This window comes from Enterobacter sp. AG326 (assembly GCF_004362415.1).
GTDB classification, from domain to species: Bacteria; Pseudomonadota; Gammaproteobacteria; order Enterobacterales; family Enterobacteriaceae; genus Enterobacter; species Enterobacter asburiae.
This window is the reverse complement of the sequence record NZ_SNXG01000001.1, coordinates 755872-871214: the sequence shown is the minus strand read 5'-3', so window position 1 is coordinate 871214 and position 115343 is coordinate 755872. Positions and strand designations below refer to the sequence as shown.

General features: G+C 55.5%; 111 protein-coding genes, 1 pseudogene and 1 riboswitch (2 of these 113 only partly in view). Of the genes and pseudogenes, 68 read left to right on the top strand and 44 right to left on the bottom strand.

Features of this window, described 5'->3' with window-relative positions; genetic code table 11:
* Positions 1-466, top strand: the 3' portion of a protein-coding gene (locus DFO52_RS04130; RefSeq protein ID WP_023336148.1) for a YecA family protein. Its footprint begins 203 nt before the window's first position; 466 of the gene's 669 nt are visible here — the last part of the coding sequence; the start codon falls outside the window, past its left edge; it ends in the stop codon at positions 464-466.
* 33 nt (positions 467-499) lie between these two features.
* Here the strand turns inward: DFO52_RS04130 and tyrP are convergent, their stop codons facing one another.
* Positions 500-1711 (bottom strand): tyrosine transporter TyrP, encoded by a 1212-nt coding sequence (gene tyrP, locus DFO52_RS04125; protein WP_133549425.1) that lies wholly within the window; start codon positions 1709-1711, stop codon positions 500-502.
* Between the two features lie 228 nt (positions 1712-1939).
* Here tyrP and DFO52_RS04120 point away from each other — a divergent pair, with 228 nt between their 5' ends.
* A complete protein-coding gene (locus DFO52_RS04120; RefSeq protein WP_133549423.1) occupies positions 1940-2281 on the top strand; it encodes a hypothetical protein in 342 nt (113 codons plus the stop codon).
* 36 nt (positions 2282-2317) lie between these two features.
* On the opposite strand, the gene ftnA is transcribed toward DFO52_RS04120, so the two are convergent.
* Both ftnA and yecR read right to left on the bottom strand, forming a co-directional pair.
* Positions 2318-2815: a non-heme ferritin gene (gene ftnA, locus DFO52_RS04115; RefSeq protein WP_014884366.1), complete on the bottom strand. Its 498-nt coding sequence runs from the start codon at positions 2813-2815 to the stop codon at positions 2318-2320.
* 204 nt (positions 2816-3019) lie between these two features.
* Positions 3020-3358 carry a YecR family lipoprotein gene (gene yecR / locus DFO52_RS04110; RefSeq protein WP_029741937.1) on the bottom strand — a complete coding sequence of 113 codons (339 nt, stop codon included), beginning with the start codon at positions 3356-3358 and terminating at the stop codon, positions 3020-3022.
* Positions 3359-3592: 234 nt separating this feature from the next.
* On the opposite strand from yecR, the gene azuC reads away from it, so the two are divergent.
* Complete coding sequence (azuC, locus tag DFO52_RS04105; protein ID WP_014884364.1) at positions 3593-3676, top strand: stress response protein AzuC; 84 nt, start codon at positions 3593-3595, stop codon at positions 3674-3676.
* 107 nt (positions 3677-3783) lie between these two features.
* Positions 3784-4035, top strand: coding sequence for a DUF2766 family protein (locus DFO52_RS04100; RefSeq protein WP_008500405.1), 252 nt, complete (start codon positions 3784-3786; stop codon positions 4033-4035).
* A 42-nt stretch (positions 4036-4077) separates the two neighbouring features.
* Here the strand turns inward: DFO52_RS04100 and DFO52_RS04095 are convergent, their stop codons facing one another.
* Both DFO52_RS04095 and DFO52_RS04090 read right to left on the bottom strand, forming a co-directional pair.
* The gene (locus tag DFO52_RS04095; protein WP_023312271.1) at positions 4078-5421 is read right to left on the bottom strand and encodes an anaerobic C4-dicarboxylate transporter; all 1344 of its coding nucleotides are present in this window, start codon (positions 5419-5421) and stop codon (positions 4078-4080) included.
* A gap of 591 nt (positions 5422-6012) precedes the next feature.
* The gene (locus tag DFO52_RS04090; protein ID WP_023312270.1) at positions 6013-6516 is read right to left on the bottom strand and encodes a non-heme ferritin-like protein; all 504 of its coding nucleotides are present in this window, start codon (positions 6514-6516) and stop codon (positions 6013-6015) included.
* Between the two features lie 787 nt (positions 6517-7303).
* Between DFO52_RS04090 and araF the strand changes: the two genes are divergently transcribed.
* The 5 genes from araF (at position 7304) to otsA (ending at position 13259) form a co-directional block, all read left to right on the top strand.
* Positions 7304-8293: an arabinose ABC transporter substrate-binding protein AraF gene (araF, locus tag DFO52_RS04085; protein WP_003859687.1), complete on the top strand. Its 990-nt coding sequence runs from the start codon at positions 7304-7306 to the stop codon at positions 8291-8293.
* A gap of 71 nt (positions 8294-8364) precedes the next feature.
* Complete coding sequence (araG, locus tag DFO52_RS04080) at positions 8365-9879, top strand: L-arabinose ABC transporter ATP-binding protein AraG (RefSeq protein WP_133549421.1); 1515 nt, start codon at positions 8365-8367, stop codon at positions 9877-9879.
* Positions 9880-9893: 14 nt separating this feature from the next.
* Positions 9894-10880, top strand: a complete 987-nt coding sequence (araH, locus tag DFO52_RS04075; RefSeq protein ID WP_029742191.1) for an L-arabinose ABC transporter permease AraH — start codon at positions 9894-9896, stop codon at positions 10878-10880.
* A 176-nt stretch (positions 10881-11056) separates the two neighbouring features.
* Positions 11057-11860 carry a trehalose-phosphatase gene (gene otsB / locus DFO52_RS04070; protein ID WP_133549419.1) on the top strand — a complete coding sequence of 268 codons (804 nt, stop codon included), beginning with the start codon at positions 11057-11059 and terminating at the stop codon, positions 11858-11860.
* Positions 11835-13259, top strand: a complete 1425-nt coding sequence (gene otsA, locus DFO52_RS04065; protein ID WP_029741334.1) for an alpha,alpha-trehalose-phosphate synthase — start codon at positions 11835-11837, stop codon at positions 13257-13259. The genes otsB and otsA overlap by 26 nt, the downstream gene beginning before the upstream one ends.
* A gap of 15 nt (positions 13260-13274) precedes the next feature.
* Here otsA and uspC read toward each other — a convergent pair whose 3' ends face one another.
* On the bottom strand, positions 13275-13703 hold the full coding sequence (gene uspC / locus DFO52_RS04060; protein ID WP_023312265.1) for a universal stress protein UspC: 429 nt from the start codon (positions 13701-13703) through the stop codon (positions 13275-13277).
* Positions 13704-14497: 794 nt separating this feature from the next.
* Here uspC and flhD point away from each other — a divergent pair.
* From flhD to cheW, 6 genes are all read left to right on the top strand, one after another.
* A complete protein-coding gene (gene flhD, locus DFO52_RS04055; protein WP_023336137.1) occupies positions 14498-14848 on the top strand; it encodes a flagellar transcriptional regulator FlhD in 351 nt (116 codons plus the stop codon).
* A 2-nt stretch (positions 14849-14850) separates the two neighbouring features.
* The gene (flhC, locus tag DFO52_RS04050) at positions 14851-15429 is read left to right on the top strand and encodes a flagellar transcriptional regulator FlhC (RefSeq protein WP_013096051.1); all 579 of its coding nucleotides are present in this window, start codon (positions 14851-14853) and stop codon (positions 15427-15429) included.
* A gap of 123 nt (positions 15430-15552) precedes the next feature.
* Positions 15553-16440 (top strand): flagellar motor stator protein MotA, encoded by an 888-nt coding sequence (gene motA / locus DFO52_RS04045; protein WP_008500417.1) that lies wholly within the window; start codon positions 15553-15555, stop codon positions 16438-16440.
* The gene (motB, locus tag DFO52_RS04040; protein WP_029741333.1) at positions 16437-17366 is read left to right on the top strand and encodes a flagellar motor protein MotB; all 930 of its coding nucleotides are present in this window, start codon (positions 16437-16439) and stop codon (positions 17364-17366) included. The genes motA and motB overlap by 4 nt, the downstream gene beginning before the upstream one ends.
* Positions 17367-17370: 4 nt before the next feature.
* A complete protein-coding gene (cheA, locus tag DFO52_RS04035) occupies positions 17371-19419 on the top strand; it encodes a chemotaxis protein CheA (RefSeq protein ID WP_133549417.1) in 2049 nt (682 codons plus the stop codon).
* A 19-nt stretch (positions 19420-19438) separates the two neighbouring features.
* Positions 19439-19942: a chemotaxis protein CheW gene (cheW, locus tag DFO52_RS04030; RefSeq protein WP_023312262.1), complete on the top strand. Its 504-nt coding sequence runs from the start codon at positions 19439-19441 to the stop codon at positions 19940-19942.
* 104 nt (positions 19943-20046) lie between these two features.
* Here cheW and DFO52_RS04025 read toward each other — a convergent pair whose 3' ends face one another.
* Positions 20047-21312: a dicarboxylate/amino acid:cation symporter gene (locus tag DFO52_RS04025; protein ID WP_133549415.1), complete on the bottom strand. Its 1266-nt coding sequence runs from the start codon at positions 21310-21312 to the stop codon at positions 20047-20049.
* Between the two features lie 429 nt (positions 21313-21741).
* Between DFO52_RS04025 and DFO52_RS04020 the strand changes: the two genes are divergently transcribed.
* The 11 genes from DFO52_RS04020 to cheZ all read left to right on the top strand — a co-directional run bounded on the left by DFO52_RS04020 (position 21742) and on the right by cheZ (position 33358).
* A complete protein-coding gene (locus DFO52_RS04020) occupies positions 21742-22314 on the top strand; it encodes a spore coat protein U domain-containing protein (RefSeq protein WP_029741330.1) in 573 nt (190 codons plus the stop codon).
* Between the two features lie 12 nt (positions 22315-22326).
* The gene (locus DFO52_RS04015) at positions 22327-22875 is read left to right on the top strand and encodes a spore coat U domain-containing protein (RefSeq protein WP_133549413.1); all 549 of its coding nucleotides are present in this window, start codon (positions 22327-22329) and stop codon (positions 22873-22875) included.
* A gap of 16 nt (positions 22876-22891) precedes the next feature.
* A complete protein-coding gene (locus DFO52_RS04010) occupies positions 22892-23647 on the top strand; it encodes a molecular chaperone (RefSeq protein WP_133549411.1) in 756 nt (251 codons plus the stop codon).
* The gene (locus tag DFO52_RS04005) at positions 23623-26007 is read left to right on the top strand and encodes a fimbria/pilus outer membrane usher protein (RefSeq protein WP_133549409.1); all 2385 of its coding nucleotides are present in this window, start codon (positions 23623-23625) and stop codon (positions 26005-26007) included. The genes DFO52_RS04010 and DFO52_RS04005 overlap by 25 nt, the downstream gene beginning before the upstream one ends.
* Positions 26004-26966 carry a spore coat U domain-containing protein gene (locus DFO52_RS04000; protein WP_029741326.1) on the top strand — a complete coding sequence of 321 codons (963 nt, stop codon included), beginning with the start codon at positions 26004-26006 and terminating at the stop codon, positions 26964-26966. Before DFO52_RS04005 ends, DFO52_RS04000 begins: the two co-directional genes overlap by 4 nt.
* Positions 26967-27050: 84 nt before the next feature.
* Positions 27051-28718 (top strand): methyl-accepting chemotaxis protein II, encoded by a 1668-nt coding sequence (tar, locus tag DFO52_RS03995; RefSeq protein ID WP_133549407.1) that lies wholly within the window; start codon positions 27051-27053, stop codon positions 28716-28718.
* A 44-nt stretch (positions 28719-28762) separates the two neighbouring features.
* Entirely contained in the window at positions 28763-30364 is a 1602-nt protein-coding gene (gene tap, locus DFO52_RS03990; protein ID WP_133549406.1) for a methyl-accepting chemotaxis protein IV, read from the top strand.
* 19 nt (positions 30365-30383) lie between these two features.
* Positions 30384-31250, top strand: a complete 867-nt coding sequence (cheR, locus tag DFO52_RS03985; RefSeq protein WP_023312253.1) for a protein-glutamate O-methyltransferase CheR — start codon at positions 30384-30386, stop codon at positions 31248-31250.
* Positions 31247-32296, top strand: coding sequence for a chemotaxis response regulator protein-glutamate methylesterase (locus DFO52_RS03980; RefSeq protein ID WP_029741783.1), 1050 nt, complete (start codon positions 31247-31249; stop codon positions 32294-32296). Before cheR ends, DFO52_RS03980 begins: the two co-directional genes overlap by 4 nt.
* 17 nt (positions 32297-32313) lie before the next feature.
* Entirely contained in the window at positions 32314-32703 is a 390-nt protein-coding gene (cheY, locus tag DFO52_RS03975; RefSeq protein ID WP_008500431.1) for a chemotaxis response regulator CheY, read from the top strand.
* A gap of 10 nt (positions 32704-32713) precedes the next feature.
* Complete coding sequence (cheZ, locus tag DFO52_RS03970; protein WP_023312251.1) at positions 32714-33358, top strand: protein phosphatase CheZ; 645 nt, start codon at positions 32714-32716, stop codon at positions 33356-33358.
* Positions 33359-33406: 48 nt separating this feature from the next.
* Here the strand turns inward: cheZ and DFO52_RS03965 are convergent, their stop codons facing one another.
* The 4 genes from DFO52_RS03965 to DFO52_RS03950 all read right to left on the bottom strand — a co-directional run bounded on the left by DFO52_RS03965 (position 33407) and on the right by DFO52_RS03950 (position 38531).
* The gene (locus DFO52_RS03965) at positions 33407-34573 is read right to left on the bottom strand and encodes a fimbrial protein (RefSeq protein ID WP_133549405.1); all 1167 of its coding nucleotides are present in this window, start codon (positions 34571-34573) and stop codon (positions 33407-33409) included.
* A 4-nt stretch (positions 34574-34577) separates the two neighbouring features.
* Positions 34578-37034 (bottom strand): fimbria/pilus outer membrane usher protein, encoded by a 2457-nt coding sequence (locus DFO52_RS03960; RefSeq protein ID WP_243737936.1) that lies wholly within the window; start codon positions 37032-37034, stop codon positions 34578-34580.
* Between the two features lie 93 nt (positions 37035-37127).
* A complete protein-coding gene (locus DFO52_RS03955) occupies positions 37128-37820 on the bottom strand; it encodes a molecular chaperone (protein ID WP_133549403.1) in 693 nt (230 codons plus the stop codon).
* A gap of 135 nt (positions 37821-37955) precedes the next feature.
* Positions 37956-38531, bottom strand: coding sequence for a fimbrial protein (locus DFO52_RS03950; RefSeq protein ID WP_029741779.1), 576 nt, complete (start codon positions 38529-38531; stop codon positions 37956-37958).
* Between the two features lie 508 nt (positions 38532-39039).
* On the opposite strand from DFO52_RS03950, the gene flhB reads away from it, so the two are divergent.
* Genes flhB through DFO52_RS03935 form a run of 3 tightly spaced genes read left to right on the top strand, consistent with a single transcriptional unit; the run spans position 39040 to position 42651 of the window.
* Entirely contained in the window at positions 39040-40188 is a 1149-nt protein-coding gene (gene flhB / locus DFO52_RS03945) for a flagellar biosynthesis protein FlhB (RefSeq protein WP_133549401.1), read from the top strand.
* Positions 40181-42259, top strand: a complete 2079-nt coding sequence (gene flhA, locus DFO52_RS03940) for a flagellar biosynthesis protein FlhA (RefSeq protein WP_133549398.1) — start codon at positions 40181-40183, stop codon at positions 42257-42259. The genes flhB and flhA overlap by 8 nt, the downstream gene beginning before the upstream one ends.
* On the top strand, positions 42259-42651 hold the full coding sequence (locus DFO52_RS03935) for a flagellar protein FlhE (protein ID WP_047647441.1): 393 nt from the start codon (positions 42259-42261) through the stop codon (positions 42649-42651). Before flhA ends, DFO52_RS03935 begins: the two co-directional genes overlap by 1 nt.
* Before the next feature lie 58 nt (positions 42652-42709).
* Here the strand turns inward: DFO52_RS03935 and argS are convergent, their stop codons facing one another.
* On the bottom strand, positions 42710-44443 hold the full coding sequence (gene argS / locus DFO52_RS03930; RefSeq protein WP_047647442.1) for an arginine--tRNA ligase: 1734 nt from the start codon (positions 44441-44443) through the stop codon (positions 42710-42712).
* Positions 44444-44682: 239 nt separating this feature from the next.
* Here argS and DFO52_RS03925 point away from each other — a divergent pair, with 239 nt between their 5' ends.
* Together DFO52_RS03925 and cutC are read left to right on the top strand one after the other, a co-directional pair.
* Positions 44683-45243, top strand: coding sequence for a VOC family protein (locus tag DFO52_RS03925; RefSeq protein ID WP_133549396.1), 561 nt, complete (start codon positions 44683-44685; stop codon positions 45241-45243).
* A 78-nt stretch (positions 45244-45321) separates the two neighbouring features.
* Positions 45322-46065 (top strand): copper homeostasis protein CutC, encoded by a 744-nt coding sequence (gene cutC, locus DFO52_RS03920; RefSeq protein ID WP_133549394.1) that lies wholly within the window; start codon positions 45322-45324, stop codon positions 46063-46065.
* 144 nt (positions 46066-46209) lie between these two features.
* Here the strand turns inward: cutC and cmoB are convergent, their stop codons facing one another.
* From cmoB to DFO52_RS03895, 5 genes are read right to left on the bottom strand one after another with little or no spacing between them, the layout of a single operon-like run.
* Positions 46210-47181, bottom strand: a complete 972-nt coding sequence (cmoB, locus tag DFO52_RS03915) for a tRNA 5-methoxyuridine(34)/uridine 5-oxyacetic acid(34) synthase CmoB (RefSeq protein ID WP_133549392.1) — start codon at positions 47179-47181, stop codon at positions 46210-46212.
* Positions 47178-47921 carry a carboxy-S-adenosyl-L-methionine synthase CmoA gene (gene cmoA, locus DFO52_RS03910; RefSeq protein WP_029741772.1) on the bottom strand — a complete coding sequence of 248 codons (744 nt, stop codon included), beginning with the start codon at positions 47919-47921 and terminating at the stop codon, positions 47178-47180. The genes cmoB and cmoA overlap by 4 nt, the downstream gene beginning before the upstream one ends.
* Before the next feature lie 40 nt (positions 47922-47961).
* A complete protein-coding gene (locus tag DFO52_RS03905) occupies positions 47962-48357 on the bottom strand; it encodes an MAPEG family protein (protein WP_021240443.1) in 396 nt (131 codons plus the stop codon).
* Between the two features lie 51 nt (positions 48358-48408).
* Positions 48409-49227 carry a DUF72 domain-containing protein gene (locus DFO52_RS03900; RefSeq protein WP_133549390.1) on the bottom strand — a complete coding sequence of 273 codons (819 nt, stop codon included), beginning with the start codon at positions 49225-49227 and terminating at the stop codon, positions 48409-48411.
* On the bottom strand, positions 49224-49790 hold the full coding sequence (locus tag DFO52_RS03895; RefSeq protein ID WP_029741770.1) for a hydrolase: 567 nt from the start codon (positions 49788-49790) through the stop codon (positions 49224-49226). Before DFO52_RS03895 ends, DFO52_RS03900 begins: the two co-directional genes overlap by 4 nt.
* 263 nt (positions 49791-50053) lie before the next feature.
* Here DFO52_RS03895 and aspS point away from each other — a divergent pair, with 263 nt between their 5' ends.
* From aspS to ruvB, 6 genes are all read left to right on the top strand, one after another.
* Positions 50054-51826 (top strand): aspartate--tRNA ligase, encoded by a 1773-nt coding sequence (gene aspS, locus DFO52_RS03890; protein ID WP_133549388.1) that lies wholly within the window; start codon positions 50054-50056, stop codon positions 51824-51826.
* A gap of 1 nt (position 51827) precedes the next feature.
* The gene (nudB, locus tag DFO52_RS03885; protein WP_023312237.1) at positions 51828-52271 is read left to right on the top strand and encodes a dihydroneopterin triphosphate diphosphatase; all 444 of its coding nucleotides are present in this window, start codon (positions 51828-51830) and stop codon (positions 52269-52271) included.
* A 27-nt stretch (positions 52272-52298) separates the two neighbouring features.
* Positions 52299-53039 (top strand): YebC/PmpR family DNA-binding transcriptional regulator, encoded by a 741-nt coding sequence (locus DFO52_RS03880; protein ID WP_008500447.1) that lies wholly within the window; start codon positions 52299-52301, stop codon positions 53037-53039.
* Between the two features lie 34 nt (positions 53040-53073).
* Complete coding sequence (gene ruvC / locus DFO52_RS03875) at positions 53074-53595, top strand: crossover junction endodeoxyribonuclease RuvC (RefSeq protein ID WP_003859749.1); 522 nt, start codon at positions 53074-53076, stop codon at positions 53593-53595.
* Positions 53596-53675: 80 nt separating this feature from the next.
* The gene (gene ruvA / locus DFO52_RS03870; protein ID WP_023312236.1) at positions 53676-54290 is read left to right on the top strand and encodes a Holliday junction branch migration protein RuvA; all 615 of its coding nucleotides are present in this window, start codon (positions 53676-53678) and stop codon (positions 54288-54290) included.
* 8 nt (positions 54291-54298) lie between these two features.
* Positions 54299-55309, top strand: coding sequence for a Holliday junction branch migration DNA helicase RuvB (ruvB, locus tag DFO52_RS03865; protein ID WP_029741769.1), 1011 nt, complete (start codon positions 54299-54301; stop codon positions 55307-55309).
* Positions 55310-55368: 59 nt separating this feature from the next.
* On the opposite strand, the gene znuB is transcribed toward ruvB, so the two are convergent.
* Together znuB and znuC are read right to left on the bottom strand one after the other, a co-directional pair.
* On the bottom strand, positions 55369-56154 hold the full coding sequence (gene znuB / locus DFO52_RS03860) for a zinc ABC transporter permease subunit ZnuB (RefSeq protein WP_133549386.1): 786 nt from the start codon (positions 56152-56154) through the stop codon (positions 55369-55371).
* Positions 56151-56906 (bottom strand): zinc ABC transporter ATP-binding protein ZnuC, encoded by a 756-nt coding sequence (gene znuC / locus DFO52_RS03855; protein ID WP_133549384.1) that lies wholly within the window; start codon positions 56904-56906, stop codon positions 56151-56153. The genes znuB and znuC overlap by 4 nt, the downstream gene beginning before the upstream one ends.
* Positions 56907-56983: 77 nt before the next feature.
* On the opposite strand from znuC, the gene znuA reads away from it, so the two are divergent.
* From znuA to lpxM, 3 genes are all read left to right on the top strand, one after another.
* On the top strand, positions 56984-57928 hold the full coding sequence (znuA, locus tag DFO52_RS03850; protein WP_047648691.1) for a zinc ABC transporter substrate-binding protein ZnuA: 945 nt from the start codon (positions 56984-56986) through the stop codon (positions 57926-57928).
* 15 nt (positions 57929-57943) lie between these two features.
* The gene (gene mepM, locus DFO52_RS03845) at positions 57944-59263 is read left to right on the top strand and encodes a murein DD-endopeptidase MepM (protein ID WP_023312231.1); all 1320 of its coding nucleotides are present in this window, start codon (positions 57944-57946) and stop codon (positions 59261-59263) included.
* 121 nt (positions 59264-59384) lie between these two features.
* Positions 59385-60356, top strand: coding sequence for a lauroyl-Kdo(2)-lipid IV(A) myristoyltransferase (gene lpxM, locus DFO52_RS03840; protein WP_029741765.1), 972 nt, complete (start codon positions 59385-59387; stop codon positions 60354-60356).
* A gap of 45 nt (positions 60357-60401) precedes the next feature.
* Here lpxM and pyk read toward each other — a convergent pair whose 3' ends face one another.
* Together pyk and DFO52_RS03830 are read right to left on the bottom strand one after the other, a co-directional pair.
* Positions 60402-61844, bottom strand: a complete 1443-nt coding sequence (gene pyk / locus DFO52_RS03835) for a pyruvate kinase (RefSeq protein WP_008500455.1) — start codon at positions 61842-61844, stop codon at positions 60402-60404.
* Between the two features lie 140 nt (positions 61845-61984).
* Entirely contained in the window at positions 61985-62854 is an 870-nt protein-coding gene (locus DFO52_RS03830; RefSeq protein WP_023312229.1) for a MurR/RpiR family transcriptional regulator, read from the bottom strand.
* 356 nt (positions 62855-63210) lie between these two features.
* Between DFO52_RS03830 and zwf the strand changes: the two genes are divergently transcribed.
* The 3 genes from zwf (at position 63211) to kdgA (ending at position 67411) form a co-directional block, all read left to right on the top strand.
* Complete coding sequence (gene zwf / locus DFO52_RS03825; protein ID WP_023312228.1) at positions 63211-64686, top strand: glucose-6-phosphate dehydrogenase; 1476 nt, start codon at positions 63211-63213, stop codon at positions 64684-64686.
* A 232-nt stretch (positions 64687-64918) separates the two neighbouring features.
* Positions 64919-66730 (top strand): phosphogluconate dehydratase, encoded by a 1812-nt coding sequence (gene edd, locus DFO52_RS03820; protein ID WP_133549382.1) that lies wholly within the window; start codon positions 64919-64921, stop codon positions 66728-66730.
* Between the two features lie 39 nt (positions 66731-66769).
* A complete protein-coding gene (gene kdgA / locus DFO52_RS03815) occupies positions 66770-67411 on the top strand; it encodes a bifunctional 4-hydroxy-2-oxoglutarate aldolase/2-dehydro-3-deoxy-phosphogluconate aldolase (protein WP_014884307.1) in 642 nt (213 codons plus the stop codon).
* Positions 67412-67454: 43 nt separating this feature from the next.
* Here the strand turns inward: kdgA and purT are convergent, their stop codons facing one another.
* Entirely contained in the window at positions 67455-68633 is a 1179-nt protein-coding gene (purT, locus tag DFO52_RS03810) for a formate-dependent phosphoribosylglycinamide formyltransferase (protein ID WP_133549380.1), read from the bottom strand.
* Between the two features lie 170 nt (positions 68634-68803).
* On the opposite strand from purT, the gene DFO52_RS03805 reads away from it, so the two are divergent.
* Positions 68804-69451: a DUF533 domain-containing protein gene (locus DFO52_RS03805; protein WP_133549378.1), complete on the top strand. Its 648-nt coding sequence runs from the start codon at positions 68804-68806 to the stop codon at positions 69449-69451.
* Positions 69452-69536: 85 nt separating this feature from the next.
* A complete protein-coding gene (ptrB, locus tag DFO52_RS03800; RefSeq protein WP_133549376.1) occupies positions 69537-71540 on the top strand; it encodes an oligopeptidase B in 2004 nt (667 codons plus the stop codon).
* A gap of 53 nt (positions 71541-71593) precedes the next feature.
* Here the strand turns inward: ptrB and exoX are convergent, their stop codons facing one another.
* From exoX to DFO52_RS03785, 3 genes are all read right to left on the bottom strand, one after another.
* Entirely contained in the window at positions 71594-72256 is a 663-nt protein-coding gene (gene exoX / locus DFO52_RS03795; protein ID WP_010432611.1) for an exodeoxyribonuclease X, read from the bottom strand.
* Between the two features lie 24 nt (positions 72257-72280).
* Entirely contained in the window at positions 72281-72931 is a 651-nt protein-coding gene (locus tag DFO52_RS03790) for a carbon-nitrogen hydrolase family protein (RefSeq protein WP_133549374.1), read from the bottom strand.
* Positions 72932-73041: 110 nt separating this feature from the next.
* A complete protein-coding gene (locus DFO52_RS03785) occupies positions 73042-73272 on the bottom strand; it encodes a DNA polymerase III subunit theta (protein WP_013096102.1) in 231 nt (76 codons plus the stop codon).
* A 136-nt stretch (positions 73273-73408) separates the two neighbouring features.
* Between DFO52_RS03785 and yobA the strand changes: the two genes are divergently transcribed.
* The 3 genes from yobA to DFO52_RS03770 are packed head-to-tail and all read left to right on the top strand — an operon-like array spanning position 73409 to position 75006.
* On the top strand, positions 73409-73780 hold the full coding sequence (gene yobA, locus DFO52_RS03780) for a CopC domain-containing protein YobA (RefSeq protein WP_133549372.1): 372 nt from the start codon (positions 73409-73411) through the stop codon (positions 73778-73780).
* A 1-nt stretch (position 73781) separates the two neighbouring features.
* Entirely contained in the window at positions 73782-74651 is an 870-nt protein-coding gene (gene copD, locus DFO52_RS03775; RefSeq protein ID WP_133549370.1) for a copper homeostasis membrane protein CopD, read from the top strand.
* Between the two features lie 16 nt (positions 74652-74667).
* The gene (locus DFO52_RS03770; protein WP_045404471.1) at positions 74668-75006 is read left to right on the top strand and encodes a YebY family protein; all 339 of its coding nucleotides are present in this window, start codon (positions 74668-74670) and stop codon (positions 75004-75006) included.
* 440 nt (positions 75007-75446) lie between these two features.
* On the opposite strand, the gene DFO52_RS03765 is transcribed toward DFO52_RS03770, so the two are convergent.
* Together DFO52_RS03765 and DFO52_RS03760 are read right to left on the bottom strand one after the other, a co-directional pair.
* The gene (locus DFO52_RS03765) at positions 75447-76343 is read right to left on the bottom strand and encodes a benzoate transporter (protein WP_133549368.1); all 897 of its coding nucleotides are present in this window, start codon (positions 76341-76343) and stop codon (positions 75447-75449) included.
* Positions 76344-76516: 173 nt separating this feature from the next.
* Positions 76517-77458 (bottom strand): VirK/YbjX family protein, encoded by a 942-nt coding sequence (locus DFO52_RS03760; RefSeq protein WP_133549366.1) that lies wholly within the window; start codon positions 77456-77458, stop codon positions 76517-76519.
* A gap of 166 nt (positions 77459-77624) precedes the next feature.
* On the opposite strand from DFO52_RS03760, the gene pphA reads away from it, so the two are divergent.
* The gene (pphA, locus tag DFO52_RS03755; protein ID WP_033145837.1) at positions 77625-78269 is read left to right on the top strand and encodes a protein-serine/threonine phosphatase; all 645 of its coding nucleotides are present in this window, start codon (positions 77625-77627) and stop codon (positions 78267-78269) included.
* 34 nt (positions 78270-78303) lie between these two features.
* On the opposite strand, the gene DFO52_RS03750 is transcribed toward pphA, so the two are convergent.
* The 4 genes from DFO52_RS03750 to yebS all read right to left on the bottom strand — a co-directional run bounded on the left by DFO52_RS03750 (position 78304) and on the right by yebS (position 84055).
* Entirely contained in the window at positions 78304-78543 is a 240-nt protein-coding gene (locus DFO52_RS03750) for a YebV family protein (RefSeq protein WP_008500472.1), read from the bottom strand.
* A 106-nt stretch (positions 78544-78649) separates the two neighbouring features.
* Complete coding sequence (gene rsmF, locus DFO52_RS03745; RefSeq protein ID WP_208110465.1) at positions 78650-80098, bottom strand: 16S rRNA (cytosine(1407)-C(5))-methyltransferase RsmF; 1449 nt, start codon at positions 80096-80098, stop codon at positions 78650-78652.
* 71 nt (positions 80099-80169) lie between these two features.
* Positions 80170-82803, bottom strand: a complete 2634-nt coding sequence (locus DFO52_RS03740; RefSeq protein WP_047647457.1) for a PqiB family protein — start codon at positions 82801-82803, stop codon at positions 80170-80172.
* Positions 82772-84055, bottom strand: a complete 1284-nt coding sequence (yebS, locus tag DFO52_RS03735) for a membrane integrity lipid transport subunit YebS (protein ID WP_133549362.1) — start codon at positions 84053-84055, stop codon at positions 82772-82774. Before yebS ends, DFO52_RS03740 begins: the two co-directional genes overlap by 32 nt.
* Positions 84056-84187: 132 nt before the next feature.
* Here yebS and DFO52_RS03730 point away from each other — a divergent pair, with 132 nt between their 5' ends.
* The 4 genes from DFO52_RS03730 to htpX all read left to right on the top strand — a co-directional run bounded on the left by DFO52_RS03730 (position 84188) and on the right by htpX (position 88611).
* Positions 84188-84685 carry a GAF domain-containing protein gene (locus DFO52_RS03730; protein ID WP_008500476.1) on the top strand — a complete coding sequence of 166 codons (498 nt, stop codon included), beginning with the start codon at positions 84188-84190 and terminating at the stop codon, positions 84683-84685.
* A 96-nt stretch (positions 84686-84781) separates the two neighbouring features.
* A complete protein-coding gene (proQ, locus tag DFO52_RS03725) occupies positions 84782-85468 on the top strand; it encodes an RNA chaperone ProQ (protein WP_023336085.1) in 687 nt (228 codons plus the stop codon).
* A gap of 19 nt (positions 85469-85487) precedes the next feature.
* Positions 85488-87536: a carboxy terminal-processing peptidase gene (gene prc, locus DFO52_RS03720; RefSeq protein ID WP_133549360.1), complete on the top strand. Its 2049-nt coding sequence runs from the start codon at positions 85488-85490 to the stop codon at positions 87534-87536.
* Positions 87537-87729: 193 nt separating this feature from the next.
* Complete coding sequence (htpX, locus tag DFO52_RS03715) at positions 87730-88611, top strand: protease HtpX (RefSeq protein ID WP_014884290.1); 882 nt, start codon at positions 87730-87732, stop codon at positions 88609-88611.
* Positions 88612-88661: 50 nt separating this feature from the next.
* Here the strand turns inward: htpX and DFO52_RS03710 are convergent, their stop codons facing one another.
* Complete coding sequence (locus tag DFO52_RS03710) at positions 88662-90035, bottom strand: MFS transporter (protein WP_045355987.1); 1374 nt, start codon at positions 90033-90035, stop codon at positions 88662-88664.
* Between the two features lie 179 nt (positions 90036-90214).
* Between DFO52_RS03710 and kdgR the strand changes: the two genes are divergently transcribed.
* A complete protein-coding gene (kdgR, locus tag DFO52_RS03705; RefSeq protein ID WP_023312208.1) occupies positions 90215-91006 on the top strand; it encodes a DNA-binding transcriptional regulator KdgR in 792 nt (263 codons plus the stop codon).
* Positions 91007-91074: 68 nt separating this feature from the next.
* Here the strand turns inward: kdgR and DFO52_RS03700 are convergent, their stop codons facing one another.
* Positions 91075-91314, bottom strand: coding sequence for a YobH family protein (locus DFO52_RS03700; protein ID WP_029741993.1), 240 nt, complete (start codon positions 91312-91314; stop codon positions 91075-91077).
* 161 nt (positions 91315-91475) lie between these two features.
* Here DFO52_RS03700 and mgrB point away from each other — a divergent pair, with 161 nt between their 5' ends.
* The 7 genes and pseudogenes from mgrB (at position 91476) to rlmA (ending at position 96709) form a co-directional block, all read left to right on the top strand.
* Positions 91476-91619, top strand: coding sequence for a PhoP/PhoQ regulator MgrB (gene mgrB / locus DFO52_RS03695; protein WP_006175995.1), 144 nt, complete (start codon positions 91476-91478; stop codon positions 91617-91619).
* 74 nt (positions 91620-91693) lie between these two features.
* Entirely contained in the window at positions 91694-91984 is a 291-nt protein-coding gene (locus DFO52_RS03690; protein WP_008500484.1) for a YebO family protein, read from the top strand.
* A gap of 23 nt (positions 91985-92007) precedes the next feature.
* On the top strand, positions 92008-92997 hold the full coding sequence (locus tag DFO52_RS03685) for an MBL fold metallo-hydrolase (RefSeq protein WP_133549358.1): 990 nt from the start codon (positions 92008-92010) through the stop codon (positions 92995-92997).
* A 525-nt stretch (positions 92998-93522) separates the two neighbouring features.
* Positions 93523-93667 (top strand): annotated as a pseudogene (locus DFO52_RS03680) (DUF2627 domain-containing protein).
* Positions 93668-93680: 13 nt separating this feature from the next.
* Positions 93681-93890 (top strand): transcription antiterminator/RNA stability regulator CspE, encoded by a 210-nt coding sequence (gene cspE, locus DFO52_RS03675; RefSeq protein WP_001062678.1) that lies wholly within the window; start codon positions 93681-93683, stop codon positions 93888-93890.
* A gap of 219 nt (positions 93891-94109) precedes the next feature.
* Positions 94110-95828, top strand: a complete 1719-nt coding sequence (ftsI, locus tag DFO52_RS03670; RefSeq protein ID WP_133549356.1) for a peptidoglycan glycosyltransferase FtsI — start codon at positions 94110-94112, stop codon at positions 95826-95828.
* 65 nt (positions 95829-95893) lie between these two features.
* Positions 95894-96709: a 23S rRNA (guanine(745)-N(1))-methyltransferase gene (gene rlmA, locus DFO52_RS03665; protein WP_133549354.1), complete on the top strand. Its 816-nt coding sequence runs from the start codon at positions 95894-95896 to the stop codon at positions 96707-96709.
* On the opposite strand, the gene mntP is transcribed toward rlmA, so the two are convergent.
* The 5 genes from mntP to manX form a co-directional block, all read right to left on the bottom strand.
* Complete coding sequence (gene mntP / locus DFO52_RS03660) at positions 96706-97272, bottom strand: manganese efflux pump MntP (protein WP_029741998.1); 567 nt, start codon at positions 97270-97272, stop codon at positions 96706-96708. The genes rlmA and mntP overlap by 4 nt on opposite strands.
* A 10-nt stretch (positions 97273-97282) precedes the next feature.
* Positions 97283-97472, bottom strand: a riboswitch (yybP-ykoY riboswitch).
* A 198-nt stretch (positions 97473-97670) separates the two neighbouring features.
* Positions 97671-98129, bottom strand: a complete 459-nt coding sequence (locus DFO52_RS03655; protein WP_133549352.1) for a DUF986 family protein — start codon at positions 98127-98129, stop codon at positions 97671-97673.
* Positions 98130-98184: 55 nt separating this feature from the next.
* Positions 98185-99036 carry a PTS mannose transporter subunit IID gene (locus tag DFO52_RS03650; protein ID WP_006810994.1) on the bottom strand — a complete coding sequence of 284 codons (852 nt, stop codon included), beginning with the start codon at positions 99034-99036 and terminating at the stop codon, positions 98185-98187.
* A 12-nt stretch (positions 99037-99048) separates the two neighbouring features.
* The gene (gene manY, locus DFO52_RS03645) at positions 99049-99849 is read right to left on the bottom strand and encodes a PTS mannose transporter subunit IIC (protein WP_008500490.1); all 801 of its coding nucleotides are present in this window, start codon (positions 99847-99849) and stop codon (positions 99049-99051) included.
* Between the two features lie 46 nt (positions 99850-99895).
* Positions 99896-100861: a PTS mannose transporter subunit IIAB gene (manX, locus tag DFO52_RS03640; RefSeq protein WP_032658500.1), complete on the bottom strand. Its 966-nt coding sequence runs from the start codon at positions 100859-100861 to the stop codon at positions 99896-99898.
* A 463-nt stretch (positions 100862-101324) separates the two neighbouring features.
* Here manX and yoaE point away from each other — a divergent pair, with 463 nt between their 5' ends.
* Complete coding sequence (gene yoaE, locus DFO52_RS03635; RefSeq protein ID WP_133549350.1) at positions 101325-102884, top strand: CNNM family cation transport protein YoaE; 1560 nt, start codon at positions 101325-101327, stop codon at positions 102882-102884.
* A 6-nt stretch (positions 102885-102890) separates the two neighbouring features.
* Here yoaE and DFO52_RS03630 read toward each other — a convergent pair whose 3' ends face one another.
* The 4 genes from DFO52_RS03630 to pabB all read right to left on the bottom strand — a co-directional run bounded on the left by DFO52_RS03630 (position 102891) and on the right by pabB (position 108079).
* Positions 102891-104489 carry a cyclic diguanylate phosphodiesterase gene (locus tag DFO52_RS03630; protein WP_029742002.1) on the bottom strand — a complete coding sequence of 533 codons (1599 nt, stop codon included), beginning with the start codon at positions 104487-104489 and terminating at the stop codon, positions 102891-102893.
* A 130-nt stretch (positions 104490-104619) separates the two neighbouring features.
* On the bottom strand, positions 104620-105984 hold the full coding sequence (sdaA, locus tag DFO52_RS03620; protein WP_023312197.1) for an L-serine ammonia-lyase: 1365 nt from the start codon (positions 105982-105984) through the stop codon (positions 104620-104622).
* A gap of 184 nt (positions 105985-106168) precedes the next feature.
* On the bottom strand, positions 106169-106747 hold the full coding sequence (locus tag DFO52_RS03615; RefSeq protein ID WP_023312196.1) for a CoA pyrophosphatase: 579 nt from the start codon (positions 106745-106747) through the stop codon (positions 106169-106171).
* Positions 106748-106753: 6 nt separating this feature from the next.
* A complete protein-coding gene (pabB, locus tag DFO52_RS03610; RefSeq protein ID WP_133549849.1) occupies positions 106754-108079 on the bottom strand; it encodes an aminodeoxychorismate synthase component 1 in 1326 nt (441 codons plus the stop codon).
* 61 nt (positions 108080-108140) lie between these two features.
* Between pabB and DFO52_RS03605 the strand changes: the two genes are divergently transcribed.
* Positions 108141-108332: a YoaH family protein gene (locus tag DFO52_RS03605; RefSeq protein WP_023336068.1), complete on the top strand. Its 192-nt coding sequence runs from the start codon at positions 108141-108143 to the stop codon at positions 108330-108332.
* A gap of 6 nt (positions 108333-108338) precedes the next feature.
* Here the strand turns inward: DFO52_RS03605 and DFO52_RS03600 are convergent, their stop codons facing one another.
* The gene (locus tag DFO52_RS03600; RefSeq protein WP_029742004.1) at positions 108339-108683 is read right to left on the bottom strand and encodes a RidA family protein; all 345 of its coding nucleotides are present in this window, start codon (positions 108681-108683) and stop codon (positions 108339-108341) included.
* A 133-nt stretch (positions 108684-108816) separates the two neighbouring features.
* Between DFO52_RS03600 and DFO52_RS03595 the strand changes: the two genes are divergently transcribed.
* From DFO52_RS03595 to rnd, 5 genes are all read left to right on the top strand, one after another.
* Positions 108817-110727 (top strand): ATP-dependent DNA helicase, encoded by a 1911-nt coding sequence (locus tag DFO52_RS03595; protein ID WP_109845086.1) that lies wholly within the window; start codon positions 108817-108819, stop codon positions 110725-110727.
* A 66-nt stretch (positions 110728-110793) separates the two neighbouring features.
* On the top strand, positions 110794-111489 hold the full coding sequence (gene tsaB / locus DFO52_RS03590) for a tRNA (adenosine(37)-N6)-threonylcarbamoyltransferase complex dimerization subunit type 1 TsaB (protein WP_038417432.1): 696 nt from the start codon (positions 110794-110796) through the stop codon (positions 111487-111489).
* A gap of 37 nt (positions 111490-111526) precedes the next feature.
* Positions 111527-112108: a Slp family lipoprotein gene (locus DFO52_RS03585; RefSeq protein ID WP_133549348.1), complete on the top strand. Its 582-nt coding sequence runs from the start codon at positions 111527-111529 to the stop codon at positions 112106-112108.
* Positions 112109-112311: 203 nt separating this feature from the next.
* Complete coding sequence (fadD, locus tag DFO52_RS03580) at positions 112312-113997, top strand: long-chain-fatty-acid--CoA ligase FadD (RefSeq protein WP_133549346.1); 1686 nt, start codon at positions 112312-112314, stop codon at positions 113995-113997.
* A 71-nt stretch (positions 113998-114068) separates the two neighbouring features.
* Positions 114069-115196 carry a ribonuclease D gene (gene rnd, locus DFO52_RS03575; RefSeq protein WP_115504063.1) on the top strand — a complete coding sequence of 376 codons (1128 nt, stop codon included), beginning with the start codon at positions 114069-114071 and terminating at the stop codon, positions 115194-115196.
* Positions 115197-115272: 76 nt separating this feature from the next.
* Here rnd and minE read toward each other — a convergent pair whose 3' ends face one another.
* Positions 115273-115343: the 3' portion of a cell division topological specificity factor MinE gene (gene minE, locus DFO52_RS03570; protein ID WP_008500504.1), read on the bottom strand. Its footprint extends 199 nt past the window's final position; only the last 71 of its 270 coding nucleotides appear in the window; the start codon falls outside the window, past its right edge; its stop codon occupies positions 115273-115275.

Sequence of the window (115343 nt, the reverse complement as noted above, 5' to 3'; positions counted from 1 at the left end):
AAACGATCGTGAGATGAACCGTTTTATCGATCTCTGCTTTAAGCATATGAACGATATTGCCGAGCGCCTGAGCGAGTACCCGGATCAGTTTGAACCGATGTTCGGTTATAACGACGTTGACGGTGAGAGCTATACCGTGGTGGAAGAGTGGTGCTATGGCTATATGCGCGGCGTGGCGCTGACGGACTGGTCAGCCTTGCCGGAAGCCCTGAAGGCCGATCTTGAGGTAATTGCCCTGCACGGGACGGAAGAGAACAGCGAAAAGCTGGATGAACTGTCCGAAGAGGAGTATATCGCCAGCATCGAAAGCATCCAGCCTGCGGCACTGCGTTTATATCAATACTGGGTTAACAACCCGCAGCAGCCTGAAGTGAAGAAGCCGACGGTGAACGGCACGAAGGTCGGGCGTAACGATCCGTGTCCTTGCGGCAGCGGGAAGAAGTTTAAGAGCTGCTGTTTGCACTGATAAAAAAGGGGCTGATGATAGCCCCTTTTTTATTTAACCCACTTCCGGCAGCATCCCGGCTGCAATCAGCGCCTGCACCAGAATAATCACCACCCCACAGCCAAACACAACGCACAGCAGCGGTTTTCCTCCCGCCACGCGATATCCTTGCTGAGGATGCTGCTGGCGGCTTTTCCACGCCAGCAGGGAAGGGAGCAGCAGGGCGAGGATAGAGAGCGCCACCCCCGCATAGCCCAGCGCCATCACAAACCCGCGTGGGTAAAACAGCGCGAATGCCAGCGGCGGCAGGAAGGTGATGGCCCCCGTCTGCAACCGTCCAGCCGCGCTATTGCGACGCTGGAACAGATCGGCCAGGTAATCAAACAGGCCGAGCGCCACGCCCAGGAACGAGGTTGCCAGCGCCAGGTCGGCAAACAGGTGTACCGCCAGCTCCACGTGCGGGGAGGTAACAACCTCGCGCAGTGCCAGCAGAAAACCGTTCAGGCCAGCGTGTTGCGCCATCAGCCCAATAAAGGTTGAGGAGTCAATGCTGCCCAGCGTCACCAGCTGCCAGAAAATATAGGCGATCAGCGGGATCGCGCTGCCGATTACAAAGACGCGGCGCAGCTTGCGGATATCGCCGTTCATATAGCTGACGATACTTGGCACGCTGCCGTGGAAGCCAAACGAGGTGAAAATGACCGGGATCGCGGAAAGCGCCAGCCCTTTTTCCAGCGGCAGCGTCAGCAGGTTGACCTTGTGCACGTGCGGCGCCAGCAGCACCAGCATGATAATCAGGAAGAGAATTTTGGCGCTGAACAGAAAGCGGTTAAACAGATCGACCAGCGATGTCCCCACACAGACCACGCCGCCGCCGATGAGCGCAAAGAAGATAGCCCCCGTCGCCGGGGTAATGTCAGAGCCAAACCAGTCGTTGACGCTGGAGGCGATGAGTTCCCCGGCGCCGCTGATATAGGCGGCGGTCAGGGCGTACATCAGGAACATCATGCTAAAGCCGGTTATCCACTGGCCGTAGCGTCCCAGATAGCGCGCCGCAAGCGAACCCAGACCGGTGTCGGCGGGCACGTGCTGGTAAACCTCAAGCAGCAGCAGGGCGGTGTAGCACATCAGCGCCCAGAGCGTACCCAGCAGCAGCAGGGTCATGCCAAACCCCACGCCCGCGGCTGCCAGGGGCATTGCCAGCATTCCTGCGCCAATCGTCGTTCCGGCGACGATAAAAATACTTCCCAGGGTTCTGTTTTTCACGCTTTCCTCTACAACGATGCTTAACCGCGACAAAATCTGCGGCGCAGAGTAAGGGAAAAGCCGTAATTCGTCAAATCACCGTTACAAGTTGTGTAATGAATAATTTACGGATTATTGTCACTCTGATCCTTTTTAGGCGGATGCCTACTTCATAAGGGCAATGTTGCTGGGCGACATTCCGGCGTAACGTAAACAATAAATATAAATTATCAAATTAAGTGAGAGTTTATGGCTGGGGAGAATCCCTTCACCGCGGCATGGAGCCGGGGAGGTAACCTGTTGTGCCATGGCCACTGGATAATCAGCTGGCAGAACCACCCCGTGATACTTCCCGAGTCCCGTCGCGAAAAGGATATGGGCACCTGGGCAATCTATTCGGTTATCGATCCTGAAGATGAAACCTTTGCACAAGGCTTACAGGAAGATGAGTGGATCGTTGAGAATGTCGACTGGTTAACGGATATGTTCTTCGAGGTGGGTATTCCGCTGGAGACGTCCAGCTACCGCTATTTTTACCAGGCGGTGAATCCTCATGACTGGCGCTGCACCAGCTGTGCGGGGTGTATGTAAATTAACGCGGTGCCGGAAACCGGCACCGCGCTGAAATTAATTCTGCGTATCGAGAGTGGAAAGTTCTTTATCAATAAAGTAAAGACCTTCGCCGGATTTACCCACCAGAGATAATTTATCCAGTACGGATTTAAACAGCTTCTCTTCTTCGTGTTGCTCAGCGACGTACCACTGCAGGAAATTAAAGGTTGGATAATCCTGGCTGGTCATCGCGGCATGGACCAGTTCGTTAATTTTCTGCGTGATCAGCTGCTCGTGCTCGTAGGTGGCGCGGAACAGTTCATCGAGAGAATTATACTCAGCGAAAGGTGAAGCCACGGTTTCAATGCGCGGCAGGCTGCCCGTATCCGTAAGATAATCAAACAGACGCTGCATGTGTGTCATCTCTTCCTGAGCGTGACGACGCAGAAACGCGGCCGCACCTTCGAAGCTGTGGTAGCTGCACCAGGCGCTCATCTGCTGGTAGAGCAGGGATGAAAAAAGCTCAAGGTTCATTTGCGCGTTGAGCTTGTCGATCATTTCAGTTTTCAGCATGGTGACGCTCCGGATTATTATTTCTGGTTCACAATGAGCGACACTATAATTTGTTATTTAATTATTTGCAAAACGTAAAATTTTTATTTTATTTATTTAAAATACGAATGGGAATAAAACGCATTGGCGATTTTTATAACTTATTAATGAGAATTATTTTTGTTCGTAATGAAATAAACTGCCAGCAAACGCTGGCAGCGTTGATTAATACCACGGATTATTTGACTTAGGATTAACGGCGTAACCCATACATTTATACTGGATAGTCACGCTCTCGTTCAGGCACAAAGAGCCGCTCGTCAGGGTGCAGGTTTTAATGGGCTGACCATAGGCTGAGGCAGTGGCATACCCCATGCTCTGACACGCTTTTGCCGCCGTGCCGTTATTTACATACTCATCGGAATACGCATTTTGCAGCGCTGCCTGGCCGTAGTCGAGGCGGACGATGCCGTTCGGCGCGTCGCGGCTGCTGACTTCAGCCTGGCGGTTGATACTACACCCCGCGAGCAGCAGGATTGTGCCGGCTACAATGACTCTTTTCATGGTTCGCTCTGAGTGGATGGAAATACCTTATCGTACCCGCAGATGCCCGCTGCAATGCCTGGAATAGCCGGACAATCTGCCCTCACTCTTCGCAACGGGTCAGAGGGGAGCGCTATCAGGCCAAACCCTGATAAAAATGTGATGAGTATCACAAAAGGATTGATTTTTGTGATGATGGTCATATTATAAGCACGTTGACAATAAAGTTGTATAACAAGTTAATGGAGCATCGTCGTGAAACTGCGCAAAATCCTGAAAAGTATGTGGGCCAATTACTGCCGCACGTTCAAAGACGTGCCGCCGGGCGCCATGTTCTGATATAAAAACCTGCTTCGGCGGGTTTTTTTATACCTGCTGACGATGAAGGGAAGATGTCAGGGGGCGTGTTTTGCTACTATGGCGGCCTTTAAATAAGGAGAAAACCCATGTCACAAAACCTGAGCGCCGATCAGGAACTGGTCTCTGACGTTGTCGCCTGTCAGCTGGTTATCAAACAAATCCTTGATGTTCTGGACGTGATTGCGCCGGTTGAAGTGCGCGAGAAGATGTCTACGCAGCTGAAGAACATCGATTTTGCCAGCCATCCTGCTGCCGCTGACCCGGTTACGCTTCGTGCGATCCAGAAAGCCATCGCGCTGATTGAACTGCGATTCACGCCGCAGGGTGAGTCCCACTAAAGCAGGGAAAGGGGCGACAGCATATGTCGCCCTTTGATGCGGTTAAAAGAACGTCTGGACCAGCAGGTAGCTCGCCGCGCACGCGCAGCTTACCCCAATCAGCCCTGGCAGAATAAAGCTGTGGTTGATGATAAATTTGCCGATGCGGGTGGTGCCTGAACGGTCAAAGCCGATGCAGGCCAAATCACTGGGATAGGTCGGCAGGACAAAATAGCCGTATGACGCCGGGAAAAAGGCGATCAGCATTTTCGGGTCGATGCCGAGCATCAGGCCCATTGGCGCAACGGCCGTCAGCGCAGCCGCCTGGCTGTTCACCAGTTTTGACACCAGAAACAGCACAATGGCATACGTCCACGGGTGGCTCTTCACCACGCCTTCCAGCGCCAGCTTTAACTCATCGAGATGCGCCTGGAAAAAGGTATCGCTCATCCATGCCACGCCGAACACCGAGAAGATCGCGACCATACCGGCCTTGAACACCGCGCCGTTGGAAATGGCCGACGCATTGACCTTACAGGCCATCAGCATCACGGCGCCCGCAATTAGCATCATCATCTGAATGACAAGGTTCATCGACAGCGCCGTCATTTTGCCTTTTACCTCAAAGGCGGGGCGCAGTTCAGGGAATGCCCCCAGCAAAACGACCACGGCAATACCGGCAAAGAAAATCCACGTGGACCAGTAGGCCTGTTTAGGGAAACGCTGATTCATTAACGTCTCCGTTCCGCCATAGATAAACTCGCGCTGCTTAGGATCTTTCAGCTTTTCCTGAAACTCTATGTCGTCAGCCAGATCTTTCCCACGGCGTAAACTCCACAGGGCCGCAATGGCCACGCCGAAAAGCGAAGCGGGAACCGACACGGCGAGAATTTCCAGGATCCCCCACGCGTGGCCGATCCCATGCTGGGCCGCCAGGATGGACACCAGTGACACCACGGCAACGGAAACGGGGGATGCCGTGATTGCCATCTGCGACGCGACCGAGGCCACGGCCATGGGGCGCTCCGGGCGGATCCCTTTTTTCAGGGCGATATCCGCAATGATGGGGAACATGGTGTAGACCACATGCCCGGTGCCGCACAGAAAGGTCAGCATCCAGGTGGTGAAAGGGGCGAGCAGGGTGATGTGCTGCGGGTGTTTGCGCAGCAGGCGTTCAGCAAACTGCATCATGACGTTGAGGCCGCCCGCAGTCTGCAGCGTAGCCGCACAGCCTATCACCGCAAGGATGGTCAGCATAACGTCAACCGGCGGTTTACCCGGTTGCAGTCCAAAGACAAAACATAAAATAAAAAGACCAATACCGCTAATTAACCCAAGCCCCATACCGCCGAAACGCGTACCCGTCAGCAGGCAGAGGAGAATGACAACAAACTCAATGGTGATCATGATGCTCCCTCGTCAATGATTATGTAACTAAATAAATCATCACACGTTGTGTGGTTAATCATTGGGAGCCAGATCTGATTTGTTAAATTTCAGGAAAAGCAGAAGGTTGGAGAGGGGGAAAAGGAATCCTGCCTCAGGTGGGTTGAGGGATCCCCACAAAACAATGCCTGCACGGACGACTCCCTCTCCCTTGAGGGAGAGGGGTGGGGTGAGGGGGAACATACGGCTGTGGTGGTCATTCCGTTCACTTCATGTTGCTTGCTACTCTGTAACGACATGACCGGTGAACGTGCCAGGGCGGCTCAATCGCCGCCGCCCTGGCGACCCGGGCTCCCGGCGGTAAATCGCCGCTTCGCGGTTCCCTCAGCTTATTCCTTCAGGCTATCGGGTCGGGCATGAGCCTGCATCCCTGCAGGCCACGCCCTCTCGGCGCATCCCTGCGCCTCGCCCCGGCCTTACGGAAACGCTTCGGCGATTTACAGCCGGACCAGGACATCGCTGTAAGTTATTCGCTTGCCTGATACAAAATTCATCGCTTCAGGTTAATAAATTCCCGGGAAACCCTCAGCCCTGTTGGAGCAAATTAAAAACTCAGTGGTGCTGCACCGCCACAATGTCGAGCAGATGACGGTCGGTTTGCTCAGGACATAAACCCGCCTGCTGCGCATTATGGATCTCATCCGCCAGCGTCTTTAGCAGCATGCCATCCTGCTGCTGTTCTTTGTCCATATCACGTAAGAATTTGAGCGTCGTAATGTCCTGCTGCGCTTTGGCTTCATCGGCCAGTTTGCTGAGCGTGCTGCAGCGTTGCTCGTACTCTTCAAGCGTTTTTTGAAACAGTTCTTCCAGACAAGAATAGTTTTCATTGATCCCATCAAGGGCTTTAACGACAGGATTTGCCCCTGCGGCTTTCAGAAAGTTAAAGACACGCATCATATGGGTGACGTTACTTTGCGCCTGCGAGCGAAAGAATGTGGCAGACCCCGTGAGGCTATTCTCGGCACACCACGCGCTTAAGTGAAGGTGCAGATTCGAGGCGTAGAACTCAAGGTTCATCTGCGCGTTAAGTTTTTGCATCATCGTTTGGGTAGCCATACTCATATCCTTATTGACTGTGGGACGTGATGTCCGTTGCTTACCTGAGCGCCAGGCAAATACGAAGAAAAGAGCAGAAATAGACATTCTGCCGCGACCGAAGTCGACCGAAATTCACTTCCTGTGTTCGATATAAATAAGCATACCCTTGTATTGGGTCTAAGAAAACTCTTAATCAGGCTGTATTTACCATACATTACAAAGTTTAATATAGTTCAGAAATATAATTAGCTCGCCATGAATTGGGTGTGACTTAATGGGCTAATAATTAAGGGTTTTTATTGTTAAGGTACACTGTTGCTCTTTCGAAAATATTAAGTTGGAATATTACTCTGAGAAAAGGAGAAATACGGTTTAATCGTTTCGAATATATGATGTGCTAATAAAATTGCGCTAAATCAATTTCTGCGGAATAACGTTTTTTCAGGTGCGTTGTACATTCTTGATGAAAAACATGTTGACCCCCTTTAACGCCAGGTGCGTTTTTGCCCGCTGAGGGGCATCAGGGATATCTTAGCTAATCTTATGGATAATTCTGCTTAACCTCTTTCTATTTGTCTGACAAATCCTGCCTTTTTTATGTCATTTTTCGCTGAATTTATGTACGCAATTACTGTAATTCTGCGGTGTGATGGGGCTCTCTTATGGATGATTAATTTCCCGCTAAAACTATCACCAGCAATAACGCTTATGACGAGGTAAGCGCTAATGCCTTGTTTTAAGTCCGATTAAATAAGAAGCACGCACTTATTCCCTACAGAAAAGAATGCTAAAGCTGGAGTTTACCATGCACAAATTTACTAAAGCGCTGGCGGCCATCGGTCTGGCTGCCGTTATGTCACAATCCGCTATCGCTGAGAATTTAAAACTCGGTTTTTTGGTAAAACAGCCCGAAGAGCCCTGGTTCCAGACTGAGTGGAAATTCGCAGATAAAGCCGGGAAAGATTTAGGTTTTGAAGTCATTAAAATCGCCGTTCCTGACGGCGAAAAAACCCTGAACGCCATCGACAGCCTGGCGGCCAGCGGTGCAAAAGGTTTCGTTATCTGTACCCCGGATCCAAAGCTGGGATCGGCAATCGCGGCGAAAGCGCGCGGTTACGATATGAAGGTCATCGCGGTTGACGATCAGTTCGTTAACGCCAAAGGCAAGCCGATGGACACCGTCCCGCTGGTCATGATGGCGGCGACCAAAATCGGCGAGCGCCAGGGCCAGGAACTCTATAAAGAGATGCAAAAGCGCGGCTGGGATGTCAAAGAGACCGCGGTAATGGCTATCACGGCTGACGAGCTGGACACCGCCCGTCGTCGTACTACCGGTTCAATGGACGCGCTGAAAGCAGCCGGCTTCCCGGAAAAACAGATCTATAAAGTCCCAACCAAATCCAACGATATCCCGGGTGCTTTCGACGCCGCGAACTCTATGCTGGTCCAGCATCCGGAGGTCAAACACTGGCTGGTGGTCGGCATGAACGACAACACCGTGCTGGGTGGGGTACGCGCGACGGAAGGCCAGGGCTTCAAAGCGCCTGACGTGATCGGGATTGGCATCAACGGCGTTGACGCCGTCAGCGAGCTGTCCAAAGCGCAGGCTACCGGCTTCTACGGTTCTCTGTTGCCGAGCCCGGACGTTCACGGCTACAAATCCAGTGAGATGCTCTACAACTGGGTAACCAAAGGGGCCGAACCGCCGAAATTTACCGAAGTGACCGACGTGGTACTGATTACCCGCGACAACTTCAAAGAGGAGCTGGCGAAAAAAGGGCTGGGCGGTAAGTAATACGCTGTGATTGTGCCCCTCATGCATCGTGAGGGGCCAGACGTACACACTACAGGAATCACGGAGACGTTATGCGACAGTCTGATCCGTATCTCTCTTTCCGCGGCATCGGGAAAACTTTTCCCGGTGTTAACGCGCTGACCGATATCAGCTTCGACTGCTATGCCGGCCAGGTTCACGCCCTGATGGGGGAAAACGGTGCGGGGAAATCCACGCTGTTGAAGATCCTCAGCGGCAACTATGCGCCTACAACCGGCACGCTGGCCATTCGCGGCGAAGAGGTGGCGTTTGCCGATACCACGGCGGCGCTCAATGCCGGGGTTGCGATCATCTACCAGGAGCTGCACCTCATTCCTGAGATGACCGTGGCGGAAAACATCTATTTAGGACAGCTCCCGCACAAAGGCGGCGTGGTAAATCGTTCGCTACTTAATTATGAAGCGGGGCTGCAGCTTAAACACCTGGGTCTGGACGTCGATCCCCAGACGCCGCTGAAATATCTCTCCATCGGCCAGTGGCAGATGGTTGAAATTGCCAAGGCGCTGGCGCGTAACGCCAGAATTATTGCCTTCGATGAGCCCACCAGTTCGCTCTCTGCGCGTGAAATTGAAAATCTGTTCCGCGTGATCCGCGAATTGCGTCAGGAAGGGCGTACGATTTTGTATGTCTCGCACCGCATGGAAGAGATATTTGCCCTGAGCGACGCCATCACCGTCTTTAAAGATGGGCGCTATGTGCGCACCTTTACCGACATGCAGCAGGTTAACCATGATCAGCTTGTTCAGGCGATGGTCGGACGCGAGCTGGGTGACATTTATCACTGGCAGCCGCGTCAGTACGGCCCTGAACGCCTGCGCCTGGACAGCGTCAAAGCGCCGGGCGTGCGCACGCCGATTTCGTTATCCGTTCGCAGCGGCGAAATTGTCGGCCTGTTTGGTCTGGTGGGGGCGGGGCGCAGTGAATTAATGAAAGGCCTGTTCGGCGGAACCCGTATTACCGAAGGGCTGGTCTCTATTGACGGTGAACGGGTCGATATCCAGAAACCGGCCCACGCGATCAGGGCGGGCATGATGCTCTGCCCGGAAGACCGTAAAGCAGAGGGGATTATTCCGGTGCATTCGGTACGCGACAACATCAATATTTCCGCTCGCCGCAAGTTTATTCGCGCAGGCTGCCTGATAAACGATGGCTGGGAGTCGAGCAATGCCGACCACCATATTCGCTCGCTGAATATTAAAACGCCGGGTCCGGAACAGCTGATCATGAATCTGTCAGGCGGAAACCAGCAGAAGGCGATTTTAGGCCGCTGGCTGTCGGAAGATATGAAGGTCATTTTGCTCGACGAGCCGACGCGCGGTATCGATGTGGGGGCAAAACACGAGATTTATAACGTGATCTATGAGCTGGCAAAACGCGGCGTGGCGGTGCTCTTTGCCTCCAGCGATCTGCCGGAGGTGCTTGGCGTGGCCGACCGCATTGTGGTGATGCGTGAAGGCGAAATTGCCGGTGAATTACTTCATGAACAGGCGAATGAACAACAGGCGTTGAACCTCGCCATGCCTAAAGTCAGCCAGGCTGTCGCCTGAGTAAGGAGTTAATGATGTCCTCTGTTACTACATCCGGAGCACCGAAGTCGAAGTCGGCGCTGAGTTTTGGACGTATCTGGGATCAGTACGGCATGCTGGTGGTCTTTGCCGCACTGTTCCTCGCCTGCGCGATCTTTGTTCCTAACTTTGCCACCTTCATTAATATGAAGGGGCTGGGGCTGGCCATTTCCATGTCCGGGATGGTGGCCTGCGGGATGCTGTTCTGTCTGGCCTCCGGCGATTTTGACCTGTCGGTGGCGTCGGTGATTGCCTGCGCGGGCGTCACGACGGCAGTGGTGATCAACATGACGGAAAGCCTGTGGATTGGCGTTCTGGCCGGTCTGCTACTCGGCGTCATCAGCGGTCTGGTGAACGGTTTTGTTATCGCACGCCTGAAGATTAACGCTCTGATCACCACGCTTGCGACGATGCAAATTGTCCGCGGGCTGGCCTATATCATCTCCGACGGTAAAGCGGTGGGGATTGAAGACGAGCGCTTCTTTACCCTGGGTTACGCCAACTGGCTGGGTCTGCCTGCGCCAATCTGGCTGACCGTGGCCTGCCTGATCCTGTTCGGCTTCCTGCTCAACCGGACTACCTTTGGCCGCAATACGCTGGCGATTGGCGGTAACGAAGAGGCCGCTCGTCTGGCCGGGGTACCGGTGGTGCGAACCAAGATTATTATCTTTGTGCTCTCGGGGCTGGTTTCTGCCGCCGCGGGGATTATTCTTGCGTCGCGCATGACCAGCGGCCAGCCGATGACCTCTATTGGTTATGAGCTGATCGTCATTTCGGCCTGCGTTTTAGGGGGCGTTTCCCTCAAGGGTGGCATCGGAAAAATCTCATATGTGGTGGCCGGTATCCTGATTTTGGGCACCGTAGAGAACGCCATGAACCTGCTGAATATTTCGCCGTTCTCGCAGTACGTCGTGCGTGGCCTGATCCTGCTGGCAGCCGTGATTTTCGACCGTTACAAGCAAAAAGCGAAGCGTACCCTGTAACCCTTTTTCCCGTCTTTTATTGCTCAACTTATAACCATAGTTGACCCCTTAACCGCCCCGCCAGTAAAACTGGCGGGGCGGTTGTCAAATGGCGAGCGACGTCACACTGTCTATACTTACATGGCTATGAAAGAGGTAAAGGCGTTTACCTCTCGTAAACCGTAAGGAGGAAAAGGGTGGCTGACATGTTAACCGCACCGCCTGTACTGCCCGGACACTATGCTTTCTTTTTCGATCTCGACGGCACGCTCGCCGGGATAAAACCGCACCCTGACCAGGTGTCTATTCCGGATGCGGTGTTACAGGATTTGCATCAGCTCTCGCTCATGAATGAGGGAGCACTGGCATTGATATCAGGGCGCTCAATGGCCGAGCTGGATACGCTCGCCAGTCCTTACCACTTTCCGCTGGCCGGTGTACACGGAGCGGAGCGCCGCGACATCCATGATCACACGCATATCGTTTCACTCCCTGACGCACTCACGCAAACGCTCCAGAAGCAGCTTTCTGCTGCGCTGGAAGCGCTGCCTGGCACCGAACTGGAAGCCAAAGGCATGGCCTTTGCCCTGCATTATCGTCAGGCGCCGCAGCATGAGGAGGCCGTGCTTGCGCTGGCTCAGACGGTTGCGGATGCCCATCCACAGCTGGCGTTGCAGCCCGGCAAATGCGTAGTGGAGTTAAAACCGAAAGGGATTAATAAAGGCGCGGCCATCGCCGCGTTTATGGCGTCGCCGCCTTTCAAAGGGCGAACGCCCGTTTTCATTGGGGATGACCTGACCGACGAGGCCGGGTTTCGCGTGGTGAATCAGGCCGGAGGGATCACCGTCAAGGTGGGGCCTGGTGACACGGTTGCCGAATGGCGGCTGGCGGATGTCGCCAGCGTCTGGCAGTGGATATCTGACATCGCTAACCAGCAACAACAACAAATAGCGCAAAGCAAAGGGGGAAACCATTATGGGTCGCTTAGTCGTCGTCTCTAACCGAATCGCACCGCCTGACGATAAAAAAGCCAGTGCAGGTGGCCTGGCGGTAGGGGTGTTAGGTGCCTTAAAAGCCGCTGGCGGGCTGTGGTTTGGCTGGAGTGGAGAAATCAGTGAAGAAGAGAAACCGCTCAAAAAGGTGACGCGCGGAAACATTACGTGGGCTTCATTTGCATTGAAAGAGAAAGACTATGACGAGTATTACTCGCAGTTCTCAAATGCCGTCCTGTGGCCTGCGTTCCACTATCGTCTTGACCTGGTCAAATTCCAGCGTGAATCCTTCGAAGGCTACTCGCGCGTGAATGCGCTTCTGGCGGATAAACTGCTGCCATTAATCGAAGAAGACGATATTTTATGGATCCACGATTATCACCTGTTGCCCTTCGCGCGCGAGCTGCGAAAAAGAGGGGTAAATAACCGCATTGGCTTCTTCCTGCACATCCCGTTCCCGACGCCGGAAATTTTTACCGCGCTGCCGCCGCATGAAGAATTGCTGGAGGCGCTGTGTGATTACGATTTGCTGGGCTTCCAGACCGAAAATGACCGCCTCGCGTTCCTTGACTCCGTGTCAGGTAAGGCGCGTCTGGTGACCAAAGGCGGGAAAACCCATACGGCGTGGGGGAAAACCTTCCACACCGAGGTCTATCCAATAGGGATTGAACCTGACGAAATCGCGGAGCAGGCTTCCGGCCCGCTGCCGCCGAAGCTGGCGCAGCTTAAGAATGAACTCAAGCACGTAAAAAATATCTTCTCGGTTGAGCGTCTTGATTATTCCAAAGGGCTGCCGGAACGCTTCCTGGCGTATGAAACGCTGCTGGATAAATACCCGCAGCATCACGGGAAAATTCGCTATACCCAAATTGCGCCGACGTCGCGCGGTGAGGTTCAGGCCTATCAGGATATTCGCCATCAGCTGGAGACAGAAGCAGGGCGCATTAATGGCCGCTACGGCCAGCTGGGCTGGACGCCGCTGTTTTACCTGAATCAGCACTTTGACCGTAAGATCCTGATGAAGGTCTTCCGCTATGCGGACGTTGGGCTGGTCACGCCGCTGCGCGACGGGATGAACCTGGTGGCGAAAGAGTATGTGGCGGCCCAGGATCCTGCCGACCCGGGTGTTCTGGTGCTTTCCCAGTTTGCCGGGGCCGCAAATGAGCTCACGTCGGCGCTCATCGTTAACCCTTACGACAGGGATGACGTGGCTAACGCGCTGAATCGCGCCCTGACAATGCCGCTCACGGAACGTATTTCCCGCCATGCTGACATGATGGAAACAATCCGGAAGAACGATATTAACCACTGGCAGGCGCGTTTTATTCAGGATCTACGGGATATCGCTCCGCAAAGTCATGAAGGCGATCTGCAAAAAAAGATCGCGACCTTCCCTAAACTCGCCTGATTTACTGCTGGGGGGCTAATGCCCCCCAAGCGGCACTAACAGCACATCGACCTGGCTTGACGCGACAATAGATTTCGCCGCGCAGGCTGCCCGCGATAAAAAGCTGTGGTTATGGTTCCCGCAAATCACTAAATCAATATTTTGTTTACGACACATATCGAGAATATGGGCGTTTAGTTCCCCGGTCGCAATAACGGTCTCATAAACAGGATATTGTGCCTTTTCCACTAATTCGCGCAGAAATTGCTGCGTTTCTTCCTGCAGAACCTCGCGAATATCCTCCAGCATGGGCGCGGCCAGCTGATTATACATCTCTGGCTCTGCGGCGAGCGTGATGAGGCTGATGCGGGCATTGTGGGGTCTGGCAATGGAAACTGCCCGGGCGACGAGCTGATGGCTTTCGGGGGAAACTGCAACGGAAACAAGAAGATGGGAGTAACTCATGGCGCACTCCTTAGATGTCTGAAAGACAGCGTTTAACCACCTTTACCGCGAAATCCCTGGTTCTGCAAGAGCAGATTACGACATTAGTGTGAAGCTTATCATAATTATTCATTAATTATTCTTATAAGAAGAATAACTGAAAAATGCGCCTAAATGAAAAAAATTAACAACTTAACGTAAATCACACAAATCCACGCTTTGACTGTTAAATCGTTTTGATACGTTACAAACTCATTTCGAATGATCACGTCCTGAAACATCTTTTTTGTGCTACCTGCATAACTATATGTTTTTTCACGGTAAGAAAAATGTTTCCAGGAGAGGGATCTGATGTAAATGTTTCCGCGCGGCGCTTACGGTAGGAAAAGCACGTTGCATGCCAGTTTGGATCACCCTTCTGCATGAGTATTCGTCAATTAAGAATACAAAACAGTACCGATTGGCTAAATTTTGAACAAATTACAAGTCATACTGATGGATTTATGGGTCATATTCACTTAAATTGTGTGACGTGGATCACATTTTTTTTAAATTTGAGGGTGGCTGGATTGTATGTGACAAAACTGACGAGTAGAGTTTGCGTCGAATTAGGAAAAATCTTAGTTATTTGTAAGAAATGATAAATCATGTAAGAGACGCATTCGCGGTTTCTCTCTTACGGTTTTAGTGAATACAAACCTAAATTCAACTATGCATTTAGCCTTTTCTTTTTTATACCGGGTGATTTCCCGGCGACATCACGGGGTGCGGTCTTTCCGCATAAAAATAATAGTTGGTTATTCGGGATGGGAACAATGCATACATCCGAGTTGCTAAAACATATCTATGACATCAATTTGTCGTATTTACTGCTCGCGCAGCGTTTGATTAGTCAGGACAAGGCGTCCGCGATGTTTCGTCTGGGTATTAACGAAGAGATGGCAACCATGCTGGGCGGTTTAACCCTCCCGCAGATGGTTAAACTGGCTGAAACGAATCAACTGGTTTGCCAGTTCCGTTTCGATGATTCGCAGACAATAACGCGTCTGACGCAGGATTCCCGTGTGGACGATCTTCAACAGATCCATACCGGTATTCTTCTTTCCACTCGCTTGCTTAACGAAATCAGCCAGCCTGATGACGCAGCCCGTAAGAAAAGGGCCTAGCAATGAGCGAGAAAAGCATTGTTCAGGAAGCGCGTGACATACAGTTGGCCATGGAGCTGATTACACTGGGTGCTCGTTTACAAATGCTGGAAAGCGAGACTCAGCTGAGCCGTGGCCGTCTCATCAAACTGTACAAAGAGTTACGTGGTAGTCCCCCGCCGAAAGGCATGCTGCCGTTTTCTACCGACTGGTTTATGACGTGGGAGCAGAATATTCACGCTTCCATGTTCTGTAATGCCTGGCAGTATCTTCTCAAAACCGGTTTGTGCAGCGGCGTTGACGCCGTGATCAAAGCGTACAAACTTTACCTTGAACAATGCCCACAGCAGGAAGAAGGCCCTCTGCTGGCGCTGACCCGCGCATGGACGCTGGTGCGTTTTGTTGAGAGCGGAATGCTTGAACTGTCGCGCTGTAACTGCTGCGACGGCAATTTTATTACCCATGCTCATCAGCCTGCAGGCAGCTTCGCCTGTAGTTTATGTCAGCCTCCATCCCGCGCAGTAAAAAGACGTAAACTTTCCCGGGATGCTGCCGATATTATTCCACAACTGCTGGATGAACAGATCGAACAAGCTGTTTAACCCGAACGTGTGGGAAAGATTCCAGCAGCGGTAAGCAATTACCGCTGCTTTTTTTTACCCCGCAAACGGTAAACGCTGCGAGCTGGACGTCCTTGCCATAGTCACTAGCGGAAGGATGATGTCGTGCTTATCTTATTAGGTTACCTGGTAGTTCTCGGTACAGTTTTCGGCGGTTACATGATGACCGGCGGGCACCTTGGAGCACTCTATCAACCGGCTGAACTTATTATCATCGGCGGCGCAGGGGTAGGGGCTTTTATCGTTGGTAACAACGGTAAATCGATCAAGGGCACGCTGAAAGCGATTCCGTTGCTGTTCCGTCGCTCGAAATACACCAAAAGTATGTATATGGATCTGCTGGCACTGCTCTATCGCCTGATGGCGAAGTCGCGTCAGCAGGGCATGTTCTCGCTGGAACGGGATATTGAAAACCCGAAAGAGAGCGAAATTTTTGCCAGCTATCCGCGAATTCTTGCTGACGCCATGATGCTGGATTTCATCGTCGACTATCTGCGACTCATCATCAGCGGCAACATGAATACCTTCGAAATCGAAGCGCTGATGGACGAAGAGATCGAAACCCACGAAAGCGAATCTGAAGTGCCGGCCAACAGCCTGGCGCTGGTCGGCGACTCGCTTCCGGCATTCGGTATCGTTGCTGCGGTAATGGGTGTGGTTCACGCCCTGGCTTCGGCAGACCGTCCGGCAGCCGAGCTGGGCGCGCTGATTGCCCACGCGATGGTGGGAACTTTCCTCGGTATTTTGCTGGCGTACGGCTTCATCTCTCCGCTGGCAAGCGTTCTGCGCCAGAAGAGCGCGGAAACCACCAAAATGATGCAGTGCGTGAAGATCACGCTGCTCTCTAACCTCAACGGTTACGCGCCACCGATCGCGGTTGAGTTTGGCCGTAAAACGCTTTACTCCAGCGAGCGTCCGTCGTTTATCGAGCTCGAAGAACACGTGCGTGCGGTGAAAAACCCAAACCAACAGACGACAACTGAGGACGCATGAAAAACCAGTCCCATCCGATCGTCATCGTAAAAAAGCGCAAGCACAAGGGCGGCGGGCATGGCGCACACGGCTCGTGGAAAATTGCGTACGCCGACTTTATGACCGCAATGATGGCGTTCTTTCTGGTGATGTGGCTGATCTCCATCTCCAGCCCAAAAGAACTGATCCAGATTGCCGAATATTTCCGAACGCCGCTGGCAACGGCGGTGGCCGGCGGGCCGCGTATCTCTAACAGCGAAAGCCCGATCCCGGGCGGCGGCGATGATTACACCCAGCAGAAGGGTGAGGTGAAAAAAGAGCCAAACATCGACGAGCTGAAAAGAAAGATGGAGCAGGCGCGTCTGAAGAAACTGCGTGGCGATCTCGATCAGCTGATTGAGGCGGATCCAAAGCTTCGCGCGCTGCGCCCGCATCTGAAGATCGACCTGGTGCAGGAAGGGCTGCGTATTCAGATTATCGACAGCCAGAACCGCCCAATGTTTAAAACCGGGAGTGCGGAAGTCGAACCGTACATGCGCGACATTCTGCGCGGTATTGCACCGGTGCTGAACGGCATTCCTAACCGAATCAGCCTGTCAGGACACACGGATGATTTCCCGTACGCCAGTGGGGAAAAGGGATACAGCAACTGGGAGCTTTCTGCCGATCGTGCCAACGCCTCGCGTCGCGAGCTGGTGGTAGGTGGGCTTGATGATGGCAAGGTACTGCGCGTAGTCGGCATGGCCGCAACCATGCGCGTTTCCGACCGCGGGCCGGATGATGCCATCAACCGTCGTATCAGTCTTTTAGTGCTGAACCAGCAGGCGGAGCAGGCCATCCTGCATGAAAACGCCGAAAGTCAGAATGAGTCACTGGACGATTTAAAACAGCCTGGGGCCGTTCCTTCGGCTGCCGTTCCAACATCGCCACCAGCCAATCCGAGGTGATAGCGTGAGCATGGATATTAGCGATTTTTACCAGACATTCTTTGATGAAGCCGACGAATTGTTGGCCGATATGGAGCAACACTTGCTCGATTTGGTGCCCGAAGCACCGGACTCCGAGCAGCTCAATGCCATCTTCCGTGCGGCGCACTCTATTAAAGGCGGAGCCGGAACGTTTGGATTTACCATCCTGCAGGAAACGACCCATTTAATGGAAAACCTGCTTGATGAAGCGCGACGCGGTGAGATGCAGCTCAATACCGACATTATCAACCTGTTTTTGGAAACCAAAGATATTATGCAGGAACAGCTCGACGCCTATAAAAGTTCGGCAGAGCCTGATGCCGCCAGCTTTGAATACATCTGCAATGCGCTGCGCCAGCTCGCCCTGGAAGCAAAAGGTGAGGTCGCTGCAGCCGTTGTCCCTGCGGCGAAACTGAGCGTTGTCGATGCGGTTGCTGCCGACGAGGCCGCGCCAGCCGCTGCACAAGCGGGCAAACTGCGCGTTGTGCTGTCACGCCTTAAAGAGAGTGAAGTTAACCTGCTGGAAGAAGAGCTGGGTAACCTGGCGAAATTAAGCAACGTGGTAAAAGGCAAAGACAGCCTTGCCGCGACGCTTGATGACGGTATTGGCCAGGACGATATCGTGGCGGTACTGTGCTTTGTGATTGAAGCTGACCAGATCGCCTTCGAAACCGAAACCGAAACCGAAACGGCCGCGGTTGACGCCCCTGCCGCTGCGGAAGAGGTGGCTGTTGTCGCTCAGGCCGCCGCACCGGCTGTGGCTCCTGCGGCTCCGGCGCTGAAGGCCGTGCCAAAAGAGGCCGCGGCACCTGGCCGTGGTGAAAAACCTGCCGCGCGCTCCAGCGAGTCAACCAGCATCCGCGTTGCCGTTGAGAAGGTCGACCAGCTGATTAACCTGGTTGGCGAACTGGTGATCACCCAGTCGATGCTGGCACAGCGTTCTAACGAACTGGACCCGGTCACGCACGGCGATCTGATCACCAGCATGGGTCAGCTGCAGCGTAACGCCCGCGACCTGCAGGAATCGGTCATGTCCATCCGTATGATGCCGATGGAATATGTCTTCAGCCGCTTCCCGCGTCTGGTCCGCGACCTTGCCAGCAAGCTGAATAAACAGATTGAACTAACCCTGATGGGCAGCTCAACCGAACTGGATAAGAGCCTGATCGAGCGCATTATCGACCCGTTAACGCACCTGGTGCGTAACAGCCTCGACCACGGTATCGAACTGCCGGAAAACCGCATTGCCGCCGGAAAATCCCCGGTCGGTAACCTGATCCTCTCTGCGGAACACCAGGGCGGGAACATCTGCATCGAAGTGACCGATGATGGCGCGGGGCTTAACCGCGAGCGCATCCTGGCAAAAGCGATTTCGCAGGGGATGGCGGTCAATGAAAACATGACCGACGAAGAAGTGGGCATGCTGATCTTCGCGCCGGGCTTCTCTACCGCAGAGCAGGTGACCGACGTGTCCGGACGCGGTGTGGGCATGGACGTGGTGAAACGTAACATCCAGGAGATGGGCGGCCACGTTGAGATCCAGTCTAAACAGGGTTCCGGCACCACCATTCGCATCCTGCTGCCGCTGACGCTGGCGATCCTCGACGGCATGTCAGTCAAAGTGGCGGACGAAGTCTTTATTCTGCCGCTGAACGCCGTGATGGAATCCCTGCAGCCACGTGAAGAAGATCTGCATCCTCTGGCGGGCGGCGAGCGCGTGCTCGAAGTGCGCGGTGAGTACCTGCCGCTGGTGGAACTGTGGAAAGTGTTCGAAGTGGACGGGGCGAAGACAGAGGCCACGCAGGGCATCGTTGTGATCCTGCAAAGCGCGGGCCGTCGCTACGCGCTGCTGGTCGATCAGCTGATTGGCCAGCACCAGGTGGTAGTGAAGAACCTCGAAAGCAACTACCGCAAAGTGCCGGGTATTTCTGCTGCCACCATTCTGGGTGATGGTAGCGTGGCGCTGATCGTCGATGTGTCGGCGCTTCAGGGATTAAATCGTGAACAACGTGTGGCGTACACAGCCGCCTGATTAAGTAGAAGGTAATAACATGACCGGTATGAGTAATGTAACGAAACTGGCGGGCGAGCCATCAGGGCAGGAATTCCTGGTATTCACTTTAGGCGATGAGGAGTACGGCATCGATATCCTGAAAGTGCAGGAAATCCGTGGTTACGACCAGGTTACCCGCATCGCTAACACGCCTGCTTTTATTAAAGGTGTCACCAACCTGCGTGGCGTCATTGTGCCAATCGTGGACCTGCGCGTGAAGTTCAGCCAGGGCGACGTTGACTACGACGACAACACCGTGGTGATCGTTCTGAATCTCGGGCAGCGCGTGGTAGGTATCGTGGTGGATGGCGTATCTGATGTGCTTTCCCTGACCTCTGACCAAATTCGTCCTGCGCCAGAGTTTGCGGTCACGCTGTCGACCGAATACCTGACCGGTCTGGGCGCGCTCGGCGAGCGTATGCTGATTCTGGTGAACATTGAGAAGCTGCTGAACAGCGATGAGATGGCGCTGCTGGATATCGCCGCGAGTCATGTAGCGTAGGTAAATGCAAAACGGCAACCCAGGTTGCCGTTTTTTGTGTTTGCTTCCTCTCCCTGTGGGAGAGGGCAGGGGTGAGGGCATCAGGCCTCACCCTTTTTTTCACCTTACACTTCCTGCTTTACCAGCTCCGCTTCCGCTTCAGCTTCCCGCGCGCCTTCATTCTGCGACAGCATCGCGGTAGCAATACCATTCCCCAGCACGTTAATTGCGGAACGGCCCATGTCCAGGAAGTGGTCGATCCCCATCAGCAGCAGAATACCCGCCACCGGAATATTAAAGCTCGGAATGGTCGCTGCCAGCACTACCAGGGATGAACGCGGTACGCCCGCAATCCCTTTCGACGCCAGCATCAGAGTCAGCATCAGCACCGTCACTTCAGAGAAGCTCAGGTGAATGTTGTACGCCTGAGCGATAAACATCGAGGCGAAAGAGCAGTACACCATCGAACCCACCAGGTTGAAGGAGTAGCCAATCGGCAGAACGAAAGAGGCGATGTTGCGCGAGCAGCCGAAGCGCTCCAGCTGCTCCAGCGTTTTCGGGTAGGCGGCTTCAGAGCTGCTGGTGGTAAACGCCACCAGGACCGGATCTTTCAGCATGCTGACCAGGCGAAACACCTCTTTTTTCAGCACCATGTAACCCACGGCCAGCAGCACCATGCAGGTGAGAAGAATGGCAACATAGTAGCCGCCAATAAAGGAGGCGTAGTTCAGCAGAATGCCCAGACCCTGCGTGGCAATGACGGATGAAATCGCCGCGAAAATGGCCAGCGGAGCAACGTACATCACGTAACCCGTTACCTTCAGCATGATATGGGAAACCACATCCAGCGCGGCCACCAGCGGCGCGTTGAATTTCTGCCCCAGCGACGCGCCGCCGATGCCGAAGAACATCGAGAACACCACAATCTGCAGGATCTCATTGTTCGACATCGCCCCTGCGATGCTGGTCGGAATGGTGTGCGACAGGAACGCTTTCAGCGTCATGCCGCCAACGGCCAGACCGGTATCCACCGCTTCGGTTGGAACCGTCAGGTTCAGACCGCTTCCCGGATGCTCCAGCGTGACGATAAACAGGCCGACCAGAATAGAGAGCACGGATGAGCTGATAAACCACACCATCGCTTTGCCGCCAACGCGGCCAATGGTGGAGGTTTCGCCCAGCTTCATAATGCCGACGGTGAGCGTGCTGAAGACCAACGGTGCAATGACCATTTTGATCAGACGGAGGAAAATATCGGTCAGAAGGGTAATATTATCCGACCAGGCTGTGATGGCATCCGCAGATGCATACTCATGAATTGCTGCCCCTGAAAGAATACCCGCCAGCATGAATATCACGATGAAGAGTGTGAGTTTGTTTGCACTTGCCACGAAAAAAGACCCTCTATGCGCTTCAGATGTAGCCCGCATCGATACATATAAATTTTTTATTACGATGCAGGAAATTATTCGGCACATAAATTGACGCAAAGTGTAGGGGGATACAACTCCTTTTTAAGTTTTATTAATTTTGTTGTTATTATCCTGACGATATATTGTGATCTGCGTCACATATTAATGGATATATTCTCTCCGGAAAAAATAAAATCGCGGATTAAATGAATTTAACCCATTGTTATTAATATGAAAATTAAGTCAATAAGACATATGCCTTATGCGTCGTGGGGCAGGTGGTCGAAGCGATATCCGTAAACTAAATTCTCAATAACCCCCTAAGAGGAACGTTAAGCGGGGCTAACATCTTGAACGACAAAAATAAAATATGGCTAGGGAACGGAGACGTCTTCTGGAGGGTGGTAAATGAAAAGAAAACTTCTTTTGATCTGCGCAGGCACCTTACTGGCTGCGGCAACGGCTCATCAGGCGCTGGCCGTCACCAGCAGCGGCACCATCGGTGCAACGCTGACGCTGACAAACGGGTGTCTGATAAACGGCTCGCCCGCACAAAGTGGCATTAACTTCGGTACGCTCGATTTCGGTACCCATCCGGCAACCTTCTCCACGCTTACGACGCAGCTGAGCGGCGCCAGCGGCGGAAACACCTTCACCATTCAATGTACGACCGCCAGCTATACGGTCGCGATCACCGGTAATACCCACTCCACCGCGCCCGGCTCGGTTGTCGGTTCGCCGGGTACGCCTGAACGCTATCTGGTGAATACGGCCAACGCGGCACAGGGCGTGGCCTACAGCCTCTACAGCGACAGCGGGTTTAACACCGTGATTGCCAATAACGCCGCGCTGCCGATCGCGTCCACGGCGGGCGGGGTGGACAGTTACACCCTGTACGGACGGATTACCGGCGGTGGTAACAGCGTGACGGTCGTCCCGGGAACCTACACCGACACGATTAACGTCAGCGTCACCTACTAGTCCCGAACCGCCATGAAGGCATCTCTCACAGGTCTGCGCAAATGCGCAGAGGGACGCGTGCAGCCTTTTTTCGCGCTGATCGTCGGATTGATCATGATGCCCACGGCGGATGCGGTGACATCCCAGTCGTTTAAGGTCAGCGCGACGATTGTCCCGGGGTGCGCGGTGGCCACCGGTAGCGGAGGGCTTCTCGGTATGCTGGATTTTGGCAGCCATAACGGCGTCGAGAGCGCGCCGGTCAGCACCAGCTTTGTGCCAAACGGGGCGTTGTCTATTGCCTGTACGCCAGGCGTGGCGCTGAGCATGAGCATTAATGGCGGTCAAAATTATTCATCCGTTCGCCGTATGAAGCGCGCGAACGGCGTCGATATGGTGCCATACCGGCTCTACAGCAGCAGCTCGCTGGCCGCGAACAGCGAAATCGGCGTCAACCAGGCGATAGCGGTGACCTATACCAACAGCAATAACATCGCGCTGCCGCTTTTTGGCGTGGCGCTACTGACCGGGTTTAGCCCGGCGGGAACCTATTCCGATCAGCTCACCGTGACCCTGTCATGGTAATAAAGGGAGAGTATTGATGAAGCCATTTTTCAGACCCGTTTGTCTGGCGGGCGCGTTGGGAATGGCGGTTGCTGGCCAGGCTCAGGCGGCGGCCACCATCCTCCTCTGGCCGATCGATCCCTGGCTTGCTGCGGACGCTAACGCCACGGAGCTGTGGATCCAGAACCAGGGAAACAGCGCCACGACGATGCAGGTCCGCATCGTGCGCTGGAAGCAGGAGGACGGACACGAGCGCTATACCGCGCAGCAGGACGTGGTCGCCAGCCCGCCCATCGTCACGATTGGCACGGGCAGCAAGCAGCTTATTCGCCTTATCAAACAGGCTTCAGTTCCCGCAGGGGTCGAACAGGCCTATCGCATTATCGTCGATGAAATCCCCCAGCCGGATGCCAAAGCCGAACCCGCCATTGGCCTGAAACTGCAGATGCGTTACTCCATCCCTCTGTTCGTGTATGGACAGGGGATCCCGACCATCAAAGAGGGCGCGCATCACGCGCTGGCGGAGACCCAAAACCTGAGCTGGCGGGTGACGCAGGCTGAGGGTAAGCCTGCGCTGGAGGTCAAAAATCGGGGGGATGTCCACGTCAGGCTGAGCCAGGTGGCGCTGGAGCAGGGAGGTCAGAAACGCACGGTGGCGGAAGGATTGCTGGGTTACGTCCTGCCGGGCAGCACCCGCAGCTGGCCCATACCCGCTGGCGTTCGTCAGCCAGAGCGGATGAGCGCGCAGATTAATACCAGGGACGAACAATGGCAGTCGACGCCCGTCAACTGAAGCCGGCGATGATGATACTGCTATGCGTCAGTTCCGCGACCCTGGCCGAGCCCGGCGACGACAGTTTACCGCCGCCTCCCCAGGCACAGGCGATAAATGATGAAGCGGTTTTCCAGCTTGCCCTCGTGCTCAACCACTACGATACCGGCCTGGTCGTGCCCGTGACGCAGCGTAAAGGCGCTTTCTTTATCTCCAGCGCCGATCTGCTGCGCGCGGGGCTGCCCCCGGCGCACGTTCCCACCGGCGAGGTAAATCTCTCCTCGCTTGCTCAGGTTCGGGTGGAGTACGACAGCGCAGCGCAGCGCCTGCTGCTGACCGTTCCCCGCGACTGGGTGACGGCCCGCGTGACGCCTTTCAGCGCGCAAACGGCGCAGGCCAAACCGCACTACGGGCGCGGGGCGCTGCTGAATTACGATATCTATACCAACCACACGGAACATATCGGCGGTCAGGCGTCGATCTGGCATGAGTTCCGCTACTTCAACGAGAACGGCTCCTTTTCCTCCACCGGTTACGCGCGGGAAAATTTCACCGGTAACCACGGCCAGCAGGAAGGGTATGTCCGCTATGACACGACCCTGCTGTTCACTAACGAAGATGACGCGATGAGCTGGAGCGCCGGGGACGTGATCAGCGATGCCCTGAGCTGGAGCTCCAGCGTGCGAATGGGAGGGATAAGCGTCGGGCGGGATTTCTCCCTGCGTCCTGACCTGGTGACATGGCCGTTGCCCGAGTTCGCGGGGGAAGCCGCGGTACCCACTTCGGTCGATCTCTTTATCAACGGCTATCGCTCCGGTTCAACCCAGCTTCAGCCGGGGCCTTTCACCCTGACTAATCTGCCCTATATCAACGGCGCCGGGGATGCGGTGCTGGTCACGACGGATGCGCTGGGGCGCCAGGTAAGCACCACGCTACCGTTTTACGTCACCAGCGACCTGCTTAAGCAAGGGCTGAGCGACGGCGCCGTGACGCTCGGCAGCCTGCGGCGTAATTACGGTATCAAGAATTTTGACTACGGTTCGGCAGCCGGCAGCGGCTCGTATCGCTACGGGATGACGGACTGGCTAACGCTGGAGGGCCACGCGGAAGGGGCGCAGGAGCTGGCGCTGGGCGGCGCGGGGACGGTAATAAAACTCGGCCAGTTTGGCGTGGTGAATACCTCTTACTCGCAAAGCCGCATGCGCGGTGATGCGGGCGGGCAAATCAACTGGGGTTACCAGTACAGTACCAGCGAGTTTAGCGTCGCCACCCAGCACACGCGTCGCGACCGCGGCTTTGGCAATCTCGCCCTCTACGACCAGCCGACGGTGTATGACGAAAACGATAAGCCCGTCGCCAGCTTTAGCCGTAATACGGACCAGTATTCGCTGACCTTCAATCTGGGACGGTACGGCAACATCGGTGCGGCCTGGATCGGCGTGGAGAGTTTTGACAGCCAAAAAACCGAGCTGCTCAATCTCTCCTGGAGCCGCAACCTGTGGGGGGCGAGCAGCATTTACCTGGCCGGCAGCCGGGATCGGCAGCGGGGAGACTGGACGGTCGCGCTGTCGCTGCAGGTGCCGCTGGGGGCGCGCGACAGCGCTGCCGTCACCGTCGAAAACACTCCGGATGCTGGCAGTACCCAGCGTATTAACTACAACCACTCCATGCCTTCTGACGGTGGCTTCAGCTGGAACATGGCCTGGGCCAACCAGTCGAGATCCAATGATTATCAGCAGGGTACGCTGGGCTGGCGCAATAACAACATCGAGCTGCAGGGCGGCGGCTATGGTGAAAGAGATACCATGACCTGGTGGGGCGAGGCGATGGGTTCCGTTGTGCTGATGGACGGCGAGCTGTTCGCGGCGAATAAGATCAACGATGCATTTGTGGTCATCAGTACCGACGGCCACCCGGACGTGCCCGTCAGCTATGAGAACCAGCCCGTCGGTAAAACCAATAATAACGGCTACCTGCTGGTCAGCGGGGTATCGGCGTATTACCCGGCCAGCTACCGGATTGATACCCTGAATCTGCCGGCGGATACCCGTCTGAAAGAGACCGAACGCCGGATCGCGATTCGGCGCCACAGCGGCTATCTGGTCGATTTCCCGATGGAGCAGGAGCGGGTGGCAAGCGTTATTCTGCATGACGCGCGCGGGAAGGCGTTGCCGGTGGGAAGCCAGGTTCGACGCGCCTCGCGCAGCAATGCGGTGGTGGGGTATGACGGCATCGCCTGGCTGGAAAATCTCAGCGATGTGAACCCGCTGGAGGTGATCGCACCTGACGGGAGGCGCTGCAAGACTACTCTGACCGTGGGGGCCAATCCGGAGCATAAGCTGAAAACCTACGGGCCGCTGATTTGCCGGGAGGCGCCATGACGCGCCTGCTGATGTTGATCCTGCTGCTGTTTTCCGGCGGCGGCTGGGCGGCGTGTACCGTCAGTACGGTTAATGCGTCGTTTGGCAGCGTCACCTCGTTCGCGCTCAGCGGAACCGGGGAAGTTCAAACCACCGGCACGCTGGTGGTGGCCTGCGATGCCGTGCTGAATCTGCTGACCAGCGACTCGGTAACGCTGACCTACACCGCGGCATCGGTTTCGGGCAGCAGCCGGGCCACGATGAAACGCACGGATAATGCGGCCATCACCGACGTGATCCCCACCCGGCTGTGCGGGTTATCGGGATGCGCGAGCAGCAGCGAGGTACAGATAAGTAAATCGTATACCTGGAGCGGGAATACCCTGCTGGGGTTGCTGGGGTCAAAGCAGTACAACATTCCGCTCTATTTCCGCACCGTCGCCGGGCAAAACGTCACTGCCGGGCCATATCAGGTGCAGTTAACCTTCAGCATTAACTACAGCGTCTGCTCCGTGGGCGCGCTCGGCGTTTGCACAATCAATCAGACGGGAACCGCGACAACCACCATCCTGTTAGATATGACCGTCACCAACGACTGCAGCGCCATGACCACGCCAGATGTGAACTTCAACAGCGCGCCGCTGGTACAAAGTTTCCCCACCGTCTCACAGGCGATTGCCGTCACCTGTACCAAAGGAAGTTCGTATACCATCGGCATTAATAACGGTGCCAACGCGCTGAACAACGTGCGGCGGATGGTGAGCGGCAGCAACGCCATGAGCTACGACATCTATAAGGAGGCCACCGGTAACCGCTGGGGCGGCAGCGGCAGCGAGCGCTGGTCCAGCGCGGTATCGTCCCAGGTCAGTACCGACGGTTTACTGCGCACCTTCAACTACACCGCTAAAGTCCTGACCAATCAGGCCACGCCGCCCGCCGGAACCTACACAGACACGCTGATTGTCGACGTGGCGTTTTAACCCCGCGCTTTTCCCTTTCGCAAATGTAAAGTTCCTGTGGGCTGTGCCGATAACACCGTTAATAAATCTATGAGAAGGTGTTGTATGTTGAACCGTATCCGCGTTGTCACAATGCTCATGATGGTGCTGGTCATTTTCGCACTTCTTCAGCTCATCTCCGGCGGGCTTTTTTTCTCGTCATTAAAACAGAACCAGGACAGCTTCGCGGCCTCGAACGATCTCCGCCTGCAGCAGAGTGAACTCACGTCGACGTGGGATCTGATGCTGCAAACGCGTATCAACCTGAGCCGCTCGTCCGCGCGCATGATGATGGACCCTAACAATCAGCAGAGCAGCGCGAAAACCGATCTGTTGAAAAATGCCCGTGCCACCCTCGCTGACGCCGCGAAACATTACGACGCCTTCAAAAAGATCGCCCCGCAGCCTGCTATGGAGCAGGTGAGCCAGAATATCGATGAAAAATACAACGCCTACCATACCGGTCTGACAGAGCTGATTCAGTTCCTGGAGAGCGGCAACATGGACGCCTATTTCGCGCAGCCAACGCAGGGGATGCAAAACGCACTCGGCGCGGCGCTGGGGGAATACGCGAAGGCCAGTGGCGATCTGTACCACTCGGCCTTTACCGCAAGCCAGGATGACTACCGCTTTGCGAAATGGCAGATGGCCGTGATGGCGCTGGCGCTGGTCATTGTGCTGGTGGCGGTCTGGTATGGCATTCGCCATATCCTGCTGAACCCTCTCGGCCGCGTCATCGCCCACATTCGTGAAATTGCCGGCGGTGACCTGACCAAAACGCTGACCGTTTCCGGGCGCAATGAGATCACCGAGCTGGCAAATAGCGTTGACCATATGCAGCGTTCGTTAATCGAAACCGTCGCCAACGTGCGCAACGGGTCGGAGGCTATCTATACCGGCACCAGCGAAATTGCGATGGGGAATAACGATCTCTCATCCCGTACCGAGCAGCAGGCGTCCGCCCTGGAAGAGACGGCCGCCAGCATGGAGCAGCTCACCGCAACCGTGAAGCAGAACGCCGATAACGCCCGCCAGGCGTCTCAGCTGGCAGAAAGCGCCTCCGAGACGGCGCAGCGCGGCGGACGCGTGGTGGATGGCGTGGTGAAAACCATGCACGAAATCGCCGACAGCTCGAAGAAAATCGCCGACATCATCAGCGTCATCGACGGCATTGCCTTCCAGACCAACATTCTGGCGCTGAACGCCGCCGTGGAAGCGGCGCGTGCGGGCGAACAGGGACGCGGGTTTGCCGTGGTGGCCGGGGAAGTGCGCAACCTGGCCAGCCGCAGCGCCAACGCGGCAAAAGAGATCAAGTCGCTGATTGAAGATTCCGTCTCCCGCGTGGATACCGGCTCCGTGCTGGTGGAAAGCGCCGGGGAGACCATGAATGACATCGTGAATGCCGTCACCCGCGTGACGGACATCATGGGTGAAATCGCCTCTGCGTCCGATGAGCAGAGTCGTGGTATCGACCAGGTTGCCCTGGCGGTATCGGAAATGGATCGCGTGACACAGCAAAACGCCGCGCTGGTGCAGGAGTCCGCTGCGGCGGCCGCTGCCCTGGAAGACCAGGCGAGCCGTCTGAAGATGGCCGTCTCGGCGTTTCGTCTCGCTTCACTCGCTGGAAACACGGTCACCCCGCAGGCGACGTATCGCGCGCCAGTCGCTGAATCGGCTGCAAGCCGTACGCGCACCGCGACGACCGGACAAGATGAAAACTGGGAAACATTTTGACTGACAATTAAACCGCGGCTGCTTGCCGCTTGATGGGAGCGTGGATGTTAAATCGTATTCGTATCTCGACCACACTGTTTTTGATTCTGATCCTTTGCGGTGTGTTGCAGGTTGGCAGTAACGGGTTGTCTTTTTGGGCGTTTCGCGATGGCTATCAGAATTTGCAGGAAGTTGAGGCGAGTAATCAGCAGCGCTCCGCACTGGCACAAACGCGTGCCGTGCTGTTGCAGGCAAGCACTGCGCTGAACAAGGCGGGAACCTTAACCGCGCTGAGTTATCCGCCGGATGACATTAAAGCGCTGATGGCGGCCGCGCGCGATAGCCTGAAGCAGGCTGACGCACAGTTTAAAGCCTTTACGGCGCAGGCCGTCGACAGCGAGAAAGAGAAAGCGCTGAAGGCCGCCATGAAGACGAACTTTGAACAGTGGTACAACGATCTGGACCATCAGGCGACGTGGCTTGAGAACAACCAGCTTTCGGACTTCATGACCGCACCGGTTCAGGCGTCTCAGGCGGCGTTTGACGGCAGCTTTAACGCGTGGCAGCAGGATATCAACCAGTCTGTTCAGCGTGCCGGTGAACAGAGTCGTAACAGCTATCACATGTCGGGCGTCATCTTTGCCGTGGTTGTGATTCTGGCAGGGCTGCTGACCGGCGGGGCGCTGCTCTGGTCGCGCAGGATGATTGTGCAGCCGCTGGCAATCATCAGCAGCCACTTCGACAGCATTGCGAAAGGGGACCTGGCGCGTCCGGTCGCGGTGTTCGGCAAAAACGAAATTTCCGCGATCTTTGCCAGCCTGAAGGCGATGCAGAGTTCGCTGCGGGAAACGGTGAGCGACGTGCGGCAGGGCAGCTATGCCATGCACACCGGGATCTCCGAGATTGCGGCAGGTAACAACGATCTCTCGTCCCGCACCGAGCAGCAGGCGGCCTCGCTGGCGCAGACGGCGGCCAGCATGGAGCAGTTGACCGCGACGGTAGGCCAGAACGCCGATAACGCGCGTCAGGCGTCTGACCTGTCAAAGCAGGCGGCGATGACGGCGAAGAAAGGCGGTGACCAGGCGTCCCATGTCGCCAGCACCATGCAGGAGATTGCCACCAGCTCGCAGAAAATAGGTGACATCATCAGCGTGATTGACGGTATCGCGTTCCAGACCAACATTCTGGCGCTGAATGCCGCTGTGGAAGCGGCGCGCGCCGGTGAGCAAGGGCGCGGATTTGCGGTGGTGGCGGGGGAAGTGCGTAACCTGGCGAGCCGCAGCGCCAACGCGGCGAAAGAGATTAAGGTGCTGATCGAAGAGTCGGTCTCGCGCGTTCAGCAGGGCTCAACCCTTGTGGATACGGCGGCGAAAACCATGCACGAGATCGTCACTTCCGTCACGCGGGTGAACGACATCATGGGCGAAATTGCCTCTGCGTCGGACGAACAGCGCCGCGGCATTGAGCAGGTTGCCCAGGCCGTCAGCCAGATGGATCAGGTGACGCAACAGAACGCCTCGTTAGTTGAGGAAGCGGCAGCGGCAACCGATCAGCTGGCCAGCCAGGCAGATCGTCTGACCGGACTGGTCGCGGTATTTAATGTGAAAGAGCACGTTGAAGCAGTAACAGAAGTCGGGCGGTCGCAGGCCGTGCCAGTTGTATCCTGAATGTAATTAAGAAGGCGCTATGACATCACCAATGCCCCCTGGGCAAACGTCATTATTGTTGCAGATGACACAGCGCCTCGCGCTGTCCGACGCGCATTTTCGTCGGATATGTCAGTTAATCTACCAGCGTGCGGGGATCGTGCTTGCGGATCATAAGCGGGACATGGTCTACAACCGTCTGGTGCGGCGCTTGCGCACGCTGGGGCTGGATGATTTTGGCCGCTATCTGAGCATGCTCGAGGCGAACCAGAACAGCGCAGAGTGGCAGGCTTTTATTAACTCGTTAACCACCAACCTGACGGCGTTTTTCCGTGAAGCTCACCACTTCCCGGTCCTGGCCGAGCACGCCCGCCGTCGCACCGGGGAATATCGCGTATGGAGTGCGGCCGCCTCGACGGGTGAAGAGCCGTACTCGCTGGCGATCACCCTTGCTGACACCCTGGGCATGACGCCCGGCCGCTGGAAAGTCTACGCCAGCGATATAGATACCGAGGTGCTGGAGAAGGCGCGTAACGGCGTGTATCGCCAGGATGAACTGAAAACGCTGTCGCCGCAGCAGCTGCAGCGTTATTTCATGCGCGGCACGGGCCCGCATGAAGGCCTGGTACGCGTACGCCAGGAGCTGGCGAACTGCGTCGAATTCGCGCCCGTTAACCTGCTGGATAAGCAGTACAACGTGCCGGGGCCGTTCGACGCCATTTTTTGCCGTAACGTCATGATCTATTTTGATAAAACGACGCAACAGGACATTCTGCGTCGGTTTGTTCCGTTGCTCAAGCCTGACGGTTTACTGTTTGCCGGGCACTCGGAAAACTTCAGCAACCTCGCGCGTGAGTTTAGCCTGCGTGGGCAAACGGTATATGCGCTGAGTAAGGAAAAAGCATGAGTAAAATCAGGGTGTTGTCTGTCGATGATTCAGCGCTGATGCGTCAGATCATGACTGAAATTATCAATAGCCACAGCGACATGGAGATGGTGGCCACTGCGCCCGATCCTCTGGTAGCGCGGGATTTAATTAAAAAATATAACCCCGACGTGCTAACGCTGGATGTCGAGATGCCGCGCATGGATGGCATAGATTTCCTCGAAAAATTAATGCGGCTTCGGCCCATGCCGGTGGTGATGGTCTCCTCCCTGACCGGAAAAGGATCGGAAATCACTCTGCGCGCGCTGGAGCTGGGGGCGGTGGATTTCGTCACCAAGCCGCAGCTCGGCATACGCGAAGGGATGCTGGCCTACAGCGAAATGATCGCGGAGAAGATCCGCACCGCGTCACGTGCGAAGCTTGCTGCCCATACGCCATTGGCCGCGCCTGCGACCCTGAAGGCCGGTCCCTTACTCAGCTCGGAAAAACTGCTGGTCATTGGGGCGTCAACCGGAGGAACAGAGGCAATTCGTCATGTACTCCAGCCATTGCCGCTTTCAAGTCCGGGTATTCTGATCACTCAGCATATGCCACCAGGCTTTACCCGTTCATTCGCCGAACGCCTGAACAAGCTGTGCCAGATCAGCGTGAAGGAGGCGGAAGACGGCGAGCGCGTGCTCCCGGGACATGCCTATATCGCCCCGGGCGACAAGCATATGGAGCTGTCGCGCAGCGGCGCTAACTATCAAATCAAAATTCATGACGGACCGCCGGTCAACCGGCACCGTCCGTCGGTGGATGTGCTGTTTCATTCGGTGGCGAAACATGCGGGGCGCAACGCCGTTGGGGTGATCCTGACGGGGATGGGCAACGATGGTGCCGCCGGAATGCTTGCAATGCACCAGGCTGGCGCCTGGACGATTGCGCAGAATGAAGCAAGTTGTGTGGTGTTCGGCATGCCGCGCGAGGCCATCAATATGGGTGGCGTGAGCGAAGTGGTCGATCTTAGCCAGGTAAGCCAGCAGATGCTGGCGAAAATCAGTGCCGGACAGGCAATACGTATTTGACTCAGGAGTATTATTTTATGGCGGATAAAGAGCTTAAGTTTTTGGTTGTGGATGACTTTTCCACCATGCGTCGCATCGTGCGCAACCTGCTGAAAGAGCTGGGCTTCAACAACGTTGAAGAAGCAGAAGACGGCGTTGATGCGCTGAACAAACTGCAGGCTGGCGGGTTTGGTTTTGTTATCTCCGACTGGAACATGCCTAACATGGACGGTCTGGAACTGCTGAAAACCATTCGTGCCGATGCGGGAATGGCCTCTATGCCGGTTCTGATGGTCACTGCAGAAGCGAAAAAAGAGAACATCATTGCCGCAGCACAGGCGGGCGCAAGCGGCTATGTGGTGAAGCCATTCACCGCGGCAACCCTGGAAGAGAAGCTCGGTAAGATCTTCGAGAAACTCGGCATGTGAGGTGATGGAAATGTTGCAACCTGCTATGAAACCCGTTGAAGAACACTCGCCGAGCGATATCATCGTCCGCATCGGCAGCCTGACGCGCATGCTGCGTGACAGCCTGCGCGAGCTGGGTCTGGATCAGGCGATTGCCGAAGCGGCGGAAGCCATTCCTGATGCCCGCGATCGTCTGGACTATGTTGTGCAGATGACCGCTCAGGCTGCTGAGCGTGCGCTGAACAGCGTTGAAGCGTCACAGCCGCACCAGGATGCGATGGAAAAGGGGGCGAAAGCCCTGAGCAAACGCTGGGACGAGTGGTTTGAGAATCCTATCGAGCTGGCGGATGCCCGCGAGCTGGTGACGGATACTCGTCAGTATCTGGGTGATGTGCCGGGCCACACCAGCTTCACCAACGCCCAGCTGCTGGACATCATGATGGCGCAGGATTTCCAGGACCTGACCGGTCAGGTGATCAAGCGCATGATGGATGTTATCCAGGAGATTGAGCGTCAGCTGCTGATGGTTCTGCTGGAAAACATTCCGGAACCGGCAGCCCGTCCAAAACGCGAGAATGAAAGCCTGCTCAATGGTCCACAGCTCGACGCCAGCAAGGCGGGCGTTGTGGCAAGTCAGGATCAGGTCGACGATCTGCTGGACAGCCTCGGCTTCTGATTGTTCTGATTACCCTCAGGCTGCGGCGTCAGCCTGAGGGTATTTCGGTTAGCGAAGATCCATCTTCACCGTCACGTTACCTTCAAAGCGGCCCGGGGCCGGGGGGGCATTCGTCGTGCTGACCGGTACAGCCTGAATTTTGACCACACCGTTTCCCTGCTCGTCCATCGTTACCGGAAACTCATAGGTACCATCCAGCGCAACGTTCTGGCTGTTTTCATCATATACGCGCACCCCGAGATCGTCCCTGTCCAGAAGTTTTGCAATGTACGGCGTACTGCTATCCGCGACGCCCTGATCTGCTGTCAGCGTGAGCTTTATCCGGTCCGTGTTTCCCACTGCGTTATCATCACAGTGGTAGGAAATATCAACGTTTTTGATGGCATAACGTTTTGGCGGTTGCCCTTTGATGACGAATTGCTTGCTGACGATGCTGCCGAACTCAACCTCAATGGTGCTGCCTTCGTTGATAACGCAGCTTAGCGGCGCAGAAAGCGTACCGCTAAACCAGATATCAGAGACCTGTTCTGCCTGCCCGGGATCGCAGCTTCCCCCCGTGCCGAAATAAAGACAGGCATAGTTTTGCGCGACGATCGTCGAAGGGATCACCTCTTGACCCAGGATGGGTTTTTTAACGTGAAGCAGGATCGCAACGACGTTCCAGCGGAAATTACGCTTTACTGTAGCGGCGTTGCTCGGCTGGGTGCCACTACTGCAAACGTTGGCATCTCCCTCCGTTTTGGCGAGTGCATTCTCGGTAGTGTTACGCATATTAGCTCTGGACGTCGGGTATTCATTGATAGCTAACGGGTTCAAAGAAGTACCGTCCGGAGAGTTGATTGCATCCGCATAGGCGGTGATATCGGCATCGATCTTATCGGTCAAATAGCCGTATCCGTTTGTTCCCGGATTCAGCGGGCTCCCGGCAAACGTTTTTTCATAGACCATGCTTGAAGAAAATATATTTCCGGGACAGCTGCAGTTGGCCACTATCACCGGGCCATTGCCGACCAGATGATTTGGCACATCATAGTCATGATTGGCGACATTTTCGCTGGACGAAAACTCATGATCGAACGACGTGGTGTAGGTTTGCGGCGCACCGAAGCAGTTACGAAGTAAAGTCACGGCTCCCCTGCACGGGCTGGTTGTGGTCAGGCTCAATGCCGTAGCCAATAAAGCCCAGATGGCCCGTTTCGTGAGTATAGTTTTCATGTGCTTATTCCTGCTGACAAAGCTCGCTAACCGAGCGAATACCGTTAGGGCTTTCGGTGTGGTTGGCTGACTGTTGCGTAATGCTGGCGCGGCACTGTTGGCCCGTGCCGTTGCCCCATTTCACGGTGACCTGCGCGGTCTCTCCAATGCCTGCCAGATAGACGGTGCCGGTTTCATCGACAATGCCGCTCATCACCGGGTCGCTACTGGTCGCGATGGCGCCGAACGGAACGGGGAGGCCGTTTGGACGCTTCAGGGTAATCAACATCCGATAGCCTGTGTGGGCGTCAAATCTGGCCAGCACCGCCGCGTTGCGCGAGGGGATAACGGTGATGGCGGTATCGCTGCTGTCCACATTTTCCGGCAGGCTCGAGGTATCAATACGAATATTGTTCTCCTGGTACGGAGTGAGTGATGGAATGACTGCGTTACCCTGCCAGTCGGTCTGAATACCCCGCTGGTTCAGGAAACGGACGCCGGACGCGTCGTTGGCGTTGACGATAGCAAACTGGCTGCCTAAAGGTTGAGCCAGCGTGATGCCCTGAGGATGGGCAACAATACCGCCGCTAATGCCGTAGTTAAGCTGCTGAGAGTTATCAGTGGAGGCGTAATAGCCTGCGGTCAGGTTGGCGTATTGCGAGCGGTAGCTGCCATAGACGCTGCTGATATCTTCCCCATCGTGGTTGGAATGGCTCTGCTGCAACGAGTAGCTCAGACGCTCGTCGTCCAGCAGCGTGCCGCTGAGGCCCACGTTTTGCCGCGTATAGCCATTTTTAGTATTGCTGATGTTATAGCTACTCCAGGCGCGTGGCAGCCATCTGGCGAGAGGAATGCTAAACCCTAAAGAGACCATTCTGTCAGCCTCTTCGTCGTTGGTTTTGCTGTACGTATAGGCAATGTGATAACTCGTGCCGGCAATAACGGTATTTAATCCAACCGACAGGCTGCGCTCTTTTTTAGAGGTGCCCCAGTAATCCTGCTGATAACCGTTTAGATACAGACTCACCCCAGCCACGGTTTGGCTAACGCTGGCCTGAATGCGGTTGCGTTTGTTGTAGCGAAACAGCAGATCGTCTTCGTGACCGTCACGCTTTTGATTGGCGTCGGAAAAGCTGTAATACCCGCGGCTGCTGTATCGGTAGCTGCCGAGGCTGAAGTTGGTATTGGTCGAATCCAGTTTACCGGTATAAAGCAGACGCCATGACTGGCCGGTATGTTGGCTGTTATCGTCTAGCCGGGTGTCGGCCATGGTAACGTCAGCCGACAGCGAGCCCAACGGCCCGAGCGCCAGACCGGCACCGGTATTGGCTGCGTTATAGTCTTTCGAGAGGGTCAGCCCTCCAAACCAGGTGAGAAGGTTATTTAAACCGTAAATCATGCTTCCCTGGAAAAAGTCGGGTTCCTTTTGGTCGCTCCCGCTTTCAGCACGATAACGGCCTGCTGTCATTTCATACTTCATACGCCCTGGCCGCAGCATAATCGCGATACTGGAATAGGGCTGCGTAAAGCGATGCTCGGTGCCGTCAGCCTCTTTCACCGTAACGTCCAGATCGCCGCTGTTGGTGGTGGAGTAGAGATCGTTGATTTCGAACGCGCCCGGCGCAACATTTTGCTGATAGATGAGATAGCCGTTCTGGCGGACCGAGACTTCAGCGTTTGAACTGGCGATGCCGCGAATGACAGGGGCATAACCGCGTTGGCTATAGGGAAGCATCTCTTCATCTGACGCAAGGTTGACGCCCCGGTACTGTAAGCTATCAAATACTTCTCCACGCGTGTTGCTTTCCCCGGCCGTGAACTGCGCCTTGAGGGCGTCAACGTCATGCTGCAGGAAGGTATTGATGTTTTCCCACTGGTTTTCACTCTCTGAATTGCTCCACGTAGAATAGTTGCGCACTCGCCAGCCACCCAGGTTGGCGCCGGTGCGCAAATTCAGATACTGACTGGTGGCGCTGTTGTCGCCGTTGTCCTTATTTTTTGATCCTGAAAAAGCGTAGTCACTGAACAACACGGGCACACCGTCGTCCCAGCGCGAGGGATCGATGTAATCGTGACCGGTCCCACTTAACGCGGCCTGAGGAATACTCAACGCTAATGTCATGGTTGAAAAATCAAGCCGCGCGGAGGCCTGGGGGATATAGTTGCTGATATCTTTGGGCAAAGCCTTATTGGCGGGTAACGTAAGCAAGGCGGGATACCGGTCGATAGCAATCCCCCATGCCCGCAGCATATCCGGTGTGAGCTGTGGTATCAGTGATCCTTCAGGCGAGCTGACGTAAACGATATTGGTGGTGCTCAGGCGGTGTTCGTTCACCTGCACTCGTGAAGAATAGGTGCCGGGTAGCTGAGCATTCGACTTTGAAAAGAGTGAAAGGTCGATATCCTGCTGTGCCAGCATGTCCCCTTCCAGCGATGAGGGAGAGAAACGATACTCACGGCCCAGCGTCGAGAAGCTCGCCATGAGCAAGACACCGCCAAGGCAGCGAAGAAGCGGATTCGGTCTAAAGAGCCGCCCGTATGACAAATAATTACGTCCTGTCATCATCGCGGTCTTTTAATCCTGCGCAAGTGTGGAAGTGTATTTTTCTGAAGCATTGCCGTAATCGGTAATGCAGCGCCAGGTGACGCTCGTCCCCTGAGCATTGTCAGGGAGAGGAATATCAACGCGGGATTTAGGGCCAGCCATATCGGCCTTCTCCACTTTATGCGAGCCCAGCGCAAGTGAATCAAAGACGCTGTAGAACGCCCCCGCGTTGATGACAGTGAGCTGCTGACCATGACGAGCGAAGCGCAGGTTTTTGCAGGATTCAGATGGCGTACCACTCAGTCCGACAGGGCGCCAGAACAGTTTCAGACGCGTTTTATAGATTAACCGCAGGACGTTTTTGTCACCCTCATCCGTAGCCGTGGCAGGAACGGTTCGCACGTTCATATAGAACAGCGACTCTTTATCTCCTGCTAAGGTTGTCCCGTTCCAGGTAATGCGCAGGCTTTGCTCTTTTTGCGGATCGAGCCGAAAGAGAGGGGGGGTCACGATAAACGGTCCGTGCGTTTTACCATCACCCGTATCCGTCCATGACTGTATTAACCAGGGAAGTTCTTTATCATTATTTTGTAAGGGCAGGGCAACTTCCTTTTTCGCGGCATCGTAGATTATGCGTGTGCGACCTATCTGAACACCTGCTGCGTGACAAAAGGTACTCGCAATGACAGGAATGCATAATAAGACCTGGAGTGATTTGCGCATGGTGAAACCTTTAATAAAGGACGTTGAGGGAAAATGATAATAGTCCGAATCCGGATTCGGACTATTATCAGAGCATGACTCCTTAAATGTCATGACGCCTAAATATATATATTGTGAATGTCAGTGATGCATTTATTAACGGTAAAGAATATTTACCGTCATATCAGCATCTGCCGGACCGGCGGTAACCGCTGCTGCAAATGATTTATATCGAGCATTAAAATCAGCTTTAATCGTATCTTCGGATTTTGTCGCCAGTTCGATATAGATCTGCCCTTCAGCGCCGTCCATAGTGATGAGTTTATCATCCTTACCCGACGGGCTGACGGCAACGCCAATACCGGTGGCCGCGGTATCGCCCGTGGTGGTAATTTTACTGACGTCCAGCAGCGTATTGGTCCCGGTCAGGGTTGTTGGGCCGTTAAAGGTCAGCTGTATAGCCGGAAGCCCATCGCTTTTCAACGGGCAGTTCGCCAGCGTAACGGAGAAGGGCATAAGTGCGGTTTCCGTTCCAACATCAGTAAACAACGATATAGGATAGGTACCCAGTGGGATAGTACTGTCCGTGCCATCGTCTCCCTGAATTGTACAGCTCGATTCGATAATTTCACCCGTGAAATGAATAGTGCCGGCATTCATTTCTGCGGCGAAACCATTTATCGACAGCGTTGCAAGAGCTAAGCCCGCAACAATATTCTTTTTCAAATCCATCTTAAATGTTCCTTTAAGTAAAAAGAAATATCTGGCATATGATTTGCTTTTTCGTGAAAAGTAAATTATGTCGCGTGAAATTATAACATTTAAATTTCTGCTGGTAAGTGAGCTTCAGGACGAATGTCGTATTGATTAATCCATTTTTGGATTTTCTCCAGTAATGGATAAATAGAGTTTTAATTAGTCTGAATTATTGAATTTACATACTTATATCATTCCTGCAATATTAAGTGGTTAAAATCGACGACTATGTTAATTTTCTTTCGGGATATTTTTTTTGAATAAACGTTTTTAAAACTTCGCTTAATTCATTGTGTGATATGAAGCGCATCACAAAAGCCGAAACAATGTTTGTTCGAACTTTACGTGTCCTCTCTTCGCTTGCCAAACGTACGGAGTGTGGTCTTAAACTGGATAAAAAGACCCGGTTATAGGGGTTTATCAGCCCATTGATGAAAGGCGGTGCTGGCATGATACCCGTGACGTAATGGGCTGAGCATGCACTGTGGCAGAAGAGAACGACGACAAAACGGAAGCCCCCACACCCCACCGACTAGAAAAAGCGCGTGAGGAAGGGCAGATCCCCCGATCCCGAGAATTAACCTCCCTGCTGATCCTTATCGTAGGGGTGTGCATTATCTGGTGGGGCGGGGAGTCGCTCGCCCGAAAGCTGGCGGGAATGTTGTCCACCGGCTTACGTTTTGACCACAGCATGGTCAACGATCCGAATCTGATCCTCAGCCAGATTATTCAGCTTATCAAAGGGGCCATGGTCGCGCTGTTGCCCCTGATTACCGGGGTTGTGCTGGTCGCGCTGGTCTCTCCGGTGATGCTCGGCGGTCTGGTTTTCAGTGCCAAATCGCTGCAACCGAAATTTTCCAAACTGAACCCGCTGCCGGGTATTGCGAAAATGTTCTCTGCGCAGACCGGGGCTGAGCTGCTCAAAGCCGTTCTCAAATCGGTGCTGATGGGCAGTTCCGCAGGCTTCTACCTCTGGTACCACTGGCCAGAAATGATGCGTCTTATCAGCGAATCGCCGCTCACCGCGATGAGCAACGCGCTGAATCTGGTCGGGCTCTGCGCGCTGCTGGTGGTGCTCAGCATTATCCCGATGGTGGGTTTTGACGTGATCTTCCAGCTTTATACCCACTTCAAAAAGCTGCGCATGTCGCGTCAGGATATCCGTGACGAATATAAGCAGATGGAAGGTGACCCGCACGTAAAAGGGCGTATCCGCCAGATGCAGCGTGCCGCCGCCCGTCGCCGCATGATGGACGATGTGCCGAAGGCCGATGTCATTGTTACCAACCCGACGCACTATTCCGTTGCGCTGCGCTATGACGAAAACAAAATGAGCGCGCCGAAAGTCGTTGCGAAAGGGGCGGGGCTGATCGCACTGCGTATCCGGGAAATTGGCACAGAACACCGCGTGCCGATCCTGGAAGCCCCTCCGCTGGCGCGTGCCCTGTACCGCCATGCGGATATCGGACAACAGATCCCGGGACAACTCTACGCCGCCGTGGCGGAAGTGCTGGCCTGGGTGTGGCAGTTGAAGCGCTGGCGTATGGCTGGCGGTCAGCGGCCTGTGAAACCTGAAAACCTTCCGGTGCCTGCCGCGCTGGATTTTATGAACGAGAAGGACTCTGATGGCTAATCTGGTGGCAATGTTGCGCCTGCCCGGCAACCTGAAATCGACCCAATGGCAAATCCTTGCCGGGCCGATTCTGATCCTGCTAATTCTGTCGATGATGGTACTGCCGCTCCCGGCATTCATCCTCGATCTGCTTTTCACTTTCAATATTGCGCTGTCCATTATGGTGCTGCTGGTGGCGATGTTCACCCAGCGTACCCTGGAGTTTGCCGCGTTCCCGACCATTCTGCTGTTTACCACCTTGCTCCGACTGGCGCTGAACGTAGCGTCCACGCGTATCATCCTGATGGAAGGTCACACCGGTGCGGCAGCGGCAGGTAAAGTGGTTGAAGCGTTCGGCCACTTCCTGGTGGGCGGCAATTTCGCTATCGGTATCGTGGTGTTCGTTATCCTCGTTATCATCAACTTTATGGTTATCACCAAAGGTGCAGGGCGTATCGCGGAAGTGGGCGCGCGTTTTGTGCTGGACGGAATGCCGGGCAAACAGATGGCGATCGACGCCGACCTGAACGCCGGTCTTATTGCCGAAGATGAAGCCAAAAAACGCCGTTCGGAAGTGACGCAGGAAGCGGACTTCTACGGCTCCATGGACGGTGCGAGTAAGTTTGTGCGCGGTGACGCCATCGCGGGCATTCTGATCATGGTGATTAACGTGGTCGGCGGCCTGCTGGTGGGGGTATTGCAGCACGGGATGGACATGGGCCACGCGGCGGAAAGCTATACGCTGCTGACCATTGGTGACGGTCTGGTCGCGCAGATCCCGGCGCTGGTTATCTCCACGGCGGCGGGTGTGATTGTGACCCGCGTGAGTACCGATCAGGACGTTGGCGAGCAGATGGTGGGGCAGCTCTTCAGCAACCCGCGCGTTATGCTGCTGGCCGCTGCCGTTCTGGGTTTGCTCGGCCTGGTGCCGGGAATGCCAAACCTCGTTTTCCTGCTGTTTACGGCGGGTCTGCTGGGGCTAGCCTGGTGGATGCGCGGTCGTGAAATCAAACCTGCGGCGGAGCCTGTTCCGGTAAAAATGCCGGAGAATACCCAGGCCGTAGAAGCGACCTGGAACGACGTTCAGCTGGAAGATTCCCTGGGAATGGAAGTGGGCTATCGCCTGATTCCGATGGTCGATTTCCAGCAGGATGGCGAGCTGCTTGGCCGTATCCGCAGTATCCGTAAAAAATTCGCGCAGGATATGGGCTTCCTGCCGCCGGTTGTACACATCCGCGACAATATGGACCTGCCGCCCGCGCGCTATCGCATTCTGATGAAAGGGGTCGAAATTGGCAGCGGTGATGCCTATCCGGGCCGCTGGCTGGCGATTAACCCGGGCACCGCCGCAGGCACGCTGCCGGGCGAGCAAACTATCGACCCGGCCTTTGGCCTGGCCGCTATCTGGATTGAAAGTGCCCTGAAAGAGCAGGCGCAAATCCAGGGCTATACGGTTGTTGAAGCCAGTACCGTAGTGGCGACCCATCTTAATCACCTGATTGGGCAATTCTCGGCAGAGCTGTTTGGCCGTCAGGAAGCGCAGCAGCTGCTGGATCGCGTCACGCAGGAGATGCCGAAGCTGACGGAAGATCTGGTCCCGGGCGTGGTGACCTTAACCACGCTGCACAAGGTGCTGCAAAACCTGCTCGAAGAGAAAGTGCCGATCCGCGATATGCGCACCATTCTGGAAACCCTTGCCGAGCATGCGCCGATACAAAACGATCCGCACGAGCTGACGGCGGTGGTACGCGTGGCGCTGGGTCGTGCGATCACCCAGCAGTGGTTCCCGGGAACCGGAGAAGTGCAGGTTATTGGCCTCGATACGCCGCTTGAACGTCTGCTGCTGCAGGCCCTGCAGGGCGGGGGCGGCCTGGAGCCGGGGCTGGCGGACCGTCTGCTGGCGCAAACGCAGGAGGCGCTGGTGCGCCAGGAGATGCTGGGCGCACCGCCGGTGCTGCTGGTTAACCATGCGCTGCGTCCGCTGCTGTCGCGCTTCCTGCGTCGTAGTCTGAATCAGCTGGTCGTGCTGTCGAATATGGAGCTGTCGGATAACCGTCATATCCGCATGACCGCGACGATTGGAGGAAAATAATGCGTAAATGGCTCTGGATTTTACTCTTCCCGCTGGCGGCGCACGCTGCCGGGGAGGGCACCTGGCAGGCAAGCAGCATGGGGGTGACCCTCAGCAACCGGGGCGTCGCCATGTCCTCTAACCCGCTGTCGCCTTCTGACGGCGTTTCCGGTCAGATGGGTCTTGTGGTCTGGAATTACCGGCTGATTGGCCCAACGCCCGCAGGGCTGCGGGTGCGCCTTTGTTCTCAGACGCGCTGCACGGAAATCGACGGCGAAAACGGCACGACGCAGGCATTCAACGGCATACCGGCTATTGAACCTTTGCGGTTTATCTGGGAAGTGCCAGGCGGGGGACGCTTAATCCCGGCGCTGAAGGTGCAGAGTAATTCTGTCATCGTGAACTACCGCTGACGCTTGAATGAGCAGGACTGCAAAAAACAAAACCCGGCGATTGCCGGGTTTTTTTGTATTACATGCGTTCTACGGTTTCGATACCCAGGGTATCCAGACCCAGCTTCAGGGTCTTCGCCGTGAGCTGCGCCAGCTTCAGGCGGCTGTTGCGGACCGATTCGTTTTCCGCAGACAGAATAGGGCAGTGTTCGTAGAAGCCGGAGAACAGACCCGCCAGATCGTACAGGTAAGCACACATCACGTGCGGCGTGCCGTCACGCGCGACAACCGTCAGCGTCTCTTCAAACTGCAGCAGGCGCGCCGCCAGCTGTGCTTCACGATCTTCCGTGATGGTCACTGCCGCATTCGCCAGTACGCTTTCATCAATGTTTGCCTTACGGAACACCGAGAGCACGCGGGTGTAGGCGTACTGCATGTAAGGCGCCGTGTTGCCTTCAAACGCCAGCATGTTATCCCAGTCGAAGATATAGTCGGTGGTACGGTTCTTGGATAGATCCGCGTATTTCACCGCACCGATCCCCACGGCGTTGGCCAGTTTTTCCAGCTCATCGGCAGGCATGTCCGGGTTCTTCTCGGCCACCAGACGACGGGCGCGTTCCAGCGCTTCGTCCAGCAGGTCGGACAGCTTCACTGTACCGCCCGCACGGGTTTTGAACGGCTTGCCGTCTTTGCCCAGCATCATGCCGAACATGTGGTGTTCCAGCGGAACGCAATCCGGCACGTAACCGGCTTTACGGACGATGGTCCACGCCTGCATCAGGTGCTGGTGCTGACGGGAGTCGATGTAGTACAGCACGCGGTCAGCATGCAGCGTCTCGTAACGGTACTTCGCGCAGGCGATATCGGTGGTGGTGTAGAGGTAGCCGCCATCCTTTTTCTGGATGATCACGCCCATCGGTTCGCCTTCCTTGTTTTTATACTCATCAAGGAACACCACCGTTGCGCCTTCGCTCTCTACCGCCAGGTTTTTCGCTTTCAGGTCAGCCACAATGCCGGGCAGCATTGGGTTATAGAGGCTTTCACCCATCACGTCGTCACGGGTCAGGGTGACGTTCAGGCGGTTATAGGTCAGCTGGTTCTGAGACATGGTGATGTCGACAAGCTTGCGCCACATCTCGAGGAAGTATTGGTCGCCGCCCTGCAGTTTTACCACATAGCTGCGCGCGCGCTCGGCAAAGGCTTCGTCTTCGTCGTAGTGCTTTTTAGCTTCGCGGTAGAAACCTTCCAGGTCCGCCAGCGCCATTTCACCCGCGTTTTCCTGCTGCTGTTTTTCCAGGTAAGCAATCAGCATGCCGAACTGGGTACCCCAGTCGCCCACGTGGTTCGCGCGGATCACCTTGTGACCGAGGAACTCGAGCGTGCGCACCGCGGCATCACCGATGATGGTGGAGCGCAGGTGACCAACGTGCATCTCTTTCGCCACGTTCGGGGCAGAGTAGTCGATCACGACGGTCTGCGCCTCCGGCTGGGAAACGCCCAGACGGTCAGATTTCAGCGCCGCGTCAACGTGGCTTGCCAGGAATGCAGGCTCAAGGAAGATGTTGATAAAGCCCGGACCGGCGATTTCGGTTTTGCTGGCAATGCCGGAAAGATCCAGATGCGTCAGTACCTGCTCAGCGAGCTGTCGCGGCGGCATGCCCAGTTTTTTAGCCACTGCCATCACGCCATTAGCCTGATAGTCGCCAAACTGTACTTTTGCTGACTGACGAACCTGCGGTTCGCAATCCGCAGGCGCGCCTGCGGCAATCAGTGCCTGACTGACTTTTTCGGAGAGAAGAGCCTGAATATTCACCTGGATACCTTACGTTTTTGATGCGGGCTTACAACCGCCCGCGCCAGTTAAAGAATTTAGGGCGGGAGTATACTGCAAATGCCTTCTGGCGTCAGCATTGCGGGGCCTGAAGATTGCTCAGAATCCAGGCGGTGAAGGTATGCATAATCATGCAGTCATAAAAAGCCGGATTCTGCGGTTGGTCAAAACAGGGCAACAGAGTAAATTAGCGGCTTTGCGACATGAAAAGAGAGTGACTTATGGCGAACTGGCAATCCATTGACGAACTGCATGATATTTCCGCAGATTTACCGCGCTTCACCCAGGCGTTCACAGAACTTGCCACCCGTCTCGGTCTGGATATCGCGCCGCTTGAGGCCGATCACATCTCTTTGCGCTGTCATCAGAATGCCACGGCCGAGCGCTGGCGTCGCGGGTTCGAACGGTGCGGCGAGTTGCTCTCCGAGAACATCATCAACGGTCGCCCCATTTGCCTGTTCAAACTGTATGAACCGGTGAACGTGGCGCACTGGCAGTTCAGCGTGGTTGAACTGCCGTGGCCGGGAGAGAAACGCTATCCGCACGAAGGCTGGGAACATATCGAAATTGTCCTGCCGGGTGAGCCGGAAACGTTGAACGCGCGCGCGCTGGCCCTCCTTTCTGACGAAGGCTTAAGCAAGCCGGGAATTTTTGTGAAGACGAGTTCACCCAAAGGCGAGCGTGAGCGGTTACCTAACCCGACGCTGGCCGTCACTGACGGGCAGGTCACGGTGAAGTTTCATCCGTGGACCATTCAGCAGATCGTTGCCAGCGAAGCGTAAGAGATGTGAGTTCACGCCGGGACTGAAAACGGACGGCGTGTGAAGATGTTTCGTTTAGTGGAATTTCAGGAGGATTAAATGGCGCTGCTGGAGATTTGTTGTTACAGCGTGGAGTGTGCCGTGACCGCGCAAAAGCACGGGGCTGACCGTATTGAACTGTGTGCGGCACCCAAAGAGGGCGGGCTGACGCCGTCCTACGGCGTGTTGAAGTCTGCCCGTCAGGCCGTCACCATTCCCGTTCACCCGATTATTCGTCCGCGCGGCGGTGATTTTTGTTACACGGCGGGCGAGTTCAGTGCCATGCTTGATGATATCGCGCTCGTTCGGGACCTGGGGTTTTCAGGGCTGGTGACCGGCCTGCTGGATGAAGACGGCAATATCGATCTACCGCGCATGCGTCAGATTATGAGCGCCGCGCAGGGGCTGGCCGTCACTTTTCATCGCGCATTTGATATGTGTAAAGATCCGCTTCAGGCCTTTGAAACGCTTGGAGAACTTGGCGTGGCGCGCGTTCTGACATCGGGTCAGCAGGCGTCAGCTGAAAAAGGACTGCAATTAATTACGGAACTAAAAGCACATTCTGGTGTTCCAATAATAATGGCGGGTGCGGGAGTCCGCGCCAGCAATCTGGAACGGTTTTTAAACGCCGGGGTAGAAGAGCTGCACAGCTCCGCGGGTAAATGGATACCTTCGCCCATGCGTTATCGCAATACAGGATTGTCAATGTCGACGGATGCTGAAGCGGATGAGTATTCACGCTATGGCGTAGAGGGAGAGTCGGTTGCGGAAATGAAGTCGCTGATTGAGCGCCATCACGTGTAGCAACGTACCGATTTTTACCGCGCATCATGTCGCCCAATATGATGCTTGCTTGTACCAGGCCCCTGCAATTTCAACAGGGGCCTTTTTTTATCCCCTTACCCTAACCCTCGCCCCTATGGGGAGAGGGCCGGGGTGAGGGGAAAACTACGGCTTGGTCGCAATCAACACCGCACGCATCGGAGCCGGATAGCCTTCGATGGTTTTGCTGTGGTTGGCCGGGTCGAGGAATTGCTCCAGCGATTCGGTGATCATCCAGTCGGTGCGGCGCTGTTCCTCGAGCGAGGTCACGCTGACGTCGGCAATCCGCACATCCACAAACCCGCACTTCTCCAGCCAGTTCTTCAGCGCCAGCGCGGAAGGGATGAAGTAAACGTTGCGCATCTGCGCGTAGCGATCGCCCGGGACCAGAACGGCATGTTCATCGCCTTCAATCACCAGCGTTTCCAGCACCAGCTCGCCGCCGCTGACCAGCTGATCCTTCAGTTGCCACAGGTGTTCAAGCGGGGAACGACGGTGGTACAGCACGCCCATGGAGAAGACGGTATCAAAGGCTTTCAGGGCAGGGAGTTGTTCAATGCCCAGCGGCAGCAGGTGCGCGCGCTGGTCGTTACCCAGCAGCTTGCGCACCGCTTCAAACTGGCACAGGAACAGCTGCATCGGGTCAATACCGACCGCCAGATGCGCGCCCGCACCAATCATGCGCCACATGTGGTAACCGCTGCCGCAGCCCACGTCCAGAATAGTACGTCCGGTCAGGTCGGAAAGGTGAGGCAGTACGCGATCCCATTTCCAGTCCGAGCGCCATTCGGTATTGATGTTCACGCCGTAAAGTGAAAACGGCCCTTTGCGCCACGGCATCAGGTTACGCATCAGCGTTTCGATGCGGTTGATCTGCCCGGCCGGAAGCGGCTCTTCGCTCTCGGCGGTTACGCTGTGGAGAAGATCCAGACGATGCGGGGTCAGTTCGGGCAGGAACTCCACCGCGTTTGACCACTGCTTTAACAGGCCGTGCTGCTGATCGCGCTGCCAGGCGGCAATCTGCGCGGGCAAGGTTTCCAGCCAGTGGGAGAGCTGGTTTTTGGCAATCAGCTGATAGAAGTTACTGAATTCGATCATGCGGACTCTCCCGCTTTCAGCGCCACCAGAGAGCCAAAGTTAAAGCACTGGAACCACAGTTCGCTGTGCTCAAACCCGGCTTTGCTCAGACGCGCTTTGTGGGTTTCTACGGAATCCGTCAGCATCACGTTTTCGAGCATGCTGCGCTTCTGGCTGATCTCCAGCTCGCTGTAGCCGTTCGCCCGTTTGAAATCGTGGTGCATGTTGAACAGAAGCTCGCCAACCTCGGCATCTTCGAAGCTGAATTTCTCCGAGAGCACCAGCGCGCCGCCGGGATTCAGCCCCTGGTAAATTTTGTCCAGCAGCAGCTGGCGGTCTTCAGGGACCAGGAACTGCAGGGTGAAATTCAGCACCACCATCGACGCGTTATTGATCTCAATCTCGCGGATATCGCCTTCCACCACGTCGACCGGAACAGGAGCTTTATACGCGTCAATGTGGCGACGGCAGCGCTCAACCATCGCCGGGGAGTTATCGACGGCAATGATTCGGCAGCCTTCGTGGTGAACGTTACGACGAACCGACAGCGTTGCCGCGCCGAGCGAGCAGCCCAGGTCATAGACCTGCGTGCCGGGTTGAACGAAGCGCTCAGCCAGCATGCCGATCATAGAGATAATATTGGAATAACCGGGAACAGAGCGCTGGATCATATCCGGGAAGACTTCGGCTACCCGTTCATCGAAGGTCCAGTCGCCCAGGCTGGCGATAGGCGCGGAAAAAAGCGTGTCGCGATCTGACATAACGTAAAAATCCGGGAAAAATAAAGTGGCGTATTGTGCGCTAATGGAGGGAGAAAACCAACTCCCACGGCATATACCACAGGTTAGCCAGCACCATCAGCAAAAGCGAACACCAGGTCGCACTCATGCCGGAACGACGCCAGCGGATTAAGCGGTGGTGAAAACCGTAATAGTGCATCAGGCGGCCAGCAATAAGAAGCAGGCCACAGATGTGCACCATCCAGGTTTCTGCGCCATTCATCTCCATAAAAAGCAGCAGGATTAAGGCTGCGGGAATGTATTCGACCGCGTTGCCATGAATGCGGATAGCGCTTTGTAGCTCGGAAAATCCGCCGTCACCGTAAGAGACGCGGTACAGCGTTCTGAGGCGCACAACATCAAATGAAAACTTAATCAGCAGTAATGCACCTAACACCGCATACAGCGCGCTGACCATACAAACTCCCTGTTTTTGGCAGATGGCACTTCACTATGATAGGGGGTGATATCAGAAAAGAGAAGATTGTTGTGGGATGGAAGGGGCGCTGCCCACGGACGGCACCGCAGCCTGCAAGGCCTGCCACAGAGCATCGACCAGTTCGGGGGCCTGGGCGATATCCGGCGTGTGCAAAAAGAGATACGGCGTGGTGGTATGTTCCCACTTCGCTAACGTTTGCAGCCAGACGGCGAACATCGCCTGATTTTGCTGCATGTTATCGCTGCCGATATACCTGACCATTGGGTTCTGCGCGGTCACGATGGCGTGGACCGGCACTTTCGGTTTTTTACGCTGAGCTTCAACGATGGCTTCGCTATGGGGGACCGCGCTGTGCACCGGCCGGCTATCGAGGATCACCCGGTTAACGGAACGCTCAAGCAGGCCGCGATTGAGCGCTTTTTCTGCTTCGCCCTTTGCAAAAAATTCAGGGTGCCTGACTTCAACGCCGTAGGTGAATTCACGGGGCAGGGCATCCAGGAACTGCCAGAGCGCAGGTAAATCGCGCGGGCCAAACGTGGCGGGCAGCTGGATCCAGTACTGACCGATGCGGTTCGCCAGTGGCGACATGCGCGTAAAAAACTCTTCGGTCAAATCCCCGCAGTTGCGCAGCGCGGCCTGGTGGGAAACGGTGGCTGGAAACTTAAAGCAGAAGCGGAAGTCGTCGGTCGTTTGTTCCCGCCAGCGCGTAACAATCTCGGCTTTGGGGAGCGCATACAGGGTGGTGTTACCCTCAACACAGTTGAAGTGCCGGGCATATTCCTCAAGGCTGGTGATGCCGAGGCGCACCCATTTCGGGTGCGACCACTGGGGCAGGCCCACGTACATCATAGCGCGCTGACAATCTCATCCGTGCTGCGCACGCGGCCGATGCGCGGGAAGATATGGGTCATGCTGCCCTGGTGCTGTTCCGCGGAGGCCGCGCTGCAGGCATCTTCGGCGATCACCAGATTAAAGCCCAGCTCCCACGCGTTGCGGGCGGTAGACTCCACGCCGATGTTGGTGGAAATGCCGCACAGGATGATGGTGTCGATGCCGCGACGGCGGAGCTGCAGCTCGAGATCGGTACCGTAAAATGCGCCCCACTGGCGTTTGGTCACTTCAATATCGCTGTCGCGTTTGCCAAGTGAGGCCGGGTACGTCCACCAGTTTTCCGGCAGGGCGCGTGCAGGAACCTGGGCATCAACGGGCTGTTTTAACGCTTCGGCGTAATCCGCGGACCAGCCGACGCGCACCATGACAACAGGCGCACCGCTGGCACGACATGTTTCCGCCAGGCGAGCAGCGCGGCTGACCACATCATCCGCAGTATGTGGGCCACCGGCGAAGGGCAGAATACCTTCCTGTAAATCAATCACAACAAGTGCGGTTTTACTGGCATCAAGTGTTAACATCGTTACTCCCGTTAAATGAATCACTTCCAGACACCATACGACGTCATGGCCTGTTATTGGTCGGATAATTTTGTTAATTTTTGTGAGAATGCGCAATAAGAGTGCAGCAAACGACCGCCTGGCCGTGGTTCGCTCTTATCGTCCGGCGGAATTTCCAGTATAATAGCCGCCTTTTTTCATCCAGTTGTGACATACAGAAAGCTGCGACATAGTAGCCTGCATACCAGGCGACATTTAGCCTGCGGCTAATTAAGGGATATCTCATGCGTACAGAATATTGCGGGCAGCTGCGTCAGTCCCACGTCGGACAGCAGGTAACCCTGTGTGGTTGGGTCAATCGTCGTCGTGATCTTGGTAGCCTTATCTTCATCGATATGCGCGACCGCGAAGGTATCGTTCAGGTGTTCTTCGATCCGGATCGCGCAGATGCGTTGAAGCTGGCCTCTGAGCTGCGTAATGAGTTCTGCATTCAGGTTACCGGCACCGTGCGCGCGCGTGACGAGAAAAACGTCAACTCCGACATGGCGACGGGTGCCATCGAAGTGCTGGCGTCCGATCTGGTGATAATCAACCGTGCAGAAGCGCTGCCGCTGGACTCCAACCACGTCAACACTGAAGAAGCGCGTCTGAAATACCGCTACCTGGATCTGCGTCGTCCGGAAATGGCTCAGCGCCTGAAAACCCGTGCGAAAATCACCAGCCTGGTGCGTCGCTTTATGGATGACCACGGTTTCCTCGACATCGAAACCCCGATGCTGACCAAAGCCACGCCGGAAGGCGCTCGCGATTACCTGGTCCCATCCCGCGTTCATAAAGGCAAATTCTACGCGCTGCCGCAGTCTCCACAGCTGTTCAAACAGCTGCTGATGATGTCCGGCTTCGATCGCTACTATCAGATCGTTAAATGCTTCCGCGACGAAGACCTGCGCGCTGATCGCCAGCCTGAATTTACCCAGATCGACGTGGAAACCTCCTTCATGACTGCCGAGCAGGTGCGTGAAGTGATGGAAGCTCTGGTGCGTAGCCTGTGGAACGACGTGAAAGGCGTTGAACTGGGCGATTTCCCTATCATGACCTTCGCTGAGGCCGAGCGTCGTTACGGCTCTGACAAACCAGACCTGCGTAACCCGATGGAGCTGGTGGACGTAGCAGACCTGGTGAAAGGCGTTGAGTTTGCCGTCTTCGCTGGCCCAGCTAACGATCCTAAAGGCCGCGTGGCCGCCCTGCGTGTACCGGGTGGTGCTGCCCTGAGCCGCAAGCAGATCGACGACTACGGTAACTTCATCAAGATCTACGGCGCGAAAGGTCTGGCCTATATTAAAGTGACCGAGCGCGCGAAAGGTCTGGAAGGCATCACCAGCCCGGTAGCGAAATTCCTGAACGCGGACATCGTGGAAGCGATCCTTGAGCGCATCGGCGCGCAGGACGGCGACATGATCTTCTTCGGCGCAGACAACAAGAAAGTCGTGGCTGATGCGATGGGCGCGCTGCGTCTGAAGCTCGGCAAAGACCTGAGCCTGACCGACGAAAACAAATGGGCGCCGCTGTGGGTTATCGACTTCCCAATGTTTGAAGACGACGGTGAAGGCGGCCTGACCGCAATGCACCACCCGTTCACCTCGCCAAAAGACATGACGGCGGCAGAGCTGAAAGCGGCACCGGAAGACGCGGTCGCGAACGCTTATGACATGGTTATCAACGGCTACGAAGTGGGCGGTGGTTCCGTGCGTATTCACAGCGGCGAAATGCAGCAGACCGTGTTCGGCATCCTGGGCATCAACGAGCAGGAGCAGCGCGAGAAGTTTGGCTTCCTGCTGGACGCTCTGAAATACGGTACGCCGCCGCACGCGGGCCTGGCCTTCGGTCTTGACCGTCTGACCATGCTGCTGACCGGCACCGATAACATTCGTGATGTTATTGCCTTCCCGAAAACCACTGCCGCAGCGTGTCTGATGACCGAAGCGCCAAGCTTTGCCAACCCGGCTTCTCTGGCCGAGCTGGGCATTGAAGTGGTGAAGAAGGAAGAGAAAAACTGATATGGCATATAAGCTTCCCGTTTCGGTCCTGGTGGTCATTTATGCAGAAGACACGAAGCGGGTGCTGATGTTGCAGCGGCGCGATGACCCTGATTTCTGGCAGTCGGTAACCGGCAGTCTGGAAGAGGGGGAAACCGCGTTGCAGGCCGCCGCGCGCGAAGTAAAGGAAGAGGTCACCATTGACGTTGCCCGCGAGCAACTGACCCTGAAGGACTGCCAGCGCACGGTGGAGTTTGAAATTTTTAGCCATTTACGTCATCGCTACGCGCCGGGTACCGAGCGCAATACGGAGTCGTGGTTCTGTCTCGCGCTTCCCCATGAACGGGAGATCGTGTTTACCGAACACCTGACCTACCGCTGGGTGAGTGCGGCGGATGCCGCCGCACTCACCAAGTCGTGGAGCAACCGGCAGGCGATTGAAGAATTTGTAATTAACGCAGCCTGAGAAGGCGCGATTTTTGGAGAACTTTTTATGGCAGGTCATAGTAAGTGGGCCAACACCAAACACCGCAAAGCGGCACAGGATGCCAAGCGCGGTAAGATCTTTACCAAAATCATTCGCGAGCTGGTGACAGCAGCGCGTCTGGGCGGCGGCGACCCGGCTTCTAACCCGCGTCTGCGCGCGGCGGTAGATAAAGCGCTGTCTAACAACATGACGCGTGACACCCTGAACCGTGCTATCGCACGTGGCGTGGGCGGTGATGAAGACGCGAACATGGAAACCATCATTTATGAAGGTTACGGCCCTGGCGGTACTGCGGTGATGGTTGAGTGTCTGTCCGACAACCGTAACCGTACCGTTGCGGAAGTGCGCCACGCGTTCACCAAAACCGGCGGCAACCTGGGCACTGACGGTTCCGTTGCTTACCTGTTCAGCAAAAAAGGCGTCATCTCCTTCGAGAAAGGCGACGAAGATGCGATCATGGAAGCGGCGCTGGAAGCCGGTGCGGAAGACGTAGTGACCTTCGATGACGGCGCTATCGACGTTTACACCGCGTGGGAAGAGATGGGTGCCGTGCGCGATGCGCTGGAAGCGGCTGGCCTGAAAGCGGACAACGCTGAAGTGTCCATGATCCCGTCCACCAAAGCGGACATGGATGCTGAAACGGCACCGAAACTGCTGCGTCTGATCGACATGCTCGAAGACTGCGACGACGTGCAGGAAGTGTACCACAACGGTGAAATCTCTGATGAGGTTGCAGCGACTCTCTGATGAGAGCCTGTAAACCGTTTACGGGAGACGCGTGATGTCGATTATTCTCGGGATTGACCCAGGCTCACGCGTCACCGGTTATGGCGTTATCCGTCAGGTGGGACGCCAGTTAACCTACCTGGGCAGCGGCTGTATTCGCACCAAAGTGGACGATCTTCCTTCACGCCTGAAGCTCATTTATGCGGGCGTGTCGGAGATCATCACCCAGTTTCAGCCGGACTATTTCGCCATCGAGCAGGTCTTTATGGCGAAAAACGCCGATTCAGCGCTAAAGCTCGGTCAGGCGCGCGGTGTCGCCATCGTCGCTGCCGTGAACCAGGATTTGCCGGTATTCGAATACGCTGCACGTCAGGTCAAGCAGACGGTGGTGGGCATTGGGAGCGCGGAGAAAAGCCAGGTGCAGCATATGGTGCGTACCTTGCTGAAGCTTCCCGCGAACCCGCAGGCCGACGCCGCGGATGCGCTGGCGATTGCGATTACCCACTGTCACGTCAGCCAGAATGCGATGCAAATGAGCGAGTCGCGGCTCAATCTGGCGCGAGGCAGGTTACGATAATCAGAAATCAGGCTGGATAAATATCCAGCCTTTTTTTATTATGTCGGCAGTTAATTTCTCCCAGAACGCAGGAGCGTCACGTGATAGGCAGACTCAGAGGCATCATCATTGAAAAACAACCCCCGTTAGTGCTGCTGGAAGTGGGTGGCGTGGGCTATGAAGTCCATATGCCGATGACCTGCTTCTACGAGCTGCCGGACGCGGGCAAAGAGGCGATTGTCTTTACCCAGTTTGTGGTGCGTGAAGATGCCCAGCTGCTCTACGGCTTCAATAACAAGCAGGAACGGACCCTGTTCCGCGAGCTGATTAAAACCAACGGCGTTGGGCCGAAGCTGGCGCTGGCGATTTTGTCCGGCATGTCGGCACCACAGTTTGTGAATGCCGTTGAGCGCGAAGATCCTGCGGCGCTGATTAAGCTTCCGGGCATTGGTAAGAAAACCGCCGAGCGCCTGATTGTCGAAATGAAAGACCGCTTTAAAGGTCTGCATGGCGATCTGTTCACTCCGGCTGCCGATTTGGTACTGACCTCTCCTGGCGGCCCTGCGACGGATGATGACGCCGAGCAGGAAGCGGTTGCCGCGCTGGTGGCGCTGGGCTATAAACCTCAGGAGGCCAGCCGTATGGTGAGCAAAATTGCCAAACCGGACGCCAGCAGTGAAACCCTGATTCGCGAAGCGCTGCGCGCTGCATTGTGAGGTAAAGGATGATTGAAGCAGACCGCCTGGTATCGGCAGGCACAATTCAGGCAGATGACGTGGTGGATCGCGCGATCCGCCCAAAACTGCTTGATGAGTATATCGGCCAGCCGCAGGTTCGTTCCCAGATGGAGATTTTCATCCAGGCGGCAAAGCTGCGCGGCGATGCGCTCGATCACCTGCTGATTTTTGGCCCTCCCGGTTTAGGCAAAACCACGCTGGCGAATATCGTTGCCAATGAGATGGGCGTCAATCTGCGCACCACCTCCGGCCCGGTGCTGGAGAAGGCGGGCGATCTCGCGGCGATGCTGACTAACCTCGAACCGCATGACGTGCTGTTTATCGATGAGATCCACCGCCTGTCCCCGGTGGTGGAGGAAGTGCTCTATCCGGCGATGGAAGATTACCAGCTGGATATCATGATCGGTGAAGGCCCGGCCGCGCGCTCTATAAAAATCGATCTGCCGCCGTTTACCCTGATTGGCGCCACCACCCGCGCCGGGTCGTTGACCTCTCCGCTGCGCGACCGTTTCGGCATCGTGCAGCGTCTTGAGTTTTACCAGGTGGCGGACCTCCAGCACATCGTTGGCCGTAGCGCCCGCTATATGGGGCTGGAGATGAGCGAAGAGGGCGCGTTTGAAGTGGCGAAGCGTTCCCGCGGTACGCCGCGTATCGCCAACCGCCTGCTGCGCCGCGTGCGTGACTTCGCCGAAGTGAAGCACGATGGCACGATTTCCGTTGAGATCGCCGCTCAGGCGCTGGATATGCTGAACGTCGATGCCGAAGGCTTTGACTATATGGACCGTAAACTGCTGCTGGCGGTGCTGGATAAGTTCTTTGGCGGCCCGGTCGGGCTGGATAACCTGGCGGCGGCTATTGGGGAAGAGCGTGAGACGATTGAAGATGTGCTGGAGCCGTATCTGATCCAGCAGGGCTTCCTGCAGCGTACCCCGCGTGGACGTATGGCAACGGTGCGGGCGTGGAATCATTTCGGCATTACGCCACCGGCAATGCCGTAATGTTGTGTTCCCTCTCCCTGAGGGAGAGGGACAGGGTGAGGGCATCAGCGCCCTCCATGTTAATTCGCGGTCTTTTTCATCATACTGAAGATAAACAGCATCGCCGCACTGAGCACCACTGACGGCCCCGCTGGCGTGTCATAGAACGCCGAGAATGTTAATCCCCCCGTTACCGCAATCATTCCGATAATCACGGCTACGCCGGCCATCTGCTCCGGCGTACGGGCAAAACGACGCGCCGTGGCGGCAGGGATGATCAGCAGCGACGTAATAATCAGCGCGCCGACAAACTTCATTGCGACGCCAATCGTTAACGCCGTCACCAGCATCAGCAGCAGTTTTACGCGCTGCAGCTTCACGCCGTCGACAAATGCCAGATCCGGACTGACGGTCATGGCCAGTAAATTCCGCCACTGCCAGAGCAGAATAGCGAGCACCACCACCACGCCAACGGCGATAGCGATGAGATCTTCCGGCGTTACGGCCAGAAGGTCGCCGAAGAGGTAGGCCATCAGATCCACGCGGATGTTCGACATCAGGCTGACCACCACCAGGCCCAGAGACAGGGCGCTGTGCGCCATAATGCCAAGCAGCGTATCAATGGCGAGGTGAGGGCGCTTTTCCAGCCAGACCAGACCGGCGGCCAGCAGCAGCGTGACCACAATCACCGCGTAGAAGGGGTTTACATCCAGCAGCAGACCAAAGGCAACGCCCAGCAGAGACGCGTGCGCCAGGGTATCGCCAAAATAGGACATTCTGCGCCAGACAACAAATGAGCCGAGTGGGCCCGCGGCGCAGGCAAGCATAATCCCGGCCAGCCAGCCGGGCAGTAACAGTTCAATCATGAGTGTCCATTTCCCCGACGCAGTACGATTCGTCCCTGTAAATCATGGCGATGATTATGATGATGACGGTAAATACCCAGCTGTTCAGCGCCGCGGGGGCCGAACATGGAGATAAATTCCGGGTGCATTGACACCACTTCAGGCGTACCGGAACAGCAGATATGGTGGTTGAGACACAGCACTTCGTCGGTTTTTGCCATTACCAGATGCAGGTCGTGAGACACCATCAGCACGGCGCAATCAAGCTCCCGACGTAGCTGGTCGATCAAATCATAAAGCGCAACCTGACCATTCACATCCACACCCTGAGTTGGCTCATCCAGTACCAGCAGCTGCGGGCTGCTCAGCAGCGCGCGGGCAAGTAACACTCGCTGAGTTTCACCGCCGGACAGTTTTTGCAGCGGCGCATCGACAAGATGGCCCGCCTGCACGCGTTTCAGTGCCGGAAGAATATCGGCTTTACGGGTGCCGGGGCGCAGACGCAGGAAACGGCTGACCGTCAGCGGCAGCGTGGCGTCGAGGTGAAGTTTTTGCGGCACATAGCCAATACGCAATTTTTCCTCGCGCTTAATCACGCCTTCATCGGGGGCGACCAGACCCAGCACCACGCGCACCAGGGTGGATTTGCCTGCGCCATTGGGGCCGAGCAGCGTCAGAATTTTGCCGGACTTCAGATCGAGCGACACGTCAGAGAGGACGCGGCGCTGCCCGAATGAGACCGAAATATTTTCAAGAGAAACCAATGTCGTCATGTCATTTTAAGCTTGAAGAAGTCAACGAATGTTATAATATCACATTCCACGCATTCACTACGATGATTAGTCGCATTATGTTACATAAAAATACGCTTCTTTTCGCAGCATTATCCGCTGCCCTTTGGGGTACAACCGCACAAGATGTTAACGCTGCGGTTGTCGCTTCGCTTAAACCACTCGGTTTCATCGCGTCCGCCATTGCAGACGGGGTAACGGAAACCCAGGTTCTGCTCCCTGATGGTGCATCCGAGCATGACTATTCCCTGCGCCCGTCAGATGTAAAACGCTTACAAAACGCGGACTTAGTTGTCTGGATTGGTCCGGAAATGGAAGCGTTCATGCAGAAGTCAGCAAAACAGGTTGCTGGCGAAAAACAGGTCGCGATTGCCGAACTCTCCGGCGTGAAACCGTTGCTCATGAAAGGGGCGGATGACGACGGTGACGAACATGACCATCATGCCGCAGACGGGGAAAAAGGTGATGGAGATCACCATCACGGCGAGTACAACATGCATCTTTGGTTATCCCCAGAGATAGCGCGGCTTTCAGCGGTTGCAATCCATGACAAATTAGTGGAACTTATGCCGCAAAGTCGAGCCAAACTAGACGCCAACCTGAAGGATTTTGAGGCACAATTAGCCGCAACCGATAAGCAGGTTGGTAATGAGCTCGCACCGTTGAAAGGTAAAGGGTATTTCGTTTTTCATGACGCCTACGGCTACTATGAAAAACATTACGGTTTGACCCCACTGGGTCACTTCACCGTCAACCCTGAAATTCAGCCCGGTGCGCAGCGTTTACATGAAATCAGAACACAGTTGGTTGAGCAAAAAGCGACATGCGTTTTTGCTGAGCCACAGTTCAGGCCAGCGGTCGTAGAAGCCGTGGCCAGGGGAACATCCGTGCGCATGGGGACCCTTGACCCGCTAGGTACGAATATCCAGTTGAGCAAAGCGAGCTATTCGCAGTTCCTCAGCCAACTGGCGAACCAGTATGCGAGCTGCCTGAAAGGAGAATAACGAGGAAGTGAATACGTGCAACAGATAGCCCGCTCTGTCGCCCTGGCATTTAACAATCTGCCTCGACCCCACCGCGTTATGCTGGGGTCGCTTACAGTACTCACCTTAGCGGTCGCCGTCTGGCGGCCCTATGTTTACCACCCGAGTTCTGCCCCTATCATCAAAACCATTGAGCTTGAAAAGAGCGAAATCCGTTCTTTGCTGCCTGAAGCCAGTGAGCCTATCGACCAGGCGGCTCAGGAAGATGAAGCCATCCCGCAGGATGAACTGGACGATAAAACCGAGAACGAAGCGGGTATCCACGAATATGTTGTGTCTACCGGAGACACGCTGAGCAGCGTGCTGAACCAGTACGGCATCGACATGGGTAATATCAGCCAGCTGGCGGCTGCGGATAAAGATCTTCGTAACCTGAAAATCGGACAACAGCTCTCCTGGACATTAACGGCTGATGGCGATCTCCAGCGTCTGACCTGGGAAATGTCCCGCCGCGAAACCCGCACCTACGATCGCACTGCAAACGGTTTCAAGATGACCAGCGAAATGCAGAAGGGTGACTGGGTTAACAGCGTTCTGAAAGGCACCGTGGGCGCGAGCTTTGTCTCCAGCGCGCGCGATGCAGGCCTGACCAGCGCTGAAATTAGCTCGGTGATCAAAGCCATGCAGTGGCAGATGGATTTCCGCAAGCTGAAGAAGGGCGATGAGTTCTCCGTCCTGATGTCCCGCGAAATGCTGGACGGCAAGCGCGAGCAAAGCCAGCTGCTGGGCGTACGTCTGCGCTCCGAGGGCAAAGATTACTACGCGATTCGTGCCGAAGACGGTAAGTTCTATGACCGCACCGGTACTGGCCTTGCGAAAGGCTTCCTGCGCTTCCCGACGGCAAAACAGTTCCGCGTCTCCTCTAACTTTAACCCGCGTCGTCTGAACCCGGTAACCGGTCGCGTCGCACCGCACCGTGGCGTTGACTTTGCCATGCCGCAGGGCACACCGGTACTGGCGGTAGGAGATGGCGAAGTGGTGGTGGCCAAGCGTAGCGGTGCCGCCGGATATTATGTCGCGGTACGTCATGGTCGTACTTATACGACCCGCTATATGCACCTGCGTAAGCTGCTGGTCAAACCGGGCCAGAAGGTGAAGCGTGGTGACCGTATCGCGATCTCCGGCAATACCGGACGCTCTACCGGCCCGCACCTGCACTATGAAGTGTGGATCAACCAACAGGCCGTGAACCCGCTGACGGCGAAACTGCCGCGCACCGAAGGCCTGACAGGTAAAGATCGTACTGATTATCTGGCGCAGGTGAAAGAGGTGATGCCGCAGCTGAGCCTAAACTAAGCTCTCTGTTTTTGTTAAAAAAGCCGGCTCACACTGACGCCGGCTTTTTCTTTTGTGCGTGGACGACTGCCTCGCTACACTATCTGAATAAAATTTTGCGTCATCAGACCCTGGATCCAGCATGGAAACCAAAAAAAACAATATTGAATACATTCCTGAGTTTGAAAAATCCTTCCGCCATCCGCGCAACTGGGGCGCCTGGCTTGGTGTCTATGCCTTTGCGGGGATGGCGTTGCTGCCGGCTTCCGTCCGCGATCCTGTTTTGGGGAAAATTGGCCGTCTGGCCGGGCGTTTAGGCAAGAGCGCCCGCCGTCGCGCGCAGATCAACCTTTACTACTGTTTTCCTGAGAAAAGCGACGCCGAGCGCGAGGCAATCATTGATGAGATGTATACCACCGCGCCGCAGGCAATGGCGATGATGGCCGAACTGGCGCTGAAAGGGCCGGATAAAATCGTCGATCGCGTTGACTGGAAAGGGCTGGACATCATCGAGGAGATGCGCCGCAACGACGAGAAAGTCATTTTCCTCGTCCCACACGGCTGGGGCGTTGATATTCCGGCGATGCTCATGGCCTCTCAGGGGCAGAAAATGGCGGCGATGTTCCATAACCAGGGAAATAAAATCTACGATTTTGTCTGGAACACGGTGCGTCGTCGTTTTGGCGGACGTTTGCATGCGCGTAACGACGGCATTAAGCCCTTCATTCAGTCGGTACGTCAGGGGTACTGGGGCTACTATCTGCCGGATCAGGACCACGGCCCCGAGCACAGCGAGTTTGTCGATTTCTTTGCGACCTATAAAGCGACGCTCCCCGCGATTGGTCGCCTGATGAAAGTCTGTCGTGCCCGCGTGATCCCGCTATTCCCGGTCTATGATGGCAAAACGCATCGTTTGAGCATTGAGGTTCGTCCGCCGATGGACGATCTGCTCACCGCGGACGACCACACCATCGCCCGTCGAATGAACGAAGAGGTGGAGATACTGGTGGGGCCGCATGCCGAACAGTACACGTGGATCCTGAAGCTGCTTAAAACGCGTAAGCCGGGTGAAACAGAGCCCTATAAACGCAAAGAGCTTTATCCGAGGAAATAAAAAAAGCCCTCTCCAGATGGAGAGGGCTTTTTAACACAGACGTTATTACTCGACGGTCATAACGCGCGTGGTGTTGGTTGAGCCGATGGTGCTCATCACGTCGCCCTGGGTCACAATGACGATATCACCGGACACCAGATAGCCTTTGTCACGCAGCAGGTTTACGGCATCGTGTGCCGCAGCTACGCCGTCATTGGTGCTGTCGAAGTGAACCGGCGTCACGCCACGGTACAGCGCGGTCAGGTTCAGGGTACGTTCGTGACGGGACATGGCGAAGATCGGCAGACCAGAGCTGATACGAGAGGTCATCAGCGCGGTGCGGCCAGATTCGGTCATGGTGATGATCGCGGTAACGCCCTTCAGATGGTTTGCCGCGTACATTGCAGACATCGCAATCGCTTCTTCCACGTTGTCGAACTGCACGTCCAGACGGTGTTTAGAGACGTTGATGCTTGGGATCTTTTCAGCGCCCAGGCAGACGCGCGCCATGGCGGCCACGGTTTCTGCCGGATACTGGCCTGCAGCGGTTTCCGCAGAGAGCATCACCGCATCGGTACCGTCCAGCACGGCGTTAGCCACGTCCATGACTTCTGCACGGGTTGGCATTGGGTTGGTGATCATCGATTCCATCATTTGAGTGGCGGTGATCACCGCGCGGTTCAGCTGACGTGCGCGACGGATCAGCGCTTTCTGGATCCCTACCAGCTCAGGGTCGCCAATCTCCACGCCCAGGTCACCACGCGCAACCATCACCACGTCAGACGCGAGGATCACATCGTCCATCGCATCCTGATCGCAAACGGCTTCCGCGCGTTCAACTTTCGCGACGATTTTAGCATCGCAGCCTGCATCACGTGCCAGACGACGCGCATAGTTCAGATCTTCGCCGCAGCGCGGGAAGGAGACCGCCAGGTAGTCAACGCCGATCAGCGCAGCCGTCACGATGTCCGCTTTGTCTTTATCGGTAAGCGCTTCTGCAGAGAGGCCGCCGCCCAGTTTGTTGATGCCTTTATTGTTGGAGAGCGGGCCGCCGACGGTGACTTCGGTGAACACTTTCATGCCCTGAACTTCCAGCACCTTCAGCTGTACGCGACCGTCGTCCAGCAGCAGGATATCGCCTGGTACCACGTCAGCCGGCAGGCCTTTATAGTCGATACCGACTTTCTCTTTATCGCCTTCGCCTTTGCCCAGGTTGGCATCAAGCAGGAATTTGTCGCCGATATTGAGGAAAACTTTACCCTCTTTAAAGGTCGATACGCGGATTTTTGGACCCTGCAAATCGCCGAGGATAGCTACGTGGCGGCCCAGTTTGGCTGCGATTTCACGCACTTTATCGGCACGTAACTTATGGTCTTCTGGCGTACCGTGAGAGAAGTTCATACGCACCACGTTGGCGCCGGCGGCGATAATTTTCTCAAGATTATTATCGCGATCGGTGGCCGGGCCTAAGGTGGTTACGATCTTGGTTCTGCGAAGCCTTCTGGACATGTAATACTCCGTTGACTGAAACAACTTTGGTGTTGCGTGAACATTGAATCGGCCTTCATCTGCTGCAAGGCAGCGGAGAGTGGACCGAATGCCGTAAATCGTTACATCGTAATTATTGGTTACGTCTTCGTTATCAACTATCAGGGAACATCGCTCTTTATAAGCAATTCTTTATCAAAACGCGATTCCTTCAGCGCTTCCTTGACCCGCTTCAAGTTATCCCGGAATTTTGCGCCCCGACGTAAGGTAAAACCGGTTGCCAGCACGTCAATCACGGTGAGCTGCGCCAGTCGGGAAACCATCGGCATATAAATGTCGGTGTCTTCCGGCACGTCGAGGGTGATCGCCAGCGTCGCTTCACGGGCGAGCGGCGTACCTGCCGTGGTGAGGGCAATCACCATGGCATCGTTTTCACGGGCCAGCTGAGCCAGCTCTACCTGACTCTTGGTGCGGCCGGTGTGCGAAATCAGCACCACGACGTCATCTTCACTGCAATTCATACAGCTCATGCGTTGCAGCACAATGTCATCGGAATAAATAACCGGGACGTTAAAGCGGAAAAATTTGTTCATCGCGTCATGTGCCACGGCTGCCGACGACCCGAGACCAAAGAACGCAATCCGCTTGGCCTGGGTGAGTAAATCCACCGCGCGATTCACGGAACTCATGTCCAGAGACTGACGGACGTGGTCGAGCGAAGCCATGGCCGATTCAAAAATTTTCGCGGTATAGGCATCAACGCTGTCGTCTTCATCCACATTACGATTAACATAAGGGGTGCCGTTAGCCAGACTTTGTGCCAGATGCAGTTTAAAATCAGGGAAGCCGCGCGTTTCCAGGCTGCGGCAAAAGCGATTGACCGTCGGTTCGCTAACACCCGCTTCCTGTGCCAGAGCGGCGATGCTTGAATGAATCGCCTGAGCGGGGGAGGCGAGAATGACCTCGGCCACTTTTCGCTCGGATTTGCTAAGGTGTTCCAGTTGAAACTGGATTTTTTCCAGCATGTTCATGTTAACAGGACGCTCATGGGTGTAAACGATTTCATAAATTGATGAAATCGTGATTCGATTTAGCCGATATTACCCTTGTGGCTTCCATTAAGGGTAACAATCGACAAGATAATGTTGTTGTTTTTTTTCATTACTTGATCGGTGTCGGGTTTTACTGTGACCCCGTTGCGCAAAGAAACGACGGTTGTTGCGTCATTGCGCCGTCGTAATCCTCCAAAGGGGGAAAAATCGCGTTATCGCACGCGACGATAAGCGCTAATGGTTTCGGGAATGACGTAAAAGCAGTACAGTGCATTGTAATAAAATTACAACGATACCTGGCAGAAGTACCAGGTGATCCAACTGAGGAGAATGACATGGCGGTAACGCAAACAGCCCAGGCATGTGACCTGGTCATTTTCGGCGCGAAAGGCGACCTTGCACGCCGAAAATTGCTGCCTTCCCTGTATCAACTGGAGAAAGCGGGCCAAATTCATCCGGATACCCGTATCCTGGGTGTTGGGCGCGCCGACTGGGACAAGGACGCTTATACCAAAGTCGTCCGCGAGGCGCTCGAAACTTTCATGAAGGAAAAAATTGATGAAAGTTTGTGGGATACCCTGAGTGGACGCCTCGATTTCTGCAACCTGGACGTCAATGACGTCAGCGCGTTTACCCGCTTAGGCGCGATGCTGGATCAGAAAAACCGTGTCACCATTAACTATTTCGCCATGCCGCCAAGCACCTTCGGCGCCATCTGCAAAGGCCTGGGCGAAGCCAAACTGAACGCCAAACCGGCTCGCGTCGTGATGGAAAAGCCGCTGGGTACCTCACTGGCCACCTCGCGTGAAATCAACGACCAGGTGGGCGAGTTCTTTGAAGAGTGCCAGGTTTACCGTATTGACCATTACCTCGGTAAAGAGACGGTACTGAACCTGCTGGCGCTGCGTTTCGCTAACTCCCTGTTTGTGAATAACTGGGACAACCGCACTATCGACCACGTGGAAATCACCGTGGCGGAAGAGGTGGGGATTGAAGGCCGCTGGGGTTACTTTGACCAGGCCGGTCAGATGCGCGACATGATTCAGAACCACCTGCTGCAGATTCTGTGCATGATTGCCATGTCTCCACCGTCTGACCTGACGGCTGACAGCATCCGTGACGCAAAAGTGAAGGTGCTGAAGTCACTGCGCCGCATTGACCGCTCCAACGTGCGTGAGAAGACCGTCCGCGGCCAGTACACCGCCGGGTTTGCGCAAGGCAAAAAAGTGCCGGGCTACCTGGAAGAAGAGGGCGCGAACAAGTCCAGCAACACCGAGACGTTCGTGGCGATCCGCGTGGATATCGACGACTGGCGCTGGGCGGGGGTTCCGTTCTACCTGCGCACCGGTAAACGTCTGCCGGCCAAATGTTCCGAAGTGGTGGTTTACTTCAAAAACCCGGAACTGAACCTGTTCAAAGAATCCTGGCAGGAGCTGCCGCAGAACAAACTGACCATTCGTCTGCAGCCGGACGAGGGCGTGGATATCCAGATCCTGAACAAAGTGCCGGGCCTGGATCACAAACACAACCTGCAGACCACCAAGTTGGATCTGAGTTACTCCGAAACCTTTAACCAGACGCACCTGGCCGATGCTTACGAGCGTCTGCTGCTGGAAACCATGCGCGGTATCCAGGCGCTGTTCGTGCGTCGCGACGAAGTGGAAGAGGCGTGGAAATGGGTCGACTCCATCACCGAAGCCTGGGCTGCCGATCAGGATGCGCCAAAACCGTATCAGGCGGGGACCTGGGGACCTGTCGCGTCGGTGGCGATGATCACCCGCGATGGCCGCTCCTGGAACGAGTTTGAGTAAGATAATCCTCTAGCTCGAAAGTGTTATTTTACCGGTAACATGATCTAACACAGCTAGTGGCACAATTTTCAACTTTTAAGCTCCGCGTGGATTCACCCGCGGAGCTTTTTTTATTACACTGCCGGAAGTGATTTTGCCCCTGAGCTCCGGACAGCAAGCGTTTCAGCGTTGTTAACAACTGCCAGCGACTTTGTAAACTCCCGAGCCGGACAGATAATTTAGAGGAGCTTTTATGAATCCGACATTGTTACGCGTAACACAGCGCATTATCGAGCGCTCGAAAGAGACCCGTTCGGCCTACCTCGCCCGGATTGAACAGGCAAAGAGCAGCACCGTCCACCGATCTCAGCTGGCCTGCGGGAACCTGGCGCACGGCTTCGCCGCCTGCCAGCCTGATGATAAAGCGTCGCTGAAAAGCATGTTGCGTAACAATATCGCCATCATTACCTCCTATAACGATATGCTTTCCGCCCACCAGCCGTATGAGGTTTATCCCACTATCATCCGTAACGCGCTGCACAGCGTGAATGCGGTGGGCCAGGTGGCGGGCGGCGTACCTGCCATGTGCGACGGCGTGACGCAGGGGCAGGACGGTATGGAGCTGTCCCTGCTGAGCCGCGAAGTGATTGCGATGTCCGCCGCGGTGGGCCTGTCACACAACATGTTTGATGGCGCGCTGTACCTCGGCGTGTGCGACAAGATTGTCCCGGGCCTGGTGATGGCGGCGCTGTCGTTTGGGCATCTGCCTGCGATCTTCGTCCCGTCCGGCCCAATGGCGAGCGGTCTGCCAAACAAAGAAAAAGTGCGTATTCGCCAGCTGTACGCGGAAGGGAAAGCGGACCGTCAGGCGCTGCTGGAGGCGGAAGCCGCGTCCTATCATGCGCCGGGGACCTGTACGTTCTACGGTACGGCTAACACCAACCAGATGGTGGTGGAATTTATGGGGATGCAGCTTCCGGGCTCGTCCTTCATCCAGCCGGATGCGCCGCTGCGCAAGGCGCTGACCGAGGCTGCGGCCCGTCAGGTCACGCGTCTGACAGGCAACGGCAACGAATGGATGCCGATGGGTAAAATGGTAGACGAAAAAGTCATTGTTAACGGGATTGTCGCGCTGCTGGCAACCGGGGGGTCAACCAACCACACCATGCATCTGGTGGCCATGGCGCGTGCGGCGGGCATTCTGATTAACTGGGATGACTTCTCCGAGATCTCTTCTGTAGTACCGCTGATGGCGCGCCTGTACCCGAACGGTCCGGCGGATATTAACCACTTCCAGGCCGCAGGCGGCGTACCGCTGCTGATGCGCGAGCTGCTGAAAGGCGGACTGCTACATGAAGACGTGAATACCGTGGCGGGCTTTGGCCTTAAGTGCTACACCCAGGAGCCGTGGCTGAACAACGGCGAGCTGGACTGGCGCGAAGGGGCGAGCGCGTCTCTTGATGCGCAGGTGATCGCCACCATCGACAAACCGTTCTCTCCTCATGGCGGCACCAAAGTGCTGAGCGGCAACCTCGGTCGTGCGGTAATGAAGACCTCTGCCGTACCGGAAGAGAACCAGGTTATCGAAGCGCCGGCAGTGGTGTTTGAAAGCCAGCACGACGTATTACCCGCCTTTGACGCCGGTCTGCTTGATAAAGACTGCGTGGTGGTGGTGCGTCACCAGGGGCCTAAAGCTAACGGGATGCCAGAATTACATAAACTTATGCCACCACTTGGTGTATTATTGGACCGCCGTTTCAAAATTGCGTTAGTCACCGATGGACGCCTCTCCGGGGCATCCGGTAAAGTGCCTTCAGCCATCCACGTGACGCCGGAAGCCTACGACGGCGGTCTGCTGGCGAAAGTACGCGACGGTGACATGATCCGCGTGAACGGCCAGACGGGCGAGTTAACCCTGCTGGTGGATGAAGCCGAACTGGCTGCACGTCAGCCCCATATTCCTGACCTGAGCGCATCGCGCGTGGGTACCGGACGTGAAATGTTCAGCGCGCTGCGTGAGAAACTCTCCGGTGCGGAGCAGGGCGCAACCTGTATTACGTTTTAAGACGACTTGATTTTAACGATCTGGCGAGAGAAAACTCTGATGAAAAACTGGAAAACAAGTGCAGAAGCAATCCTGACCACTGGCCCTGTCGTGCCGGTTATCGTGGTAAACAAGCTGGAGCACGCTGTACCGATGGCGAAAGCGCTGGTTGCGGGCGGCGTTCGCGTTCTGGAAGTGACCCTGCGCACCGCCTGTGCGATGGATGCTATCCGCGCTATCGCCAAAGAAGTACCGGACGCCATCATCGGTGCGGGTACCGTTCTCAACGCGCAGCAGCTGGCAGAAGTGACCGAAGCGGGCGCGCAGTTCGCCATCAGCCCTGGCCTGACCGAGCCGCTGCTGAAAGCCGCCACCGAAGGTACCATTCCGCTGATCCCTGGCATCAGCACCGTCTCTGAACTGATGCTGGGCATGGACTACGGTCTGAAAGAGTTCAAATTCTTCCCGGCTGAAGCCAACGGCGGCACCAAAGCGCTGCAGGCGATTGCGGGTCCCTTCTCTCAGGTACGCTTCTGCCCGACGGGCGGTATCTCTCCTGCCAACTACCGTGACTACCTGGCGCTGAAAAGCGTACTGTGCATCGGTGGTTCATGGCTGGTTCCGGCGGATGCGCTGGAAGCGGGCGACTGGGATCGCATCACCAAACTGGCTCGCGAAGCGGTTGAAGGCGCGAAGCAGTAAGCCACTCGCCGCATGAAAAACGGGCCTTACGGCCCGTTTTTTTTTATCCCTCTACCTTGACGCTCGCAGCGGCCGCTTTCGCTCTCGCCACGGCGTCGTCAACGTTATCCCCGGTGGCTAATGCCACGCCAAGACGGCGGGTTCCGTCGATCTCCGGCTTGCCGAACAGACGTACCTGCAATCCTGCACCCACCGCCCCGTCGACGTTATCAAACGTGACGTTCTGGCTGGTTAGCTGCGGCAGGATCACCGCCGAGGCGGCCGGGCCATACTGACGAACACCGCCGACGGGCAGGCCGAGGAACGCGCGTACGTGCAGGGCGAACTCGGAGAGATCCTGCGAAATCAGCGTGACCATGCCGGTGTCATGCGGGCGAGGGGAGACTTCGCTGAAAATCACCTTATCACCGCACACAAACAGCTCCACGCCGAACAGGCCATAGCCACCCAGCGCCAGGACGGTTTTACGGGCGATATCCTGAGCACGCTCCAGCGCCAGGGCGCTCATCTGCTGCGGCTGCCAGGACTCGCGGTAATCGCCATCCTCCTGACGGTGGCCAATCGGGTCGCAGAAATGGACGCCGTCAACGGCGCTGACGGTCAGCAGGGTGATTTCGAAATCAAACTTCACGACGCCTTCGACGATTACGCGACCGGCTCCGGCACGGCCGCCCTGCTGGGCATAATCCCACGCGTTATCCAGAGTGCCGCTGTCGCGAATAAAGCTCTGCCCTTTTCCGGAGGAGCTCATCACCGGCTTAACGATGCACGGGTAGCCAATCTCCTCGACGGCCTGCAGGAACGCGGCCTTATCGCCAGCAAAACGGTAGCTCGAGGTGGGCAATCCCAGCTCTTCCGCCGCCAGGCGACGAATGCCTTCGCGGTTCATGGTCAGCTTTGCGGCTTTCGCACAGGGCACCACGCGCTGGCCTTCCTGCTCCAGGGCGATCAGCGTATCGGTGGCGATGGCCTCAATTTCCGGCACGACAAAATCGGGTTTTTCGCGCGCAATCAGTTCGCGAAGGGCATCGCCATCCAGCATGTTAATCACATAAGAACGATGGGCGACGTGCATGGCGGGTGCGTCAGCGTAACGGTCTACGGCAATGACTTCCACACCTAAACGCTGGCACTCAATGGCGACCTCTTTTCCCAGCTCGCCCGATCCCAACAGCATCACTCGCGTCGCCGCAGGTCGCAGCGCAGTTCCTAAACGAATCATAACAATCCCCCTGAAAAAGTTGCGCGCAGTATAAACGAAAACGTTTGCGTCTGTCTTGTGCACGGCTACAGGAGGGGGCAGAAATTTGCGCATCTTTAGCCCGACCAGACGTTTCCTGACGCCCGCTCGCTTACGCTGTGGAACATGTTCACCGTTAAGTGAGGGAAACCATGTCTGGCTGGTTAAATCAACTGCAATCCCTGTTAGGGCAGAAAACATCCTCTGGAGAGCGGGACCTCAGCAAACTGCTGGTACCCGGGGCGCTCGGCGGGCTGGCTGGCCTGCTGGTCGCGAATAAATCCTCACGCAAGCTGCTGGCAAAGTATGGTACAGGCGCGCTGCTGGCCGGCGGCGGCGCCATCGCAGGCACCGTGCTGTGGAATAAATACAAGGACAGGGTACGGACCGCGCACAGCGATGAACCGCATTACGGCGAGCACACCTCGCCGCTGGATCTGCGTACCGAACGGCTCATTCTTGCGCTGGTTTTTGCCGCGAAAAGCGACGGGCATATTGACGATAAAGAACGATCGGCGATCGAGCAGCAGCTGTGCGAGGCCGGTGTTGAAGAGAAGGGAAGAGCGCTGGTGGCGCAGGCGATAGAACAGCCGCTTGAGCCGCAGCGTCTTGCGCAGAGTGTGAAAAATGAGGAAGAGGCGCTGGAGCTCTATTTCCTCAGCTGCGCCGCCATCGATATCGATCATTTTATGGAGCGCAGCTACCTTAACGCTCTGGGCGATGCGCTAAAGATCCCTCAGGACGTGCGCGAGGGCATTGAGCGGGATATCCGGGAGCAAAAACAGGCGTTACAGGGTTAACCTTCGCCGTCGCGACGCTGTTTCGCTTGCATCATGCGTGGGTTTTGCCAACCTTATAGGGTGTAAAACTTAAAAGAATGATGACATGCCACCGAAAGCCCGACGTACTCCTTATGCGATCACCACGCATGGCGATACGCGTATAGACAACTATTACTGGCTGCGGGACGATTCTCGCTCCCGGCCAGAGGTACTCGACTACCTGCACGAGGAAAACGACTATGGCCGCAAGGTCATGTCCAGCCAGCAGACGCTTCAGGACCAGCTGCTGAATGAAATGGTGCAGCGTATTCCCCAACGCGATATCTCCGCGCCCTGGACCAAAAACGGCTATCGCTATCGCCATATCTACGAGCCCGGCAATGAGTATCCCATCTACCAGCGTCAGTCGGTGTTAAGCGCCGAATGGGATGAGTGGGATATTCTGCTGGATGCCAACCAGCGCGCCGCCCACAGCGAGTTTTATACCCTGGGCGGCATGTCCATTTCGCCTGATAACGCGGTAATGGCGCTGGCGGAGGATTATCTCTCCCGTCGCCAGTACGGTCTGCGGTTTCGCAATCTGGACACCGGCAACTGGTATCCGGAAATGCTGGAAAACGTCTCCCCGGATTTTGTCTGGGCGAATGATTCCGAGACGGTTTACTACGTCAAAAAGCATGCGTCGACGCTGCTGCCTTATCAGGTGTGGCGACATACTGTGGGAACGGACTCCGCTGACGACGAGCTGGTTTATGAAGAGAAAGACGAAACGTTCTATGTCAGCCTGCATAAAACTTCCTCACGCCACTATGTGATTATCTTCCTTGCCAGCGCGACGACGTCGGAAGTTCTGCTGCTGGATGCCGAACTGCCGGACGCCCAGCCGCTCTGTTTCCTGCCGCGCCGTAAGGATCACGAGTACAGCCTGGATCACTTCCAGCACAGCTTTTATTTGCGCTCCAATCGCGAGGGCAAAAACTTTGGTCTCTATAAAACCAAAGTGCGCGATGAGCGCAAGTGGGAGGTGCTTATCCCCGCGCGGGATCAGGTGATGCTCGAAGGATTCACCCTGTTTACCGACTGGCTGGTGGTGGAAGAGCGTCAGCGCGGGCTGACCAGTATCCGGCAGATCAACCGTAAAACCCGGGAAGTGGTGGGGATTGCGTTCGACGACCCGGCCTACGTGACGTGGATTGGTTTCAACCCTGAACCCGAATCGTCGCGGTTGCGCTACGGCTACTCTTCCATGACCACGCCGGACACCCTGTTTGAGCTGGATATGGACACCGGGCAGCGCCAGGTGATTAAACAGACCGAGGTAAAAGGGTTTGAGTCCGAAAACTACCGCAGCGAGCACCTGTGGGTCACCGCCCGTGATGGCGTGGAGGTGCCGGTCTCTCTCGTTTACCACCGGGCTCATTTCCAGAAAGGCAAAAACCCGATTCTGGTGTACGGCTACGGCTCGTATGGCTCAAGCATGGACGCCGATTTCAGCAGCAGCCGTTTAAGCCTGCTCGATCGCGGTTTTGTTTTCGCCATCGCCCATATTCGCGGCGGCGGTGAGCTGGGACAGCACTGGTATGAAGACGGGAAATTCCTGAAAAAGAAAAACACCTTCAATGACTACCTCGACGTCTGCGATGCGCTGATTGAGCAGGGATACGGCGATCCTCAGCTCTGCTTTGGGATGGGGGGCAGCGCGGGCGGCATGCTGATGGGGGCGGCAATCAACCAGCGTCCCGACCGTTTTAAGGGGATTGTCGCGCAGGTTCCGTTTGTCGATGTGGTCACGACCATGCTCGATGAATCCATTCCTCTTACTACCGGGGAGTTTGAGGAGTGGGGGAATCCGCAGGATGAGATGTACTACCGCTATATGAAAGAGTACAGCCCGTACGATAACGTTGAGGCGAAAGCCTACCCGCATATGCTGGTCACCACCGGTTTGCATGATTCTCAGGTGCAATACTGGGAGCCGGCAAAATGGGTGGCAAAGCTGCGGGAGCTGAAAACCGATGACAATCTGCTGCTGCTGTGTACCGATATGGATTCCGGACACGGAGGGAAATCGGGGCGATTTAAATCGTACGAAGGCGTTGCCCTGTAATATGCCTTTTTAATAGGCCTGGCGCAGGAAACTTTGCCAGGCCGTGCAGAGCGTTAAGCATCGCCCAGATAATGTTTCAGCGTTAAGCGCAGTTCCGGGCTCATTCTGTCGAGGTTGTTATACAGCCAGCGCAAATAGCCCGGATCTTTATCCGCCACTTCGGACACCGGCTTCCCGCGATATTTACCAAAGGTAAACGTGGTCAGCAGCGCGGGACGTCCGGTGATCGTCGCCATGTCATCCGGCGTCCAGCCAGAGATATTCATAATATCAATCAGCAGCGCGGCGGTGATATAGCAGTCATACAGGGCGCGGTGATGGTGAAGCCCCTCAGGGGTACGGACGCTGAGCTTACGGGACTTGTACAGCGCCATGTTGCTGTATTTAATCCCCGGCCAGAGGCGACGCGCCAGCTTCATGGTACAAATCCATTCGCCCGGCATCTCAGGCAACACCCGGCGGTCAAAGCTGGCGTTATGCGCGACGTACCACGGGCTACCGTAGTAGTGCGGAATGATCTCTTCGATCCACGGCTTGTCCGCCACCATCGATTCGGTAATGCGATGGATAGCCATCGCCTGGGGGCTGATGGGGCGATCGGGACGCACCAGATGGCTCATGGGGTTGACGATTTTACCGTCAACCACGTCGACAGAGGCCACTTCCACTATTCCGCCCTGAAGATCGCAAGTTTCGGTATCGATGACGCGCAGCATTGAAAACTCCTGAGCTTAAAACGCCTAGCCTAAAGGAATGATATCGCCTTGCCAACCCTCTCCGCCGAGCGTGCCGGTCACCAGAAGCTCGCCCTTATCCGCGCGCACGACCAGCTGGCCTTTTTCATCCCACAGCGCGCTGCCGCCGCAGGCGTTCGCCATCAGCACCGCAATGGCATATTTATGCGCGAAGCGCTGCAGGTTACTGATGGACTGCCGCCAGCGATGATCCCCCACGGACTGGCAGCTGGTAACAAGCGTTGCCCGGGGATCGAGATTGGGGGAATCGGGATATGCATCAAGGATGGTAAGGTGTTTATCTCCCGGCACCAGGCTCGCTCCGCGCCCTTGCGGATAGCGCAAAATGCGATGGCGAGCGGGCGAAAACAGCACGAGGCCTTTCTGGCGCTGGCCATTCTGTTCCAGGGGGAGCCCGGCAATAACGGTAATCTGGTGTAGATGTGCCGCGTTAAGCAGCGGTTCCAGCTGCGCGTCACCGGGCGGGGGAGGTAACGTCGGCGCGCCAGAGCCCGTTAATGAGAGTTCAGGGAAAACCAGCAGTTCGCACCGCTGCCGTGCTGCTTCGGCGATGAAGCGCAGGTGGTGCGTAACATGGTCATCCACAGTCTGATGCAGCCCGCCATACTGGGCTGCCGCTATATTCCAATGTGACATCGTGACTTCCTTATACACTGAGTCGCAGAGATTTAAGAATACACCCAAAATAATCAGGGTTTTCTTATCCTGCCAGATTCCGCGTAAGGAAGTGTAACGACTCGTTAAGCTTATTTAACTTTAGGCTCGTACGGTAAACGGGAGAGATTGACCGAGGCAAGACGGTGGGCGATGAGTCTTTCGCGAAACCAGTCGCGCAGATGGGCCGGCTGTTCCCGTTCCACGACTTCAGCCACGATGGGCATGTTGTAACGCTCTTTGAACGCGACGCCAGCGGCAGCGAGATCGACATTCACTTTATCCATTTCGTCCTGCGGAAGGGCGGCCAGATTGATCTTCATTACCTTCTCCTTTTTATGCGGCGGCAACGTTACCGCGATTGCACGATGATGACAAGCAGAGGCAGGATGATCCTCGACTCGTTTATTATACAGCGTTATTCTTTAGCATACAGACATAACAAAAAGGAATGATTGGATGGGTTTCTCCGCTTCCCGCGCAGTATGCGCACTGGTTTTTGTGGCCTCGACAATGATGACGCCCTCCGTGCTGGCACATGCACATCTTAAACAGCAGATCCCGGCAGCAGACAGCGTGGTGACCGCACCGCAGGCACTTACGCTGAATTTTTCGGAAGGTATCGAACCTGGTTTTAGCGGTGTGGTGGTAACGGATGCGCAAAACCAGGTCATCAAAACCGGAACCGCAACGCGCGGCGAAAAGAACAAAGCTCAGCTTACCGTGCCGCTGGAACAAACGCTGGCATCAGGGACTTACCAGGTGGACTGGCATGTTGTCTCCGTGGACGGCCATAAAACCAAAGGCAGCTATCACTTTAGCGTGAAATAGCATGCTGGCGCTGTGTTATATCGGGTTACGCTTTATCCATTTCGGGGCTCTGATGCTGGTGTTTGGCAATGCGCTTTACAGCGTCTGGTTTGCGCCTTCCTCTCTCCACCGTCTGCTGTCCCGGCGTTTTCAGTCGCAGCATAAAGTGGCGGCCTTAGTGAGCCTGGCTGCTGCGGTCCTGATGTTTGTGCTGCAGGGCGGATTGATGGGCAACGGCTGGGAAGATGTGTTTGCGCCACAGGTCTGGTTCAGCGTAATGGGGACCCGGTTTGGCGGCGTCTGGCTGTGGCAAATGATCCTCGCTGCGATAACGGTCAGTGCCGCATGGCTCGCGCCGCTGAAAGGTTCGCGTCTGCTGCTGCTCGCAATGGGCCAGCTTATCCTGCTGGCTGGGGTAGGTCACGCGGCGATGAACGACGGTCCGATGGGGGCGCTGCAGCGTCTTAATTATGCTTTTCACCTGATCTGTGCCGCCACCTGGCTTGGCGGATTACTGCCCCTGCTGTTCTGCATGCGACTGGCGAAAGGGCGCTGGCAGAATGCCGCCATTTTTACCATGATGCGCTTCTCGCGCGTGGGGCATTACGCCGTTGCGGGCGTGCTGCTATCCGGGGTGATAAATGCACTCATGATACTGGGCCTCGATATTCCCTGGCAGGCTGGCTACGTGCAGTTTTTGTTGTTCAAATGTGCGCTGGTGGCGTTGATGGTGGTAATTGCGCTGGCAAATAGGTATTTTCTGGTGCCACGGTTTCGTCCGGAGACCGGGCGAGCAAAGCAGATTTTTATCAGGATGACACAGGCAGAAGTGGTGCTGGGAGCGCTGGTGCTGGCAACGGTCAGTCTGTTTGCCACTTGGGAACCCTTCTGACAAGGTTAAATATCATATGAAAAAGACAGTACTTTCTCTTTTATTGCTGGCCTGTACGGGGAGCGCGTTTGCCGCACCGCAGGTCATCACCGTGAGCCGTTTCGAAGTGGGTAAGGACAAATGGGCGTTCAATCGCGAAGAGGTGATGCTGACCTGCCGTCCGGGCCATGCGCTGTATGCCATCAATCCGAGCACGCTGGTGCAATACCCGCTGAATGATACCGCAGAGCAGCAGGTAGCCAGCGGCAAGAGCAGCGGCCAGCCGATTAGCATTATTCAAATCGATGACCCGTCGCATCCGGGACAAAAAATGAGTCTGGCACCGTTTATCGAGCGCGCCGACAAGCTCTGCTAACGTTCGGGTTTCCAATAAAAAACCGCAGATGCTTGCGAAAGCACTGCGGTTTTTCACTTTTAATGATGCTCTGGCGCTTTTTTTCCGGCCGCTTTAGCTGTGGACTGGAAAACCTGGCGTCGTCATCTATTCTTAAAAGGCAAGGCGACTTAGCCTGCATTAATGCCAACTTTTAGCGCACGGCTCTCTCCCAAGAGCCATTTCCCTGGACCGAATACAGGAATCGTATTCGGTCTCTTTTTATCTATTTGTTTCTCAAGGGTTTTTTCGGTCTCAACACAAAATCCCCCGAAAATTACTCGAACATTCCATATCCTGTCTAAACCATAACATACTCAGGACCGCGTGCGTCCAGGGTTTTTTGGGATCTTTGTTAAAATTTTGTGTCCGAGAGATCGCTAAGCAAAAGTCTTCCGGCCAGCAAAAGGGCAGCCCATAAGTTAAATAATGAACGCGCTGAATTTATCTTTGTGGCGGACAATGTACTCCGGGAAGTTTTCAACCGTCAGCTCTTGCCTGGCTAACGTCCTGTCGCGTCCCCAGATATCTTCCGCATTTTTAATGACCTTCATGATGTGTTCCGGGTTGTTAAACTCAGGAAGATCATATTCAGTATGGGATATGGTCGACATTTTTTCTGAGATGCGCTCGGGTGTCATTACCCATGAGAAGTGCCAGCCACCATTGTCAATAATGCTGTTGTTAATCTTGAACCAGTTCCACTTTAGCCAGGACCAGTTTTTAACGCTTCGGGTGCGTTTAAGATTCCTGAATGATTCAGGCTCGCCGCCAAAGAAACTAACGAGGTTTTTATATTGTGTGGCTCTCGGCAATTTACATTTTCTTGGCGTGTTGTCAGTATTAAAAACCTGCAGGTTGAACTGATAATTATAGAAATTCTGATAAATAGTGGTGCAGAGCTTTTTGGGATTTATCGATGCTACCACCTGTGGTGAAAATATCTCATCGACATCGGAAACTAAAATCAAATCATCATCGCTGGCCTGCGTCAAACCCTGCATGATGGCATTCCTCTGCGCGGCTTCATTTGCCCACGCATCCACCTCCATTCCCACTGGCAGACCCGGAATCACCTCCCGAGCCTGGTGTGATTCTTCAGCGGCTTTCGTAATCGGCTCTTTATCATGAACAACGTATATAATTTTATCTTTAAACTGGCTGTATTTATTAATGTCAAAATGCAGCGGCCTCTTTTTACCGGTAAAGGTATGCGTTGACTCAACGATAACGAAGCGGTCGACAACGTCCGCGAGCGTGTTTAGCCTGATTTCGAGAAGCATATCTTCATCGTAATATAAGAAGCAGTCATAGATCATTACCGAAGTCCCTCATTTTTGCGCCCACATTGCGCTCTTCCCAACGCATTCGCCGGTTTCATTTCGCGCAATGCTAACTGAGCGCCCTCGCCCTGTGCAATAGTGCACTGCTTTATCATGCTTTTTAAAACGGAATGCATCCGATATGCAGTGAGCGAAGACGCCAGCCAGGCTTAAAAGCGGGACTTCACGGACGCCTCTATTTCATCGAGCAGCTCAAAGCGACGGCGGTATTCGGCGCGTTTTTTACTGGCAATTTCTTCAAGGGATTTACGCTCCATCTGCAGCGGCAGCTGCCAGCAAAAAGCTGAGAGCTTTTTACCGTCCAGAGATGCCCAAAATTCATCGTAGCTGGCGTGGAAATGGCGGCCTTTGCTCAGGCGATATCGCAACGCGCGGAAAACGTGCCCTTCATCGCTGACGGCAAAAATCGCCCGGACAGATGACTGCGCAGCCAGCTGAAAAAGAACTTCCATCAACACGCGCTTAGGGAACAGGCCGTGGCAGGCGCGGGTGGCCTGTTTAATGACGTCTCGCGATACGCAGCGACGGGGCCCCTGAAGCCCGCCAATGACCATCACTTGCTGACCATTGCTGCGTGCGACGCTAAAGGTCAGGCTGGCCAGCAGCGTATCCTCGTTGTCGTGTAGCCACAGCGTGCTTTCTCCTTCGCGCTCGGCTTTTCCCGCAGAGGAAGCATTGACCGTATAGGTTACACCGTCTTTAGCATGGAACTGCACAACGGTTTGCTCCTGCGGGCTCGTCAGGGCCTGAGCGAGACCGCTCTCTTTCAGGCTATCAATCCAGTAGTAATGATTGACGATAGCGTCGGCGCGATCGTTAGCCGTCAGGCCGCGCATCAGATACTGTCGGTGGGTCTTGCTGGGCAACGTAATTTGAGAGGCCAGCAGCCTGTCGAAATCGTCGCGACCCGAAAGGGCTTCCAGCATGCGATGGGTGGAAGACCAGAACAGAAGCGAGCGTAAAAGGAACTTCAGACGATATTCGCGTTTGCGCCAGATCGGACCCGGCACGCGTTTGCCGTTCACCAGCTCGGAAATAATATTTGTGCGATGCGGATAAAAAACATCGTTATGCAGGTGCGTATTAGACACGTGAAGACCCCTCTTTTTTTATACCCTTATTCTAAAGAGCCAATAAAAAGGGATTAATAGCGCGAGGATCTTTATTTCTGTTTGGTTTACCGTTTGTTTGACTTCGTGATGACCGCGCCTGTCTGTTGCCTTTTCTGCGGCGGCTATACTGTTTAAAGGAGGTCCTATGTATCAGCGAATTGAAGGTGGGATGTGGCGTCACGTCTGGGTTGTCAGCGATATACACGGTTGTTACCAGTGGCTTATGGATGAGCTTAAACGCCGTCATTTTAACCCATATGAGGATTTACTTATTTCAGTCGGGGATGTGATCGACCGTGGCCCTGATAGCGTTAAATGTCTGCAGTTAATTCATGAAAAATGGTTTCGTGCCGTGCGGGGAAACCATGAGCAAATGGCTCTCGACAGTCTGGATAATAACGATTTTTCTCTCTGGACGATGAATGGTGGAATATGGTTTTCGCATCTTGAACGCGACCAGCAGCAGCTTGCCCTGTCGTTGCTCGACGCCTGTCGCGATTTACCACATATCATCGAGATAACCTGTGCGAACGGTCTGAATGTGATTGCCCATGCTGATTATCCGGCCGCGGAATACCGGTGGCAAAAACCGGTTAGCGCTCAGCGCGTCTTATGGAACCGCGACAGGCTGATGGGATTTATGGTGGGTAAAGGAGAGGGCATCAGCGGCGCGGATCATTTCTGGTTTGGGCATACGCCCCTCGACAGAAGATACGATTTTAATAATCTTCACTACATTGATACGGGGGCTGTTTTCGACGGTTACTTCACGCTGGCGCAGCTGCAGTAATAAATAACCCGCCTTCGGGCGGGTTCTCTTTAGGTCAGGCAAGACGCATGACCCAGGCATCGGTTTTACTATCGTAATGCTCACGGTAAAGGACAGAATGTTCGCCATCAAGTATTGCCGGGACGCTGGTGTCTGCATCCCATGCATCGAGCTGCATGCACAAATCCGGGTCGGATTTGCAGGGAATACTTAACGTTCGATCGCCTTGTGCTTCGCCGCGCAGCTCTGCGTCGTCGATCTCAAAAGCGCCAATACGCACGCTGGTTTTCGTCATAGTGCTCTCCGGGTCGGTTGTCAAAATCTGGTATGACCAGTGCGATCACCCATTTTTGATCGTAGACAAGGAGAGCAAAATCGCCAGTAAAAAAATGCGCTTTTTTTCAGGCTGTGCGATAGTTACCGGTAAACAGGCGGCCATCCCGAACCAGCTCGCGCGGATAGCTGTTTTTCAGCCTTGAGCCGACTTTTTTTGCCAGCCCCAGCGGATATCCCTGATATGTCACTATCACTTCATCGCCTGATGGCGTGCTGTCCGGATAGACATCGCGACCACGGTACCACTCTTCGGCTTCCTGATGCGTCAGGGCAAAGGTATTCTCGCGACCGGCAAGGGCGATAACGGCCTCATGCTGCCAGCGATAGCCTTTGTTATGCACTTCTGCCAGGCGGATCCCGATTCGCGAAAAACGGACCTTTCCGATGAGCGGCTCGATCTGTGCGGGGAACAGCCATATCTCTTTATCACGCATCCAGGGGTGCAGACTCTCATCCCAGACCAGCCCAACCTTTTTGGCGGCGGCTTCAAGCTGTGCTGCATCGCGACCTTTAAGGGGAGCAAACGGGAAGTTGCCGACCTTAAATTTAGGCGTGGGCAGGGGCTCAACGGCCTGCGTTTTACGCAGACGCGCCACAAAGAACCCTTCGCAGTCGTAAATCTGCGGGAACACGTGGAGGAAACCCTCCGGCGTGACCGCCTCCTGTGCCGAGGCGAACAGATCGTTAAGCGGCAGAAACTCCACGGCATCCGGGTAATTCGCTTTCAGCCACAGGCAAACGTCTTCGTTTTCATCGCGGTTTAAGGTGCACGTTGAATAGACCAGCGTGCCGCCGGGGCGCAACGCGTGAAATGCGCTCTCGATCAGCTCGCGCTGCGTGGCGGCGATCTCCAGGTTGCTTTCCACGGACCAGTTTTTTAACGCATCGGGATCTTTACGCACCACCCCTTCGCCGGAGCAGGGGGCGTCCAGCAGAATGGCATCGAAGGCTTCCGGTAAGGCGGCGCCAAACACGCGTCCGTCGAAGTGCGTCAGGGCAACATTATGAATACCGCAGCGGCTGATGTTGGCATGCAGCACCTTCACGCGGCTGGCGGAAAACTCGTTGGCGAGGATCGCCCCGTGGTTACCCATCCGCGCGGCAATTTGCGTGGTTTTTGAGCCGGGCGCAGCGGCAACATCCATCACGCGCTCGGGCGCATTTCCATCGGCAAACAGGGCGGCCACCGGCAGCATCGAGCTGGCTTCCTGAATATAGAACAGACCGCTCAGATGTTCAGCGGTACTGCCCAGCGGCAGCGAGGCTTCGTCATCGCGTTCGATCCAGAACCCCTCGGCGCACCACGGGACCGGCGTAAGCTGCCAGCCGTACGGCGAGACCAGCGCCAGAAAATCATCGACGCTGATTTTCAGCGTGTTGACGCGAATACTTCGGCGTAACGGACGCTGGCAGGCGGCGATAAAATCGTCTAACGACAGGTGAGAGGGAAGCGCCTCGCGCATCTGCGCCAGGAATTGTTCAGGAAGAAATACGGAGTTTTGAGCCACGGGCACACCACAGGGAAAAGTTCAGGTGCGCAGTGTAACATAAAGGCTCCGGTGCGTTGACACCGGAGCCTTTCAGATTAACGCGGCAGGGCGGTTCCCCATTCGCGCCACTCTTTCGGTTCGCTTTCGAGCAGCAGGAAGTGTTTACCCGGCTGCGCTTTTGGCGCCAGCGGCGTGCCCGGCGGCGTGGCAAACGCGATACCGCCGCGAATGAACTGGTTGAAGGTGCCGGTTTTCACCACGCCTCCCGTCAGGCCAAAGTCCAGCGAATAGCCGGATGCCAGCCAGAATACCGAGTTATTACGGACCAGGTGCTGGTAGCGCTCGCTGATGCGTAACGCCACCATCACGCGGTCGGAGAGCGTACCGAGCGTCAGGCCCGTAACCGTACCCACTTCAATGCCGCGGAACAGTACCGGGGTGCCGATGCTCAGCGAGCCCGCTTCCGGCACTTCCACCACGATGCTCAGGCCGCCAAGGTAGCGCGAGTCGGTGATCGTGGCTTCCTGCAGCTCGAAATCGCGACGGGCATTGCCCTGGCCCGGCTCAACGTTGATGTACGGCTGCAGGATGGTGTCGAGATGCTCAACGCCCGCGGCCGAGATCTGCGGCGTCACCACCGAGAAGCGCGAACCCGTCCGGGCGAAGGTCTGCACATATTCCGGGTACAGCACGGCGGTGGCCTGCACTTCGTTGCGCGAGGTAATCAGCGTCAGCTTCTGGATCTGCCCGATATCAATGCCGAGATAGCGGATTGGCATACCTTCCGCCAGCTTGCCAGCATCAAACGCGTGCAGGGTAATCTGTCCACCCACGGCGCGTGCGGCGGTTTCGGACGGGAAGAGAATACGCTTATCGCCTTTGCGCAGATTCGCACCCGCGCCGCTGAGGTTATCGAAGCTAATCGCCCCGCGCAGCGCGCGTGAGAGCGGGGAGGCCTGCACGGTCAGGCCGTTACCGTTAAGCTGAACTTTCGCGCCGCCTTCGGCCCAGAAGACGCTGTTTGGCGTCAGCAGCTTGCGATACTCCGGCTTGATATGCAGTTCGATATCAAACGCGTCCGCACGCGGGCGAACGGCGATCACTTCCCCAACTTCAAACTTGCGATACAGCACCACGGATCCCGCCTGTACGTCCGGCAGCGTCTCGGCGCTCAGCGTCAGCGTGGTGGTAGGAAGATCGCTCAGGCTGTTTTCAATCGCTTTCTCCAGGTTGGCATACAGCGGATAGCTGTCCCGCACGGGGCCTTTATCGCCGGGCAGAATGCGGATACCGCCGTTAACCCATTCGCTGGCGCTGGCACCGAGGAACTCCACGCCGTCCAGACCCACCTTCACGTCGACGCGACTGTTCACCACGAATTTGCTGTCACCGTGCACCAGGTCGCTGTACTGCGGATCGATGGCGACAGAGAACGTCACGCCATCCGCGGACAGCTTACGCTCCAGCACCTGGCCGACCTGCACGCCGTGTAAAATTAACGGCTGTCCGGCTTCGATACCGTAACTTTCTGGCGCATTCAGGGTGACGGTCACTACGCCCGGCTTTTGCAGCAGGGATTTATCCGCCGGTGCAATCACGAAGCTATTGCTGGGCTCGCCTTCGCCGGGGATGAGCTCAAACGTATTGCCGGTCAACAGCGTGCTGAGGCTGGCATCGTTCAGAGAGAGCTTTGGACTGCGCATTTCGATACGCGTTTTCTCGCGCAGGAGATCGACCACGCTCGGGTCGACAGTCATTTCGCCGGTGACCGAGCCGCCCGGGTTGAGCGTCATTTTGGTGAGCTGACCAACCTGCAACCCCTGATACATCAGCGGCGTCGAACCCGCTTTTAGCCCCTTAGCATCGGGCAGGGCGAGTTTGACGAGCACGCCGCGCTGGCTGTGCGCCAGGTCAGCGTACAATCCAAATGAATCATCAGCGGTGGCAGGGCTTGAGTTTTCCGGTGAGTCAAAGGCAATGGCACCATTCACCAGCGCGGCCAGACTCTCCAGCTTCACTTTCGCACCGCTCAGGCTGACGTCCGCATCCACGCCGGAGACGTTCCAGAAGCGGCTGCCTTTTTTCACCAGATTGGTGAAGCGGCGCTCGATCAGCACGTCGATGGTGACGCCCTGTTTATTCGGGTTAATCGCGTAATCGTACACGCGGCCAACCGGGATTTTGCGGAAATAGACCAGCGAACCGCTGTTCAGAGAACCGAGATCCGGCGCCTGCAGGTGGATCATTAAATCGCCGTTGTTGAGGCGGTACTTGGGCTGTGTATCCAGGGCAACAAAGTGATCCTGCGGCTCTCCTTTACCCGGCATCATGCCAATATAGTTACCGCCCACGAGCGCATCCAGCCCGGACACGCCGGCCAGAGAGGCTTTCGGCGTCACCAGCCAGAACTGCGTTTCGCTGCGCAGGGCATCCTGCATGTCAGATTTAATACTGACCCGCACCTGAATCTTGTTCAGCCCTTTTCCAAGGGAGATGTCCTGAACCGTACCCACTTCAACCCCCTGGAAGCGAACGGGCGTTCGTCCGGCGACGATGCCGTCGGCGGTCTGGAAATCAATGGTGACGGTACTCCCGCGATCTTCATAGCTCGTCCAGATAAGCCAGCCTGCAATCATCAGGGCGATGACGGGCAGCAACCAGAATGGCGAAATGCGGCGTTTTGTTTTAATTCTCGCTTCAGTCGGCGAAGCGGGGGTTTCCTGACTCATGTGCATCCCAAAGTAAGCGGCTATCCAGCCATTCCACAGCAAGAATAGTCAATATCACCGCAGAGCCGAAATAAAAAGCCGCGGGTCCCATTGTAAAAGCAAGTAGCTGGTCGCGATTGATGAGCGACATCATCAGCGAAATCACGAACAGATCTAACATTGACCAGCGGCCAATCCAGGTGACGAACCGCAGCAGCAGAATGCGGGTCCGTAAGCCTTGTTCACACTTAAAGTGAATGCTGATGAGCAGGGTAAACATCACCACCACTTTGGTAAAGGGAACCAGGATACTGGCAATAAAGACGATCGCCGCTACCCCGACGTTGCTGTGCGCAAGGGAGATAATCCCGGAGAGGATAGTATCCTCCTGACGCCCGCCATTCACGTAAATGATGGAAATCGGCAGCATATTGGCTGGGATCAGAAACACCAGGGAGGCGATCAGCGCGGCCCAGCATTTTTGCAGGCTGTTGTTGCGCCGCAGTCTCAACGGAATGTGGCACCGCGGGCAGCGCCCACGCGCGTCGGGAAAGCCGGTATAGTGACATCCCAGACATACGCGCAGATTTTCATCAGGACGCGTGGCGGGGCGCTGAGGGTAAAATCGTTCCCAGAGCTGTTCAACGTTCAGGTGGATAAGCGTCAGTATGCTCAGCAATACCAGGCTGATGAAAGCAAAGAGTCCGATGCCGGGCTGCAAAAAGGCGTAGTCCTGTACCTTTATTGACGCAACGCCCACGCCCACCAGATAGATATCCAGCATCACCCACTCTTTGAGCTTATCGAGCATCAGCAGCACCGGGCGGAGGTTCATGCCGAGAATATTGCCAAACCAAAGATAGGCAATGGCGGCGACCAGCACCAGCGGCGCGCCAACGGTGCAGAACAGCACCATGGCAGCGGTGATGGGATCCCCCTGACGGGTCATCTGCCAGATACCCTGCAGTACGTTGGCGTCAATGCGCACGCCAAGCAGGTAGAGTTTCAGCAGCGGTTCGCTCCAGGCGAAGGGCATCAGCAGCAGCATGGTGACGGCCATGGCGGCGAGACGGGTTAGCGACCAGTCGCGGCCATCGCGAATTTTTGCGTCGCAGCGCGGACAAAAGGCACTTTGGTGCGATTTCATCTTCGGCAACATAAAAAGCGTATCGCACTGGGGGCAACGCTGATAATGTGCACGTGGCAAAGCTTCGCTTACCGTATGGACAGTTATCTTTCTTGTCGGCGTAATTTTGGTTGTTTTTAAGGCCATCAGCTGCGCACAAATAAGTATTGTTGAAAGTTATAATAACTCATGAACGGATTCATCTTGAGCATGAGCGCATTTAATGCTTATTTTAATAGGCTATGCGGTAAATTTGTAAGACAACTAAGTGATTGAATAATGAACAAAACAGAATTCTACGCGGATCTGAACCGCGATTTTAAGGCATTGATGGCGGGTGAGACCAGCTTCTTAGCCACTCTGGCAAATACTAGCGCATTGCTGTTTGAACGTCTCTCTGACGTGAACTGGGCTGGCTTTTACCTCCTGGAAGGTGAAACTCTGGTGCTCGGTCCGTTCCAGGGCAAACTGGCCTGCGTGCGTATTCCGGTAGGGCGTGGCGTATGCGGCACGGCGGTGGCTGAGAATCAGGTCCAACGTGTGGAAGACGTTCATGCGTTTGACGGGCACATTGCCTGTGATGCTGCCAGTAATTCTGAAATCGTTCTGCCGCTGGTGGTGAAAAATCAGATTATTGGCGTTCTGGATATCGACAGCACGGTCTTCAGTCGCTTTACAACCGAGGACGAACAGGGGCTACGCGAGCTGGTGGCGAATCTGGAAAACGTACTCGCTGCAACCGATTATCAAAAATTCTTTGCGAGCGTCGCAGGATAATCAACGGATAACGTAGCATTTACTGATAGCGTCATTATAATGACGCCTGTTCATGCCTGCGCTTGTTGGCAACGTCCGTTGTAATCAGGAAATTTCATGGAAAATCAACCTAAGTTGAATAGCAGTAAAGAAGTTATCGCATTTCTGGCCGAGCGTTTCCCGCAGTGCTTCAGCGCGGAAGGTGAAGCTCGTCCCCTGAAAGTCGGTATTTTTCAGGATCTGGTGGCGCGTGTTGAAGGGGAAATGAACCTCAGCAAAACTCAGCTGCGTTCCGCCTTACGTCTTTATACTTCGAGCTGGCGTTACCTGTACGGTATCAAAGCTGGCGCGACCCGCGTGGATCTCGACGGCAACCCGTGTGGTGAGCTGGACGAGCAGCACGTTGAGCACGCGCGCAAGCAGCTTGAAGAAGCCAAAGCACGCGTTCAGGCACAACGTGCAGAACAGCAGGCGAAAAAACGCGAAGCCGCTGCGGCAAACGGCCAGGAAGAAGCGCCTCGTCGTGAGCGTAAACCACGCCCTGCGCCGCGTCGTCACGATAATAACGATCGCAAACCGCGTGCAGACAAACCAGCAGCAAAAGCCCCGCGTGCCCCTCGTGAAGAGCCGCGCCATACGCCGGTTTCTGACATTAACGCCCTGAGCGTAGGTCAGGCGCTGAAGGTAAAAGCGGGTAACAATGCTATGGACGCCACCGTACTGGAAATCACCAAAGATGGCGTTCGTGTACAGCTGACTTCTGGTATGTCAATGATTGTACGCGCAGAACACTTGTTGTTCTGAAACGGAGGCCAAGCCTGGCATGAACACTTTTTTTAAGCTCACCGCGCTGGCGGGCCTGTTTGCCATAACAGGTCACGCTTTTGCAGTGGACGATATCACGCGTGTTGATCAAATTCCGTTACTCAAGGAAGAGACGCAGCACGCGACGGTGAGCGAGCGCGTGACCTCACGTTTTACCCGCTCGCACTATCGTCAGTTCGATCTCGATCAGGCCTTTTCGGCCAAAATCTTTGACCGCTATCTGAACTTGCTGGATTACAGCCATAACGTTTTGCTCGCCAGCGATGTCGAGCAGTTCGCTAAGCGCAAATCCGAGGTGGGTGACGAGTTGCGTTCAGGCAAGCTGGATCTGTTCTACGATCTCTACAACCTGTCGCAAAAGCGCCGCTTTGAACGCTATCAGTACGCGCTGAAAGTGCTGGAACGTCCGATGGACTTCACCGGCACTGACACCTTTAATCTGGATCGCAGTAAAGCACCCTGGCCGAAAGATGAAGCCGAGTTGAATGCGCTGTGGGACGGTAAAGTTAAATACGACGAACTGAGTCTTAAGCTGACCGGCAAAGACGAAAAAGAGATCCGTGACACGCTGACGCGTCGTTACAAATTCGCCATTCGTCGTCTGGCCCAGACCAACAGTGAGGATGTCTTCTCGCTGGCCATGACCGCCTTTGCTCACGAAATCGATCCGCACACCAACTATCTCTCTCCGCGCAACACCGAACAGTTCAATACCGAGATGAGCCTGTCTCTGGAAGGTATCGGCGCGGTGCTGCAGATGGACGATGATTACACGGTGATCAATTCGATGGTCGCGGGTGGCCCGGCATCTAAAAGCAAAGCGATTAGCGTAGGCGATCGCATTGTGGGTGTAGGACAAACCGGCCAGAACATGGTCGACGTGATCGGCTGGCGTCTCGATGACGTGGTTGCGCTGATCAAAGGTCCGAAAGGCAGCAAGGTTCGTCTGGAAATTCTGCCTGCTGGTAAAGGCACCAAAACCCGTATCGTTACCCTGACCCGTGAGCGTATCCGTCTTGAAGACCGCGCCGTGAAAATGTCGGTGAAAACCGTGGGTAAAGAGAAGGTGGGTGTTCTGGATATTCCTGGCTTCTACGTGGGGCTGACTGACGATGTGAAGGTTCAGTTGCAGAAGCTTGAAAAGCAGAACGTCAGCAGCATTATCATCGACCTGCGCAGTAACGGCGGCGGTGCGCTGACGGAAGCGGTTTCACTTTCCGGTCTGTTCATTCCATCGGGTCCTGTGGTTCAGGTGCGCGATAACAACGGTAAAGTGCGTGAAGATGCCGACAACGACGGTGTGGTCTACTACAAAGGCCCGCTGGTGGTCCTGGTTGACCGCTTCAGTGCTTCGGCGTCTGAAATCTTTGCCGCTGCAATGCAGGACTATGGCCGCGCGCTGATTGTCGGTGAGCCAACCTTCGGGAAAGGCACCGTTCAGCAGTATCGCTCTCTGAATCGTATTTACGATCAGATGCTGCGTCCGGAATGGCCGGCGCTGGGCTCGGTTCAGTACACCATTCAGAAATTCTACCGCGTGAACGGCGGCAGTACGCAGCGTAAGGGCGTAACGCCGGACATCATGATGCCGACAGGCACGGAAGAGACGGAAACCGGCGAGAAGTTTGAAGATAACGCCTTGCCGTGGGACAGCATCAATGCCGCGACCTACGTGAAAGCGGGTGATATGACGCAATTTGGCCCAGAACTGCTGAAAGCGCATAACGACCGCATCGCGAAAGATCCGGAGTTCCAGTACATCATGAAGGACATTGCACGATTCAATGCCCTGAAAGATAAGCGGAATATCGTTTCTCTGAACTACGCACAGCGTGAGAAAGAGAACAACGAAGACGATGCAACCCGCCTGGCGCGTATCAACGATCGCTTCAAGCGCGAAGGCAAGTCTCTGCTCAAGAAACTGGACGATCTGCCAAAAGATTACCAGGAGCCGGATCCGTATCTGGACGAGACGGTGCATATTGCTCTCGACCTTGCGAATCAGGAAAAAGAGAAACCAGCCGTACAGCCCGCTCCGGCAAAATAACCTCCCAACAGGCACAAGAAATTGTGCCTGTTTCTTTTTGTTCTGCATCCTTCCGTCAGTCAGATTTCCAATTGTGTAAAGTTGTGTCTTTCTGGTGACTTACGCCCGCCGGATGCTTGAAAATAGACGCAATACCCATACGATGTGGGTAATCGCATAGTGCGTTTTGTTAAACTGAGGTAAAAAGAAAATTATGATGCGAATCGCGCTCTTCCTGCTCACCAACCTGGCGGTCATGGTGGTTTTCGGGCTCGTGCTAAGCCTGACAGGAATTCAGTCGAGCAGCGTTCAGGGTCTGTTGATTATGGCGCTGCTGTTTGGTTTTGGTGGCTCGTTCATCTCCCTGCTGATGTCGAAGTGGATGGCACTGAAATCGGTGGGTGGTGAGGTTATTGAACAGCCGCGTAACGATATGGAACAGTGGCTGATGAATACGGTGGCTCAGCAATCCCGTCAGGCCGGGATCGCCATGCCGCAGGTGGCGATTTACCATGCCCCGGACATCAACGCTTTCGCCACGGGCGCCCGTCGCGATGCGTCACTGGTTGCCGTCAGCACCGGATTGCTGCAGAACATGAGCCGTGACGAAGCCGAAGCGGTTATTGCCCACGAAATCAGCCATATCGCCAACGGTGACATGGTGACCATGACCCTGATTCAGGGCGTGGTGAACACCTTCGTGATCTTCATCTCCCGTATTCTGGCGCAGATCGCGGCAGGCTTTATGGGCGGAAACCGTGACGAAGGTGAAGAGAGCAACGGCAACCCGCTGATCTACTTCGCCGTTTCGATGGTTCTGGAATTAGTATTCGGTATTCTGGCCAGCATCATCACCATGTGGTTCTCCCGCCACCGTGAATTCCACGCGGATGCCGGCTCGGCGAAGCTGGTTGGTCGTGAGAAGATGATTGCCGCGCTGCAGCGTCTGAAAACCAGCTATGAGCCGCAGGAAGCGAACAGCATGATGGCCTTCTGCATTAACGGTAAATCCAAATCGCTGAGCGAGCTGTTTATGTCTCACCCGCCGCTGGATAAACGTATCGAAGCGCTGCGCAGTGGGGAATACCTGAAGTAACGCTAAGAACCCTAATAAGCCGGGCAGGAGAACTCTCCGCCCGGCTTTTTTTATGCCTGAACCCTGGGCTGGGTCACACGCAGGCCGCTGACGACCGCCGCGAGCGAGGCAAGGGCACCCGCGGTGAGAAGCGCAACATGGTTGCCGTTTTGCCCGGCGAGGTTAAACATCAGGGCGACCAGCGCCGCGCCGCTGCTTTGCCCCAGAAGGCGAGCGGTTCCCAGCATGCCGCTGGCACCTCCGCTGCGATGGCGCGGCGCGGAGGTGATGATGGTGTGATTGTTAGGGGACTGGAACAGGCCAAACCCTGCGCCGCACAGGATCATGCGCCATATTATGTCAAGATCCGTTGGCGAGGACGGTAGCAGTGCCAGCGCGAAAAGGCCTGTCGCCATCACCGCAAGCCCCAATGCTCCCAGTAAACCGGCATGGACGCGTTCAATTAAGTAACCTGCCAGCGGCGCCATCACCATGGTCGCCAGCGGCCAGGGGGTTAACAGCAGGCCGGTCTCCACTTCTGAACGGCCGACCACGCTCTGCAGAAAGAAGGGCAGAGAAACCAGAGCCAGCATTTGGGCGCAGAACGAGCAGACAGACGTGCAAATGGAGAGGGAAAAGAGGGGAATTCGCAGCAGATCGACCGGTAGTAAAGGCACAGGGAGAGTGAGCTGGCGGCGAACAAAGAAGAAGCCGATCGCCAGTAGGGCGATGAGCTCCGCGGCGGTAAGCATCAGAGACTGTCCCTGCGCAAAGCCGCTCAGCGCCGTAATCAGCAGGCCAAAGGTCAGGGCATTCATCACCGCACTCGCCACATCGAATCGCGGCATGGTGCTTTTAGGGCCGTTAGCGGGAAGAAAGCGCAGGGCAAAGAATATAGCGACAATGCCCAGCGGCACGTTAATAGCAAACAGCCATTGCCATGACGCAACGGAAAGGATCGCCGCCGCAATAGTTGGCCCGGCGGCGGAAGAGACGGCGACAATAAACGAGTTTATCCCCATGCCGCGCCCCAGATGACGCTGCGGATAAATTAAGCGGATCAACGCCGTGTTTACGCTCATGAGCGCCGCGCCGCCAAAACCCTGCGCGATGCGGGCAAGCGTCAGGGTATGCAGTGAATCTGAAAGGGCGCATAGCAAGGACGTGAAGGTGAAAACCACCAGACCGCACTGATACACCCGACGGTAACCGAACATATCGCCCAGGAAAGAGAACGAGAGCAGGGAAACCACAATCGCAATCTGATAGGCGTTAACGATCCATATCGAACTGGCGGGAGAGGCATGCAGGTCGCTGGCGATGGTTGGCAGGGCAACGTTCGCAATTGCGCCGTCAAGGACGGCCATTGAGATACCGATAATGATGGTCGCTATAGCGCCATACCGCTGGGGTAAAGGCAGGCCATCGGAAAGGGTCTTTTCCATTAGGATTAAAAAAGCTCAGCGTGAAATTATTCTCAGGGTAACTATTTTAGCATTGTTACAGCTGCGATATGTCGCAGATTTGTAACGAAGTAAACGTGGATTGATTGCAGGTGACATGACGGGAACTTATAATAAAAACCGGTTCTGATTTTTATAAAACACTCTCTATGAGGTGGTAAATGGCTATTGCGGATTTGGATAAACAGCCAGATTCTGTTTCTTCCGTGCTGAAGGTGTTTGGCATCTTACAGGCACTGGGGGAAGAGCGTGAAATAGGTATTACAGAGTTGTCGCAGCGCGTGATGATGTCTAAAAGCACCGTATATCGCTTTTTACAAACCATGAAGTCGCTGGGCTACGTTGCCCAGGAAGGCGAATCTGAAAAATACTCTCTGACGCTGAAGTTGTTTGAGCTGGGCGCCCGTGCGCTACAAAATGTCGACCTGATCCGCAGCGCCGATATTCAGATGCGTGAAATCTCTCGCCTGACCAAAGAGACCATTCATCTCGGTGCGCTGGATGAAGACAGCATTGTTTACATCCATAAAATCGACTCCATGTACAATCTGCGCATGTACTCGCGCATTGGTCGTCGCAACCCGCTCTACAGCACCGCGATTGGTAAGGTTCTGCTGGCCTGGCGCGATCGTGAGGAAGTGAAGCAGATCCTCGAAGGCGTGGAATACAAGCAAAGTACTTCACGAACCATTACCAGTACGGACGCGCTGTTAACGGTGCTCGATCGCGTACGCGAGCAGGGGTATGGCGAAGATAACGAAGAGCAGGAAGAAGGGCTGCGCTGCATCGGCGTTCCGGTGTTTGACCGCTTTGGCGTAGTAATTGCGGGCTTAAGTATCTCCTTCCCAACCTTACGCTTCTCCGAAGAGCGCCTGCATGAGTATGTGGCTATTCTGCACACTGCCGCACGTAAGATTTCTGAACAAATGGGTTATCACGACTACCCGTTTTAATCTCTGCTCGCATAAAAAAACGCCGCATCTGTTGCGGCGTTTTTTATATCAGTCATGTCACCGGCTGATTAGCCATTATCAATCACGACGGATGTCTTTCGCAGGACCGGACAGTTGGTCAAGCCAACGATCCCGCTGTCAGTATGCAAATATTGCGCAGTGCTCACGCCCTGTGCTGTTAAATATTTACATTGAATCCCTAACCCGGCTGCGTTTTCGGTGCTTCCCACAAGCACGCCATAACCCGTAAGCAGAAGGCCAATCCAGACGATGGCCAGTGCAATAATTGTTCGAATGATTAAGCGCATCATTAACCTCTTTTGTCGTTGTTATCATAAAGCTAGCCTAAACGGTTTACACGATGAAACAAGTGCAGGATTCTGAAAAAAGTGCGATGGCGGTACAGTTAGTCCTTGTTTAAGATAAGCGTGATAACCTCGTTACATCAGGTTTTTAGACGGAGTGTGGAGTGAAAAAAATACGCTGGGTAATTCTGATTATCGTGCTGATAGCGTGCGTGGTGTTATGGACGCAGACGATCAATGTGATGTGCGATCAGGATGTACAGTTTTTTAGCGGCGTTTGCGCAATCAATAAGTTTATTCCGTGGTAATACGCATTTTTTCTCAAGGTGATTTCCTTCCTTCGCGCCAGTGGTAAAATAGACGTTTTTATTGAGGTGGTGAAATGGGTGAGTTACTGAATTCAGGGCTGCTGAATATGGCATCCCTGATGATTTCTTTGGTTGTTCTGCTTGTGGGCCTGGTCATTTGGTTTTTCGTGAACCGCGCCAGTTCCCGTACTAACGAGCAGATTGAACTGCTGGAAGCGCTGCTCGATCAGCAAAAACGTCAGAATGCGCTGCTACGCCGTCTGTGTGAGGCTAACGAACCGGAAGAGAAAGACGCGCCGAAAGACGCGGTTGCTGAAGATAACAAAGACGAAGACGACTTTATCCGCCTGGTGGCTGAGCGTTAATCTTTTTATGCTGGGAGGTGGCTGTGGTCTGGAAAAATCCCTGGTATGACCCCTCCCTGAAACATCACACCCCGAACGGTTTTCGTAATACCGATCCTGTCGGACATCAACCCGGCGATCTTGACCGCTGGCGTAAAGCGCGTAAAGAGGCCGGTTTACCGAAGCCACCCGCGCTGGGCTATGAAGACTTTATCCAACAGTGGTGGCAACCGGTTGAGCTTACGCAACCTCATGAAGATGGGGTATGGTGGCTGGGGCACGCGAGCGTAATGCTGCAGCTGGACGGCAATATCATCCTTACCGATCCGGTTTTTTCACGGCGCGCTTCTCCACTCCCTTTCCTGGGACCACAGCGCAAAACGCCTCCCGCGCTGTCAGTCAGTCAACTCAATCAGCTTGATGCGGTCGTCATCTCCCATAATCATTACGATCATCTTGATGATGCGACCATTCGCCGTATTCTCAAACGCTTCCCCGAGGTCAGTTTTTTTGTTCCGCTGGGCCTGGCCGACTGGTTTCGCCGCCGGGGGGCAAAACGCGTGGTTGAGCTCGACTGGTGGCAGAGCTTTACCTGGCAGGGGATGACGCTGACCGCCGTACCAGCACAGCACTGGAGTATGCGCACGGCATGGAACCGCAATCGCTCATTATGGTGCGGCTGGGTTATGGAAGGGCGACATCATCGTTTCTGGTTCAGCGGTGATACGGGGTATTCGCCTGAACTGCTGTTGATACCTGAACGCGTTGGCCATATCGATGCTGCCGCGTTACCAATAGGTGCCTATGCCCCACGATGGTTCATGGCTGTCCATCATATGGATCCGCAATCTGCGGTGGCATTGTGGCAGCAGCTGGGTTGTCCTCTGGCGTTTCCCATTCACTGGGGCGTGTTTGAACTGGCAGATGAAGCCCTCGATGAACCTGTGCGGGAGTTAACTGACGCGCTAGATAATTTAGCACCGGTTAATCATTCTTTCAGGATACTGAAAGTTGGTGAATATTTATCCTTATAAACGAAGCGATAACGTAGTGCATATATTCTGTATGTAAACGCGTGCAGGAATGTTTTATTTTTATCGAAACGTTTTGCTTGCCTTCTTTTGATGCAGAGTCATAAAAATTTCATTATTTTGGTGCATAACACTGTTTATTAGCTGGTGCATTTTAATACAGTTCGGCGCGGGTTATTAACAGTGTTTTTTCTCTGAAACAATTTGGTCGCGTTACAATGATTTAAGCATAAGTTTTCACAAATTGTTCTAACTCAATCAGGACGTAAGATTTCTTTTCCCGGTTGCTGGACGCTTCGTAATGATTGAGCTATGTTAAAAAAGTCTTAGATTACAGCGCTTGTGAAAGCAACGCTGGGTCTTTGTTACGCAGCAGAGCTGTCTGTGAGTGATGCGCATAATTGTGCAAAACCTGACAGGCACTGTTCGAATTTGTGCGGCGGATCGAGACATGTTTAAAAATGGCTTGCCATATTAAACATAGTGTGTGATAACACGTTTTGGGTCAAACGAGGTACAGTTCTGTTTATGTGTGGCATTTTCAGTAAAGAAGTCCTGAGTAAACACGTTGTCGTTGAATACCGCTTCTCTGCCGAACCTTATATTAGTGCCTCATGCAGTAATGTCTCAGTTTTATCTCAGTTAATGCCTGCGGGCTAAGAAAACACTCTAAGGAATTTTGCAAAATGGCAAAGATTAAAGGTCAAGTTAAGTGGTTCAACGAGTCTAAAGGTTTTGGTTTCATTACTCCTGCTGACGGCAGCAAAGACGTGTTCGTACACTTCTCTGCAATCCAGGGTAACGGCTTCAAAACTCTGGCTGAAGGCCAGAACGTTGAGTTCGAAATTCAGGATGGCCAGAAAGGCCCAGCTGCAGTTAACGTAACTGCTATCTGATCGAACCGCTGCTGACTGAAGCGCTTAGCACTTCAATCTCAGACATAAAGCCTCGCATAACGCGGGGCTTTTTTATGTCCCTTATCTTTCAAAATATTACCATTCGCGGTCTTGTTAGTAACTTGTTGCAAAGCTGCGAGGTTAGTAGCACTGTTTTGCCACCTTAAACCCATCTTTTCCCGTTAAATCAGGGCGTTGTTTAACAGTCCTGGGGTTCAGGTGAAGAAGAAATTGAAAACGACCGCTGGCAATTTCACGCCAGCGCGTTTTGTGCTGCTCTGTTTAGCTATTTTTTGTAGTCTGGCTTTTTTGCTGGGCCGCGTTGCCTGGCTGCAAATCATCAAGCCTGACAATCTGGTGAAGCAGGAAGATATGCGCTCCCTTCGCCAGCTGGCAATTGATGCGCCGCGCGGCATGATAATGGATCGCGAAGGTCGCCCCCTGGCGGTGAGCGTGCCCGTCCGGGCCGTCTGGGCCGATCCTAAAACGGTGCTGGCAAAAGGGGGCGTTGGTGTTGACGAACGCTGGCAGGCGTTGGCAAATGCGCTGCATCTCTCCCTGGGCACACTTTCGGCGCGAATCAACGCCAACCCGCAGGGGCGTTTTATTTATCTTGCCCGTCAGGTCGATCCCGCACAGGCAAAGTGGATCGATAAGCTGAATCTGCCCGGCATCAATTTACGCGATGAATCCCGCCGTTTTTATCCTGCCGGCCATGTGGCAGCAAACCTGATTGGCTTCACCAATATTGACGGGCAGGGTATTGAAGGCGTGGAAAAAAGCTTCAATGCGCAGCTGACCGGCAAGGCCGGAGTGCGGCAGGTAAGGGAAGACCGCTACGGCCGAGTGGTTGAAAACCTGACGGAAGTGGCGCCCGCGCCGGCGCATAACATCCAGTTAAGTATCGACGAGCGGCTGCAAACCATCACCGAAGATGCGCTCGATAATGCCGTGGCCTGGAACAAGGCCGAGTCTGGCGCATCGGTGCTAATTAATATCCCAACCGGGGAAATACTCGCCATGGCGAGCTATCCGGATTTCAACCCCAATAATCGGGAAGGCGCGACGATCAACGATTTCCGTAATCGCGCCATCAGCGATACGTTCGAACCCGGTTCGACGGTCAAGCCGCTGGTGCTGATGACGGCCCTGCAGCAGGGCCTGGTCCAGCCGGACAGCGTGATTGACACTCACCCGTATACCCTTGCCGGGCATCGTATCCGCGATGTGGGCTATTATCCTGAACTGACAATGACCGGAATCCTGCAAAAATCGAGCGATACCGGCGTGTCCCGACTGTCCCTGGCAATGCCTGTCCAGCATCTTATTGATACCTATAGAAACTTTGGGTTTGGCACGAATACGGGGCTTGGCTTAACGGGCGAGAGCTCGGGGCTGTTGCCAAATCGTAAATACTGGAGCCAGCTCGATCGTGCGACCTTTGCCTTCGGCTACGGGCTGATGGTGACGCCGCTCCAGCTGGCGCACGTCTACGCCACGATCGGCGGCTTCGGGCTCGAGCGACCTCTCTCGATTACGCGTATCGATCCACCCGTTATCGGGCACCGCGTCATGCCGGAAGAGATCGCGCACGAGGTGGAGCACATGATGGAGAGCGTTGCGCTGCCCGGCGGCGGGGGCGTTAAGGCCGCCGTTCGTGATTACCGGGTGGCGGTGAAAACCGGTACGGCGAAGAAAATTGACGACAGCGGGAAGTACGTCGATAAATACGTCGCCTATACGGCCGGCGTTGCGCCCGCCAGCGATCCGCGTTTTGCCCTGGTGGTGGTCATTAACGATCCGCAAAATGGGGCCTACTACGGCGGTGCCGTTTCCGCGCCTGTATTCAGCGAGATTATGGGTAACGTGCTGCGTCTGGAGAATGTGAAACCTGACGGGTTACCGGCGGGCTCCGATCACCTTATCGTAATGCGTTAACCGGGCGTTTATAACCAGGGCGAATAGCGGTACACTTCGCCCTTTGATTATGCTCCGGAGTCACCATGTCCTTCAGCTGTCCCCTTTGCCACGCCCCCCTGACGCATTCAGATAAAAGTTATACCTGTCCGCAGGGGCATCAGTTTGATATGGCAAAAGAAGGCTACGTGAATCTTCTGCCGGTGCAGCATAAGCGCTCCCGCGATCCAGGCGACAGTGCAGAGATGATGCAGGCGCGCCGCGCGTTTCTGGATGCCGGGCACTATCTGCCGCTGCGGGAGACCGTCGCGCAGATGCTGAATGACATCCTGCCGGGTTCAGCCACCGCCATGCTCGATATTGGCTGCGGGGAAGGGTACTACACCGCACGCTTTGCCGGGATCGCCCGTGAGAAGGGCGCGTTGACATTCGGTCTGGACGTGTCGAAAGTGGCCATTCGCGCGGCGGCAAAGCGTTACGCGGACGTGACGTTCTGCGTGGCATCCAGCCACCGGCTGCCGTTTGACGATGCCAGCATGGACGCTGTTATCCGCATTTACGCGCCCTGCAAGGCGGAAGAGCTGGCTCGCGTGGTGAAGCCGGGCGGATGGGTGGTCACCGTAACGCCGGGCCCGCGTCATCTGATGGAGCTGAAAGGGCTGATCTACGACGAAGTGCGACTGCATGCACCTCATTCTGAACAGCTGGCCGGTTTTACCCTGAAGCAGGAGCAAACCGTGGCGTATGAAATGACGCTGAAAGGCGAAGAGGCAACCGCGTTGCTGCAGATGACGCCGTTCGCGTGGCGGGCAAAACCGGAAGTGTGGGAAGCGTTAGCTGTACAATTAATATTTAACTGCCAGACGGATTTCAGTATCCATGTCTGGCAGCGCGAGGATTAACCGGCGAAGTGTGCCCAGAGGATCTGGGCACCAATGCCAATCAGCACAATTCCACCCAGGATCTCAGCGCGTTTGCCCAGCAGCGGGCCGATAAACCGTCCGACCATCATGCCCAGCGTGGACATGATCAGCGTTGCGCAGCCGATGGCCAGCGCGGTGGCAATAATATTGACCTGCAGGAATGCCAGACCGACCCCGACGGCCATCGCATCAAGGCTGGTGGCAATCGCCGTGGTGACCAGCAGCCAGAACCCGTGGCGGTGCTGCGGTTCCTCGTCTTCATCATCACCGCCGCGAAAACCTTCAATCACCATTCTGCCACCGAGAAACACCAGCAGTACGAAGGCAATCCAGTGGTTCCACTCCAGCACGAACTGGCTGGCGAGCATGCCAAGTCCCCAACCGATAAGCGGCGTAAGCGTTTCGATAGCACCAAAAATGAGGCCGGTACGCAGGGCTTCTGAGAACTTAGGTTTGTGGAGCGTGGCGCCTTTTCCGATGGAAGCAGCAAATGCGTCCATGGACATGCCAAAAGCGAGGAGGATCGTAGCGGAGATATTCATAACAGCGTCCAGACCGGGGATATCCATATGACACATCACTGCCCCCAGTAAACAGCAGTTGATGTATCTATGGTCTCGCCTGATCGCGCCGCACATAAGATGTGCTGTCAGCGATCCGTACGCGCCACGTTTTTCAACGAGTATGTTGACACGTACATTTCCTGCGAACAGGAAATCGGCTACTCCCCAACGACGGGCGCAACCTTAACATATTTTGAGAATATAAAACAACAACGAAGAGGCATTATTTAAAATGCTTGGTGATAACGATTTTCATTTGTCTTTAAGCGTGAAAGTATCGTTAACAAATAGAGAACAAATTAATGAAGGGGATATAGCTTAGGCTATATTTCTTGCGCAAGATAAACACAGAATATAGCCATTGCTATATATTTAAATCATTGAGTTTTAACGAGTAACTTGTAGACCTTTTCAAGGTCGTCAATATTCTTCACCCGAATAAGCAGGCGGCGTTGTTCTAATTGCATCACCAGCACACCGTCTTCGGATAAATTCATCTCTTTAATACGGTTATATTCTATCCACACATTGGCGAAGAAAAATCCGCGGGATTTAAAAATGATTTTCGGCCTGCGGATCCAGAACAGATAAACCGCCATTAATGCCAGCGCACATAATAACCATGTGGTTAATATTGCACCATGACTGGTGACGTTATTGTAAATAAGAATAACGATGAGACCCGCGAAGATAAACGCATCCACGCGCCCGCGTCGCAGAAGGGGAAGGGAGAGCAGCGTCTCGCCGTGACGGCGGGGCATGATGAATTCGTCATAGATCGCGTAAGCCAGAAGGGCAGCAATAAATAAAACCAGTACGATGTCCGTGACAGTCATTCATCCTCCAGATAAAAAAAACCGGGGGCAAGCCCCCGGCCTATAGCATTGAAGCTTACAGACCCAGCAGGCCGACAGCGTAGCCCGCGATACCGATGACGAAGAAGCCAACGATAATCCACAGCGGGTTCACTTTCTTACGCAGCAGCCACATGCAGGCGAAGGTTAACAGCAGCGGTACCAGGCCAGGCATCAGCTGGTCCAGAATCGTCTGCACGGTCGTCACACGCGTCTGACCATCCTGACCGGTGATGGTCGATACCACCAGCGGGATGTTCACGTGCGTCCACTTGTTAACCAGCGCCCCCATGACAAACAGGCCGAGGATTGACGCCCCCTCAGTCAGTTTCTGCAGGAAGCCGCCGCCCATGTCCTTAACGATGTCCACCCCTTTACGGTAACCGTAGGCCACACCGTAATAGCGGGTCAGCAGACGCACTGCGTTGAACAGGATGAAGAACAGCAGCGGGCCAAGCAGGCTGCCGCTCATCGCGATACCGGCACCCAGCGCCGCGAAGACCGGACGCACGGTGCCCCAGAAGATTGGGTCACCGACACCGGCCAGCGGACCCATCAGGCCGACTTTGATACCGTTGATGGCACCATCGTCAATCTCTGCGCCGTTCGCACGCTGTTCTTCCATCGCCAGCGTTACGCCCAGAACCGGAGCCGCTACGTAAGGATGGGTGTTAAAGAATTCCAGGTGACGCTTGATCGCCTGACGGCGCGCTTCGTTGTTTTCCGGGTACAGGCGCTTGATCGCTGGCACCATGGAGAAGCAGAAGCCCAGCGCCTGCATACGTTCGAAGTTCCATGAACCCTGAAACAGGTTAGAACGGATGAACACGCCACGAATATCACCCGGAGTGAGTTTCTTCTCGGTGGTAGTTTTTGTCATATCAACCATTTCGCTCACCTGTTAGTCCAGTTCGTTATCGAGATCGTTGTTACCAGCAGCCTGCGCTGGGGCACCCGCAACGCGGTTATATTTCGGGCTGAGCTGGATGTAGAGAATCGCCATCACCGCGCCAATCACACCCAGTGCAACCAGGTTGAAGTTGGTGAAGGCAGCGGTCACGAAGCCGAGGTAGAAGAACGGCATCAGGTAGCCTGCGCGCATCATGTTGATGACCATCGCATAACCGACAACTACGATCATACCGCCCGCGATGTTCAGACCGCCGGTGACCACTTCTGGAATGGCGTTCAGCATGCTCTGCACTTCACTGGTACCAACAGAGATCGCCACGATAACCGCCGGGATCGCGATACGCATCGCCTGCAGGAACAGGGATGATACGTGGATCCACGACAGTGCCGTGAGGTTGCCGTTTTCGGCCGCCTTATCCGCCGCGTGCTGGAAGGCAACGGTGATAGTACGAACGATGATGGTCAGAACCTGGCCAGCTGCTGCCAGCGGGATCGCCAGCGCGATACCGGCACCAATACTCTGGTGACCGGCAATAACCAGAACGGTCGAAATGATAGAGGCCAGAGCGGCATCGGGCGCAACCGCTGCGCCGATGTTCATCCAGCCCAGGGCTATCATTTCCAGGGTACCACCGATGATGATACCGGTTTTCATGTCACCCAGAACGGCCCCAATCAGCGTACAGGCCACCAGAGGGCGGTGGAACTGAAATTCATCAAGTACGGATTCCATACCCGCAATACATGCGACGACGAACACCAGCACAATCTGAAGAGTGGTAATCTCCATTGCACTTCTCCTATTACATAAACTTTATATGAGAACCGGCGCGGGCTTATTTCCCAACTTTGCCGATCAAATCCATCATTTTCAGTTTTTGATCCGTGGAAACCTTACGGGCTTCCAGTTCAATACCGCGCGCATTCAACTTGTTGAATGCCTCGATATCTTTCGCATCGACTGAAATGGCGTTGTTGACCTGCGTTTTGCCCTGACGGAATGCCATACCACCAATGTTCACGGAGGTGATTTTCACGCCGCCTTCAACAATGCGCTCAACGTCTGTCGGGTTAGTGAACAGGAGCATCACGCGTTCACCCGCGTATTTCGGGTTGTTGTACACGCGGATCATCTTGGCGACATCCACGACGTGCGCGGTAACGCCAGGAGGAGCAACCTGAGTCAGAAGGGTTTTACGAACGGTATCGGCGGCCACTTCGTCGCTGACCACGATAATGCGTCGAACGTTGGTCTCTTTGGTCCAGCGCGTGGCGACCTGGCCGTGGATTAAGCGGTCATCAATACGCGCCAGGCCGATGACCATGTAATCGTTCGGGCCCATCGGTTTTGCCGGTGCTGCCGCTTTTGGTGCCGCTGCAGGCGCAGGGGCGGGTTTTTCAACTGGCTGCGCCTTCAGGGCTTTTACCCCTTCGCGACCGGTTTCAACGGCCAGCGCCACCAGCTCATCGAACGCCGGATTGTCGTCGCGAGCCATGAAGGTTTCCACCAGCATGGGAATATTAACCCCGGCGACAACTTCATAGTGCTCTTTATCGACGACAATGCGGCTGGCGGCATTGAACGGGCTGCCGCCCCATGTATCAACGAGAAACAGCACGCCTTTGCTGGTATCCAGCTTCGCGAGTTGAGCGTTGTACTTCTCTATCAGCGTCTCGGCGTTTTCACCGGGAACAAAATCGATCCAGCCGACGTTTTCCTGCTCGCCCAACAGCATCTCTGCCGTTTTGAGTAGCTGCTCAGCAGCCCAACCATGTGTGCCTATGACAATAGCAATGGTCACTTGCTACCTCCTTTTATTATCATTAATACGCCTGCCAGGCAGTCGTACTGAGAATCGTATTGGCGAACCGAATCGATTCAGATAAGGGTTAGAGTTCAAAAAAACTAAGACTTCCGCGAATTATTTTAGATAGTGAAAAAATAATTTATGTGATGAAGATCCGTAATTTAGCCACGCGTTACAGATTTATCTGTAGCGTAAAGCCGCTGTGTTACAGAACTTTGCAAAGGAACGTAAATCTTTGCTAAAAACACAGTGTCTCTGATATGTTTAGCCTCCGTTTAATAGTTCAGGAGTATAGGGCTACAGCCCACTATATGGACCGTCACCGACGTCAGTCATCTTCCAGGCCATTTCGCGCCTTATTCACCGGCGATCCTCGCCACGTATCGACTCTGTTTACCTCTGTTTTGCCCGCGTTGAGTGGGGCACCGTTTCGTCATTCCTTTAGCAGGAGCTTGTCATGGAATTCTTAATGGACCCGTCAATCTGGGTGGGATTGCTCACGCTGGTGGTGCTCGAGATTGTTCTCGGCATTGATAACCTGGTGTTTATCGCCATCCTCGCGGACAAACTGCCGCCAAAACAGCGTGATAAAGCGCGACTGATTGGTCTCTCGCTGGCGCTGGTTATGCGACTGGGGCTGCTCTCCGTCATCTCCTGGATGGTCACGCTGACCAAACCGCTGTTCTCCGTCATGGACTACACCTTCTCCGGGCGTGATTTAATCATGCTGATCGGGGGGATATTCCTGCTTTTCAAAGCGACGACGGAGCTACACGAGCGGCTGGAAAACCGTCAGCACGATGATGGGCACGGTAAGGGCTATGCCAGCTTCTGGGTGGTAGTGATGCAGATCGTGGTGCTTGATGCGGTCTTCTCGCTGGATGCGGTGATCACGGCAGTCGGCATGGTGAATCATCTGCCGGTAATGATGGCGGCTGTCGTCATTGCGATGGCGGTAATGCTGCTGGCCTCGAAGCCGCTGACGCGCTTCGTTAACCAGCATCCAACGGTGGTCGTGCTGTGTCTTAGCTTCCTGCTGATGATTGGTCTGAGCCTGGTGGCGGAAGGTTTTGGCTTCCATATTCCGAAAGGCTACCTGTACGCCGCGATTGGCTTCTCGATCCTGATCGAGCTGTTCAACCAGATTGCGCGCCGTAACTTTATTAAGCAGCAGTCGAATCAGCCGCTGCGCGCCCGTACCGCAGATGCGATTCTGCGCCTGATGGGCGGTCGTCGTCAGGTGAACGTCCAGTCTGATTCCGAAAACCATAACCCGGTTCCGGTCCCGGAAGGGGCGTTTGTGGAACAAGAACGCTATATGATCAACGGCGTGCTCTCCCTGGCCTCCCGTTCGCTGCGCGGCATCATGACGCCGCGTGGGGAGATCAGCTGGGTCGATGCAAACCTGAGCGTGGATGAAATTCGCCAGCAGCTGCTCTCTTCTCCGCACAGCCTGTTCCCGGTGTGTCGCGGAGAGCTGGATGAGATCATCGGCGTGGTGCGGGCAAAAGAGATGCTGGTGGCCCTGGAAGAGGGCGTCAACGTGGAAGCCGTTGCCGCCGCGTCGCCTGCGATTGTCGTGCCGGAAACGCTGGATCCTATCAACCTGCTCGGGGTGCTGCGCCGCGCTCGCGGTAGCTTTGTTATCGTCACCAACGAGTTTGGCGTGGTGCAGGGGCTGGTTACGCCGCTGGACGTGCTGGAGGCGATTGCCGGTGAATTCCCGGATGCCGACGAAACGCCTGAGATCGTTGCCGACGGTGAAGGCTGGCTGGTTAAAGGTACCACAGACCTGCACGCGCTCTCGCACACGCTGGGGCTGGAAAACGTGATCAACGATGAAGAAGACATCGCGACCGTTGCCGGTCTGGTTATCGCCGTTAACGGGCAAATCCCGCGCGTCGGAGATGTGATCGAGCTGGGGCCGCTGCACATTACGATCGTTGAAGCCAACGACTATCGCGTTGATATGGTTCGTATTGTTAAAGAACAATCAGCCCACGACGAAGATGAGTAAGCCGGCTTAGCGCAGCGGCATTAAGGGCACGATGTGCCCGTTATGATGCGCTGGCGGGGACGCGCTCCCCGCCAGCCACTTCGGAAAATCCCGTAGCGGCATGGGCCGCGCATAGAAAAACCCCTGCAGGACAGGTACGCCATGGCGGCGCAAGTAGCGCGCCTGCTCCTCCGTCTCGACCCCTTCAGCAACCAGTTCGATATTCAGCCGCTGTCCCAGCGCAATAATCATATCCGTTACCGTCGAGTTCACGGCGTCGGTGCCGATGGCGGTGGTAAACGACTGGTCAATTTTCAGCACGTCCGGGTGCAGCTTTTCGAGCCAGGAGAGGGAGCTGTTCCCGGTACCAAAATCGTCGATGGCCAGCTTCACCCCTTTGCGATGCAGCTCGCGCACGATGCGATAATCCGCATCCAGCAGCGCATCCCGTTCCGTGAGTTCAATCACCAGCTGCTGGCGCGGACTGGCGCTGAACCAGAGGCGATTCAGGTCCTGTATCAACACCGCGTGACGGAAATGGCTGGCGGCGACGTTAATACCGATGTGAAAACCGGCGCTGGAAGGAAAGTAGCCTATCTGGCGCACCGTTTCGGCGATGACGTAGCGGGTCAGAGGGACAATCTGGTTATGTTCTTCTGCCAGAGGGATAAATACCTCCGGGGTGATCCAACCCTGACGGGGGTTATTCCAGCGCAGCAGGATTTCCACGCCGGTGCACGCCTGGGTGCGGGCATTCACCAGCGGCTGGCAGAAAAGCTCAAATTCCCGCGCCGCAATGCCCATATCGATCTCCCACGTAAAGCTCATCCGGTTTGCCGTTGCCAGCCAGGCGAGATAGCCCAGCAGCAGGCTGAGCATGAGTCCAAGCGGCAGCTGGGCTGGCAGGCTTTTTAAGGCTAACTCTCCAGGGCCTGGCCCGCTGACCGTAATGGTGAAAGGGTTTCGGGTTGACGATTGCTGGAAAAGAGAACCTTCCTCATCAAAGGTCAGGCTGTCGCTGACGCGTTGTCCATAGCGCAGAAAGCGATCGCCTACGGTCAGCGCCACGTCATTGATGAGCGGGCGCTGGGGCTCAAGGATCATTTTGGCGATCAGATCGATATTGATGATCTCGATAACGCCAGCTTCACCGTCCTGAGAGACGGGATACCACTGGACCAATATCGGGCTATCTTTAAGCAGCCACTGGTCGGTCGATAAAATCAGCTTTGCCGTGCTGGCGGGGAGTTCTTTCAGGAAGTCGCGAACGGGCACGTTGCGGCTCCCGAAAATACTTGAGCAATACAGGATACCCTCGTTAATCAGGGCGATGGAGCGTACCGTCTGCAAAATGGCGGCCTGCTTTCGCAGCGCCAGGTGCGCCTGCGGGCAGGGCTGCCCCACCAGGGGCTGCAGCACGCTGCGGCGGTTCTCTAAAGAAAGCAGTACGTTATCAAGGGCGCGAACGGTGTGGCTGGTAAAATCGAGGATCCGCTGTTGGTTAACATTGCGCTGTGAAATAAAGCGAATGCCTAACGTCAGGATGAGCGTGAGGAGCGCAACCGTGACACAGACGATAACGCGTTTTCGGCGATAGTTTTTAATGATCGTTTGTGCAGTTTGCATGAACGGTCGCCTGATAAGCCACCAGCCACAAAAGCCGGACGCAACAGTAAAAGTGTAGTGGGGAAAGCTGAAGGAGACGAGAAAGAAGAGGGAAATTCGCCCATCCGTTGCAGATGGGCGAAAGGCAGTATTAGTCGCACTGCACCTTAATGGCCAGGCCACCGCGGGACGTCTCGCGGTATTTCGCGTTCATGTCCTTGCCGGTTTCGTACATAGTTTCAATCACCTTATCCAGCGATACGCGAGGTTCGCTGGTACGGCGCATCGCCATACGTGAGGCGTTGATGGCTTTCACCGAGGCAATCGCGTTACGCTCGATGCACGGCACCTGCACCTGGCCCGCGACCGGGTCACAGGTCAGACCGAGGTTATGTTCCATACCGATTTCCGCCGCCACGCAGACCTGCTCAGGGCTTGCGCCCAGCAGCTCTGCCAGACCCGCCGCCGCCATGGAGCAGGCAACGCCGACTTCACCCTGACATCCCACTTCCGCGCCGGAGATGGAGGCGTTCATTTTGTACAGCGCACCGATGGCACCTGCCGCCAGGAAATAGCGGATATAGATGTCCGGCGTCACGGGCTCAATAAAGTGATCGTAATAGGCCAGCACTGCCGGAACGATACCGCACGCACCGTTGGTTGGCGCCGTCACGACGCGGCCACCGGCGGCGTTCTCTTCGTTAACCGCCAGGGCAAACATGTTTACCCAGTCGACCACGTTCATCGGGTCATTGGAGAACTTGTCCGTGGTCACCAGCATACGGCGCAGGGCAGAGGCACGACGCGGTACGCGCAGTGGACCCGGCAGAACGCCTTCGGTGTTCATCCCGCGGTCGATACAGGCGCGCATGGTTTGCCAGACGTTCGCAAAATAGTCTTCAATCTCTTTTTTGCTGTGCAGGGCCAGTTCGTTCTGCATCACCATGCCGGACAGTGAAAGACCGGTCTCTTTGCAGTAGCCCAGCATTTCGGTAGCCGATTTGAACGGGTACGGTACGCTGACGTCGCCGACGCTGTCTTTGCCAAAATGCTCTTCATCCACGATGAAGCCACCGCCGATGGAGTAGTACGTTTTGCTGTAAATCTCTTTTTCACCGCTGTAAGCGTGAATGGTCATGCCGTTTTCATGCAGCGGCAGGTTGTCGCTGCGGAAACGCATGCCGTCATCCTGCGGGAAATCGACTTCCTGCTGACCGTTTGCCAGCAGCAGGCGGCCGCGTGTTTCCACGTCGCGGATGAATGCCGGGATGGCATCAATATCTACGGTATCCGGCATATTGCCTGCCAGACCCATAATAATGGCGATATCGGTGTGGTGGCCTTTACCCGTTAATGACAGCGAGCCGTAAACATCCACGGCGACACGGGTAACGCTTTCCAGTAATCCTTTTTCGACCAGATCATCGACGAACTGTTTACCGGCCTTCATCGGGCCAACAGTATGGGAAGACGAAGGGCCAATTCCCACTTTGAACATGTCGAATATACTAATCACTTTCACACTCCTGACAGGGTTACCGGGGTTCCAGTAACGATGTTATAACTGCGCATAGTGTAAGAGGGAACACCGACCTCGGCTTAACTATTCACATGAATTAAACTAATGGTTAACGATGGGTTTTGCTAATAGCGCGACGCGGATCGCAAACCTGCAAAAAAGGATGGAATGTAAAGTATAGTCAAGGTTTCAGGCCGATTTGCAGCGCCAGTTCGCGAATGATGCCCGCCGTCATGCCCCAGACAAAATAATGCTGATACCAGGACAACCAGACCCGATGGTCATGCCCGCGACGATGGATATCCAGCGGATGATAACGGCTTAGCCGGAGCGCCTCTTCAAGCGGCATTTCAAACACCGCAGATACCTCATCGACGCTGGCATGATACTGCAGGCCGGGCGGGATAATGCCCACTACCGGCGTGACCTGAAAACCGGTAACGCTGTCGACGGGCGGCAGCACGCCGATGACCTCCACAGCCTCCGGCGGAATGGCAACCTCTTCCTGCGCTTCCCGCAGCGCGGCGGCAATCAGCGAGGCGTCGGAGCTGTCTACTGCGCCACCCGGAAAGGCGACCTGACCCGCGTGCTTACGTAAATGGGGAGAACGCTGGGTGAGCAGCAGGCCCGGCTGCGCGCGACGCACGACCGGGATCAGCACGGCCGCCTGACGCTGGTTCAGCGCCTCGCGGTTGACCTGCGGTCGTAATAGCTGAAAGCGAGATAAAAAATCGTCAAGCGTCAGGTTCTCTTTTTCCACCCGTGATTACTCCAGTTGTTTCAGGATACGGTTAACCTTATCAAAGGTTTCCTGATATTCCGCATCGACCTGGCTATCGGCAACAATGCCGCCCCCGGCCGAGCAGTAAAGGTTTCCGTCGCAGGCCGTCAGCGTGCGAATGGTAATGCTGGTATCCATGGTGCCGCACAGGCTGATATAGCCGATGCTGCCGCACCAGGCGTTGCGGCGGTGCGGCTCCAGCTCATCAATGATCTCCATCGCCCGCACCTTTGGCGCGCCGGTGATGGAGCCGCCCGGGAACGCGGCGCGGAGCAGATCGCAGGCGGTGCGAGAGTCTGGGAGACGCGCGGTAATGGTACTGACCAGATGATGCACCGCCGGGAAAGGCTCGACGACAAACAGTTCCGGCACGCGCACGCTGCCCGGTTCGGCGACGCGACCAATATCGTTACGCATCAGATCGACAATCATCAGGTTCTCGGCGCGGTCTTTCGGCGAGGCGGCCAGCTTTTCCGCCTGCTGGCGATCGGCGTCGGGATCGGCAAGACGCGGCAGAGTGCCTTTAATCGGACGGGTTTGAATCGTGCCCTCGGCCAGATGAATAAAGCGCTCCGGAGACAGGCTGAGTATGGCCCCCCGTTCCAGACGGACAAACGCGCTGAACGGCGCCTTATTGCTGGCATTAAGACGGGTAAATGCCTGCCACTCATCTCCCCGGTATGTCGCCTGGAAGCGCTGGGCGAGGTTAACCTGATAGCAGTCACCGCTTTGCAGATACGCCTGAACGCGCGCGAATTTTTCGGCATACTCCGCTGCGCTCATATTTGAACGCCAGCCTGAGGTGAGCGTGAACGTCTGTGCCGGTGCAGGCTGTTGCGCCTCCAGCCACGCCAGACGCGCCTGCACGTCATGATGGCTCAGCAGGGAAACCTTTTTTTTATGATGATCAATAATTAACGCCCAGTCATACAGCCCCACGGCCATGTCTGGCAGGGAAATATCTGCCTGCGCATGCTCCGGCAGCGTTTCGAAACGGCGACCCAGATCGTAGCCAAACAGGCCCAGCGCGCCCCCCTGAAAAGGGAAGTCCGGGTTCGGCGCAGCAGATAAGCCCAGCGCGTTAATGGCTTGCTGCAGCTGCTTCAGGGGATCGTCCGTTAACGACAGGTCATCGGTTGTCAGCGTCTTTAGCGGATCGGCCACCAGAATATCGAAGCGGCTATAGGGATGGTCCGCATGGCCGGAATGCAGCAGCATCGCATACGGAAGATGGCTCAGGCGGGCAAACCAGAATTCAGCGGCGTCTGCACGCCAGGGTAAGGTAATAACAGTGGGGAAGCGCATGTTCATGTGTGGCATACTACCGGGCAGCGTGAAATAATTAGCGCGAATAATTTAGCAGGAGTTGACGATGTTTGCAGGTTTACCTTCTCTGAGCCATGAACAGCAGCAGAAAGCGGTTGAGCGAATTCAGGAACTGATGTCCCAGGGGATGAGCAGCGGACAGGCGATTACCGTTGTCGCTCAGGAGATTCGCGCCAGTCATTCCGGCGAGCGGATCGTGGCGCGATTCGAAGATGAAGATGAAGATCCAGAAGAGTAATCGGGCTTACACCGCCGCGATAATCTTGATCTCAACCTTATACTCCGGTTTCATCAGCGTGGCCTGTACGGTGCAGCGTACAGGCGCGTGACCCGCCACTACCCATGCATCCCAGGCTCTGTTCATCGCCGCGAAATCATCTTTGTTTGCCAGGAAAATCGTCGCATCCAGAATGCGGGATTTGTCGCTGCCCTGTTTTTCCAGCACCGCATCAATCTGCGCCAGGGTGTTAGCCGTCTGCTCGAACGCATCCGCGTCCAGGTTAGCCGGTACGCCGGTGTAGTAAAGCGTCTGGTTATGGATCACCACATCAGACCAGCGGGCTTCGGCATCAATGCGCACAATTGTCATAAACGTTTCCTCGTTATTTTTCGTCGTCAGGCGGCAAGACTGCCATATTGTTCTCCTGTCGTCACTATTTGGGGTGGCACAGGAGAGGATGGGCTGACATAATCCCTGTGCAAAAATACAGTGAGAGAGCACCGTGGCAGACGATTTTTCCCCTGAAGGTCAATTAGCGCAGGCTATTCCCGGCTTCAAGCCCCGTGAGCCTCAGCGCCAGATGGCGCACGCCGTTGCACGCGCCATCGATAAGGCTCAGCCGCTGGTGGTCGAAGCCGGAACCGGCACGGGTAAAACGTATGCTTACCTTGCTCCGGCGCTGCGCGCGAAGAAGAAGGTGATTATTTCCACCGGTTCGAAGGCGCTGCAGGATCAGCTCTACAGCCGCGATTTGCCCACGGTGGCGAAAGCGCTGAAATACAAGGGGCGTCTGGCCCTGCTGAAGGGGCGCTCTAACTATCTCTGTCTGGAACGTCTTGAGCAGCAGGCGCTGGCGGGCGGCGACCTGCCGGTGCAAACCCTCAGCGACGTTATTATCCTTCGCGCCTGGGCGAACCAGACTGAAGAGGGGGACATCAGCACCTGCGCGAGCGTGCCGGAAGACTCGCCTGCCTGGCCGCTGGTGACCAGCACCAACGACAACTGCCTCGGCAGCGACTGTCCGCTGTATAAAGACTGCTTTGTGGTGAAGGCGCGCAAAACGGCGATGGACGCGGATGTGGTGGTGGTGAACCACCATCTGTTCCTCGCGGATATGGTCGTCAAGGACAGCGGTTTCGGCGAGCTGATCCCGGAGGCGGACGTGATGATCTTCGATGAAGCCCACCAGCTTCCGGACATCGCCAGCCAGTACTTCGGCCAGTCGCTTTCCAGCCGCCAGCTGCAGGATCTGGCGAAAGATTTCACCATCGCTTACCGGACCGAACTCAAAGATACCCAGCAGCTGCAGAAGTGCGCCGACCGTCTGGCCCAAAGCGCGCAGGATTTCCGCTTACAGCTCGGCGAGCCGGGCTATCGCGGCAACCTGCGCGAGCTGCTGGCGGACAAAAACATCCAGCGCGCGCTGCTGCTGCTCGATGATGCCCTGGAACTCTGCTACGACGTGGCAAAACTGTCCCTCGGCCGCTCCGCGCTGCTGGACGCGGCCTTCGAACGCGCCACGCTCTATCGCGGGCGGCTCAAGCGGCTGAAAGAGATTAACCAGCCGGGGTTCAGCTACTGGTATGAGTGCACCTCGCGGCACTTCACGCTGGCGCTCACGCCGCTGACGGTGGCCGATAAATTTAAAGAGGTGATGGCGCAAAAGCCGGGAAGCTGGATCTTCACCTCGGCAACCCTGTCGGTGAACGACGATCTGCATCACTTCACGGAACGTCTTGGCATTGAGGAGGCGGAATCCCTGCTCCTGCCCAGCCCGTTCGATTACGAAAAACAGGCGCTGCTCTGCGTTCCCCGTAATCTGCCGCTGCCGAACCAGCCGGGCGCGGCGCGCCATCTGGCCGCGATGTTGAAACCGATGATCGAGGCCAACAACGGCCGCTGTTTTATGCTCTGCACCTCTCACGCCATGATGCGTGACCTCGCCGAGCAGTTCCGCGCCACCATGACCTTACCGGTGCTGCTGCAGGGAGAAACCAGCAAAGGCCAGCTGTTACAGCAGTTTGTCAGCGCCGGAAATGCCCTGCTGGTGGCAACCAGCAGCTTCTGGGAAGGGGTGGACGTGCGCGGCGATACGCTCTCGCTGGTGATCATTGATAAGCTGCCATTTACCTCTCCTGACGACCCGCTGCTGAAGGCGCGGATGGAAGACTGCCGTCTGCGCGGGGGCGATCCGTTTGACGAGGTACAGCTGCCGGATGCGGTGATTACCCTCAAGCAGGGGGTAGGGCGATTAATCCGCGACGTTACCGATCGCGGGGTGCTCGTCATTTGCGATAACCGGCTGGTGATGCGTCCTTACGGGGCAACCTTCCTCGCCAGCCTGCCGCCCGCGCCGCGGACGCGGGACATAAAACGCGCGGTGCGTTTCCTGGCAAACCCAACGGCGGAGTAATTTACCCCGGAGTGTGCTAAGATGCGCGCCATTTTGTGACTGACCCTTGCGAGAGCGCGACGACTGATGCGAATTCTGGCTATTGATACCGCGACAGAGGCTTGCTCTGTCGCTCTGTTGAACGACGGTGCTGTTTCTGCTCATTTCGAAGAGTGCCCACGGGAACACACCCAACGCATTCTGCCCCTGGTAAAAGCCATTTTAACTCAGGGCAACACCTCCTTAACCGACCTCGACGCGCTGGCCTTTGGCCGTGGCCCCGGCAGCTTTACGGGCGTACGTATCGGGATCGGCATTGCGCAGGGGCTGGCGCTGGGCGCCGAACTGCCGATGATCGGGGTCTCTACCCTCGCCACCATGGCGCAGGGCGCATGGCGCATGACCGGGGCAACGCGCGTCCTGGCCGCGATTGATGCCCGCATGGGCGAAGTTTACTGGGCCGAATACACCCGCGACGAGCAGGGCGTGTGGCACGGTGAAGAGACGGAAGCCGTGCTTAAGCCGGAAGCGGTCACTGAACGACTGCAACAGCTCTCCGGTGAGTGGGCAACCGTCGGCACCGGCTGGCCGGCGTGGCCAGACATGGCAAACGACACCGGGGTGACGCTGGTGGACGGCAACATGCTGCTGCCGGCTGCGGAAGACATGCTTCCGATTGCCTGCCAGCTGCTCGCGGCAGGAAAAACCGTTGCCGTTGAACACGCGGAGCCGGTTTATTTGCGAAACACCGTTGCGTGGAAGAAACTTCCGGGCCGCGAGTGAATCTCAGTAACAGGAACTGAGAAAAAGGAGTCGCATCATGGCGGTTCAGACTAAAGTAGTACGCCTTATTATTGCAGGCGCGGTTGCCATAGCACTGAGCGGATGCGTTTCCGTTCCTGATGCGATTAAGGGCAGCAGCCCGACGCCACAGCAGGATCTGGTGCGAGTGATGAATGCGCCTGAGCTCTACGTCGGCCAGGAAGCGCGCTTTGGCGGTAAGGTCATCGACGTACAAAACCAGCAGGGGAAAACCCGTCTGGAGATCGCGACCGTTCCGCTGGACAGCGGCGCGCGGCCGGTACTGGGTGAGGCCTCTCGCGGGCGTATCTATGCGGACGTCAGTGGTTTCCTCGATCCGGTCGATTTTCGCGGACAGCTGGTGACCGTCGTCGGGCCGATTACCGGCGCCGTGCAGGGTAAAATCGGCAGCACGCCGTATAAATTTATGACCATGCAGGTCAACGGGTATAAACGCTGGCGGCTGGCACAGCAGGTGATCATGCCGCCTCAGCCGATGGATCCGTGGATGTGGGGTCCACATCCTTATCGTTACGGCTACCCGGGCTGGGGCTGGTATAACCCGGGTCCTGCACAGGTTCAGACGATCGTTACTGAGTAACTTACTGTTATTGTTAGAAAAGAGACAGCGGCTCAGCCGCTGTCTCTGTTTTTTTACGGATAAAACGAAAAAAAAGAGTGACGCGCTTCGCAACCTTAAATGTGAACAATTAATAAACTGGTACGCTGAGTTAATATAATGTTAACAAACTGTTTATTATCGGGGTTGTGATGACGACGAACACTCATTTCAGAGGTGATGCATTGAAGAAGGTTTGGCTTAACCGTTATCCCGCAGATGTTCCTGCTGAGATCAATCCTGACCGTTATCAATCCCTGGTGGAATTATTTGAGCACTCGGTAAGGCGCTACGCGGACCAGCCCGCATTCGTGAATATGGGCGAGGTCATGACGTTCCGTAAGCTTGAGGAGCGTAGCCGCGCGTTTGCGGCGTATCTTCAGGAAGGGCTGGGGCTGCAAAAAGGGGACCGCGTCGCGCTGATGATGCCAAACCTGCTGCAATACCCGGTGGCGTTGTTCGGTATCCTGCGAGCCGGGATGATTGTCGTCAACGTCAACCCGCTGTATACCCCGCGCGAGCTGGAGCATCAGCTGAACGACAGCGGCGCGGCCGCGATTGTCATTGTGTCCAACTTCGCCCATACCCTGGAAAAAGTGGTCGACAAAACCCAGGTTAAACACGTCATCCTGACGCGCATGGGGGATCAGCTCTCCACTGCCAAAGGCACGCTGGTTAACTTTGTCGTCAAATACGTCAAGCGCCTGGTGCCAAAATACCACCTGCCGGACGCCATCTCCTTCCGCCGCGCGCTGCATGCGGGCTACCGTATGCAGTATGTGAAACCCGAAGTGGTGGCGGAAGATCTTGCGTTTCTGCAATACACGGGCGGGACCACCGGCGTCGCCAAAGGGGCCATGCTTACCCACCGCAATATGCTGGCAAACCTTGAACAGGTGAACGCCACCTACGGGCCGCTGCTGCATCCGGGCAAAGAGGTGGTGATCACCGCGCTTCCGCTGTATCACATCTTTGCGCTGACCATGAACTGCCTGCTGTTTATTGAACTGGGTGGTCAGAACATCCTCATCACCAACCCGCGCGATATCCCGGGCCTGGTGAAAGAGCTGGCGAAATACCCGTTCACCGCCATGACGGGGGTAAACACCCTGTTTAACGCGCTGCTTAATAACAAAGAGTTCCAGCAGCTGGATTTCTCCACGCTGCATCTCTCTGCGGGGGGCGGCATGCCGGTTCAGCAGGCGGTCGCCGAGCGCTGGGTGAAGCTCACCGGTCAGTATTTGCTGGAAGGCTATGGGCTGACGGAATGTGCTCCGCTGGTCAGCGTCAACCCACACGATATCGACTATCACAGTGGAAGCATTGGTCTACCGGTTCCTTCCACAGAGGCCAAACTGGTCGATGATAACGATAACGAAGTCGCGCCGGGCGAGCCGGGTGAGCTTTGCGTCAAAGGTCCGCAGGTGATGCTGGGTTACTGGCAGCGTCCCGATGCGACTGACGAAATCATCAAAGACGGCTGGCTGCACACCGGTGATATTGCGGTAATGGATGACGAGGGCTTCCTGCGCATCGTCGATCGCAAGAAAGACATGATCCTGGTCTCCGGCTTCAACGTCTATCCGAATGAGATCGAAGACGTGGTTATGCAGCACAGCGGCGTACTCGAAGTGGCGGCTGTCGGCGTCCCTTCCGGCAGCAGCGGTGAAGCGGTTAAAATATTTGTGGTCAAGAAAGATCCTTCCCTGACGGAGGAGGCGCTGGTAACGTTCTGCCGTCGTCAGCTCACGGGCTACAAGGTGCCGAAGCTGGTTGAATTCCGCGATGAGCTGCCTAAATCCAACGTCGGAAAGATATTACGACGAGAATTACGTGACGAAGCCCGTGGCAAAGTAGACAATAAGGCCTGAGCTTCACGCTAATCGCCCAGACGCCGGTTAAGCCGGCGTTTTTTATGGGCGCAAACAAAAGAGAACCCGCTTTGAATTACCAGATGATCACGACCAACGACGAGCTGGCTTCGCTGTGCGAAGTGACGCGCGACTTTCCTGCCATTGCCCTGGATACCGAGTTTGTCCGTACCCGGACCTATTATCCGCAGCTGGGTTTGATTCAGATGTACGACGGTAAACACGTGTCGCTGATTGACCCTCTCGGCATTACCGACTGGACGCCGATGCGTGACCTGCTGCTCGATACCGCCGTGACGAAATACCTGCACGCAGGCAGTGAAGATCTGGAAGTCTTTCTGAACACTTTTGGCATCATGCCCCAGCCGCTGATTGACACGCAGATCCTCGCGGCATTCAGCAATCGTCCGCTCTCATGGGGCTTTGCTGCCATGGTGGAGGAGTATACGGGCCTGACGCTGGATAAAAGTGAATCCCGTACCGACTGGCTGGCGCGCCCGCTTACCGAGCGTCAGCTGGAGTATGCGGCGGCAGACGTGTTTTACCTGCTGCCAATTGCCGGACAGCTGATGAAAGAGGCGGAAGCCTCCGGCTGGCTCGCTGCTGCGCTGGACGAGTGCCGTATGACTCAGCAGCGTCGTCAGGAAGTGGTTGACCCGAAAGAGGCCTGGCGCGATATCAGCAACGCCTGGCAGCTGCGTACGCGTCAGCTGGCATGCCTGCAGCTGCTGGCAGACTGGCGCTTGCGTAAAGCGCGCGAGCGCGATCTGGCCGTTAACTTCGTGGTTCGCGAAGAGCATCTCTGGGCTGTCGCGCGCTATATGCCTGGCAGCCTGGGCGAGCTGGACAGCATTGGCCTTTCGGGCAGCGAGATCCGCTTCCACGGTAAAACCCTGCTGGCGCTGGTCGCCAAAGCGCAGGAGCTGCCGGAAGATGCGCTGCCGGAACCGCTGCTGAACCTGATGGACATGCCGGGCTATCGCAAAGCGTTTAAGGATATCAAAGCGCTGGTGCAGGCAGTTGCAACGGAAAGCAAGCTGAGCGCGGAACTGCTCGCCTCACGTCGTCAGATTAACCAGCTGTTGAACTGGCACTGGAAGCTGAAGCCGCAGAATGGCGTGCCGGAGATGATGGCGGGCTGGCGCGGGGAATTGATGGCCGATCGCCTGAATACGCTGCTGGACGGTTACCCGCGATAAAAAAAATATGCCGGGCGATATATCCGGCATATTTCCCCGGTGGCGCTGCGCTTACCGGGGCGACGAAAACACAAACCTACGGACGCGACTCTTCCGCTTCCGGGAGCGTAACGTTCAGCTCCAGAATCGAAATATCCCCGTCTTTTT

Excerpts from the sequence above, each read along its gene's own strand:
- DFO52_RS03830 (WP_023312229.1), bottom strand. The coding sequence starts at position 62,854 with ATGAACATGCTGGAAAAAATCCAGTTTCAACTGGAACACCTTAGCAAA.
- cutC (WP_133549394.1), top strand. The coding sequence starts at position 45,322 with ATGGCGCTGCTGGAGATTTGTTGTTACAGCGTGGAGTGTGCCGTGACC.
- DFO52_RS03650 (WP_006810994.1), bottom strand. The coding sequence starts at position 99,036 with ATGGTTGATATGACAAAAACTACCACCGAGAAGAAACTCACTCCGGGT.
- edd (WP_133549382.1), top strand. The coding sequence starts at position 64,919 with ATGAATCCGACATTGTTACGCGTAACACAGCGCATTATCGAGCGCTCG.
- ruvC (WP_003859749.1), top strand. The coding sequence starts at position 53,074 with ATGTCGATTATTCTCGGGATTGACCCAGGCTCACGCGTCACCGGTTAT.
- pabB (WP_133549849.1), bottom strand. The coding sequence starts at position 108,079 with ATGAACATGCGCTTCCCCACTGTTATTACCTTACCCTGGCGTGCAGAC.
- cheZ (WP_023312251.1), top strand. The coding sequence starts at position 32,714 with ATGTTGCAACCTGCTATGAAACCCGTTGAAGAACACTCGCCGAGCGAT.
- znuB (WP_133549386.1), bottom strand. The coding sequence starts at position 56,154 with ATGATTGAACTGTTACTGCCCGGCTGGCTGGCCGGGATTATGCTTGCC.
- araH (WP_029742191.1), top strand. The coding sequence starts at position 9,894 with ATGTCCTCTGTTACTACATCCGGAGCACCGAAGTCGAAGTCGGCGCTG.
- DFO52_RS03765 (WP_133549368.1), bottom strand. The coding sequence starts at position 76,343 with ATGATCTATGACTGCTTCTTATATTACGATGAAGATATGCTTCTCGAA.
- cheR (WP_023312253.1), top strand. The coding sequence starts at position 30,384 with ATGACATCACCAATGCCCCCTGGGCAAACGTCATTATTGTTGCAGATG.
- DFO52_RS03925 (WP_133549396.1), top strand. The coding sequence starts at position 44,683 with ATGGCGAACTGGCAATCCATTGACGAACTGCATGATATTTCCGCAGAT.
- DFO52_RS03740 (WP_047647457.1), bottom strand. The coding sequence starts at position 82,803 with ATGAGTCAGGAAACCCCCGCTTCGCCGACTGAAGCGAGAATTAAAACA.
- manY (WP_008500490.1), bottom strand. The coding sequence starts at position 99,849 with ATGGAGATTACCACTCTTCAGATTGTGCTGGTGTTCGTCGTCGCATGT.
- cheY (WP_008500431.1), top strand. The coding sequence starts at position 32,314 with ATGGCGGATAAAGAGCTTAAGTTTTTGGTTGTGGATGACTTTTCCACC.
- DFO52_RS03805 (WP_133549378.1), top strand. The coding sequence starts at position 68,804 with ATGTCTGGCTGGTTAAATCAACTGCAATCCCTGTTAGGGCAGAAAACA.
- yoaE (WP_133549350.1), top strand. The coding sequence starts at position 101,325 with ATGGAATTCTTAATGGACCCGTCAATCTGGGTGGGATTGCTCACGCTG.
- yecR (WP_029741937.1), bottom strand. The coding sequence starts at position 3,358 with ATGAAAAGAGTCATTGTAGCCGGCACAATCCTGCTGCTCGCGGGGTGT.
- DFO52_RS03895 (WP_029741770.1), bottom strand. The coding sequence starts at position 49,790 with ATGTTAACACTTGATGCCAGTAAAACCGCACTTGTTGTGATTGATTTA.
- znuA (WP_047648691.1), top strand. The coding sequence starts at position 56,984 with ATGTTACATAAAAATACGCTTCTTTTCGCAGCATTATCCGCTGCCCTT.
- lpxM (WP_029741765.1), top strand. The coding sequence starts at position 59,385 with ATGGAAACCAAAAAAAACAATATTGAATACATTCCTGAGTTTGAAAAA.
- tsaB (WP_038417432.1), top strand. The coding sequence starts at position 110,794 with ATGCGAATTCTGGCTATTGATACCGCGACAGAGGCTTGCTCTGTCGCT.
- ruvB (WP_029741769.1), top strand. The coding sequence starts at position 54,299 with ATGATTGAAGCAGACCGCCTGGTATCGGCAGGCACAATTCAGGCAGAT.
- DFO52_RS03955 (WP_133549403.1), bottom strand. The coding sequence starts at position 37,820 with ATGCGCAAATCACTCCAGGTCTTATTATGCATTCCTGTCATTGCGAGT.
- yebS (WP_133549362.1), bottom strand. The coding sequence starts at position 84,055 with ATGGCCTTAAAAACAACCAAAATTACGCCGACAAGAAAGATAACTGTC.
- ftnA (WP_014884366.1), bottom strand. The coding sequence starts at position 2,815 with ATGCTGAAAACTGAAATGATCGACAAGCTCAACGCGCAAATGAACCTT.
- DFO52_RS03960 (WP_243737936.1), bottom strand. The coding sequence starts at position 37,034 with ATGGCGAGCTTCTCGACGCTGGGCCGTGAGTATCGTTTCTCTCCCTCA.
- araG (WP_133549421.1), top strand. The coding sequence starts at position 8,365 with ATGCGACAGTCTGATCCGTATCTCTCTTTCCGCGGCATCGGGAAAACT.
- DFO52_RS04100 (WP_008500405.1), top strand. The coding sequence starts at position 3,784 with ATGTCACAAAACCTGAGCGCCGATCAGGAACTGGTCTCTGACGTTGTC.
- DFO52_RS03630 (WP_029742002.1), bottom strand. The coding sequence starts at position 104,489 with ATGCAAACTGCACAAACGATCATTAAAAACTATCGCCGAAAACGCGTT.
- kdgR (WP_023312208.1), top strand. The coding sequence starts at position 90,215 with ATGGCTATTGCGGATTTGGATAAACAGCCAGATTCTGTTTCTTCCGTG.
- DFO52_RS04095 (WP_023312271.1), bottom strand. The coding sequence starts at position 5,421 with ATGATCACCATTGAGTTTGTTGTCATTCTCCTCTGCCTGCTGACGGGT.
- exoX (WP_010432611.1), bottom strand. The coding sequence starts at position 72,256 with ATGCTGCGCGTCATCGATACCGAAACTTGCGATCTTCAGGGCGGAATA.
- DFO52_RS03965 (WP_133549405.1), bottom strand. The coding sequence starts at position 34,573 with ATGAAAACTATACTCACGAAACGGGCCATCTGGGCTTTATTGGCTACG.
- DFO52_RS03710 (WP_045355987.1), bottom strand. The coding sequence starts at position 90,035 with ATGGAAAAGACCCTTTCCGATGGCCTGCCTTTACCCCAGCGGTATGGC.
- proQ (WP_023336085.1), top strand. The coding sequence starts at position 84,782 with ATGGAAAATCAACCTAAGTTGAATAGCAGTAAAGAAGTTATCGCATTT.
- DFO52_RS04010 (WP_133549411.1), top strand. The coding sequence starts at position 22,892 with ATGAAGCCATTTTTCAGACCCGTTTGTCTGGCGGGCGCGTTGGGAATG.
- DFO52_RS03785 (WP_013096102.1), bottom strand. The coding sequence starts at position 73,272 with ATGAAGATCAATCTGGCCGCCCTTCCGCAGGACGAAATGGATAAAGTG.
- cheW (WP_023312262.1), top strand. The coding sequence starts at position 19,439 with ATGACCGGTATGAGTAATGTAACGAAACTGGCGGGCGAGCCATCAGGG.
- pyk (WP_008500455.1), bottom strand. The coding sequence starts at position 61,844 with ATGTCCAGAAGGCTTCGCAGAACCAAGATCGTAACCACCTTAGGCCCG.
- DFO52_RS03880 (WP_008500447.1), top strand. The coding sequence starts at position 52,299 with ATGGCAGGTCATAGTAAGTGGGCCAACACCAAACACCGCAAAGCGGCA.
- araF (WP_003859687.1), top strand. The coding sequence starts at position 7,304 with ATGCACAAATTTACTAAAGCGCTGGCGGCCATCGGTCTGGCTGCCGTT.
- DFO52_RS03605 (WP_023336068.1), top strand. The coding sequence starts at position 108,141 with ATGTTTGCAGGTTTACCTTCTCTGAGCCATGAACAGCAGCAGAAAGCG.
- tap (WP_133549406.1), top strand. The coding sequence starts at position 28,763 with ATGTTAAATCGTATTCGTATCTCGACCACACTGTTTTTGATTCTGATC.
- DFO52_RS03900 (WP_133549390.1), bottom strand. The coding sequence starts at position 49,227 with ATGATGTACGTGGGCCTGCCCCAGTGGTCGCACCCGAAATGGGTGCGC.
- zwf (WP_023312228.1), top strand. The coding sequence starts at position 63,211 with ATGGCGGTAACGCAAACAGCCCAGGCATGTGACCTGGTCATTTTCGGC.
- htpX (WP_014884290.1), top strand. The coding sequence starts at position 87,730 with ATGATGCGAATCGCGCTCTTCCTGCTCACCAACCTGGCGGTCATGGTG.
- ptrB (WP_133549376.1), top strand. The coding sequence starts at position 69,537 with ATGCCACCGAAAGCCCGACGTACTCCTTATGCGATCACCACGCATGGC.
- aspS (WP_133549388.1), top strand. The coding sequence starts at position 50,054 with ATGCGTACAGAATATTGCGGGCAGCTGCGTCAGTCCCACGTCGGACAG.
- DFO52_RS03655 (WP_133549352.1), bottom strand. The coding sequence starts at position 98,129 with ATGACTGTCACGGACATCGTACTGGTTTTATTTATTGCTGCCCTTCTG.
- DFO52_RS03905 (WP_021240443.1), bottom strand. The coding sequence starts at position 48,357 with ATGGTCAGCGCGCTGTATGCGGTGTTAGGTGCATTACTGCTGATTAAG.
- DFO52_RS03980 (WP_029741783.1), top strand. The coding sequence starts at position 31,247 with ATGAGTAAAATCAGGGTGTTGTCTGTCGATGATTCAGCGCTGATGCGT.
- flhD (WP_023336137.1), top strand. The coding sequence starts at position 14,498 with ATGCATACATCCGAGTTGCTAAAACATATCTATGACATCAATTTGTCG.
- DFO52_RS04005 (WP_133549409.1), top strand. The coding sequence starts at position 23,623 with ATGGCAGTCGACGCCCGTCAACTGAAGCCGGCGATGATGATACTGCTA.
- DFO52_RS03690 (WP_008500484.1), top strand. The coding sequence starts at position 91,694 with ATGGGTGAGTTACTGAATTCAGGGCTGCTGAATATGGCATCCCTGATG.
- DFO52_RS04000 (WP_029741326.1), top strand. The coding sequence starts at position 26,004 with ATGACGCGCCTGCTGATGTTGATCCTGCTGCTGTTTTCCGGCGGCGGC.
- flhA (WP_133549398.1), top strand. The coding sequence starts at position 40,181 with ATGGCTAATCTGGTGGCAATGTTGCGCCTGCCCGGCAACCTGAAATCG.
- yobA (WP_133549372.1), top strand. The coding sequence starts at position 73,409 with ATGGGTTTCTCCGCTTCCCGCGCAGTATGCGCACTGGTTTTTGTGGCC.
- kdgA (WP_014884307.1), top strand. The coding sequence starts at position 66,770 with ATGAAAAACTGGAAAACAAGTGCAGAAGCAATCCTGACCACTGGCCCT.
- znuC (WP_133549384.1), bottom strand. The coding sequence starts at position 56,906 with ATGACGACATTGGTTTCTCTTGAAAATATTTCGGTCTCATTCGGGCAG.
- DFO52_RS03950 (WP_029741779.1), bottom strand. The coding sequence starts at position 38,531 with ATGGATTTGAAAAAGAATATTGTTGCGGGCTTAGCTCTTGCAACGCTG.
- flhC (WP_013096051.1), top strand. The coding sequence starts at position 14,851 with ATGAGCGAGAAAAGCATTGTTCAGGAAGCGCGTGACATACAGTTGGCC.
- mntP (WP_029741998.1), bottom strand. The coding sequence starts at position 97,272 with ATGAATATCTCCGCTACGATCCTCCTCGCTTTTGGCATGTCCATGGAC.
- rlmA (WP_133549354.1), top strand. The coding sequence starts at position 95,894 with ATGTCCTTCAGCTGTCCCCTTTGCCACGCCCCCCTGACGCATTCAGAT.
- DFO52_RS03730 (WP_008500476.1), top strand. The coding sequence starts at position 84,188 with ATGAACAAAACAGAATTCTACGCGGATCTGAACCGCGATTTTAAGGCA.
- cmoB (WP_133549392.1), bottom strand. The coding sequence starts at position 47,181 with ATGATCGAATTCAGTAACTTCTATCAGCTGATTGCCAAAAACCAGCTC.
- uspC (WP_023312265.1), bottom strand. The coding sequence starts at position 13,703 with ATGAGTTACTCCCATCTTCTTGTTTCCGTTGCAGTTTCCCCCGAAAGC.
- DFO52_RS03600 (WP_029742004.1), bottom strand. The coding sequence starts at position 108,683 with ATGACAATTGTGCGCATTGATGCCGAAGCCCGCTGGTCTGATGTGGTG.
- copD (WP_133549370.1), top strand. The coding sequence starts at position 73,782 with ATGCTGGCGCTGTGTTATATCGGGTTACGCTTTATCCATTTCGGGGCT.
- cmoA (WP_029741772.1), bottom strand. The coding sequence starts at position 47,921 with ATGTCAGATCGCGACACGCTTTTTTCCGCGCCTATCGCCAGCCTGGGC.
- DFO52_RS04020 (WP_029741330.1), top strand. The coding sequence starts at position 21,742 with ATGAAAAGAAAACTTCTTTTGATCTGCGCAGGCACCTTACTGGCTGCG.
- purT (WP_133549380.1), bottom strand. The coding sequence starts at position 68,633 with ATGATTCGTTTAGGAACTGCGCTGCGACCTGCGGCGACGCGAGTGATG.
- otsA (WP_029741334.1), top strand. The coding sequence starts at position 11,835 with ATGGGTCGCTTAGTCGTCGTCTCTAACCGAATCGCACCGCCTGACGAT.
- cspE (WP_001062678.1), top strand. The coding sequence starts at position 93,681 with ATGGCAAAGATTAAAGGTCAAGTTAAGTGGTTCAACGAGTCTAAAGGT.
- tar (WP_133549407.1), top strand. The coding sequence starts at position 27,051 with ATGTTGAACCGTATCCGCGTTGTCACAATGCTCATGATGGTGCTGGTC.
- prc (WP_133549360.1), top strand. The coding sequence starts at position 85,488 with ATGAACACTTTTTTTAAGCTCACCGCGCTGGCGGGCCTGTTTGCCATA.
- DFO52_RS03935 (WP_047647441.1), top strand. The coding sequence starts at position 42,259 with ATGCGTAAATGGCTCTGGATTTTACTCTTCCCGCTGGCGGCGCACGCT.
- DFO52_RS03770 (WP_045404471.1), top strand. The coding sequence starts at position 74,668 with ATGAAAAAGACAGTACTTTCTCTTTTATTGCTGGCCTGTACGGGGAGC.
- DFO52_RS03750 (WP_008500472.1), bottom strand. The coding sequence starts at position 78,543 with ATGACGAAAACCAGCGTGCGTATTGGCGCTTTTGAGATCGACGACGCA.
- pphA (WP_033145837.1), top strand. The coding sequence starts at position 77,625 with ATGTATCAGCGAATTGAAGGTGGGATGTGGCGTCACGTCTGGGTTGTC.
- DFO52_RS04015 (WP_133549413.1), top strand. The coding sequence starts at position 22,327 with ATGAAGGCATCTCTCACAGGTCTGCGCAAATGCGCAGAGGGACGCGTG.
- DFO52_RS04120 (WP_133549423.1), top strand. The coding sequence starts at position 1,940 with ATGGCTGGGGAGAATCCCTTCACCGCGGCATGGAGCCGGGGAGGTAAC.
- DFO52_RS03790 (WP_133549374.1), bottom strand. The coding sequence starts at position 72,931 with ATGTCACATTGGAATATAGCGGCAGCCCAGTATGGCGGGCTGCATCAG.
- nudB (WP_023312237.1), top strand. The coding sequence starts at position 51,828 with ATGGCATATAAGCTTCCCGTTTCGGTCCTGGTGGTCATTTATGCAGAA.
- DFO52_RS03585 (WP_133549348.1), top strand. The coding sequence starts at position 111,527 with ATGGCGGTTCAGACTAAAGTAGTACGCCTTATTATTGCAGGCGCGGTT.
- motB (WP_029741333.1), top strand. The coding sequence starts at position 16,437 with ATGAAAAACCAGTCCCATCCGATCGTCATCGTAAAAAAGCGCAAGCAC.
- DFO52_RS04090 (WP_023312270.1), bottom strand. The coding sequence starts at position 6,516 with ATGGCTACCCAAACGATGATGCAAAAACTTAACGCGCAGATGAACCTT.
- DFO52_RS03700 (WP_029741993.1), bottom strand. The coding sequence starts at position 91,314 with ATGCGCTTAATCATTCGAACAATTATTGCACTGGCCATCGTCTGGATT.